Raw genomic sequence first — 98,747 nt, forward strand, 5'->3', positions numbered from 1 at the left:
GCCTTTACCTGCCGCAAGACCGTCAGCTTTCACTACGATAGGAGCGCCTTGCTCGCGAACGTAAGCGATAGCTGGCTCAATCTCAGTGAAGTTTGAGTAGTAACCTGTTGGGATATCATGACGAGCTAGGAAGTCTTTAGTGAATGCTTTAGAGCCTTCAAGCTGTGCTGCAGCTTGAGTAGGGCCGAAGATTGGCAAACCTACTTCGCGGAATGCATCAACCACACCGATAACCAATGGTGCTTCAGGGCCCACGATAGTCAGTTCGATTTTTTTATCTTGAGCAAACGCGACTAAACCAGCGATGTCTTCAACGCCGATGTTTACGTTCTCTAGTTTTGGCTCAAGTGCAGTACCTGCGTTACCTGGAGCGATGAATACTGTTTCAACGTTTGGGTTTTGTGCTGCTTTCCAACCTAGTGCATGCTCACGACCGCCGGCACCAATAATTAATACATTCATTTTATTTTACCTTTGATAGCTTCATCAGATTACCTATTTCGGCGTCAAACATGCTCACTTATAGTCATAAGCTCCGCGTGTTTTCCTTGAACTAGGCAATCTGATTTTGCTCTAAAAATTAAAATTTCTATTAACGTTGATGAGTAAAACGCCAACATTAATGAACGGTTAAACGAATAAAAAAGGCTCTAGGAAAACCTAGAGCCTATTCTGATTAGTGGCGGAAGTGACGCATGCCCGTAAAGATCATCGCCATGCCGTGTTCGTCTGCTGCTGCGATAACTTCGTCATCACGCATAGAGCCGCCCGGTTGGATAACACACTTGATGCCAGCCTCTGCAGCCGCGTCGATACCGTCACGGAATGGGAAGAATGCATCTGATGCCATCACACAGCCTTCAACCTGTAGACCTTCGTCTGCAGCTTTGATGCCTGCGATTTTCGCAGAGTAAACGCGGCTCATTTGGCCAGCGCCAACACCAATTGTCATGTCGCCTTTCGAGTAAACGATAGCGTTAGATTTAACGTATTTCGCTACTTTCCAGCAGAATAGAGCATCTTTCAATTCTTCAGCTGTAGGTTGGCGCTTAGAAACCACTTTAAGGTCATCTTCAGACACCATGCCTTGGTCGCGGTCTTGAACTAGCAAACCACCGTTAACGCGTTTAACGTCAAAGCCAGTTGTCTTCGTTGTCCACTCACCACACTCAAGTAGGCGAAGGTTTTTCTTAGCCGCTACGATTGCTACTGCTTCAGCAGAAACTGATGGTGCAATGATAACTTCAACGAATTGACGCTCAGTGATAGCCGTTGCTGTTGCAGCGTCTAGCTCACGGTTGAAAGCGATGATGCCGCCAAATGCAGAAGTTGGGTCTGTTTTGAATGCACGGTCATAAGCTTCTAGGATGTCTTCACCTAGTGCAACACCACATGGGTTAGCGTGCTTAACAATCACACATGCTGGCTGGTCGAACTCTTTCACACACTCAAGTGCTGCATCAGTGTCAGCGATGTTGTTGTAAGAAAGGGCTTTACCTTGAATTTGGCGAGCAGTAGATACTGACGCTTCTTCAGGGTTTGCTTCAACGTAGAATGCGGCTGCCTGGTGGCTGTTCTCACCGTAGCGCATGTCTTGTTTTTTCTCGAACTGTTGGTTGAACGTGCGAGGGAATTTGCTCTTGTTTTCAGGAGAAGGTTCGTCACCTTCTTTGTTCTCACCGTAAGATGGAACCATAGTGCCGAAGTAGTTTGCGATCATGCCGTCGTAAGAAGCGGTGTGCTCGAATGCTGCGATAGCGAGGTCGAAGCGAGTCTCTAGTGTTAGAGATTTATCGTTCGCGTCCATTTCAGCGACAACGCGCTCGTAGTCGTGTGTGTTAACAACGATAGTCACGTCTTTGTGGTTTTTCGCTGCAGAGCGAACCATTGTAGGACCGCCGATGTCGATGTTCTCAACAGCGTCAGCAAGAGTACAACCTTCTTTAGCAACGGTTTCTGCGAATGGGTATAGGTTTACAACAACCATATCGATAGGGTTGATACCGTGAGTTTCCATCACGTCATCATCTTGGCCACGACGGCCTAGAACACCACCATGAACTTTTGGGTGCAGAGTCTTAACACGGCCATCCATCATTTCTGGGAAACCAGTGTAGTCAGATACTTCTGTAACAGAGATGCCTTTTTCAGCAAGCAGGCGAGCAGTGCCACCGGTAGATAGGATATCTACACCACGGTTAGCAAGAGCTTGTGCAAATTCAACGATACCAGTTTTGTCTGATACGCTGATTAGAGCGCGGCGAATTGGACGAGCGTTATTCATGCTTCCATCTTCCTCAAATTCATGGGGTTAAAATAAAGATATTTGCCAAAAAAGAACTTGTTTCTATCTTCTTAGCGTGGATTATCTTAGATACCAGTAAGAGATAAAATAATGGCCAGTTTTGGTAAAGACCTTTTGGGTTAGTCTTATGATTAAGCTATAAGATAACCAACTCCAAATTTGATGGCGCAGATTCTAACTAATTTATTACAAAAAAGCTCGCGCAATCGTTTGGCATCTCAAGATTAATTATGAAAAGTGCCATTTCAGCCTGAAAGTAACGATAAGGTTAATTGTGGAATGGACGAAACAGTAGGAAAAAACATGTTTCAGATCGGTGAATTAGCGAAGCGATGCGGTGTGACAGCCGATACCTTGCGATTTTATGAGAAGAATAACCTGATCGCGCCAGCCAGTCGCAGTGAGTCGGGCTATCGCCTATATGATGAAAATAACCAGAAACAGGTGACGTTTATTCTCAAATCTAAAGCGTTGGGGCTGAGTTTGGACGAGATTAAAGAATTGCTTGAGATTCGCCTCGAGGCCACACAGCACAGTTGCGCTGAAGTGAAGTCGATTACCTCAGCAAAATTAGAGATGATTGATGAGAAGATCACTGAGTTAACTAAGATTCGCACCGCACTTAAGAAGATTAATGATGCGTGTTGCGGCCACGTAGACGACGATGCAAGCCATTGTTCGATTCTGGCAGCCTTGGATTCCGCAAACGTCGACAAAGGGCGCTGTTGTCGCACTGGAGAGTAATCAGCCACTATCACGGATCGACAAGCCAAAAAAAAGCCAAACTCAACAATGAGCTTGGCTTTCAATTCAATAAATTACGAAAGAACGATTAGTTCATGCCGTATTTTTTAAGTTTCTTGCGAAGAGTACCGCGGTTAATACCCATCATGGTTGCTGCGCGAGTTTGGTTACCGCGAGTGTACTGCATGATAGTGTCTAGTAGTGGCTGTTCAACTTCAGCTAATACTAATTCGTATAACTCGCTGACTTCTTGACCGTTTAATTGAGCAAGGTAATTTTTCAATGATGCTTTAACTGAGTCACGTAGTGGCTTCTGCGTGATTTGGTCTTGTGATGTAACTGTAGTTACTGTCAATGCTTCTGAAGTCAGATTTTGTTCGAACATATTCGGTCTAGCTCTTCTCGTAATTATGGTGCAACGTTATCAAAAAAACCTTCTAGCGCTTCAAGCTGCAGATCACCTGCTTCGAATGCGTTGAAGGTACGGCGAAACTCACTCGCTTGTTCATGTTCTTTTAGATACCAACCCACATGCTTACGAGCGATGCGAGGGCCTAAAAACTCTCCATAAAATTCATGTAGAGCGTGCACATGACCAAGCATGATGTCTTTCACTTCCGAAATCGGGAGTGGGTCCATCGTGGTGCCGTTTTCCAAATAGTGTAGGATTTCGTTAAAAATCCAAGGACGTCCTTGGGCAGGTCGACCTATCATTAAAGCATCAGCGCCGGTGTACTCCAGCACAAACTTCGCTTTTTCCGGACTATCGATATCACCGTTAGCGATAACCGGAATAGATACTGCTTGTTTCGCTGCTTTAATGTGTTTGTATTCTGCCTCACCTTTGTACATACAAGCGCGAGTTCTTCCATGGAGCGCAAGAGCTTGTATGCCGCAGTCTTCGGCTATTTTCGCGATTTGGACACAGTTTCTATTGTCTGTATCCCAGCCTGTGCGCGTTTTCAACGTTACTGGAACGTCGACAGCATTTACCACCGCTTTCAGAATGTCTTCAATGAGTTCTGGATGCTGCAGTAAAGCTGAGCCCGCAAGCTTCTTATTCACTTTTTTGGCTGGACAACCCATGTTGATATCGATGATTTGCGCACCGTTATCGACATTAAATTGAGCAGCCTCGGCCATAAGCTGTGGATCTGCACCAGCGATTTGTACTGAACGAATGCCCGATTCGCCTTCATGTACCATACGCTGCTGAGACTTTGACGTTTTCCAAACTTTCGGATTGGAGGACATCATTTCACTGACTGCCATCCCCGCACCGTAGCGAAGACACAACTCACGGAATGGTCTATCCGTTACGCCAGCCATAGGAGCGACGATTAGATTGTTCTTAAGTTGATAATTTCCGATTTTCAAAAATGTCATCACAGTTCTGTACCAGCAAGGGCGCGCATTTTACGCATTTTTTCGCTGCGTGAAAAGACTAATATTTGAGCATTTACAATTTGTTTTTGTAATTTGTTTAAATTTCAGTCAATTAGCGCCCAAAGTCTTGTCTAGCCTTGCTTGCGACCTGAGATTCGACACCATTCTTGTTGTTCGATGATCGGATCAATGTGAAGCTCATCACGATAATAAGTGGCAACATCTTCTGCTTGTGTATCTAAAACACCCGACATCGCAAGTACACCATTTGGCTTAACTAGGCCCTTGATGATGCCAGAAAGGTCGCGTAATGGACCCGCAAGAATGTTGGCAACAACAACGTCTGCTAGCAAACCTTCCGGTTGATCTTGTGGCAAGAACACCTCTAGTTGCTCAGCAACGCCATTGCGTTGTGCGTTGTCTTTTGATGCAAGCAGAGCTTGAGGATCAATGTCGATCCCGATAACTTTTGCTGCGCCTAGTTTGATCGCAGCGATCGCTAGGATGCCTGAGCCACAACCGAAGTCGATCACGGTTTTGCCTGCAAGGTCTAAGCCTTCAAGCCACTCAAGACACAATGCCGTTGTCGGGTGAGTACCTGTACCAAATGCAAGGCCAGGGTCTAGCATTACGTTAACAGCGTCAGGTTCAGGGATATCGCGCCAGCTAGGGCAGATCCATAAACGCTCACCAAACTTCATTGGGTGGAAGTTGTCCATCCATTCACGCTCCCAATCCTTGTCTTCAATTTGCTCTACTTTATGAGCAAAGTCTGCAGGGAACATGTTGCTTGCTTTAATCTGCGCTAGAACGACACCAGTATCAGTCTCAGCGTCGTAAAGCGCGAGAATGTCAGTATCACCCCAAAGGCGAGTTTCGCCTGGCAGAGGCTCAAATACAGGGGTATCTTGTGCATCCAGGAAAGTTACAGAAAGAGCACCTGTCTCTTCCATTAACATGTCGCCGATTTGTTCGGCATTTTCATTGGTAGCATTAAGCTTGATTTGAATCCAAGGCATGGCTGCATCTTCTATATGAGAAAAATTGGATGGCGAGTCTAGCAGAAAATATGAGCAAATTCACCAAAACCCCACGGAATATAATGGGGATTAAAGATTGATTTTTTCGGCGGTTCAAAAACAAAAATGCTCACCGAAGTGAGCATTTTGACTGTTCTTAAACGAACGGATTATGACAAACCAAGTTTCTTCTCAAGGTAGTGGATGTTTGCACCACCGTGTTGGAAGTTTTCGTCGTTCATAATAGACAGTTGAAGCTCAGTATTAACGTTAATACCTTCAACAATCATTTCACCCAATGCGTTCTTCATACGAGCGATAGCAACATCACGGTTCTCACCGTAAGTGATCAGCTTACCAATCATTGAATCGTAGTGTGGTGGCACTGTGTAACCCGTGTAGATGTGAGATTCCCAACGTACGCCCATGCCGCCTGGTGCGTGGAAACGTTCAATCTTACCTGGTGAAGGTAGGAAACGAACTGGATCTTCAGCATTGATACGACATTCGATTGAGTGGCCACGCAGCTTAATGTCATCCTGAGTGAATGATAGAGGCTGACCAGCTGCAATACGTAGCTGTTCTTTCACTAGGTCGATACCCGTTACCATTTCAGTAATCGTGTGTTCAACCTGGATACGAGTGTTCATTTCGATGAAGTAGAATTCACCGTTCTCGTATAGGAATTCAAATGTACCTGCACCGCGGTAACCGATCTCAATACATGCACGAGTACAACGTTCGCCAATGTACTTACGCATCTCTTCAGTGATACCTGGAGCTGGCGCTTCTTCCACAACTTTCTGGTGACGACGTTGCATTGAACAGTCACGCTCACCTAGGTGGATAGCATTACCTTGGCCATCTGCAAGCACTTGTACTTCAATGTGACGTGGGTTTTCTAGGAATTTCTCCATGTAAACCATGTCGTTGTTGAAACATGCTTTTGCTTCAGCACGAGTCATCGCGATAGCTTCTGTTAATTCTGCTTCAGAACGAACAACACGCATACCACGACCGCCGCCGCCGCCAGATGCCTTGATGATAACTGGGAAGCCAATGCGTTTAGCGTGCGCTTTGTTTTTTGCTTCGTCGTCGTCAAGAGGGCCGTCAGAACCTGGTACACAAGGTACGCCAGCTTTCTTCATTGACGTGATAGCTGACACTTTGTCACCCATCATGCGAATGGTTTCAGCTTTAGGGCCAACGAAGATAAAGCCACTGCGCTCTACCTGTTCTGCAAAGTCTGCATTTTCAGATAGGAAGCCGTAGCCAGGGTGAACAGCTACTGCACCTGTAACTTCAGCTGCGCTGATGATACGAGGGATGTTTAGGTAGCTATCGATACCACGAGCTGGACCGATACAAATGGTTTCGTCTGCAAGCAGTACGTGCTTAAGGTCACGGTCAGCAGTTGAGTGAACCGCTACCGTTTTAATGCCAAGCTCTTTACATGCACGCAGAATACGTAGTGCAATCTCACCACGGTTCGCGATTACTAATTTATCTAACATAATGAGTGCTCTCTATTATTCGATAATTACTAGAGCTTGGTCGAATTCTACTGGTTGACCGTCTTCAACTAGGATAGCTGTTACAACACCAGATTTATCAGCTTCGATTTGGTTCATCATTTTCATTGCTTCAACGATACATAGCGTTTCGCCAGCAGTTACAGATTGACCAACTTTAACGAATGGTTTTGCGTCTGGGCTTGGAGCGCCGTAGAAAGTACCAACCATTGGAGAAAGAACTTGGTGACCAGCTGGAACTGCAGGAGCTGCTGCTTCTGCTGCTACAGGTGCCGCCGCAGGAGCTGCTGCCGCTACAGGTGCTGGAGCAGCTGCATATTGAACAGGTGCTACAGGTGCAGTGCTGTTACGACTGATTCGTACTGACTCTTCACCTTCAGAGATTTCTAGCTCAGAAATACCAGACTCTTCAACCAATTCGATTAGCTTTTTGATTTTGCGAATATCCATTGTTTCTTTCTCTTTATCTGTTAATTGAACTTACTCTATGACTGAGTAGGTTAGTAATAGTTCGTTGTTTATGTTTACTTTGAGTTGAGCTTGCTGAGCGCAGCGGTCAAAGCAAATTGATAACCTTGGGCACCTAAGCCACAAATCACACCTTCTGCTTTATCAGATAGGTAAGAGTGGTGACGGAATGGTTCACGCGCGTGAACATTCGATAGATGAACCTCAATAAATGGTATGGCAACGCCAAGTAGTGCATCACGCAGTGCCACACTGGTATGTGTAAAGGCTGCTGGGTTGATAATAATAAAATCAACATTTTGATAAGCACTATGGATAGCTTCAATCAGTTCGTACTCACGATTTGACTGTAAGTGAGATAGCTCAACATCGTGTGCTTTCGCTTGCTCGGTCAGTGAGCTAATAATCTGGTCAAGTGTTTGAGAACCGTAGTGTGCGGGCTCTCTAAGGCCTAACAGGTTAAGGTTTGGGCCATTTAAAACTAGAATGCGAAACTTTGTAGACATCGTGGGGCTATCTTCCTTTATCGTGTTTACGAACGTGAATGTTGCCATTTTATTGAAAATTTGCGGTTAATTTCCAGTGAGAAAAACCCAAATTTAAAAATTAGAACCAGATTATAGCTAATTCAGCGCAAATCGCAGCAATTTACTGGTCTAATCTCCTATTGATACAGCTTGGAATTGTTACCAACTTAACAAAAAAGCGTCTTAGCCTTAATTTGGGGCGGGATATTTGAGATCAAGATCAGCCATAAAAAAACCGCCACATAGGTGACGGTTTAGAAAGTGCTGTTTTAAACAGTGATTAGCTGCTGTGACTGGTTGCTTATGCCAGTTCTGCTTTCTCGGCAATCAGCTTATCAACCACACTTGGGTCGGCCAGTGTCGAGGTATCACCTAGGTTACCTGTATCGCCAGTCGCGATTTTACGCAGGATACGACGCATGATTTTACCCGAACGAGTTTTTGGTAGAGAGTCGGTCCAGTGCAGTACATCTGGCGTTGCAATTGGGCCAATCTCTTTACGTACCCAGTCTTTTACTTCTTTATGAAGCTCTGCGGTTGGGAACTCACCATCATTCAGCGTGATGTAAGCGTAAATCGCTTGGCCTTTAATATCATGAGGGATGCCCACAATCGCGGCTTCTGCAATCTTATCGAACGCGACTAGAGCCGATTCAATCTCAGCAGTACCCATACGGTGACCTGATACGTTAAGTACATCATCGACACGCCCCGTAATCCAGTAGTAACCGTCTTCATCACGACGAGCGCCGTCACTGGTGAAGTACATGCCTTTAAAGGTCGAGAAGTAAGTCTGTTCGAAGCGGTCATGATCGCCATGAACGGTACGCATTTGGCCTGGCCAAGAGTCAAGAATCACTAGGTTGCCGTCTGTTGCACCCTCAATGATGTTACCCATGTTATCAACCAGTGCCGGTTGCACACCGAAGAATGGACGAGTTGCAGAGCCCGGTTTCAGGTCTGTTGCGCCTGGTAGCGGTGCAATCAAGATACCGCCCGTTTCTGTTTGCCACCATGTATCAACAATTGGAGATTGCTCATTACCGATTGTTTTGTAGTACCACTCCCACGCCTCTGGGTTGATAGGTTCACCCACTGAGCCCATGATTCTTAGGCTGTCACGAGAAGTACCTTCAACGGCTTCATTGCCTTTCGCCATCAATGCACGAATAGCCGTTGGCGCCGTATAAAGAATATTAACTTGGTGCTTATCGACCACTTCGCTCATGCGGCTGGTGTTCGGGTAATTTGGCACGCCTTCAAACAGAATCGTTTTTGCGCCATTAGCAAGCGGTCCGTAAACAAGATATGTGTGACCGGTAATCCAACCCACATCGGCTGTACACCAGAAAGTCTCGCCTTCTTGGTAATCGAATACGTATTTGAAGGTCATCGCAGCATAAACAAGGTAGCCACCTGTGGTGTGCATAACGCCTTTAGGTTTACCTGTTGAGCCTGACGTATAAAGGATGAATAGTGGATCTTCTGCGTTCATCTCTTCTGGTGGGCAATCTGCAGATACATTAGCAATAGCATCGTGCCACCACACATCGCGATGTTCGTGCCATGCCACATCACCGCCAGTGCGTTTGAATACAACAACCTTCTCGATGTTTTTCACTTCAGGGTTCGTCAGTGCTTCATCGACATTCTTTTTCAGTGGAACAGCACGGCCGCCACGCACGCCTTCATCGGCAGTGATAACGACTTTAGAATTTGAATCGATAATACGACCAGACAGTGCTTCTGGTGAGAAACCACCAAATACGACTGTGTGAACCGCACCGATACGGGTACACGCCAGCATGGCTACTGCCGCTTCTGGCACCATTGGCATGTATAAACAAACCACATCACCTTTGCGCACGCCTTGCTCTTTTAGAGCATTCGAAAACAGGCACACTTCTTTATGCAGTTCATTAAAAGTTAGAGTTTTATCATCTGCCGGGTCATCGCCTTCCCAGATGATAGCGACTTCATCACCGCGCTCAGCAAGGTGGCGGTCGATACAGTTAGCCGAAACGTTAAGCGTGCCATCTTCAAACCAGCGAATATCAATGTGGCCAGGGTCGAAAGAAGTGTTTTTTACTTGTGTGAAAGGTTTGATCCAATCAACGATTTTTCCGTGTTCACCCCAAAAGCCTTCAGGGTCAGAAACAGATTGCTGGTACATGGCTAGGTAAGTGTCATTATCCGCGTGTGTGGTTGATTTAATATTTTCTTTTACCGGATAAACGTGGGCTTCACTCATTGCATCTCTCCTTGTGCCTACATTCCTAATGAACTGGCAACTTCCTTTGTGTTCAGTTTCTAGGTCTATTACAGAACCGTCTTTGTGTTATCACTCTCGGCTAGGACGGCGATTTCCACAATTAGACTTTAGGATGAGACGCTGCTTTTCACTTACAAAATAGCGAGTTAAGTTCAATTTTGAGATGTTGCTCTCTATGTGAAGCGCCAGTGGTTGAATTAAGAATAAGAAGAGTTGAAACGGGGAAGGTCACCATGTTTCAGGCGCACAAAGATCAGCGCAGCGGAGATAGCGTCTTGTAATGCATCATGTTTATTGACCGGGATAGGTAAATCGAGTTGGCGACAGATGGCGTCCATACTGAGATCAAAATAGGCATTGGGCAGCTGTCTTTCGAGTTTGTCTTGATAGAGTTGGCTCACTTCGACTAATCGGTTAGGCAGTGGAAATCCAAGCTGTTTTAAACAGGCGCGGTCGAGAATTTTTTTATCATAGCGGATGTGATAGCCGACTAAAGGACGATTTCCAATGAAGTTCAGTAGCTCGATTAAAGCCTGTTTTTCTTCGATGCCGTGCTTTAGATCTTGATGACGGATACGGTGGATTTTTATTGAATTGCAATCGAGCGATTGGGGGGCGCGCAACCGGACTTCAAAAGGTTGGCTGGTAATGATTCGGTTACCGATGATCTTGGTCGCGGCAATGGTAACTAATTCTGCCTGATTGGGATCTAGGCTGGTGGTCTCACAATCGAGCGATACATATTCATGATCAATAGGCGCAGTAAACAGAGGCTGATAGAGGGAGCCTTTGAGCTTGTGATGCCAGTAATAGCGAACCAACCTATTCATCGTTCAATGCCTAATCCCGTATCTGATAGTGGTAGCCGAGCCATTGCTTGAATTTCTTCACCACGTGCAGGCTATGACGAAGCAGATCCCTGTCTGCTCGTTCCATCAGTTTGACGTTAATCTTGTTGCTGCTGTGCTGCTGAGAAAGCCTTTGGGCTAAGCGCCACTTAAAGAATTGCTTGAGTGCTTCACTGAGATTATCGGCAGTACTTTGCTCTAATACTTTCTTGCTGACCAGCTGCTCAATGCGTTCGAAGGTGTTGTTGACCGTGACACCATGTTCTAGGCAAAGCGCTCTCACACCATGCACGATAGGGAAAATACCGCCTTGTTTGATATCGAGTCCGGACTTGGATTGCTTCACATTACCAAACAGGGTCAGGGGAACTGAGAAGTTCAGCGCCGGGCGGCAGAACTCCGTCAGAATCAATTCTTGTCCGAGCATTAAATCACTGAGGTGCTGCTTTACAGGTTTTAATAACTCTCTATTCCCCGCTACTGCGTGTGCATCTGCCATGATCGCGATATCCATCACGGTGTCTGGCGTGGCTTTTTTTACCCAATGGGTAAGGGTTTGTTTCCACTCTTGCTCTGAATGCACCCATTTCGGATTGTTGACCATCACGTTGCCCGGGCACAGTGGGTAACCCAATTGTTGAAGGGTATGAGTGAGGTCGTTCATGGCACTTTGGCATTGATGCCACTCCAAGCCATCTTGAATTATGAGCGCGTTGTCTTGATCGGTTTTGAGAATTTGTTCCCCACGGCCTTCGGAACCCAACACGATTAGGCAGCAATGACTATGCAGTGCAGGTGGGATCACCAACTCAAAAGCCTTCTCTATGATCTGTTCGTTGACCGCAGAAATCAGCTCCATGATAAAGCGTGTGCGAATCCCATTACTGAGCAAGCTCTCGACCAGTTGACGTTGTTTGTTGGATGCCATTGCCAATTCTTCAACGCTGGTGGCGCGCGCAATACGCAAAGTAAGAACGTGGGAGTGTGTGGAGAATGCACTGAGAATCTGTGTCATATCCACCATGCCGACCGCATTTTTACCATCACAAACCATCAACCTTTTTACTCGATTTCTGGTCATGGTAATCATGGCGTTAAATAAGAAATCGCCTTGGTTCACGTGCATCACCGGAAACGTTGCGATCTCACCGACAGGCGCATCCAGTGTGAAATTATCGAGCATCACAGCATGCAATAAATTGGTTCGAGTGACGATTCCATACGACAAGGAACATGATGATCCAAAAGCTTTTGGATCATTATGTTCCAAATGGACTAGGGCCGAGTCTAACCCTTGTTCTTTAAGGGTTTGAGTGACTTGGTTGATCGGTTGGTTTGGTTCAAGTATCAGTGGTGGGTGATAGATAGAGTCATCCACTTTGGTTAATATAAACTCGGCAAGATTCTGTTGCTGCTGGGCGGCTTCTATCAAAGCTTTTCGTGTTGATAGGTTGCTATCAAAGTAGGCAGCGAATTGGCCATTGGCGTGGTAAAGCTCAAGAAAAATATCGGTGGGCAGCAGATAACTTAATGTATCTTCGAGTGCGATATATTGGTGTTTGGTGTGGGGTTCAAACTGGCTGCGGACATCAAAAATATCGTCATTGGCATAGTGTGCGTAAATCTCACCATCACTGCTCGCGCGCTCTTCAACAGCTCCTTTGATCAAAATATGCAGGTGTCGGCTCGGCCTTTCAGCTTCCAGTATCACTTCTTGAGAGCGGTAATACACCACGTCTAATGAAGAGCGAAGCTTCAACTGTTCGGCGTCGGACAGGCTATCGAAGGGCGGGTGCTGCATATTAAATTTGTCAGGCATAAGCATCACAAGAAGAAATGGGAGTCTTTAATCAGTCTGACAAAATACCAGCGAAGCTCCAGACGACTTTAGTCTAAATGCGAGTATGAGTATTGATGAGCGTGAAATCTCTTGTTGAAATGCGATATCCAGACCCATTGAATATGGGAATACTATCCCAGTAATAATTCCCTTTTTCATCGTATGCGAGATAGGCATAATTGGTGCTGCCTTTTTCCGCACACTTTATAGGTCATTTATGTTTAGCCCTTCACCCTATGGCTGGATCTCTCAGTATTTTCTTGGTTTCTTTTTTGCGTATGGCGTGTATTTGCCATTTTGGGCGTTGTGGTTTGAAGACCAAGGCGTGTCTGCTGGTGATATTGGCGTATTGATTGGTATCGGCTTTGCGACTCGTTGTGTGGCCAACTTAGTGATTACGCCGCGTATCCATAAAGTGGAACACTTGATGCCAGCGCTACGCTGTTTGAGTTTCGCTGCGCTGCTGTTTGTCGGTTTCCACTTCTTCACCGGTGGCAGCTTTATACTGATGTTGTTGGCAACGGTACTGTTTAACCTCTGTTGTGGGCCGATCATTCCTCTTTCTGATGCGATGGCTAACCATTACAGTCGTTTGAAAATGCTCGACTACGGCCGAACTCGTCTTTGGGGATCAATTGCCTTTATCGCAGGTTCAACGGTTGTTGGCTATTTGGTGGCACAATTCGGCACTGACATGATTTTGTATACTGCGCTTGCCGGTGTGTTGCTGTCATTGATTCTTGCGATGAGAAACCCCAATGTGATGCCAGTAACACAATCTGAGCAACAAGCGGCGCGACCAAAACTAGGTGAACTGCTGCGTGAGTCGTCAGTGGTAAAGTTTTTAGCCTTGATGGCGCTGCTGCAAGGTAGTCATGCGGCTTACTACAGTTTTAGTGCGATTTATTGGAAAGAAGCGGGTCACTCAGAAGCTATCATCGGTTATTTGTGGAGTTTAGGTGTTGTTGCTGAAGTGGCCGTATTTGCTCTGAGTAAGCGATTATTCTCAGGCTGGTCACTGCGTACTTTGTTTGTCGTCGCGGCTATTGGGGTGATGGCGCGTTGGGGTATAACCGCATCAACCACGGCGATTTTTGCACTGGTGATGGTGCAGTTGCTGCACGGTGTGACATTTGCCATGGCACACATCGCCGCGATTCAATACATCCAATCTGAAGAACAAAACAAGATGGTTGCGCTACAAGCCCTGTATAACGCGATTCCATTAGGTGCCTTTATTGCACTGATGACCACCTTAAGTGGTTGGGGTTATGAGCTTTGGGGCGCAAATATCTTCTGGGGCATGGCTGCAATGGGTGCACTTGCTCTGTTCATTAAGTTGGATGAAAGAAGTTCAGTGGTTGAGATTAATCAATCAGATTCGGAACAGTCAGAATCTCACAGCAAATGCTGATAATTAGAGTCTAAAGCACAGAATTTAAGCGATGCGATTGAGTTAATCACCCATCCTTAGTTAAATGAAACCTCTCCCTTATGGAGAGGTTTTTTTATGGATGAAAAAAGGGTTTTCAATGCAAGGATGGATAGTAATTCCAGTCTCTTTAGCCTACTTGGGCGTGTTATTTCTGATCGCTTGGTATGGAGACAGGCAGGTTCGTTGGCTATCGCGTTGGCGCCCGTGGATCTATAGCCTTTCGATTGCCGTGTATTGTACCTCTTGGACCTTCTATGGAACGGTCGGGCAGGCGAGTAACAACCCTTGGTCTTTTTTACCCATTTACCTCGCCCCGATTCTAGTCTTTACACTAGGCTGGCGGATCTTGGCGCGGCTGATCCTGATTGCGAAGCGGGAACATATCACCTCCATTGCCGACTTTATCGCGGCTCGTTATGGAAAATCTCAGGGCTTAGCGGTGGCGGTGACGGTTATCGCCGTGGTTGGTATCCTTCCTTATATTGCTCTGCAACTGCGTGGTATTACCATGGGGTTGGATATTGTTGCACCCAACCTAGCGGCTGACTTCGGTTATCAGGACTATCATGTGTCTTGGTTTGTGGTCGGTGCTTTGGCTATTTTCACCATGCTGTTTGGTACAAGACACATTGATAACACAGAGCATCACCGTGGCATGATGATGGCGGTGGCGTTTGAATCCATCGTTAAGCTCGCGGCATTCCTGATCGTTGGCCTATTCATCATGTATCTGGCGATGAGCAGCGACAAGATCGACTTGCTTGATGTGGCGGCTTCCACCTACGAATCACCCAATATTCCGACCTTAATTATTCATACCGTTTTAACCATGTTGGCGATTGTCTGTCTGCCACGCCAGTTCCATACCATGGTGGTAGAGAACGAACGTCCTCAAGACCTGCATACCGCTCGTTGGTTGTTTCCGCTTTACCTGATTTTGATGGGACTGTTCGTGCTGCCAATTGCTTGGGCAGGACAAGGACTACTTACTGGTATGCCAGCGGATACCTATGTGATCAGTGTGCCAATGTCAGAAGGCGCTAATCACATTGCCTTGCTGGCTTTCCTTGGTGGTACGTCTGCGGCAAGTGGCATGGTGATAGTGTCGACCATCGCCTTGGCGATCATGGTGTCGAATGATTTAGTGATGCCATTGTTACTGCGCCGTATGCGCCTAACTCAAAGAACCCATCGACACTTTTCTGGCCTGCTATTGGTGATTCGCCGCGGGCTAATTTTACTGCTGTTACTGGGTGCTTGGCTGTTTTATCAGGCGCTCGATACCATCCATTCACTGTCAGCGATTGGCTTTCTTTCCTTTGCTGCGATTGCTCAATTCGCGCCAGCACTTATTGGTGGTTTGTACTGGCGCCCGGGTAACCGCAAGGGCGTGTATGTCGGCTTAATGGTGGGCTCGTTGATTTGGCTGATTACCTTGATGAGCCAAACCAGCATGTTGGCTGGCGACAGTGACAGTAACCTTTTACTGTGGATTATCACGCCGCCAGAACTGCTCAGTAGCTGGAATATCAGCAGTTCAAACTGGGGCATTGTGCTGAGTATTGTACTTAATACCTTGTGCTATGCCGTGGTTTCGATGACGACTCGCCCAAGCCTAAGTGAGCGCTTACAATCAGCAGCATTTGTTGGCACGCCGCTGCCTGAAAACGAGAATATCAGCCTTTACCAGAACCGAGTGACGGTCGCTGAATTAGAGATGCTGGCGTCGCGTTTTGTGGGTCGCAAACGTGCGAAAAGTGCCTTACACAGCTATTGGCAACAACACGGTCAGCCGCTGCTTCCTAATCAACAAGCGCCTGCAAGTCTGATTCGACACGCAGAGCGCGTGCTCGCCGGAGTATTCGGTGCTTCGTCTGCTAAGTTAGTACTTACTTCCGCTTTACAGGGAAGAAACATGCAGCTTGAAGAAGTCGCGACCATCGTGGATGAAGCTTCGGAACTGTACGACTTCAGCCGTGGTTTACTGCAAGGCGCGATTGAACATATTGGCCAAGGTATTGCAGTAATCGACAAACAAATGAGGCTGGTGGCGTGGAATCAACGTTACTTAGAACTGTTTGAGTTCCCTGCTGGCTTGATTCAGGTTGGTCGACCCATTTCAGATGTGATTCGTCATAATGCTGAACAAGGTTTGTGTGGCCCGGGTGACCCGGAAGATCACGTTCGCCGCCGTGTTTATCACCTTGAGCAAGGAACACGACACACCTCTTCTCGTATTCGTCCTGATGGTCGAGTGATTGAGGTGCAAGGTAACCCAATGCCAAGTGGTGGTTTTGTGATGAGCTTTACCGACATCACGGTATTCCGACAAGCAGAGCAAGCGCTAAAAGATGCCAATGAAAGCTTGGAATCGAGAGTGCATGAGCGAACTCAAGAGCTCGAAAAGCTTAACCATCGCTTGGTAAAAGCCACGCAGATTTCGGATCAAGAATCACAATCTAAGAGTCGTTTTCTAGCCGCGGTAAGCCACGATTTGATGCAGCCGCTCAATGCCGCACGTCTATTTGCTTCGTCACTGTCTGAGGTGGCAAAAGAGCAAGAGGTGAAGCAATTGTCATCTCACATCGAGAGTGCACTTGGCGCCGCAGAAGATTTGATTGGTGACTTGCTGGATATCTCTCGATTGGAGTCCGGAAAGTTAGAAACCAACATTCACGCGATTGCCGTGCATGACGTATTAACCAATTTGAACGCGGAATTTAGCGCTCTAGCGAGACAACAGAAAATTGAGTTTAAGATGATTCCGTCGTCATTGTTCATTCATTCAGACCCTAAGCTGTTGAGGCGTGTGATTCAGAACTTTTTGACCAATGCGTTCCGCTACAACCCGGAAGGGAAAGTGGTACTGGGTGCGAGAAGAGTCAATGGACAGGTTCGAATTGATGTGTGGGATAATGGAACCGGTATCGATGAAGACAAGCAACAAGAAATCTTTGAAGAGTTTACTCGTGGCAGCCAAGTACGAGCCGATCAAGGATTGGGGTTAGGGTTAGCAATCTCGAAAGGTATTGCTCATGTGCTTGGCCATCAAATTTCGATGCGCTCATGGCCGGGGCAAGGCAGTGTCTTTTCCATCACCTTAGCTAGAGCGGAAAAAGTGGCTCCAGTTGTGCAAGCTTCGACGCCAATGGCGACCAGCGACATCGAACATCTCAAGATATTGTGTGTCGATAATGAACGAGAAATCTTAGTCGGTATGGAAAACCTGATCGGACGTTGGGGCTGTGAGGTTAAGACGGCGGTTGATTTGGTCGAAAGCTTGCAGTGCCTAGATGAGGGTTGGCTACCTGATGTGATTTTCTCTGATTACCGTTTAGATAATGGCAGAACGGGTCTCGAAGTCCTGCAGCAGTGTCGCTTGCGCCTCGGAGACTCTTTTGAAGGGGTCATCATTAGTGCCGATAGAACCGATGACATGTTGGCAGCGATAAAGGCCAACAGCTTTCGCTTTATTGCCAAGCCAGTGAAGCCACTTAAGTTAAGAGCGGTCTTGAATCGAGTGAGCTAGTTTGGGTTAACAGGCTCGGATTAGTACGTTCGTGAGCGGATAGTGAAAAGGCCTCAGATGAGGCCTTTTTTGTCTCTGTTTTTTTTGCGAACGCCGATTCGCTTGTTAATTCAATAACTAACCAGCAATGCCACCTTGTGTCAGTGTGGTTGGATCAAGCAGTTTACTGAGCTCTTCTCGGCTAAGATCGGTTTCTCTTTCTGCGACATCCAGAATTGGTAAGCCTTCTTTGTAAGCTTTCTTGGCAATATCAGCCGCCTTCAAGTAGCCAATCACAGGGTTAAGTGCGGTCACTAGGATTGGGTTCTTTGACAGTGCCAAATCGAGATTGTCTTGGCGTACCGTGAAGGTCGCGATGGCTTTGTCCGCTAAAGCGACTGAGCTGTTTGCCAATAACTCAATACTTTCCAACACGTTATGAGCAATCACTGGCAGCATCACATTAAGTTGGAAGTTACCTGATTGTCCGGCTACGGTAATGGTGGTGTCGTTGCCAATGACTTGCGCCGCCGCCATAGCTGCAGCTTCTGGAATCACAGGGTTGACCTTGCCAGGCATGATCGATGAGCCTGGTTGTAGAGCCTGTAATTCAATTTCCCCTAAGCCAGCCAACGGCCCAGAGTTCATCCAGCGAAGATCGTTTGAGATCTTCATGATCGCAACTACTGCCGTTTTGAGCTGACCTGACAGCGCAACGATCGCGTCTTGACTGCTGAGGCTAAAAAAGAAGTTTTCACTCGAGCTAAAACTGATCTTTGTCGATTGAGACAGGTTACTCGCAAACTTATCGGCAAAGCGTGGGTCAGCATTGATCCCTGTTCCAACCGCAGTACCACCTTGTGCTAAAGCCTTGATAGCGGGCAGGGTGTTCTCTATTGCTTGCTTAGCGTGTTCTATCTGAAATTTCCAACCACCTAGCTCTTGAGCAAAGGTCATTGGCATCGCATCCATTAGATGAGTGCGGCCGGTCTTCACGACCTCTGCAAGTTCCTGTTGCTTGATAGTGAGTGCTTCAGAAAGGTGAGTTAATGCAGGTAATAGCTTATTTTCAGCCATCAAAGCAACGCTCACTTGAATTGCGGTTGGCACCACATCGTTACTGCTTTGGCCCATGTTGACGTGATCATTGGGGTTCACGTCGCCTTGCAAGCTTCTTGAGGCAAGCGTAGCAATCACTTCATTGGCATTCATGTTGGAACTGGTACCTGAACCGGTTTGGTAGACATCGATAGGGAATTGATCGAGGTGTTTACCCTCAATGATCTCTTGGCTGGCTTCGGCTATCGCGTTGGCAATATCACCTTCCAGTAGACCTAACTGAGCATTGGTATCTGCCGCTGCCTGTTTAATTAACGCCAGTGCTTGAATAAAACTGGTCGGCATCTTGTGAGAGCTAAACGCGAAGTTATCCGCTGCACGCTGAGTTTGTGCTTGGTATAGCGCATCGGCAGGGACTTTCACTTCGCCCATGCTGTCTTTTTCAATCCGAAATTGTAGGGTCATGTTCTATCCTTGTTAGCCAAGTGGGGCTTGGACTTGTTGTAGTGTTTGGCTGAGATTCAAAAAACGCGCTTGGCCTTGAGGTTGCTGGCAGTAGTGGCGCTTCAAATAAAATAGTGGTGAGTGAATAGAGTCTAGGCAGATATGACGAAAGGCGAAACTGCGCTGAGGAGACTCAATCGCTTCAATCAAATGAAAGAAAACTTGGCGTAGATACAGCTCGCACAACAAGATGTTTTCTTGAGCGGCATGCTTTTCATAGTAAGCCGAAAGCGTCAGTGCACACTCGATATACTCTCGAATTACAAACGGCTCATGGCCTTGAACTTGTTCTAATGAAGCAAAGCGATCCTGTGCTTTGTAAAATCTCGAATAGAGAACCTGCTGCTCTTTCATCATCATCTGCATCTCTTTATTGGATGTTAATGATAATTATTATCAAATAAAGTTTTAAAAACAACCCTTTGTTTATCTTTTTATAAAGTGAGCAGAAAAAGAAAAAGCCGATACACGAAGTATCGGCTTTCTGGAGTCAGTACCTAATCCCTACAATGTAAGTACTGATTCATTTTTTGCTAAACATCTTTGTTTAGTGGTCGTGCTTAGTGGTCGTGAGCTTCACCTGCACCTTTCGGGTAACGGATGTTCTCAACCATATCTTGTACATCTTGTGGTACTTCAGCAGTTACTTTGTTTACAGCAATCGATACTACGAAGTTTAGACACATACCTAGCGTACCGATGCCTTCTGGGCTGATACCAAACCACCAGTTTTCAGGTGTGCTTGCTGCTGGGTTAATGAACTTGAAGTAGATGATGTAGCTTGCTGTGAAGGCAATACCTGACAACATACCTGCAATTGCGCCTTCCTTGTTCATCTTCTTGTAGAAGATACCTAGGATAATCGCTGGGAAGAAGGATGCTGCGGCTAAGCCGAAGGCAAACGCTACTACCTGTGCTACAAAGCCTGGTGGGTTAATACCTAAGTAACCGGCACCGACAATCGCGACCATGGCTGCCAGACGAGCGGCTAACAGCTCCTGCTTGTCGGTCATGTTTGGTCTGAAGCCTTTCTTCAACAAGTCATGTGAAATCGACGTTGAGATGACCAATAGTAGACCCGCGGCTGTTGATAGTGCGGCTGCTAGGCCACCGGCTGCAAGCAGTGCTACAACCCAGTTTGGTAGTTTCGCTAGCTCTGGAGAAGCCAGTACGATGATGTCACGGTTAATCTTCATCTCGTTGCGCTCATCGCCCGAGTAGAACATTTTGCCATCGCCGTTCTTATCTTCCCAACCTACTAGGCCAGTGCTTTCCCAGTTTTTGTACCAGCTTGGTGCGTCCGCTGCAGCGACACCTTGCATGTCAGGGCCGTTGATTGTTTCGATCATGTTTACACGAGCGAATGCTGCAACGCCTGGTGCTGTTGTGTATAGCAATGAGATGAACAGTAGTGCCCAACCCGCTGAGATACGAGCATCACGTACTTTTGGTACCGTGAAGAAACGAATGATTACGTGTGGAAGACCCGCAGTACCGACCATTAGAGCCGCACAGATGAAGAATACATCTACCATGCTCTTGTTACCTTCGGTATAGGCGGTAAATCCGAGTTCTTCGGTCAGTCCATCCAGTTTATCAAGAAGGTAAACATCTGTGCCTGATAGCGTAGAGCCCATACCAACTTGTGGAAGTGGGTTACCTGTCATCATGATTGAGGTAAAGATTGCTGGAACAAGGAAGGCGAAAATGAGGACACAGAATTGAGCTACCTGCGTATAAGTGATGCCTTTCATGCCACCTAGTACTGCGTAGAAGAACACAATACCCATACCAATGATGATGCCTAGGTTAATATCAACTTCTAGGAAACGAGAGAATACAACGCCCACACCACGCATCTGGCCTGCAACGTACGTAAACGATACGAAGATTGCACAGAATACCGCTACCATACGTGCCGTTTTCGAGTAGTAACGCTCACCGATGAAATCAGGAACCGTAAACTGACCGAACTTACGTAGGTAAGGTGCTAAACATAGCGCAAGTAGTACATAACCACCTGTCCAACCCATTAGGTAAACCGCACCGTCGTAACCAACGAATGAGATGATACCTGCCATTGAGATGAATGATGCTGCCGACATCCAGTCAGCGGCGGTCGCCATGCCGTTTGCTACTGGGTGTACACCACCGCCAGCAACGTAGAACTCACTAGTAGACCCTGCACGAGCCCAGATTGCGATGCCGATATATACCGCGAAAGTAATACCGACGAGAATAAACGTCCAAGTTTGAATATCCATGTTCTAGCCTCTAGTCTTCCTGTACGTTGTATTTTTTGTCGAGCGCATTCATGCGGACAACGTAAATAAATATCAGCGCCACGAAGGTGTATATCGAACCTTGCTGAGCGAACCAAAATCCTAGCTTGAACCCGCCAAACTGAACGGTATTGAGGGCATCCACAAATAAGATGCCAGCGCCGTAAGACACCGCAAACCAGACCGCGAGCAGTGTTCCCATAATTCCCAAGTTTTCCTTCCAGTAGGCTTGAGCATGTTCCGTAGATTCGAACGCCATTGCCTTCTCCTTTATTCCGTTTTCGTAGAAACTGTTTTTGTGAAACCGTTTTGTAAAATAGCGTGTTAACGTAATGTTACGATTTAGAATGTAGCAAGGATAAGTCAAGGGATCTGTGCAACTTTAGTCGGGATGGTATTAGCGCTAATGTACTGAAATATGGGAGCTAGGAGACATAACCATAGAAAAATGTGATGTTACAATGTTGTTAAATTAGCCAAAGGTCTAACAAAAAGGGATGAATTAGACTGCGAGTCATAAAATTTAACAACTAAATGACCGAGAAACGGTATTTAGCCCTGCTTATGACACGAAGCGAAACATAAGTTTGTTATAGTAACAACGGCACTTTCACCGACCGTGCCTTGCTAAACGGCAGAAGATCAACAAGCTAGTGGCAAAAGATCAACAGGCTTAAAGCTCGGATTTTATTCTTTGGGGGAACGAATTGGACGCAATAACCATTAACCACTTATTCTTGACTGGTGCCGTACTCATCGCCATCAGCGTGCTTTTCTCACAAGTGTCCTCTCGATTGGGCGTTCCTATTCTTTTGATCTTTTTGTTCGTTGGTATGTTAGCGGGTGAAGATGGACCCGGTAATATTCATTTCGATGATTACTCACTGACCTACTTGGTGAGTAACCTTGCGCTTGCCGTGATTCTGTTGGATGGCGGTATGCGAACCAAGGTGGCGAGCTTCAAGGTCGCTTTCTGGCCTTCGCTCTCGCTGGCGACGATAGGTGTCGCATGTACAGCAACCTTAACCGGATTAATGGCGGCTTGGCTGTTTGACTTGTCATTAATGCAGGGCATCTTGGTCGGGGCGATTGTTGGTTCAACCGATGCGGCAGCGGTATTCTCTTTGCTGAAAGGACAGAGTCTCAATGAGCGTGTTGGCTCAACCCTAGAGATCGAATCGGGCACTAACGACCCAATGGCGGTCTTCCTGACGGTGACCTTAATTGCGCTGTTAGGTAACCCTGACGCTGAGATGGGAATGAACTTCCTATTGCAAAGTTTTGCGATGCAGTTTGGTATCGGTACTCTTGTTGGTATTGGCGGCGGCTGGGTTCTATGGAGCTTAATCAATCGAGTACAATTGGCTGATGGCCTTTATTCCATTCTGGTACTCAGTGGGGGCGTGGCGCTGTTTGCGTTCTCTAACATGCTTGGCGGCAGCGGCATCTTATCGATTTACCTAGTGGGCTTGTTCATTGGTAATCGTCCGACGCGCTCTCGACACTCGATTCTTAATGTTCTTGATGGCATGACGTGGCTAAGCCAGATCGTGATGTTCTTGGTATTGGGTTTATTGGTGACGCCATCAACGTTGATGGACATTGCTCTGCCTGCGCTGGCACTGGCCTTCGGTATGATTTTGTTTGCTCGTCCGCTGTCGGTTTGGTTGGGTTTACTGCCGTTCAGAAGCTTTTCCACCAAAGAACGCTGGTTTGTTTCTTGGGTAGGTTTGCGTGGTGCAGTACCAATCATCTTAGCGGTATTCCCGATGATGGCAGGCCTGCCCAATGCTCAGCTGTATTTCAATATCGCCTTCTTCGTGGTTATGGTTTCGCTGATTGTTCAAGGCGGTAGCTTGATGAAAGTTGCAAGACTCGCTCAAGTGACGCTACCACCGACGCCAACACCGATTTCTCGTACCGGTATGGAGATTTATCCGACCAGTGAGTGGGAGATGTTTGTTTACAAATTGAAAGACGAGAAGTGGTGTGTCGGCGAGCCGCTTAAACGCTTATCTATGCCAGAAGGGACGCGAATTACTGCACTGTTTAGAAAGGATGCCTTGCTTCACCCATCAGGCAGCACCGTGTTAGAGGCGAACGATATCTTATGTGTGCTTGGTCAAGACAAAGATTTGGACAGCTTAAGTTCGTTGTTCAGTGAGGCGCCTCTAGCAGAAGAGGCGGCACGATTCTTTGGTGACTTCTTCTTGGATGTTGAGCTATCAGTTGCGGCAGTGAGTGATTGTTATGGTATTGAACTTGGCTCGGAAGAAGAGCGAGAAATGACGCTAAAACAATTGGTTGCTCAAGAGCTTGGCGCACACTCTGTATTGGGTGATAGCTTTGAGTGGCATGACATCACTTGGGTGGTTGCAGAGATAGATGATCATAAAGTCGTCAGGTTGGGTTTATGTTTACCTAAGACGACTTTAGAAGAGGATATCAGTGAAGCTTAATTGTGGACTTCTTGTAGCAAGATAACCGCTTGAGTACGATTTTTCACATCCAGTTTACGGAAGATGGCCGTCATATGTGCTTTGATGGTCGCTTCCGAAACATTCAATTCATACGCGATTTGCTTGTTAAGCAAGCCGTCAGAAAGCATCCCTAATACCTTGTATTGCTGAGGCGTCAGTGTGGAAATCTTTTCTGCAAGGTCGCTACACGCTGCATTATTGGTGATAAGCCCTTCAGGGAAGAACGGGTCGCCATTCAGCACTTGATTCAGTGCACTCACCAACTCACGCATATCACTCGACTTAGGAATAAAGCCAAACGCACCGTGGCTCTTCACCTGAGTGACCACGCTGGCATCTTCACTGGCAGAAACCACCACAATCGGTAGATCTGGGTATTCAGCGCGCAGTTGAATTAAGCCTGACATGCCATTGGCGCCCGGCATTTTCAGATCGAGCAGTAATAGATCCGGCTCGCCTTCTTTCTTTAGCAGAGTCAGTAAGGCATCGAGAGAATCGGCCTCAAGCAGGTTCGCACCACTGATCGCCATATGAACTGACTGAAACAGGGCGTTGCGAAAGAGAGGGTGGTCATCAGCAATGATGATGGTATAGGTCGAGTCCATGACGTTCATACTTTTAACAATTTAGTTAATATTTATTATCATCCTGATTGAGTATGTGGACAATATCTATGCATTAAAAGTCTGAACCATATCGACTTTTATCCCCGGAATAAGAAAGCGTTACTCTGAATAGCAAAAAAGCCGCACTGCCATCTCGTTACGGAGGGGCGGTGCGGCTTTCGATTCGGCTTATATTTTAGTGAATATTGCCGTTATAGCTGGTGGTTTTGCATGTGTTTTAAGAATACATCGGCAGGCATAAAACCGGTTACACGAGCATTTGGAACATGGTTACCCTCGCCATCCCAGAACTCAATCGTCGGTAAGCCAAGTACCTGTAATTGTTTAAGCAGTTCAATGTCTTGAGGCATGTTTCTCGTTACATCGGCTTGTAGCAGTACAAAGTCAGAAAGCTTGTTTTCCACATCAGCTTGATGGAAGGTGTACTTCTCGAACTCTTTACACGCCACACACCAATCGGCGTAGAAGTCGAGCATCACAGGCTTACCGAGTTTCTTCGCTTCGATGAGCTGGATTTCTAGCTCTTCAACCGTGTTGATGCGTGCAAATTGGATGTGCTGTTGTTCTACCGTTACGCTCTTCTCCGCAAACCAATAGTTCAATGCAGGCTGTGCCGAAGCAAACAAGCCAAGCATCGCGATGATGCCTACCGCACTCTGCTTCCAGCCGCCGAATGGCAGTGCATTCTTGCTATGGTACAGCCAACCAAAGGCGATGAAGCCAAGGCCAGACCAAAGCACGGTTGCCCACAATTCAGGAATGATGCGCTCTAGCAGGAAGATAGGTGCTGCCAGCAAGATAAAGCCGAATACGATCTTCACCTTGTCCATCCAGCTGCCCGCTTTAGGCAATAGCTTATTACCAAATACCGCAACTAAAATCAGCGGAATACCCATACCCATGGCTAATGCATACAGAGCAATCGCACCGGTAAATAGGTCGCCACTCTGAGCCACATACAGCAGCGCGCCTGACAATGGCGCCGTGGTACAAGGTGAACACACCAAGCCAGAGATAGCGCCCATTGCGAATACGCCCAAGGTATTGCCACCTTGCTGCTTATTGCTTTGATTGTTGAGCCAAGTTTGAATGCTGCTTGGCAGTTGCAGGTTATAAACGCCAAACATCGACATTGCCAACGCCACGAACAGAACACTCAGCGCGATCAGCACGTAAGGGTGCTGCATAGCGGCTTGGAACTGCATGCCTGCTGAAGCAACCACTAAACCTAATAAGGTGTAGGTTAACGCCATGCCTTGCACGTAAATAAAGGACAGCATCAGCGCGCGACCTTGGCTGAGTTTGCCACCACCTAAAACGATACCCGTTAGAATCGGATACATAGGCAGCACACACGGCGTAAAGGCTAAACCAACACCGAGTGCTAAGAATAATAGAGGGGTCCACCAACTGTCACCGAGCTTATCGGCTAAGCCTGCTTCTTTTGAAACAGGGGCATTTGGCTGTTGAGTCGTGTTACTTACAACGTCTGCTTTCGGAGATGTTGGTTGCGTAGAAACATCGGTTTCGTTGCCAGCAGAAGATGAAGCTTGTGAGTCACTACCTTGCGAATTAGCAGAACCTGTTGCTGTGAAAGGTTCAATGTCGATGATACGAGTCTCTGGTGGGTAGCAGAACCCTGCGTCCGCACAGCCTTGATACTTAACGATCAGCTGTGAGCCATCTTGGTAACTCTGCAGAGGAACTTGCACGAATAACGGCTGAGTATAAATGCTCACCTCACCGAAGAATTCATCTTGGTGCGGCTTACCATCTTCTAATTCAACATTACCGATAGCGAGATTTTGCCCGGTGAACGAGAGGCTATGTTGATAGAGGTAGTAGCCCTCTTTTACTTGCCAGTCGAGAAGGACTTTGTCGTCTTGCTGGTAGTAATTGAAAGGGAAAGCTTGGTCTACAGGGACAAAACCATTGTTATTGCCTCCGAAGCTTGGCTCGGCGTTGTCGTTCCCAAATAGCGCCCACGCAGGCTGGGTGAATAGGGAAACACAAACAAAAAGTAATGTGGCAAGTCGTCGCATACTATTTAGTCATCAAAATGGAGTTGAAGGTATCTTAACTCAATCAGACCGTAATAGTTTGCTATTAGTTTCATCGGCAAACAAATATCCCCTAAGGCGGGATAGCGATTTTATTGGGTAATCGAGTGGGGAGCTGCAATTCAACTTGAGTGACTTGCCTTTGTAAAAGAGACATTTAAGCTACACCCAAGCGTGCTTTTACTACTTGTTCGCAAGCATCAATATTCATCGTATCTTTTGGAATAATAAGCACGGTATCATTACCGCCAACGGTGCCGATAATCTCAGTATGTGGGTCGATATCGACTAATCTTGCGACTAATTGAGCACAACCTGGATGAGTTTTTACGATGACCATCGCTTGGTTATGAGTGATGAATTCGATTTGCGATGAGATGGATGCATCGACACGAACCGGTGCACTTTCAACCGTGATGCAGTAAACCTTTTTACCGCAAGCATTCTGAATTTTGACAACACCAAGCTGTGACAAAATACGAGATACGGTCGATTGGCTGATACCGGTATAGCCAATATCGACGAGTTTCTCTCGCAGTTGATTTTGGGTCGAGAAGCTTTGTTGTTGTAGTAAGCGTTTGCACGCTGCAGTCAGTGTTTTATCTTCAGCTGAATACAAGCAACCGTGCTCAGTGATTGGGTTCATGAACAACTCCTTAAGGTCAACATGTGGTTATCGCTTGTCCATAGCGCCGAGCGTACTCCCAAAGCCGTAGAGTACGATTGTTAAATAGGGCTTACCGATGAATCCCGAAATAGAGAGGGAAGGTATCCGTGATGTATGATCGTCTACCCATTGAGTCTACCACTAAAGGATAGTTATCTTTTTGAAGGGGATCACCAAATAAAATTCTAGTTAATTGCTTTTATTTTGGAGTTTTATTCTTTTGTTAAATGGATATTTATTCCAAGTTTGGCATAAATATCCATCGGTATTAGGGTGCTTTGGAGACCGTGATAATGGCGCTAAGGGTTAGCGAATTTCACTCATGATCTCGCGAGAGAATACTTTTTCACAGTAGTGACATTTTAGCTGCACGTTTTCCTGTTTTAGCTGCACTTTAAAGCTGCTTTCGACAGGTTCACCGTGCGAAATACAGTTGCTATTCGGGCAAGAGTAGACACTGTGGATTTGCTCTGGCAGCACAAGGGTTAGCTTATTAACCACTTTATACTCTTCAATCTGATTGACCGTTGCCTGCGGAGCATAAAGAGCCAATTGGTTGGCTTGTTCCTTGGTCAGGAAGATGTTCTCAATCTTGATTAGATCTTTATGGCCAAGTGCCGATGATGGCAGGTTTAAGCCCATAGTGATGCGCTGTTCTGTCTTGTGTAGCTTAAACAGTTTAAGGATTTTGATACCAAGGTGAGCAGGGATGTGGTCAATCACGCTGCCGTTACGGATCGCTTCTACTTGTAGCTGAGTTTGTTTAACCATGACTGTTTCTCCTGCTTATAAAGTGTCGTTAAGAACTAGGGCCAATAGGGCTTCGCGAGCGTATACACCGTTTTCAGCTTGTTCGAAGTAGTAAGCGTGTGGCGTTTTATCAACGTCGGTGGTGATTTCGTCGACGCGTGGCAGCGGGTGAAGTACCTTCATGTTTTGACGAGCGTCTTTCAATGTATCGGCGGTGAGGATGTAAGCCGATTTCATGTGTGCGTATTCCGACGCATCAAAGCGCTCTTTCTGCACGCGAGTCATGTACAGAACATCCAGTTCAGGCACGACTTCTTCAATGCTGCTGTGAGTGCTGTATTGGATGCCCATCTCTTCCAATTCTTCACAGATGTAATCTGGCATCTCTAAGACTTCTGGCGCGATAAAGAAGAAACGCACGTTATTGAATTTCGATAGTGCTTGGGTCAATGAGTGCACGGTACGGCCATATTTTAGGTCGCCGACGAACGCCACATTGAGGTTATCGAGCGTGCCTTGTGTTTCGTAAATCGAGAACAGGTCCAGCAAGGTTTGCGTCGGGTGCTGGTTAGCACCGTCGCCGCCGTTTACTACCGGCACACCGTTAGAAAATTCAGACGCTAAACGTGCTGCCCCTTCTTGTGGGTGACGCATTACAAAGGCATCGACGTAGGATGAAATAACCTGCACTGAATCGGCAAGTGTTTCGCCTTTCTTCGCCAGTGAGGTGTTACCGCCATTATCAAAGCCAATGACCGTGCCACCAAGGCGCTGGACGGCGGTCTCAAATGAAAGGCGAGTTCGAGTTGAAGGCTCAAAGAAGCAGCTCGCAACGACTTTATTTTTCAGCAACTCTGGGTTTGGCTCGGCCTTGAGTCTTGCTGCTGTGTCGACGATAAGCTCCAGTTCATCACGAGAGAGCTCTGGAATGGAGATGATGTGCTTGTTAAATAACGAATGCGCCATAACGGGTCTTCCTTTTTCTATGCATACAGTCAAATTGCGGACAAAAAAAAGCCCCCTAAAAATAGGAGGCTTTGAAACGATCAATAGAGCAAAATAAAAATGACACCACCGCCACTCTTTGGCGTGTAGTTTGACAATTATGTGCGACAGAATTGCGGTTCATTTTTTGCTCTCTTTAGACAAATTGCGGAGGATTATACTCAGATAAAAATGCCATGCAATACTTTCCGTAAAGTATTCATTTAATGGATTTTTATGCGAAATTACGTCCGTTTCTAGTTTCCATTTAAGCCTTTGTTGGAACTGAGAGTCTCAGGCTTTTTCAGGTAATAATCTTTTCTAGTACATGAAAAAAAATGCGGGTTTTATCCAAGGTCAAAATCCCAAGAACGCCACCCGCATTTCCCTGTTATTGCACTTAGCTTGTCAATTTATTGCGAACAAGTGCGTGCTTAACTTCTTAGCTGCCTAGTGTCGCAACCATTACTGCTTTGATGGTGTGCATGCGGTTTTCTGCTTCATCGAACACGATTGAGTATTCAGACTCGACCACTTCGTCCGTCACTTCTACGCCATCTTTAAGCTGCGGATATTCAGCAGCAAGTTGTTTGCCGACGGTTGTATCTTCGCCGTGGAAAGCTGGCAGACAGTGCATGAATTTCACATATGGGTTACCCGTTGCTTTCAGCATTTCCATGTTCACTTGGTAAGGCATCATTAGGTTAATACGCTCAGCCCATGCTTCTTTTGCTTCGCCCATAGATACCCAAACGTCGGTGTACAGGAAGTCACAACCTTGCACGCCTTCTTGAACATCTTCAGTCAGTGTAATTTTGCCACCTGTGTGCTCTGCGATTTCACGACACTGAGCCAATAGTTCTTCTTGTGGCCAGAACTGTTTTGGAGCAACAAGGCGAATGTCCATGCCCATTTTCGCTGCGCCAACCATCAGAGAGTTACCCATGTTGTTGCGAGCATCACCTAGGTAAGCAAAGCTGATTTCATGCAGTTGTTTACCACGGCCGTATTCCGTCATGGTTAGGAAGTCAGCAAGAATTTGTGTAGGGTGGAATTCGTCAGTCAGACCATTCCATACTGGAACTCCAGCGTAAGCGCCTAGCTCTTCAACAATCTCTTGACCGAAGCCGCGGTATTCAATGCCATCGTACATACGGCCAAGAACGCGAGCGGTATCTTTCATTGATTCTTTGTGGCCAATTTGAGAGCCAGATGGGCCTAAGTAAGACACGCGAGCGCCTTGGTCGAATGCCGCTACTTCGAATGCACAGCGAGTACGAGTTGAGGTTTTCTCAAAGATAAGCGCAATGTTTTTGCCAGTTAGTGTTGGCTGTTCGTAACCGTTGTACTTCGCTTTTTTTAGCTCCATAGAAAGATCTAATAAGTGTTGAATTTCGCGTGGAGTGAAATCTAGTAGTTTTAGGAAGTTACGATTGCGTAGGTTAAAAGCCATGATGTATTCCTTCTTAGATTTAGGCGCTTTCTTGTTACAGGGAAAGAAAATTCAAGAAAGCGCGATTCAATTTTTGTGTATTAATTTCAGTTCAAACGGTGATTCAGTTTTCTCGCAAGGTTTGAAAAGCTCGCGAGTAGATTAATCTTTGGTGATGTTGGTGCCCGCCAAGCCTTGCAGGATTTGCAAACCATCTTCGAGTGCACCAATACCGACGACTTTGCCGCCTTGCTGAATGAATTCGCACGATGCTTCAATTTTTGGTCCCATAGAGCCTGCATCAAATTCGAATTTCGCCAGTTCACTTGGTGTGGTGCTGCGCAGTGCGTGTTGAGTCGGTTTGCCCCAATCAAGGTAAACAGCGTCCGCGTCGGTCAAAATAAGCAGTGCATCCGCATCCAGTTGTTTCGCTAAGAAAGCCGCTGACATGTCTTTGTCGATAACCGCTTCAACACCCACTAATTTGCCGTTCTCTTTTTTCACTGGGATGCCACCGCCGCCAGTACAAATCACTAGGTGGCCTGCATCGATAAGTTGGGTGATCGCTTCGTGCTCAACAATGCCAGTAGGGCGTGGGCTTGGCACAACGCGACGGAAGTGTTGGCCGTCTGGTTTGACGATCCAGTGGAATTTCTCCGCCAATTCACGCGCTTCCGCTTCTTCGTAGATCGGGCCAATCGGCTTCGTTGGATCGGCGAATGCAGGATCGTTTGGATCAACGGTCATTTGCGTCAACATGCACGAGATGTTGCGGTTAGGTAGATAGTTCTTGAACTCTTGCATCAGCATGTAGCCGATCATGCCTTGAGTCTCACTGCCCAATACATCTAGCGGATACGGGTTTACTTTTTTGTATTCCAAACCTTGCAGAGCCAGTAAACCAACTTGTGGGCCATTACCATGTACTAGAACCACGTTGTACACTTTCGCGATTTCAGAGATGGTTTTAACCGCTGTTTCAATATTACGGCGTTGAACATCGGCTTCTAACGGCTCACCGCGACGAAGTAAGGCATTACCGCCGAGTGCAACAACAACAGTTTGCTTAGTCATAATTGTGTTCTCTCATTTTGGCCAAGCTGAGATTATTTAAGATCATTCAACTTGGCCGTTTTCGTCTTAGTGATTAGATACCATCACGCTCAATTGGGCAGCTCATGCAGCGTGCGCCACCGCGACCGCGGCCAAGTTCATCTCCAGGGATAGGAAGAACTGTGATGCCTGCTTTATCGTATTTTTCATTGGTGTAGGTGTTGCCTTCGTAGCCAATCACAACGCCAGGTTTAACCGTTAGAACGTTGTTTGCATCGTTCCACTGCTCACGTTCTGCATGGAAGTTGTCACCACCGGTCGTGATTAGGTTTAGCTTGTCTACGCCAAGTGCTTTTTCGATAGCTGTTACGAAGTAGCCTTCTTCTTTCACTTTCACTGCGCCAGACTCATCACCAGTTAGGTTCCAGCACTGTACGTCTTTACTCACCACTTCAGGGTAAACAGAGAACGTATCTTCGTTCATGTGCGTCATAACGGTGTCTAAGTGCATGCAAGAGCGGTGTTTTGGTAGCTGCATTGCGATAACTTGTTTCGCTTGACCGTGTTTGAATAGGCTAGATGCTAAGTGCTCAACACCTTGTGCTGTTGTACGCTCAGACATACCGATAAGAACCGTACCGCGACCGATTACAAGAACGTCACCGCCTTCAATGGTTGAGTTGTCGTAGCTGATGTTTTCTTCATCGCCGAAGTACTTAATGAAGTCTTGGCCAGCAAATGTTGGGTGCCAGCGGTAAATAGCGCGAACGTGGTTGGTTTCACGTTGACGAGCAGGTTTCGCCATCGGGTTGATGGATACGCCACCGTATACCCAGCAAGATGTGTCACGAGTAAATAGGTGGTTTGGTAGCGGTTCGATAATGAAGTCGGTTGGTGCGTGCATGCCTTGCATCATTGAAGATGATTTCATTGGCATCTCAGCGTAAGACAGACCACCCGTTAGGATTTTTGCTAGTTCTAGGTTTGGTAAGTCGCCCAAGTAGCAGCGCACATCGTTAGCAAAGGTTTTGCATAAGCGGTAATCAGAAACTTGATGATTCAAAAGCCAATCTTTCGCTTCTGGCACTGCTAGCGTGTCTGCTAGTAGGTCAGTAAGAAGAAGAACTTCAACACCTTGATCACGCAGCGTTTGAGTAAATGCGTCATGCTCTTTACCAGCACGTTCAACAGCCAGTACGTCATCAAATAGTAAATCGTGACAGTTAGAGGGTGTTAGGTGAGTCAGTGCGCGTCTTGGACGGTGAACTAGAACGCGGCGTAATTGACCTATTTCAGAACCTACATAGAACTTACTCATGATCGTCTCTCTCTTATATATTTGAATTACTTTTATCGCTAAGAGTAATTATTTATTTTCAGTTGAGAAGAATGAATTATTTATTCATATCTCTTGTCTGGAATTAATATTACGCCTGCTAGTCAGGTATTCTTAGAGATCTATCACAAATCGTTTTTTATCCCGCAGCCCTTTAAAATTAAGGGTTTTAACAAACTTTATGCACTTTCAGTTATGAATAATACATTCTAAATAGTTAGCAGTTAGGGAACTTTATGCACGCTTTTTTTACGAAACTTACTAGAATCTAATTTACGAGGGATTATATGCAGAATAGTTTTATTGATAAGAGTGTACTTAGCTTGGAAGTATGCAGTGTTTTTATTTAGATATTTAATTTTGGATGTGGAATTAATTGTTTATTAACAAAGTAAATGCGAATAAAGCTGTTGCGATCACATTTTAAAATCGGCTGTTTAAGTGTGTTTTTTGATAGAAAAGGGCATTAATCCTCGTCTGTTTATTAGGCTATTAATTACTTTAAATATAATTAACGCTAATAAGTGACTAACTATTTGTTTAAACATCATGGTTGAAAATAGAGTGTTATTTCATCAAGAAAATTAGATGTTTAAAAGTAGGATTGATTCTTCTATTGCGAGTGCTTTGAGTTTGGTTGAGCTTGGCTACGAACAGAAGAACCTTGAATATCGCGTGTATGGCTTTGAGGAGCTGTTTCAGTGGCAGAGGGTTACATTGAGAGGGAACAATAAAAAAGCCGCTGTGAGAAGCGGCTTTGGATGAGAAAGGAGTGAAGTGCTGTTAGTTAGATCAGCGCACCAATACTCAGTACAACAATGCAGAACACCATCAATATACCGACTAGTGGCATCACCCATTTAACCCAGCGCACGTAAGGGACACGAGCAATCGCCAAACCACCCATCACCACCGCGGAGGTTGGGGTGATTAGGTTCACCAAGCCAGATGCAGATTGGTACGCAGTGATAACCAAGTCACGACCTACGCCAGCAAAGTCGGCCAGTGGTGCCATGATTGGCATGGTCAGTACCGCTAAGCCAGAGGTCGATGGCACTAAGAACGACAGTAGAATCTCTAAGAAGAACATCACGTTAATGAAGATAACCGAAGAAAGCCCCGTTACCATCTGTTCTGCTGAGAAGAGAATGGTATCGGTGATCATACCGCGGTCCATCACCACTACGATACCACGTGCAATACCTATGATGAGCGCAACGCCAAGTAGGTCGCGGGCACCATCAATGAAGCTGGTGGTAAACTCTTCTTCGCTCATGCGAGCCACAATACCAACGATGATGGTTGCTGCTAAGAACATCGCTGAGATCTCAGCCATCCACCATCCAGCAACGGATACACCATAAATCATTACAGCGAACGAGCCACCAAAAATGGTCAGAATCAGTTTGCGAGTCGCGGTGAATTCAAGTTTTTCGCCGCTCGCATTACCTAAGAAGTGCGCTTTGTTCTCTTCGTATTTGTCGTAGACAATTGATGTTGTTGGATCGGCTTGAACCATTCTTGCGTAACGCATTACGTAGGCAACACAAATACCCCAACCAATAATCAACATCGCAATGCGCAACACGATACCGTCTGTAAATGGAATACCAGAGGCGTTGGCAGCGATCACGGTTGCGAATGGGTTAATCGTTGAACCCAGCACCCCAATACCTGCACCAAGCAGTACGGTCGCAGCGGCAACAAGAGGGTCAAAGCGAGCTGCCATCATTACCGGCACTAGCAATGTATAGAAGGGCAGTGATTCTTCCGCCATGCCGTAGACGGTACCACCTGCGGCAAATAGCGCCATCAGTATTGGTATCATCAACTCTTCTCGCCCTTCTAAGCGGGCGGTGACGCGCTCGATACCGGCATCAATGGCACCCGTTTTGGTTACTAGCCCTAAGAAGCCACCAATGATTAAGATGAACAGCGAAACGTCGATAGCCGCCGCTTCATAGCTATTGTGGTCATAGAAGCCGTCAATAGGCGCGAGCAGTACATCAATCACGCCTTGAGGGTTACCTTCTACCGCTTGATAGGTTCCGGTTACGGGTACTTCTCGGCCTAGCTCTTCATTCATTGCACGGTCGTATTGGCCTGCTGGAACAATCCAGGTAAGCAGTGCAACGAACGCAATCAGAATAAATAGAATGGTGTAGGCAGAAGGGAATTTAAAGTTGGCAAAGAAGCCGCCCTTTTTTTTCTCGCTTGGTATCGTTTGAGTTGTCATGGCTATCTCCTTACATCATCTTAAATAGAAGTGATGTGAATTAGCGACTAATGATTTATAGATTGTAAATACACGGACACTTATAAAGTACTCAACGATATAAAGTTGCTGACTTTAAATTAAGGTTGTTTTTATATTTACTAATCCAAATGAAGTTAGATTTAATTTAGCTGCGGTTATTTTATTCCTTACTCCGGTATTTAAGTTTGGTGCTGTTCACAAAAATAATGGCTAATAAAAGGGCTAAAAAATGGCAGAAAATCGTCAAGGTTTTTTGGTTAGTTAGCTTGGATTAATATTCGTTTTGGATTAACTGGAAGTGGAAGGAGATTGATTTGGTAGGTGTTGTTTATGATTAGGCAGAATAATCTTGGAATTTTATTCAAACTTTATTTTTAGGCGGTTTTTAAAGTTTATAATGGTTATTTGATGCGTATCAAATAACACATTGAGCAGAAAACAAAAAAGGAAGCCGAAGCTTCCTTTTAAATGTTCAATCACCAGCGAATGTTAGATAAACAGACCGCCGAATGCGAAGCCGAGTGCTACCGCAGTACTGATTGTTACCACACCTGGAATGAAGAATGGGTGGTTGAATACGTAGTTACCGATACGCGTTGAGCCTGTGTCATCCATCTCAACCGCTGCTAGTAGCGTAGGGTAAGTTGGAAGTACGAACAGCGCACTTACCGCAGCAAAAGAAGCAACGGCTGTTAGTGGTGCTACGCCAATCGCTAGTGCTGCAGGCATCAGTGCAACTGTTGTTGCGCCTTGAGAGTAAAGCAGCATAGAAGCGAAGAACAGAACAAGAGCCAGCATCCATGGGTAGTCAGCCAGTAGAGCGCCTGCTACGTCTTTGATTTCAGCAACGTGTGCGTTTACAAACGTTGAACCTAACCAAGCCACACCAAGTACACATACACATGCCGTCATACCAGAACGGAACGTTGGTGCTGAAGAAATCTTCGCTGCATCAATCTTAGTGAACATCACGATAGCCGCTGCTGCTGCCAGCATTACAGACATGATCGCTTCGTTACGACCTAGCGCCGGGTTTTCAATTAGGCCAACAGAGCTAGAGATAGCCGCTGCGTAACAAACCACGAAACCAATTGCAGCTAGGAAGATGTACGTTGCTTTCTTCGCTGTAGGTAGAATTTCGCGTTTCTCTTCTGTTGCTAGCTTGATTAGACCTTTCTCTAGACGTTCTTGATAAACAGGATCGTCTTTCAATTCGCTACCCATGTAGTTAGCAACAACCGCACCAACCATACAAGCGATGAAGGTTGTTGGGATACAAACCATCAATAGCGTTAGGTAATCAACACCAAATGGTGCCAACATTGCTGCGAAAGCCACAACTGCAGCCGAGATTGGCGAAGCTGTGATAGCAATTTGAGAAGCGACAACTGCGATAGACAGTGGACGAGAAGGACGAACACCTTGGCCTTTCGCTACTTCTGCAATAACAGGAAGCGTAGAGAATGCTGTGTGACCAGTACCCGCCATTAATGTCATTACAAAGGTCACAATCGGCGCGTAAAAGGTGATGCGTTCAGGGTGTTTACGCAAAAAGTTTTCGGCAATTTGTACCAACCAGTCCATACCGCCAGCAACTTGCATTGCAGCAATTGCGGTGATAACTGACATGATGATCAAGATTACGTCGATCGGGATGAAAGATTGGCTTGTTGGAACGCCAAGAATAAGTGAAAGGGCAATAACACCAGCACCACCGGCAAAACCAATACCGATACCGCCAATTCTGGCCCCCAAAAAGATAAAGAGCAGGACGACAAACAGTTCTACTGCAATCATAAGTAACACCTCATTTAGATTTTATTATGTGAACATTCGCCGCTGGAATGTTCACATAATAGTTCTATGGTTTAGATTCAATTTGGCAAAAGCGCAACCAACGGAAATCCACAAAATAATCATGGTTAACCGTATTGGAGCCTAAAAAAGGGCTCCGTTTGGAACCCTTTCTCGCTAACTTTATTCGTAGCGCTTCGCTTTATACTGAGGATGCATCAAATTTTCAACAGAGAAAATGTCATCAAGTTCTTCTTCGGTTAATAAACCGCGCTCTAGAACCACATCACGAACGCTCTTACCTGTCTCAGCACAGATCTTACCAACAATGTCACCCTCGTGGTGGCCAATGTATGGGTTTAGGTAAGTGACGATACCGATAGAGTTAAATACGTGCGCTTCACATACTTCTTTGTTCACCGTAATGCCGTCTACACACTTGTCGCGTAGGTTCACACAAGCGTTTGTTAGGATGTCTAGAGACTCAAACATGCTTTGTGCAATAACAGGTTCCATTACGTTCAGTTGAAGTTGACCACCTTCCGCAGCGAAAGAAACCGTGTTGTCGTTACCTAGAACTTTGAAGCAAACTTGGTTTACTACTTCAGGTACAACTGGGTTTACTTTAGCAGGCATGATTGAAGAACCTGCTTGCAGTTCAGGTAGGTTTAGCTCGTTCAAACCAGTACGTGGACCTGAAGAAAGTAGACGCAAGTCGTTACAGATCTTAGATAGCTTAACTGCTAGACGCTTAAGTGCGCCGTGCGTCATTACGTATGCGCCACAGTCAGACGTTGCTTCGATTAAATCTTCAGCCGCTACACACTCTAGGCCTGTTACTTCTGCTAGGTGTTTCACTGCTAGGCCTTGGTAACCCGGTGCTGCGTTCAGACCTGTACCGATAGCCGTTGCGCCTAGGTTTACTTCAAGCAGTAGTTTTGAAGTGTATTCTAGGTTTTTGATTTCTTCATTGATGGTTACAGCCCAAGCGTGGAACTCTTGGCCAACCGTCATTGGAACTGCGTCTTGAAGCTGAGTACGACCCATCTTCAAAATCGTGTTGAATTCTTGGCTCTTAAGCTCGAATGCACCTTTTAGGTATTCGATCGCATCAATCAGTTTACGAACGCTGTTGTAAACAGAGATACGGAAGCCAGTTGGGTAAGCACAGTTTGTAGATTGGCTGCGGTTTACATGGTCGTTCGGGTTGATGAACTCGTATTGGCCTTTTTCTTTGCCCATAAGTTCAAGAGCCACGTTCGCAACAACTTCGTTTGCGTTCATGTTTACAGAAGTACCAGCACCACCTTGGAAAACGTCCGATGGGAACTGATCCATGCACTTACCCGTGTCTAGAATTAGGTCACAAGCTTGGATGATGTATTTAGCCACTTCGCTTGGAATTACACCTAACTCTTTGTTTGCTAAAGCCGCTGCTTTCTTGGTCATCACCATACCGCGAACGAATTCAGGTACATCTGAGATCGTTACATTTGAGATGTTGAAGTTTTCAACTGCGCGTAGAGTGTGGATGCCGTAGTAAGCATCAGCCGGAACATGACGTTGACCTAATAGATCTTCTTCGAGACGAGTAGCTTGAGGAGCTTCAACTTGAGCTTCTGATTGAGTAGCCATAACAGGATCCTTAGAGAATTATTCTGATTATATAGTTAGTTATTAGCCTATTCTGTGTGCAAATACTCCGTTCGCTAGAATATTGGGCTGATAAATCCGTCCTGACTTATGTGGCACATGATACTGTACTTAGCGCATAAAAATATTAAGTGGATCACCTTTTTCGGTTTTGTTTCGTCAATATTTTGCAAAGTTATTCTTGGTCAATAAACACGCTTATTTACAGGATAAATTTGAGATTGTTAGGGCTTTCAGCGTAAACTGCAAGTAACAAAGGAGGGCGTGTGTTTCCTATCTTATTATTACTATTTATCTTCGTACCCATCATTGAGATTGGGCTATTTATTCAAGTTGGTGGCTTCTTAGGATTGTGGCCAACTATTGCGTTGGTTTTGATCACTGCATTTGTAGGTGCATCGCTGGTTCGTAGCCAAGGCATTCAGACACTTATGTCTGTGCAAGGTCGTTTGCAACAAGGCGAAATGCCAGCACAACAGATTCTTGAAGGCGTGATGCTTGCAGTTGCCGGTGTATTGCTGCTGACTCCGGGTTTTATGACGGACGCACTCGGTATGTTGGTATTATTGCCAGCACCAAGAGCGATGATTGCCAAGAAAATGATGGAAAAAATGGTGGTGACCAACATGTCTGGTGGTTTCCATGCCGGTGGACAAGCTGGTTTTGGCCAGAGCCCATTTGGACAAGACCCATTCAATCGCGATCCATCTGACCAATCAAAAGACGGCAACACCTTTGAAGGTGAGTTTGAGAAGAAAGACGACGACAACGATCGTAACCGCTTAAACTAATTAATTTTTTCTCTCTTTATATAGAGGGAAAACAGAAAAGGCTCTTACCTTTATCCTTCGCAAGAAAGTGATAATGGTAAGAGCCTTTTTTATTGTCTGTCGCTAGCTGTTACTTACTGTTTACTATCGATAACAGATAACAGATAACAGATAACAGATAACAGATAACAGATAAAAGATAAGCTTGAGTGTTCGGTTATACCGCGCCTTCAAAACCCATTTGTCGCCATGCTTCAAAAGCAATGATTGCCACTGCGTTAGACAGGTTCAGGCTGCGCGCGTCTGGCATCATTGGAATACGAATGCGTTGTTCCATTGGCATGCTTTCAATGAACTCAGCAGGCAGGCCGCGAGTCTCTGGGCCAAACATCAACACATCACCTTGTTGGAATTTTGCATCAACGTGGTGACCTGTCGTTTTAGTGGTGCAGGCAAAGATGCGGAAGTCACCCTCGCGTTCATTCTCAAGATACTCAAGGAAAGCTTCTAGGTTCTTGTGACGCTTAACTCGCGCAAGGTCGTGGTAATCCAAGCCAGCACGACGAACCTTCTTCTCTTCAAAATCAAAGCCAAGCGGTTCAATCAGGTGCAGGTTTGCGCCGCAGTTAGCACATAGGCGGATGATGTTACCCGTATTGGGTGCAATTTCTGGTTCGTATAGAGCGATATCAAACATGTTGGTTCACAAGAGTAATCAAAGATAGCCCGAGTATACGGTGGCAAGCTGAGTGAGTACAGTTCACCACCATTCGCTTACGCTTTATTCGCGAGTGCTTGTGCGTAGTTTTCAGCAACCGCCTTCCAATTCACCACATTCCACCATGCGTTGATGTAATCAGGACGACGGTTTTGGTAGCTGATGTAGTAGGCGTGTTCCCAAACATCGAGCGCAAGAATCGGTTCGCCATCACTGACAACGGTATCCATCCACGGATTATCTTGGTTCGAGGTTGAGATGATCTTCAGTTGCCCTTGCTCTACCACTAGCCAAGCAAAGCCGGAGCCAAAGGTATTGATCGCCGCTTGGGCGAACTGATCTTGGAATGTCTCGAAATCACCGAAGGTACTCTTGATAGCCTCACCAAGCTCGCCCGTAGGTTCACCACCGCCGTCTCGCGACATGCAGTTCCAGTACAAGATGTGATTGTAGTAGCCACCGCCATTGTTACGAACAGCCGGGCTGTGCTGAGAGATGTTGGCGAAGATCTCGGTCAGAGATTGCTGTTCTAGCTCGCTGCCAGACACCGCCGCAACAAACTTATCGTAGTAGGTTCTATGGTGCTTGCTGTAATGCACTTCCATTGTCTTAGCGTCAATGTAAGGCTCTAGGGCATCGTAAGCGTAGGGTAAAGCAGGGAAAGTGTGCGACATGGTAAATCCTCCTTAATTAGAGGATTTACCATAATGGTAATGACAATCATTATCAACTGAGATCTTTGTGGGGGTATTACACCGGTAAGATAGGCAGGGTGATTTCGAGTTGTAATCCACCGAGCTGGCTGCGGGTTGCGGTGATGGTTCCGCTGTGTTGGCGAATCGCACTTTCAGTAATGGTTAATCCAAGCCCTGTGCCGCCAGAGTTTCTGTCACGCGCTGTTGAGACACGGTAAAAAGGTCTGAAGATAGAATCGAGTTCATCCTCTGGAACACCATCACCATTATCATTGACGCAAATTGTTAGCTGATCTTGAACCACATGGAACTGTACATCCACTTGGTCTTTACCGTAGTAGATGGCATTGCGTGTAATGTTGTCTAGCGCACTCATCAGCAGTTTAGGGTTCCCCGAAATAGAGCGTTCTGGGATCTCCGAGAACGTCAGTTGTTTGCCCATCTGTTCGGCTTCAAACTCTGCGTCTTTTAAGATCTCTTCCCATAGGCTCGAGATAGGCTGAACCTCACGAGTAATATGGCTGTCGACCTGCATACGAGATAGCGTCAGCAGCTCACTGATCATCTGTTCCAAACGCTGTGCTTCGGTATCAATGCGTTCTAACTCTTGGCTCTCGCCTTGTTTACGAATCGCCAGTGCATTGGCCATGCGAAGACGTGTCAGTGGCGAGCGGAGCTCGTGTGAGATATCAGAGAGCAGGCGTTGTTGCCCCGAAATCATCTGGTTTACCGCTTCTACCATCTGGTTAAAGCTTTCACCAGCTTGTCTGAACTCTGAAGTACCTTTTTCGAGTGTTGGATCGACCTCGAATTGACCTTTCGCCACGCGTTGTGCCGCGCGTTCTAGCCTGCGAGCGGGTTGACTCAGTGCCCAAGCTAACCAAAGTAATAGCGGGGTACTCGCCAACATCACGGCAAGCAATAGCTGCAGAGGTCTATCAAACAGGCGCAGTAAGAATGGCGGTGGTTGGTTCCACTTCACTCCGGCATACATCAGCAACTCTTCACCAGCGAGAGTAATTGGCACTGGCCCTGCGACCATGTAGTGTCCGTAGAGTTTTTGCTTCGGTATCTCAGGGTTATCAATCGAGGTAACAAAGTTACGAATCGCCTTTAGCTTATAGTCTGAATGCCTTTTCGAGGTAAGGACTGCGCCCTCAAGATCGGTCAGGTAGATGCGAGCTCTAGAATCCTTGCGGCTGCGTGGCGCCTCCAGTTGGAAGACAATCTTGCCCAGATTAGGTTCTTTGGCGTAGCGTTTCTCTGTGATTTTAGCGATACGCTCGAGTTTATCGAGGTGATCTGCGGGCACATCTCGCGCGACTCGAGGGTCTAAATGGGGAAGTGACAGCACCGACAAAAGCACCAGTAACATGGTGAACCAAAAGATAGCAAAGATACGTCCATATAAGCTGGTGATTTTAGGTATACGCATTAATCTTCCTCTACCAATAAGTAGCCACGGCCTCGTAAGGTTTTGATACGTGATTTGCCGTCAGTGCGCTCAGGAATCTTCTTACGTAGATTAGAGATGTGCATGTCTATCGCGCGGTCAAACGCTGCGAGCCTTTTACCCAGCACATCCAAACTCAATGCTTCTTTGGTGATCACTTGCCCTGGGTTTTGGATAAGGTGACTCAGTAGGGCGAACTCGGTTGTGGTGAGGTCGATGAGCTCCCCATTGCAGTAGGCTTCTTGTTTGCCCGGGAAGACTTCGATGTCTTGATATTGAACTCTATCACTGGCCGCCTTAGGTGCGGTGTTGGTTTGAGTACGACGCAAGATAGCTCGAATACGAGCTAACAACTCTCGGTCACTGAAAGGTTTAGGCAGGTAATCATCCGCGCCAAGTTCAAGACCAATCACACGGTCGATCTCTTCGCCTTTTGCGGTCAGCATTAGTACCGGCGTTTCCCAATTTTCCCTCAGCTTTTTTAGCGTTTCCATGCCATTAAGGCGCGGCATCATCACATCCAAAAGGACCAGATCAATCTCATCATTGATCGCTTCAAGCCCGGCATAGCCATCATTGGCTTCGGAGACAGTGAAGCCCTCAAAGCTCAAAATGTCTTTAAGTAAGCTGGTTAACTCTGTGTCGTCATCAATAAGAAGAATGTTCGCCATTGGGAAGCCTTAATCATTTAGTTAGGTTAATAATACTGCTAATTATTCGTCAACTTTCACTCTTTACGATTCTTTACGCTTTCTAAACGTCACTTTACGAGGGAAAGACTAATCTATATTCAAGCGCTGAGAAACAGACGCAACACATGACTTATTATACCGAATTGAGGCAACAATTATGAAAATGACTAAGAAACTTGTACTAGCAGCTGCGGCACTTCCACTTATTTTTGGTACAGCAAGCGCGTATGCTTACGGTGGTGGTGATAAAGGTGACCACAAAGGTATGCACGACAAGTGTGGCGGTTTCGATAAAAAAGTAATGCGCCAACTAGACCTAACCGACGCTCAAAAAGAACAGTTAAAAGAGATGCGTGAAGCAGACCGTGCTGAGATGAAAGCAAAGCGCGGTGCAAACAAAACGGCAAAAATGGCGCAAATGAAAGCGCATCACGAAAAGGTTCAAGCATTGGTACTTGCTGACAACTTTGACGAAGCAGCAGCAAACGACCTAGCAAGCCAAATGGTTGAGAAGCAAACTGAGCGTCGCGTAGCAATGCTTAAGAAGCAACACCAAATGATGAGCGTACTAACGGCTGAGCAAAAGACTCAACTGAAAGAAATCCAACAAGAGCGCATGACTAAGTGTGCTGACAAAATGGGAAAACGCATGAACAAAGACAAGTAATTCATTGCTTGAAAAATCAGCGTTGAATGAAAGTGTTTAGAAAGAAGCGGCCGAGTGCCGCTTTTTTTGATCCTTAAAAATGAATGTTTTACATCATAGCTGTCATATTCAATTGGTTGTTTGCAGGTTATACTTTGTGCTATCAGTCACTTTATAGCCAAGTTATGAAACAAGAATACGCACGTTTAGTTACGCTCGCCGCTTGGGCAGCCACCACCATCGCCACTATTTTATTGATAGTGAAAGTCGCAGCGTGGTGGGTAACAGGTTCTGTGAGTCTGTTGGCTTCCGTCGTGGACTCCATGCTTGATATCGCAGCCTCTGTCGTTAACCTTATCGTGGTTCGCTACTCTCTGCAGCCTGCCGACAAAGAGCACACCTTTGGTCATGGTAAGGCTGAATCTCTCGCTGCATTAGCGCAGGCAATGTTTATTTCAGGCTCTGCATGTTTCCTTATTCTCAATGGTATTGAACGCTTCTTCCGACCTCATGAACTGAACTCTCCAGAAATTGGTATCTACGTCAGCCTGTTCGCGATAGTGATGACCTTTGGTCTGGTTCGCTTCCAAAAACATGTGGTCAACAAAACGGGTAGCCAAGCTATTGCAGCCGATTCATTGCACTATCAATCAGACCTTTATATGAACGCCGCGATTATGCTGGCACTGGCATTGAGTTGGTTTGGGCTTGGCCAAGCGGACTCTGTATTTGCGGTGGGTATAGGTATCTACATTCTGTACAGCGCTTATCAAATGGCGATGGAAGCGGTTCAGTCTCTGCTTGATCATAAGCTGCCAGATGATGAGCTGAAACAGATTAAAGAGACATCATTGAGCGTGGAAGGCGTGTTGGGTGTGCATCAATTACGAACGCGTCGCTCGGGGCCAATACGCTTCATCCAACTGCATCTAGAATTGGAAGATAATATCCCACTTATTGAAGCGCATCGCATTTCTGACGAAGTAGAGGCTAAGCTTATCTCCGTGTTCCCTGATGCTGATGTATTAATTCACCAAGACCCGTATTCGGTCGTATTTGGACCAGAGAAGCAGCAGAAATTCCACTCGTGGTAATGCGTGCTAAAAATCAGCGGGCAAATGGTAAGTGAGTGGCTTTTGAACTAAAGTGAGTAAAAATTATTAACTGTTAGGTGATTCAAAAACCACCTTAGTAACAATTAATGTTGATTCTGATGTGAATCAACAAAGTTATTGAGTAAAACTGTAATACTCTTACAGAAGTAGAAATGTTACATAATTTTACGCGATTTGAGTGCTATTCCTGTTGAGGAAATGTAACATAACGCACAAATATAGATTTAAAATCTTGTTGATATACAATCAGCAAGAACAAGAATTGAATAATAGATTCCCAAAAATCGAGGGTGAGCATGATTAAGAAGATCGGTGTTTTGACCAGTGGTGGTGACGCTCCAGGTATGAACGCAGCAGTTCGCGGCGTTGTTCGTACTGCGTTATCAGTTGGCATTGAAGTTTACGGTATTTACGATGGCTACCAAGGCCTTGTTGAAGACCGTATCGAAAAGCTTGACCGTTCAAGCGTATCTGACGTGATCAACCGTGGTGGTACTTTCTTAGGTTCTGCACGTTTCCCTGAATTTAAAGACGTTGCTGTTCGTGAGAAAGGCATTGAGAACCTTAAGAAGCACGGTATCGAAGCACTTGTTGTTATCGGTGGTGACGGTTCTTACATGGGTGCTAAGAAGCTGACTGAAATGGGTTACCCATGTATCGGTCTTCCAGGCACAATCGATAACGATATCGCGGGTACTGACTACACAATCGGTTACCTAACAGCGCTTAACACTGTTATTGATTCAATTGACCGTCTACGTGACACGTCTTCTTCTCACCAACGTATTTCTATTGTTGAAATCATGGGCCGTCACTGTGGTGACCTTACGCTTATGTCAGCAATCGCGGGTGGTTGTGAGTACATCATTACTCCAGAGACTGGCCTAGATAAAGAACAGCTTATCAGCAACATCCAAGATGGCATTGCGAAAGGTAAGAAGCACGCAATCATCGCTCTAACTGAGCTAATGATGGATGCTAACGAACTGGCTAAAGAGATTGAATCTTCAACAGGTCGTGAAACTCGTGCAACGGTTCTTGGTCACATCCAACGTGGTGGTCGTCCTACTGCATTTGACCGTGTATTGGCTTCTCGCATGGGTAACTACGCTGTTCACCTTCTTCAAGAAGGTCACGGTGGTCGTTGTGTGGGTATCGAGAAAGAAGAACTTGTTCACCACGACATCATCGATTGTATCGAGAACATGCAGAACCCAGACCGTTCTGAGCTGTTCCGCGTTGCAGAAGAGTTGTTCTAAGCCACGCTTAGCGTTCGCTTAAAGAATTTAAAAACCGCTGATTATTCAGCGGTTTTTTTGTGCCTGCCGTTCTTTAGATTCATTGTAAAATCCCCTCCTAGCCTCCCCTTATGTCAGGTTTCTAGATCCCTTTAGCTTTCATTGGAAAGGGGAGGAACCGTTCCGTAGTTGTTGGAGCATATACCGACTACAACAAATTTTAGCGATTAACGTAAGCTTTCCTATTAGCGATTTATTGAACATTTTATGGTTTCAGTAAGCCTAGGGACCTAAGTGAACAAAGAAAGTTCTCCCCCTTTACCTTAGATCGGCAGGGTAATCGAAAATGTTGAAATAAGGGGGAGTTAGAGGGGGATGCGTACACAGAAGTTTATTTGGGGATTGAATTCATGATTTTCACCAAAACTTCTTCAAGATTCTGATTAACTTCATTATTGGTAAAGCGAAGCACCTTGATTCCAATCTTGTTTAAGTCTCGTGTACGCTGATGATCGTAAGCCTGTGCTTGTTCTGAAAAGTGGCTATTACCATCTATCTCAATGGCCAGTTTTAGTTCACAGCTGAAGAAATCCACGACGTACTTTCCGATGCTATGTTGTCTGCGAAACTTAATACCAAGCTGCTTGTTCCGTATATAAAACCATAGCTTGCGTTCTGGTTGAGGCATGTTGTTTCGGAGCTGTTTTCGAAATGTGTTTAGATGAGCTTGTGTATAAATCTTCATAACGCAGTCTAATAAACCGGAATGTTATTAAGTTACAAAGAGCTCAGTGCAAAAAAGAGGTTGGGAGTGGCGGTTTTCGAGCGAGATCAAAAAAGGCCAACCTAAGTTGACCTTTCATTTAATTTAAACGGTGAAGTTTAAATTAAGCTTTTGCTTCAGCTGCTGCTTTAGCGATAGCTGCGAAGCTTTTCGCGTCTAGAGCTGCGCCGCCAACTAGAGCACCGTCGATGTCTGGTTGTGCGAAGTAAGCTGCTGCGTTTTCTGGCTTAACAGAACCGCCGTATTGGATAACAACTTTCTTAGCAACTTCTTCAGATTTCTCTGCGATGTGTGCACGGATTTGAGCGTGGATGCGTTGTGCATCTTCAGCTGTAGCTGCTTTACCAGTACCGATAGCCCAGATTGGTTCGTAAGCGATGATAGCGCCTTCAAGAGCTTCAACACCTTGAGTGTTGATAACAGCGTCAAGTTGACGAGCACATACTGCAACAGTTTCGCCTGCTTCGTTTTGTGCTTCAGATTCACCGATACAAAGAACTGGAGTTAGGCCGTTCTCTTTTAGGAATGCGAATTTCTTAGCTACGAACTCATCTGATTCGTTGTGGTATTCACGACGCTCAGAGTGACCGATGATGATGTGAGATGCGCCGAACTCTTTAAGCATTGCTGGAGACATGTCGCCAGTGAATGCACCGCTGTTGTTTAGGTCAGAGTTTTGAGCACCTAGGATGATCGCGCTGCCCGCTTCAGTAAGCGTACGCTCTGCTAGATCAACGAAAAGTGCTGGTGGAGCAACTGCTACGTCTACGCCTGTTACGCCTTCAAGTTCAGCGTTAAGACCGTTTAGTAGATCAACAACCATTTCTTTGCTGCCGTTTAGTTTCCAGTTACCCATAACTACAGGATGACGCATAGGAATATCTCCAAAGTATTTAAATAAATCGAATGTAAAAAAGTAAACTTTATTACGAAATAATATAACAGATTAATATCAACAGATCATGACTGTGGTCATGACTTTCTTGGATCTTACTCAATGGTCAGAGTAGATTTTGAGCATATATCAGTGATCCGGCAGACAGAATAATAGCTAACTTCTCGGATTTTTCATCGTTAGTTGTTATTAAGGGACAAACGATTGCGTTAACAACAGGAAGTAACAATGCCGAATCTAGTTCTAGAGTACTCCAATTCAGTGGATGAGCGAGTAAATATCCAAGGCTTACTGGAAGATCTCCACCAAGTCGCTCTCACATGTGGCTTGTTTGATGTGCCATCAGTGAAATCTCGTTCACTGCGTTGCCATAATTGGTTGGTCGGTGATGAGGAAGATAGTGTAGACTTTATTCATATCAGCTTTGAGTTACTTTCGGGACGAAAGGAAGAGCAAAAGCGAGAATTGTCACGATCGTTAATGCAGATCCTGCAAGAACAAGCGAGTCATGTAAGAAGCTTAACGGTGAATATTCGTGATATGGATAAAAGTTGCTTTCAAAAAGTAATAAACTAACCATTGCTGCTGACTTTTAGCGGCGTATAAATTTGAGTATTTAAGATGTCGATGAAAGAATTACTGCTCTCTTTCAAGGGGAGAATTGGTCGTAAGACTTACTGGATTTGGAATGTTTTCTACTACATAGCGATTACCGGTTTTGCTTCAGGTATCTCTGTGTTGTTCCCTGCTTACTCTTATATCCTGCTACCAATCATCCTATTGATGCTTGTGATCCCAGACCTTGCGGTAACCGCTAAGCGCTGGCACGACCGCAATAAGTCTAATTACTGGCTACTATTGAATGTGCCATTAGTATTGGGTCGTTTAGCTTCGCCAATGGTTGCAACGACGACAGAGCCGGTATCGCCAATTCATATGGCGGCAACCGTCGCGGCATTAGTGTGTGGTTTCTGGATTCTGATTGAGTGTGGTTTGTTGAAAGGTACAGAAGGCCGTAATGACTACGGCGAAGACCCATGTGAATATTGAACAGCGAACCAATAAGAAGGGGGCATTACGCTCCCTTTTTCTTTTTAGTGCTTTGCTAATTTCAGTACATTTTAGGTTCGGTATTCGGCTTAAAAGGCACGACATTTTCAGGCAGAGATTCTTCAAAGCCGCAGCGCCCTTCGAGTGCATCTTGGAACTTACAGACCTGACAGCGCAGCTCTTGCATGAGTACGACATTGGCGTGGTGTGGGTTTTTACAACGGCTAACCACTAAGTCGATGTGACTTTGCTGCGCACGAAGTCGGTCTTGCATCACGTCTGAAGCCGAACAAATCATCTGTTCGCACATCTCGTGTTTGAATTGATTGAATGCTTTCGGGTCGCTTTTCGCGAGTTGGACAAGTTCATCAAAGGGTGGCAGTTTTTGAGCGGGTTGTGGATGCGCCATCATTCCTTCCTTAGCATTAAGCGTGTTTCATATGCTCTAAGCTTAAGAAAGAAATCTGTACAAATTTTAATCTATTTGTATTTTCTCAATATTGAGACGGTATTAGCCGATTACCTTTGCAATCAAAGGGCGGGTGTTAAGGTGTAAGTGCAGCGTCGTTCGCCAGCAATGATGTGCTCTGTACGGCTCACGTGACACTCATCTTTTAGTAACTCAGTAAACACGTTGAGCTCAGATTGGCACAGGCTAGGGCAGCGAGTTGCAGCCTTACAGATAGGGCAGTGGTTCTCAATCAAGATGTAGTGATCATCATGCTCTTGAAGCTCAGCCATGTAGCCTTCGTCTTCACGAAGCTGGGTGAGTTTTTTAAGCTTGCTGATGAGTGAATCACAGCCAGACAGCGCAGTTTGATATTGCTTAAGAGTGTGTTGTTCACGCTCGGCAGCAACCTTAGCCAGCCCTTCTTTACCAAATAGATTCTCGACAGCATCAATCACTTGAATGGTGAGTTCACCATGTCGGTCTGAAAATTGGTTATGACCTTGTTGAGTCAGGGACCAGTGGCGAGTCGGGCGACCCACTTTCACTTTCACATCATGAAACGCAAGAATACCGTCATCTTCCAGGCTTTGCAGATGTTGCCTTGCCCCCATTGTCGTCATGCCAAATTCTTCTGACAGTTGTTTCGCGGTTACCGCGCCTTGACGCTTAATGGTCTGTAAGATTCTGTCGCTTGTTTTCATACTATCCCTACCTAATGAACCTTACTATTATGAGGCAAGGTGTTTATAAAGCAAACCATTTACTATATTGATGATAATTTACTCTATTGGCTGCCATGGTCAGATTCTGGTGCGCTAATAAAACAAAAGGCTGATACTAGGTATCAGCCTTGGAATATTCTGTTTCACCGAATTTAGGCTTACAGGATATGACCTACTACTTCTGGATCTTTACGCTCTAGGTAGTGGATAGATTTGATGCGGCGAATTGTACGGCAGCGGCCACGGATAAGCAGGGTTTCTGTGGTTGCGATATTACCTTGACGAGAAATACCTTCTAGCAAGTCACCCTTAGTGATGCCTGTTGCTGAGAATACAACGTTGTCGCTGCGTGCCATGTCTTCCATCTTCAATACGATACCCGCCGTTACGCCCATTTCTGCGCAGCGCTCAAGTTCAAGTTCACCGTGCTTGCGGTTCTCTTCTGTGTCGCCTTTCACTTCGTGGCGAGGTAGAAGACGACCGTGCATGTCGCCGTCGAGTGCGCGAATTACCGCAGCCGAGACCACACCTTCAGGTGCGCCGCCGATGCAGTACATGACGTCTACTTCACTGTCTGGCATACAGGTTAAGATAGAAGCCGCAACATCACCGTCTGGCACAGCAAATACACGAACGCCCATTGCTTGCATGTCGGCGATGACTTGATCATGACGAGGCTTAGCAAGCGTGGTTACGACTAGAGTATCAAGTGTTTTACCTAGTGCTTTAGCGATGTTTTCTAGGTTTTCTGTTAGTGGCAGTTCTAGGTCAATCACGCCTTTAGCGCCAGGGCCAACAACCAACTTTTCCATGTACATATCAGGCGCTTTAAGGAAGCTGCCTTTTTCGCCCGCAGCCAATACAGCCAATGCATTTGATTGGCCCATTGCTGTCATGCGTGTCCCTTCAATTGGGTCAACTGCGATGTCGACAGCGTCGCCGCCCACACCTACGTTTTCGCCGATGTATAGCATAGGTGCATCATCGATTTCACCTTCGCCGATAACAATCTCACCGCTAATTTCGGTTTTGTTTAATAGGCTACGCATTACTTCTACAGCAGCACCATCTGCAGCGTTTTTATCGCCACGGCCAAGCCACTTGTAACCAGCTAGTGCTGCACCTTCTGTGACACGAGAGAATGACATTGCTAAATCGCGTTTCATGCGGACTCCAAAATTTTCAAAGGGGGAATAGAAATTTCGCGGCGAATTTTACCATATCCAAAAGGAAACGTTTGCCTTTTTGTTTTTTGGAGATTGCTCTCGATCAATTCGCAGTGGAAAACAGTTATTATTCATCAAAATAATCGGTTTGCCGTTGTGGCGGTAATCGTTCACGTCAATATTCGGTAAAAAGTGCTGTTTTTTTCATCGAATGGCGCAAAATATCGAATATATTGAGTGTTTATCCTTGCTCTGCTGAGTAGAATGGGGAAATAAGTGGAGTGAACCTTCACCATCAAACGGATAACTTAAAGGTAGGCCAGAATGTCTTTTGAAGTACTAGAGCAGCTAGAAGCAAAAATTCAAACAGCAGTAGATACAATTGCACTTCTTCAAATGGAAGTGGAAGAGCTTAAAGAAGAGAAACAAGCACTAGCAACAGAAGCTGGTGAGCTTAAAGAAAGCCGTCACGAGCTAGAGCAAAAAACTCAGCAAATGCAGGAAGAGCATTCAGCGTGGCAAGATCGCATCCGTAACCTTCTTGGTAAAATGGATGACGTAGAGTAATTGACTCTTCAGATTTAAAAAAACGCCCGCTACTGAGTAGCGGGCGTTTTTGTTTGTATTCTTATGCTTCGTATTCTTATGGTTTGTTTTATTATTTGAAGCTGAGTGAGAGTTACTCGACCTCTTCTTCTTCAACATCCAGATCAAGTTCGACATCTAAAGGCTCTGCCGAAAGAATAATGCCGGTGTTGTCAGCGTAGAGGTAATCTTCCGGTAAGAAGGTTACGCTGCCAAAGTTGACCGGTACGTCCAATTCGCCGACACCTTCTTGGCTCGCACCAACAGGGATAGAAGCCAAAGCCTGAATACCAATGTTCATGTCTTCTAGCTCATCGACTTCACGAACGCAGCCGTAAACCACAATACCTTCCCACTCATTGTCTTCGGCAAGTAGGGCAATCTCAGCATCGATCAGCGCTTTGCGTAGTGAGCCGCCACCATCGATTAACAACACACGTCCCAGACCATCTTGCTCTAATACGGAGCGAATCAAAGCATTGTCTTCAAAACACTTTAATGTCGTGATCTGTCCTGCGAAGGATGCACGTCCACCGAAGTTGCTGAACATGGGCTCCACGACATCAACTTGATCCAAATATATGTCGCACAGTGCTGAAGTGTTGTATTCCATTAGTATACCTTTTGAACAATGAGCTTACTTTGAGTATATCGGTGCTTGATCCCTTTGCAATGATTAGTCTCATTTAACTCAATAGAGTTTGAGCTACGACAACCCCTGCAAACAATAGGTTAGTGACCAGTGAGCATTTCACAATCACTGGCATCATTGGTGCAATCTGCACTGGTTTTTCGGTTTCCCAAACGGCCTTGCCATGTTTGTAAACAATAACAATGCTCAATAAAAACGGCAGGCTGATCCAGACCGGTTTTTCTTGAATCAGTAGGTAGATAGCGAAAGAAGCAAGGGCGAGCCCAAGCAGTGCAAAATGATAGTGCTTGGCTTTGCGTTGCCCTAGGCGAACCGCCATGGTGCGCTTACCACATTCGCTGTCGTTCTCTATATCACGCATGTTGTTGATGTTGAGTACCGCAACCGCCATTAATCCACAGCCTAAGGCCGGAAGAAATAGGCTTGGCTCAACATGACCAGTGTGTAGGAAGTATGTGCCTGAAACGCCTAACAAACCGAAGAAGATAAATACCGATAAGTCGCCAAGGCCAATATAACCATAAGGTTTATTGCCCACGGTGTAAGCGATGGCAGCCATTATGGCTAATACGCCTAACGCGATGAAAGATAAGATGCTTTCAATCGAGGTTAAGGCATGAAAAATAAGAATCAGCCCAGCGAGCATGGTAAACACGATGTTGAGGATGATCGCTTGTTTCATGGTTTTCGCAGTCACCGCACCAGATTGCATTGCACGTGTTGGCCCTAGACGGTTTTCGTTGTCTGTGCCTTTTACTGCGTCGCCATAGTCATTGGCTAGGTTCGACAGGATTTGTAATAAGGTGGCAGTTAAAAAAGCCAGTAGGGCTATTGATAGAGAAAACTGACCGCCGGCGAACGCTAAACTACTTCCTGTAAGAATAGAGACGAGTGCGAGAGGCAGAGTTTTTGGTCGTGCGGCATCAAGCCAAATCAGTAGAGATTGTTTCATCGTAGGTCTATTTCTTTGTAAGTCTTCGTTTCAAACTGTGATTTGAGTATACGCCCATTTTTCGGGTAATAAAAAGCCCACTCGAAAGTGGGCCTTGAATTCGCTTATTAGCTGCTATTTCTTTGAGATAGAGCAATAAGTTGGAGTTTTGTGTGCTACAGGATGAAGCGACTTAGGTCTTCGTCTTCTACGAGCTCGCCAAGCTTAGATATTACATAAGCTTCATCAATCAGCAATTTACTGCCTGCTCGGTCTGTTGCGTCAAATGAAATTTCATCCATTAGGCGCTCCATGACTGTGTGTAGACGACGCGCACCGATGTTTTCAGTGGTTTCGTTCACACGCCATGCTGCGTCTGCAATTTGGTTGATGCCATCTTCAGTGAACTCAATGCCGACATCTTCTGTTTTCATCAGGGCAATGTACTGTTCTGTCAGTGACGCCTTTGGTTCAGTAAGAATACGTTTGAAGTCATGTGCTGATAGTGCTTCAAGTTCTACGCGGATTGGCAGACGACCTTGCAATTCAGGGATCAGATCTGATGGCTTAGCCACTTGGAATGCACCTGATGTGATAAACAAGATGTGGTCAGTTTTAACCATGCCGTGCTTCGTTGATACTGTGCTGCCTTCGATTAGAGGCAGTAGGTCGCGCTGAACACCTTCACGAGATACGTCTGGGCCTGAGCTGTCGCCACGCTTACAGATTTTGTCGATCTCATCGATGAATACGATGCCGTTGTTTTCAGCGTTGAAGATCGCGCTCTCTTTTAGCTCTTCTTGGTTCACAAGCTTCGCAGCTTCTTCTTCCGTCAGTGCTTTGAATGCGTCTTTGATTTTCATCTTACGCTTTTTCTTGGTGTCGCCCGCTAGGTTTTGGAACATGCCTTGCAGCTGGTTGGTCATCTCTTCCATACCCGGAGGTGACATGATTTCAACGCCCATTTGCGGTGCGGCTACATCGACTTCGATCTCTTTGTCGTCTAGCTTACCTTCGCGCAGTTTCTTGCGGAAAATCTGACGAGTGTTTGAAGAGGTGGTGTCTTCAGTTGATTGCTCGTTCTGACCCCAAGCATCACGTGCTGGTGGTAGAAGGGCATCAAGAATACGTTCTTCAGCTTGCTCTTCAGCGCGGTATTGTACTTTTTCCATCGCTTGTTGATGTGTCATCTTGATCGCAACGTCCGTTAGATCACGGATGATGGTCTCAACTTCTTTACCAACGTAGCCAACTTCGGTGAACTTAGTCGCTTCTACCTTGATGAACGGCGCATTAGCGAGTTTCGCTAGACGGCGAGCAATTTCAGTTTTACCCACACCTGTTGGGCCAATCATCAGGATGTTTTTTGGCGAAACTTCAACACGCAGGCTTTCTTCAAGCTGCATACGACGCCAGCGGTTACGTAGAGCGATAGCCACTGAACGCTTAGCGTTGTCTTGGCCGATAATGTGGCGATTGAGTTCGTGAACAATTTCGCGAGGAGTCATCTCAGACATGGTTTTTCCTTAATTCTTTAATCACTGTTGAATACAACGTTATTGATGGAAGCGGTCGTTACTCTGGCTTTGGCAGCTCAACGGTGCTTTCTAGTTCTTCAATAGTGTGGTGATGGTTGGTGAATACACAGATATCGCCAGCAATGTTCAGCGACTTTTCTGCGATTTCACGCGCATCTAAATCAGTATTTTCTAATAGTGCAGTCGCTGCTGCTTGAGCGAAGTTACCGCCCGAACCGATCGCAATCAGGTCGTTTTCTGGTTGAACGACGTCACCGTTACCAGTAATGATCAGTGAAGCGGTTTCATCCGCGACTGCTAGCAGTGCTTCTAATTTACGTAGAGCACGGTCGCTACGCCAATCCTTCGCCAGCTCAACGGCAGCTTTGGTTAGGTGGCCTTGGTGCATTTGCAGCTTGCTTTCAAATTTTTCGAATAGCGTGAAAGCATCTGCCGTACCGCCAGCAAAACCTGCCAGTACTTTATTGTTGTATAGGCGACGTACTTTACGGGCGTTGCCCTTCATTACTGTATTGCCCAGAGATACTTGTCCATCACCCGCGATGACGACTTTATTATTACGACGTACAGATACAATGGTAGTCACGAGTCGACCTCTTTTGATTATTATTTATGGTTACTACTTATATGTGGCTCCACTATCATGAATTCAAGTGCCACATTTAATGGTATGTCATATCAAAAAAACTAAATGTTACCAGTTGTTTCAAACATCCATTACCTGTTGAGCCTATGTGTGGCAAGGGTTGGTGGGTTAATAGTTTGTGATAAATATAAAAAAAGATAAAACAAATTTCTAACGTGAAATGGTTAACACTTTTTGTTTGATTTATAAGGAATGATGTTCACTAATCAGTGGTATTCACTGCATAAGGAGTAGTGTGATGAATAGTGACAATATCAGTTTTTTTAATAGAGATATGGATCTGGATGAGCTGTCTATACTGCATCATCTGATGTATCAGGAGGCGGGCGAGTGTTCAACAGAACATCTAAAAAACTCGGTCAACGTTTTTCTTAAACGTCCATTTCCTAACGTTTTAGCGCACTTGGATTTTTTTGGTTACATCGAGATAAATAAGGAGCAGGTCTACCTGACTGACTTTGGGCTTGAGTACTACGAACAAGTACCTCAGTTTCGTTAAAACGCACTCTTTTGATTAACATACTGGTATTGCTTGTGCGATGAACTATTGAACGCTTTCAAACAGCAATAGGGGGAATCCTCTTCCCCCTATTATATATTGAGTTGATTAAGACCCGTCTTTCCAAATAGCGCAAGGTTCAATTTTCGCTCGTTGCAGCTTATGGCGATCGCGTTCTGCGTCACGCTTCAACTTGTATGGCCCTAAAACCACACGGTACCAGCTACTGCCATCTTTCTTGCGGATCTCACTTGAGATACCTTGGAAGGCAATATCCAACTTACGTGCTTCTGCCTGCGACGAGGTTTTGTAAGCGCCACACTGCATGATGTAAGGGATCTTAGAGATCTGTTGCTCTTTGGCTTTTACTTCAATCTCGCGGCTTGGCAGCGTTTCAACGTAGTCCCACTTCTCTTCAGGAGGCGGCGGAATCACTTTCGCTGGTTTTGGCTTAGGTTTTGGTTTGGTTGCCACAGGCGTTGGTGCAGGCGGCTCAGGATCATTACTCAATAGGTAAAGTCCGTAACCAAAACCACCGGCAAGGAGGATCGCCAAAAGACCACTGCGCCAAGGTTTACGGCGAGGTGCTTGTTTTTTGGTCGGTTTTTTCGTGCCACGACCGCGCTTTACATAATCTCTATTAGCCACAAGACAATTCAATAGTTGCTGATTCTGCCCTCATGGTAATCCAGATTGCGCGAGGATAATAGTGCAGAAATGGAAGCGGCACATCAAAATGTGCCGCAGATTTATAAGGGTATTTCTAAGGGTTATATTCGAGGTGGCGCTGTACTGCCTCGAACCACTAATTTAGCTTCAAGCAGACGCGAACCTGCTTGCACATCGTTGCCTTTTAATAGATCAAGCATCATCAACATCGCTTGGCGTCCAATCTCATAACGAGGCTGAGAAATGGTGGTTAGCGGTGGATCGCAGTATTGAGCGAATTGGATGTCATCGAAGCCGACAATCGATAGGTCTTGAGGAACGCGCAAGCCCAGCTTCTTCGTTTCTTGAATCGCACCAATCGCCATCGCATCGTTGTGACAGAAGATAGCTGTAGGTTGTTCAGGAAGTGCCAGTAATTGACGAACCGCTTGAGCGCCCGCTTCAAAGGTGAAGTCACCGACCGTGCTATAGGCTGGATTCATTGAGACTCCGGCGCGACGCAGCGCTTGCTGGTAGCCTTGTTGGCGGAACTTACACAGTGTTGCCGATACTGGTCCTGAAATTTGAGCAATACGCTTATGACCTAACTGAGCTAGGTAGTTCACCGCTTCAAAGGCAGAGGTCAGGTTATCGATGTGTACCGTAGGCAGTTCAAGCTCAGGGGCAAACTCACACGCCATTACCATCGGCGGTAAATTCTTTTGTTCAGGTTTGCTGACATCAAACGGATGGTCAGTACCCAGCAGCAACATGCCGTCGGCTTGTTTGGTGAAAACTAAGTTAACAAACGAAGACTCGCGCTTCTTTTGCTGGCCGCTATCACCCAGTAGAACAAGGTAATCATTTTCTACTGCGGCATCTTCGATACCACGAATGATCTCGGCGAAATAAGGGTCACAGATATCAGGAACAATAGTGATGATGGTTTTTGATTCGTTGCGACGTAAGTTTCTAGCTAATGTATTGGGTGAGTATCCAGCTTCAAGTACTGCTGTTTCCACTCGTTTGCGAGTCGAAACTGAGACTTTCTCAGGGTTCATCAATGCACGTGATACCGTGGCTGTTGAGACGCCTGCTAGCTGGGCAACATCCTTCATTGTCGCCATAAATTAAACCCTCTTTTAAGTTCCTTTGCCGCCTAAGCATCTAAGGCGTGAATAATAAATGTAATCGAATAGATATTATGAAAGTGTTGCTAACACTTTTTTTATTGCAATATTTTATTCGTTTAATCCGTGTAAAGTTACGGCTAGATTAACAAAAATCACATGACTAGTGTGAAGTTGCTCACGAGAAATATGAAATATTTGTGAACAAACTTATCATTAGTTTTAACCCAAGTGGGTTTAACTCAAATCTTGCGGCTCAATATCGAGTGACCAGCGAACTTTTTTCGCAGCAGGTAACATATTGATGGCCGGCTTGGCACTCATCAATAGCTTCTGCATTAACGAGCGCGTCTGAGTTTGTAAGATTAACTGCCAGCGCGATTTGCCCGCTCGTTTTGCTAACGGAGCCGGGGTTGGCCCTAACACCATGCAATATTGGTCAAACAGCGGGTGCGATTCCAATGTGTGACGAACCTGACGCAAGAACTCTTCCACCAAGCGAGTGTCATTGGCTTCTGCTCTAAACAGCGTCATAAAGGTATAGGGCGGTAACATTGCCTGCTTACGTTCTGCTAGCGCCGTCTGAGCAAAGTGGTTATAGTCTTTGTGTAGCAAGGCTTGCAACAACCCATGTTCTGGGTGGTGAGTCTGTAAGATCACTTCACCGGGTTTGCTTGCTCGTCCTGCGCGTCCCGCTACTTGGATGAATAGCTGCGCAAGACGTTCAGAGGCACGGAAGTCACTACTATATAAAGAGCCATCCACATCCAATAACGCCACAAGTGTCACGTCAGGGAAATGGTGACCCTTAGCAAGCATCTGCGTGCCGATAAGAATTTGGAATTCACCCTTACGAATCGACTCGAGCGCGCTTTCTAAGCTGCCTTTACGGCGGGTGCTGTCGCGGTCAATACGAATGGTTTTGTATTCCGGGAATAGTTGACCAAGTTGAGCTTCTAACTGCTCGGTACCGACACCCACTGTCACCAAGTTCACAGACCCACAACCTTGGCAATTGTGCACGATATGCTGCTGAGAACCACAGTGGTGGCAGCGCATCTCATTGCTGTATTGGTGATAGGTGTAGTAAGCATCGCAACGTTTACACTCGGCTGTCCAACCACAATCGTGACACATCAATGCGGGAGAAAAACCTCGGCGATTGAGGAATAGCATCACTTGGTTGCCAGCTTTGAGGTGTCTTTGCATCTCTGCAATTAACGACGCAGACAAACCACTTTCTAGATATTCACCTTTAACGTCCAACACCTTATTGGTGGTCGGCAGTGCGACACCCGCACGTGAAGTCAGGGTGAGATAACTGTATTTGCCGATCTGAGCGTTGTGCAGCGTCTCAAAGGCCGGAGTCGCCGAGCCTAACACAACTGGAATCTGCGCTTTGTGCGCACGCATGATCGCCACATCACGAGCGTGGTAGCGCAGGCTATCTTGCTGTTTATAAGACGCGTCGTGTTCTTCATCGACAATGATAATACCTAGGTCAGCAAACGGCGTGAACAGAGCCGAACGGGTACCAATCACGATGCCCGCTATTTTATCGCGCGCCGATAACCAAGCATTCAGTCGCTCAGAATCGTTTAAACCTGAGTGGATAACCTCAACAGGTACATTAAAGCGTCGCTTAAAGCGGTTAATCGTTTGAGGGGTGAGGCCAATCTCGGGCACGAGCACTAACGCTTGTTTACCTTGGTCGAGAATCGGCTTAATCATATTAAGGTAAACCTCGGTCTTACCTGAGCCAGTAACGCCCTCTAACAGGAAGCAACCAAAGTCGGTTTGGCTATTTACGGTCGCAATCGCGATGGCTTGTTCGGCATTGAGCTTAGGCTTGTCTTGGTCGTTTTCAAGATCAACTGGCCACGGCTGACGCGTTGGCTTTTTCTCTACCGATTCAATCCAGCCTTTCTCTTCTAGCGTTTTGAGTACGGCGCTGCCAACTTCTTCATCAATGAACTCTTGATGAGGAACCGGGCCGTGTTCAAGCATGTGCATCACTTTGGCTTGCTTGACCGCGCGACCAAAACCTTGCATCAGTTGGTCTTTGCCTGATGGCGTTAACTGCCACTCAACCAGCGTCGCGAAGTCGGCGGCTTTGCCTTTTCTTAGAGCGCTCGGAAGGGCGTTAGCAAAGGTTTCGCCAAGAGGGTACTGATAAAACTGACTGCACCACATTAATAGTGAATAGACAGATTCCGGCCAAACAGGCTGATTATCTAACAAGGCTTTAATCGGTTTGAGCTTGTCTAGCTCGAATTCAGATTCGTTAACCAGAGCCGTGACAATGCCGGTTAAGGTTTGTCGTCCAAAAGGCACAGAGACTCGTCCACCAATAATCGGAAATAGGTGGTTTGGAATCTTGTAATCGAACTGCTTGTCGAGTGGAACAGGCAGTGCCACGCGGGCAATCATTGGACGCATAAAGGGACGGCTTTATCTGAGTTGACGAGAGCGAACAGTCTAAAGGATAAGGCGGTTAAATTCGAGAAGCAGTTTGGATGAAGGTGGCGAGTTAGCGTATACCGACAACGACAGCCCGAAATCTCAGGCCGATAAAGGAAATAAAGAGAGAATTGGTGAAAAATGTATCAAATCGGTTGATCCTGCTTTATAGATTCATTACTATACTGCGCCTTAAAGGTATGGCTTCATCACTCTTTTGTGTCGATGCGGTGTCTTTATTTCTTTTTTAAACTACGTGTGGTGTGCGGCTTAGAATCGTATAGCGACACGGCCTACTTGAGGTTATCCCATGAAAGCTGGAATCCACCCAGAATACAAAGCAGTTACTGCAACTTGTTCTTGCGGCAACACATTTGAGTTCAACTCAACGCTAGCAAAAGAATCAATCCACCTAGACGTATGTGACAAATGTCACCCGTTCTACACTGGTAAGCAACGTATCGTAGATACTGGCGGCCGTGTTGATCGCTTCAACAAGCGTTTCGGTGCTCTTTCTAGCAAGAAGTAATTCTCGCTATTTAGACATGAAAAAGGACACTTCGGTGTCCTTTTTTGTTGCCTGTAATTTGAGAAAGCACTGACTTCTATTCAAGCATCACTCTCACCCAACGATAAGTTGCCTCTCTATTCTATTTCAGGGCAATTCCTTGCGTATCTCTCTTCACCAAAATTCAGCACGAAACTTCAACAAGCGATAGTAATTTCAACTGCTCACTGGTCTTATTAGTAGTGAAATCTCGTTTTTTAATGAGACAGAGGCTTCAACCACCTAGGAACTTTGAAGTACATCCATTAACATGAACAAGATCCCCCAAATAATAATATCCTAGGAACCTACACCTATGTCTGAAGACAGCAGCCAAGCTCAATCCTCTCAAGAATTATCACCTCAAGAACAATTCCGTCAGCAAGCTCTTGATTACCATGAGTTCCCAATTCCAGGCAAAATTGCCGTAGAACTGACGAAGCCTGCAAACTCTGCAGAAGACCTAGCACTTGCATACAGCCCAGGCGTGGCTGAGCCTGTTCGCGAGATCGCACAGAACGTTGATAACGTTTATAAGTACACAGGTAAAGGCAACATGGTTGCAGTTATCTCTAACGGTACAGCGATTCTTGGCCTAGGTAACCTTGGCCCTATTGCTTCTAAACCTGTTATGGAAGGCAAAGCGCTCCTGTTTAAGCGTTTTGCTGGTTTAGATTCTATCGATATTGAAGTAAAACACCGCACAATCGATGAGTTCGTTGATACAGTTGCGAATATCGCAGATACATTCGGCGGTATTAACCTGGAAGACATCAAAGCACCAGACTGTTTTGAGATTGAACGTCGCCTGATTGAACGTTGTGATGTTCCGGTATTCCACGATGACCAACACGGTACTGCGATTGTAACGGCAGCGGGTATGCTGAATGCGATCGAGCTTCAAGGTAAGAAACTTGAAGAGTGTAAGATCGTTTGTTTAGGTGCTGGCGCAGCGGCGGTTGCTTGTATGGAACTACTGATTAAGTGTGGCGCTCAGCGTGAAAAAATCTACATGCTTGACCGTAAAGGTGTGATCCATACTCGTCGTGATGACCTAAACGAATACAAAGAGCTGTTCGCAAATAACACTGATAAGCGTACGCTTGAAGATGTTATCGAAGGCGCTGACCTGTTCTTGGGTGTATCGGGGCCGAATCTACTGCCTGCTGAAGCACTAACGCTGATGGCTGATAAGCCTGTTGTGTTTGCATGTTCAAACCCAGATCCAGAGATCAAGCCTGAGCTTGCACACGAAGTTCGTTCTGACCTAATCATGGGTACAGGCCGCAGTGATTACCCTAACCAAGTAAACAACGTACTTTGTTTCCCATTCATTTTCCGTGGTGCACTAGACGTGCGTGCGAGCGAAATTAATGACGAAATGAAGCTAGCGGCGGTTAAAGCGATTCGTGAACTGGCGAAAGAAGAAGTTCCAGCTGAAGTACTAGCAGCTGCGGGCGAGACTGCACTGGAGTTCGGTAATGGTTACATCATTCCTAAGCCAATGGACCCACGTCTACTTCCTCGCGTAGCAAAAGCAGTAGCAGAAGCGGCTGTTGAATCTGGCGTAGCTCGTATCGAGATGCCTGCTAACTACATGGCTTAATAGCTTGTTATAGTTTTATAGCGACTGCTCTATTGAGCGCAAAAGAATAATAAAAAACCGACTCATCTGGAGTCGGTTTTTTTATGTCTATCATTCACAGCGCAATCATATAAAACTATGCGTGATGTGATCAATAGGGTTCAGCTAGAGCGAATCAATAATGAAGGCAGTGACTGAGTTGTTTTTATTCTTCGTCAAACGCTTCGAACTCGATACCCATCTCTGTCATCAGTTTTTTCACTTCAGCAGGAATATCGTCTGGGCGGTCTTTACGAAGGTCTTCATCCGTTGGTAGTGGTTGGCCTGTGTACGCATGTAGAAAGGCTTCGCACAGTAGCTCACTGTTTGTTGCATGGCGTAGGTTGTTAATCTGGCGGCGAGTACGCTCGTCAGTAAGCACCTTTAGCACTTTTAAAGGGATAGAAACTGTAATTTTCTTTACTTGTTCGCTTTTCTTTCCATGCTCAGCATATGGGCTTATGTATTCACCATTCCAGTCGGCCATTGCGTACCTTCATCACTTTAGTTGTTAGAATAAATTAATAGTGGTGATTTTAGCGGGATTTACCGCCATAAGCAAAGACATATAGACGTCTGGAAGTGTTGACGTCTCACGTTTATGAAAGTAAAGTGAATAACATATATCTAACACAGCCGCAAAATGCCGACAAGCCGCTGTGATTCTCAGACGCAAAACTTGTAAGGAAGCACCTATGAGCAGCCGGAAGCCAGCAACAATCGCAGTACGTACTGGTATCGAGTCAGACACGCAACACCATGCCGTTGTCCCACCCATTTATCTTTCGACTAACTATGGGTTTCCCGCTTTTGGTGAAGTGCCAAAGTACGATTACACCCGTTCTGGTAACCCAAACCGCGGTTTATTAGAGACGGCACTGTTTGAGCTTGAATCAGGCAAAGGCGCGGTTGTGACTAACTGTGGTACTTCGGCGCTTAACTTATGGGTTTCGGCTTTCTTAGGCGGCGATGATCTTATTATTGCACCGCACGATTGCTACGGCGGTACTTACCGTCTGTTTAACACTCGCTCGCTAAAAGGTGACTTCAAAGTTCTGTTCGTTGATCAATCGGATCAAGCAGCGCTGGATGCGGCGCTCGCGCTTAAGCCAAAGTTGATCTTAATTGAAACCCCATCGAATCCACTGGTTCGCGTGGTTGATATTGCAGAAACTTGCCGTAAAGCGAAAGAGGTTGGTGCTCTGGTTGCTGTCGACAACACGTTTTTGACACCTGTGTTCCAAAAGCCTTTAGAGCTGGGTGCTGATTTTGTTATCCACTCAACCACTAAGTACATCAATGGACACTCAGATGTTATTGGTGGCGTTGTGGTCACTAAGACAGAAGAACACGCTGAAGAGTTAGCATGGTGGGGCAACTGTATTGGTGCGACCGGCACACCATTTGATAGCTACATGACTTTACGTGGTATTCGTACGCTAGGTGCGCGTATGCGAGTTCACGAAGAAAGCTCACGTGAAATTCTAGCGTCTCTGCAGCAACAAGATCTTGTTGGCACTATTTACCACCCAAGCCTTCCTGAACATCCGGGTCATGATATCGCGAAGAAACAGCAATCGGGCTTTGGTTCCATGCTCAGTTTTGAGTTTGCGGGCTCATTCGAGGCGCTTAAATACTTTGTTGATAAGTTAGCGCTGTTTTCTTTGGCAGAATCATTGGGCGGTGTTGAAAGCCTGATTTGTCACCCTGCGTCGATGACTCACCGCGCGATGGGTGAAGAAGCCTTAGCAGAAGCGGGTGTTTCTCAGCAACTACTGCGTCTATCTGTTGGCCTTGAAGATGCAGAAGACCTAATCGATGACCTCAAGCAAGCGTTTGAAAGAACACAGCGCTTTATCGCTGAAGGGGAGGGTTAATAATGGCAACCTTTCGCCAGCTACATAAATTTGGTGGCAGCAGTTTAGCGAATCCTGAATGTTACCAACGCGTGGTCAACATTCTTAGAGAATACTCATCAGCATCTGATTTGGTGGTGGTATCGGCAGCAGGCAAAACAACCAACCGTTTGATTGAATTTGTTGAAGCGCTCGACAAAGATGGTCGTATTGCCCATGAATGCCTACAAGCACTTCGTCAGTTCCAACTCGATCTGATTGAAGCACTGCTTGAGGGTGAATCAGCCGCACAACTTACTTCAACCATTCAACAAGAATTTACCGCTTTGGGTGAGCTAACGGCTCCCTTGAGCGAAGCACAAAAAGCAAAAGTGCTTGGACACGGTGAGGTTTGGTCTTCACGTATACTCGCGGCTTTGTTGTGCCAGCATGATTTACAAGCCGTTGCTCAAGATGCGCGTGCTTTTTTACGTGCAGAAGTGGGCGCTCAGCCTGAAGTCGACCGCGCACGTTCTTACCCTCTGATCAAAGAAGCCTTGGCGCAGCATGCACATTGCCGCGTGGTGATTACGGGCTTTATGGCTCAGAACTGCCAGGGTGAAACGGTATTGCTTGGCCGTAACGGTTCGGATTACTCAGCAACCGTGATTGGTGCTTTGGCTGAAGTTGAACGCGTGACGATTTGGAGTGATGTGGCAGGCGTTTACAGCGCTGACCCTCGTCTGGTTTCAGATGCGTGTCTATTGCCTCTACTTCGCCTTGATGAAGCCAGCGAATTGGCTCGTCTTGCCGCTCCAGTGCTTCACAGCCGAACGCTACAGCCTGTGGCTCAAAGTGCTATGGATCTCAGCTTACGCTGCAGCTATCAGCCGGAGGCGGGCTCTACACAGATCGAGCGTGTACTGGCATCGGGTCGTGGCGCAAAAATCATTACCTCTTTGGATGAAGTGCTTATCGTGCAACTGACCTTTGGTCACGGCCATGATTTCGACCGTCTAGAGAGTGAAGTGCTTGAAGGGCTTAAGCGTGCTCAACTTGAGCCGCTTGCTTATGAGCTTGAACCGGATCAACACTGTTTGCGTCTTGCCTACACAGAAGAGATTGCTGGTGGTGCATTAGAATATCTCCAAGACCATGCGATTGAAGCTGAGATTAAGCTAAAAGAAGGTTTCTCTCTGATTGCTGCAGTGGGTGCGGGTGTGACTAAGAACCCTAACCATTGCTACGGTTTCTACCAGCAGCTTAAGAGCTCGCCGGTTGAGTTCATCTCAGAAGCGAACTCAGGCTTAAGCTTGGTGGCTGTGATTCGTAAGAGTGAAACATCAAGTCTAGTGAAAGGCATTCATTCTCAACTGTTCCAAGCGCAGAAGCGTGTTGCGATTGCCTTGTGTGGTAAGGGCAATATTGGTTCAAGCTGGTTAAGCCTGTTTGCTGAGCAAAAAGCGGAACTTGAAAAGCGCCGTGGAATGAACTTTGAATTGGTTGCCGTGGTTGATAGCCAAACCTATTGGTTCGACGATCAAGGCATTGATGCGACTTCGGTAGGTAAGCGCTTTGACGACGAAGCTATTGCTAACAATGGTAACGACTGGTTAGAGCGTTTGGGCTCTATTCAAGGTTATGACGAAGCAGTGGTTCTGGATGTGACTGCGAGCCCAGTGCTTGCAGCAAAGTATCTGCAAATCGCACAACAAGGTATTCACCTAATCTCGGCGAACAAGGTGGCAGGTTCTGCATCGAGCGAGTATTACCATCAAGTACAAGATGCTTTCGCTAAGATCAGCCGTCATTGGTTGTACAACGCGACAGTGGGTGCTGGATTGCCGATTAACCACACGGTACGTGACCTACGTGAAAGTGGCGATGACATCATTGCGTTGTCTGGCATTTTCTCGGGCACGTTGTCTTGGTTGTTCCAACAGTTTGATGGCACCGTGCCGTTCAGCGAGTTGGTTGACTTAGCATGGCAACAAGGCCTTACGGAACCTGACCCTCGTGCTGACCTAGATGGCTCAGACGTGATGCGTAAGCTGGTGATTCTGGCGCGTGAATCTGGTTTGGATATCGAACCTGAAAACGTAAAAGTGGAATCACTGGTACCTGCAGAGCTGCAAGATCTATCTGTGGATGACTTCTTCGACAAAGCTTCTGTACTGAGCGAAGAGCTGGCTGAGCGTTTAGAGAAAGCGCACTCTCAACAGAAAGTTCTGCGTTACGTAGCGCGTTTGGAGAAGAACGGTAAGGCAACCGTAGGCGTTGAAGCACTGTCTAAAGAACATGCTCTGGCGAACTTGTTGCCTTGCGACAACATCTTTGCGATTGAGAGCAAATGGTACAAAGATAATCCATTGGTTATTCGTGGCCCAGGTGCCGGTCGTGAAGTAACGGCAGGTGCAATTCAATCTGATTTAAACAGAATGTCTAGCCTGTTCTGATACTCAGATCGGTTGGTTTAGTGTCTAAATGGCATACTATTCACTAAGATAAATAAGGCTGAAAGCACGATGTGTTTTTCAGCCTTTTTTCTACATTATTTCTGCTTTGCGACCCATCTAACGACTTGAGTTTTACTCACGATCTACTTGAGAAAAATTCATAATGGATCTGTTGACATTAAATCGTATTCAATACATTCTACAGACATATAGACGTCTAAACGTCGTTTAAGGATTTGAGTTTTAGTGGTTGCTTTTGCCACAGGGAGAGTAAGATGGGATACACACACGCTAGTCATATCGACGCTTTAAATCAGAATATCGCTGAGCTTTCTGACAATATCAATGTGTCATTTGAGTTTTTTCCACCAAGCAGTGAGAAGATGGAAGAGACCTTGTGGAACTCTGTTCACCGTCTTAAAACACTTCAACCAAAATTTGTATCGGTAACTTACGGTGCAAACTCGGGTGAACGTGACCGTACCCACTCAATCATTAAAGAAATTAAGAACCAAACGGGTCTAGTGGCAGCACCACACCTCACATGTATTGATGCGAGTCGTGAAGAGCTGATTCAAATTGCTGACGACTACTGGGCAAATGGTATTGAAAGCATTGTTGCGTTGCGTGGTGACATTCCAGCAGGCGGCGGTGCGCCAGAGATGTACGCGTCTGATTTAGTCGAGCTACTTAAATCTCGCCACGATTTTGATATCTCAGTAGCGGCATTCCCTGAGGTTCACCCTGAAGCAAAAAGCGCTCAATCTGACCTAATTAACCTAAAGCGTAAAGTGGATGCCGGTGCTAACCGTGCCATCACTCAGTTCTTCTTCGATGTAGAAAGCTACCTACGTTTTCGTGACCGTTGTGTGGCGGCTGGTGTTGATGTTGAGATTGTTCCGGGCATCTTACCTGTTTCTAACTTCAAACAAGCGTCTCGTTTCGCTGCGATGAATAACGTAAAAGTACCGGGCTGGATGGCGAAGCAATTCGAAGGCTTGGATGATGATCCAACGACTCGCCAGTTAGTCGGTGCGAGCCAAGCGATCGATATGGTTCGTACGCTGAGCCGTGAAGGTGTGAAAGACTTCCACTTCTACACGCTAAACCGTGCAGAAATGACCTACGCACTTTGCCATACTCTAGGTGTTCGCCCACAAGTTGCTGCGCTGTAATTAAGCTTCAGCCTTGTTAAAGCGCTATTTGCTGTAAATCTCAAATCCGATAGATACAAAAAAGGCTTGGACTCTATAAGAGTTCAAGCCTTTTGCTTTTCTAGCTTAACTTAAGCAAGAGCACCAAGTTCAAGCAGTACTTCTTCAGCCCATACAATCCATGCTTCACGGATAAGTAGGTTACGACGAAGAGTAAGACGCTCAAGGCGTGCTTGCTTGTCTAGAGTTGATGGCGTTGCGTAGTAAGCCGCTTCGATTTCACGGTAGTGAGAAACCAGTTTGCGAGACTCTTCTACTAGCTCAGCAAGTTGTACACGGTAAGCGTCAGAAGGTTGTACAGCACAAGCCATTAGCTTAGCTGAGAACTCGTCACGAACGGTTGGGTGTGCAGTTGGTTGTTCAAACCATTCACCTAGCGCGCCACGGCCAGCATCAGTGATAGAGTAAACTTTACGATCAGGTTTGCCTTCTTGAGGCTCAAGCACGCAAGTTACCTGGTCGTTCTGAGCCATTTTATTTAGCTCGCGGTAAACTTGTTGATGGCTAGCTTTCCAGAAGTAACCAATGCTTGCGGAGAATTCTTTTGTGATATCGTAACCAGTAGCATCGCGTGTACTTAAAACGGTTAGAATTACGTGTGGTAATGACATGTCTGAAATCCAAATGGTAAACAGTAAACAAATACTTAAACAACAAGTGTGCTTCTAATGGCACGTTATATTGGTTATGTCTAAGTAGCACCAACTCATCGGTTGGTTATGTCACCTTACAAAGCCGTTTATCACCTAGGTTGACCAGTTTATTGGTCAAGTTGCTGCAGATTATTTTTTTGGAGTGCTTCCGCAGCGGAGCAGTAGTATATCTAAATAATAAGCATAAAGTAGAATACATGGACAAAATAACCCAAAAAACTGACAAAATACTCATTAGTGGTTATCTTGCAAAATAAAAAGGTCGCACTAGGCGACCTTTTGTCTGTTGAATGGTAGGAATCACTAATTAACCAGTGTTTCGCATGCCTGCTGCAATGCCTGCAATCGTCACCATTAGCGCTTCTTCAAGCTCTGCTGGTGGTGTTTCACACTTACGAGTACGGTAAAGCAGTTCAGCTTGAAGCATGTTTAGTGGCTCAACGTAGATGTTACGTAGGCGGATTGACTCAAGTCCCCAAGGGTCGCTCTGCATTAGGTTCTCGTTGTTCTCAACATTTAGCACGGCTTTGATGTCTTTTTGCAGCTGTTCACGCAGTAACTCACCTAATGGTAATAGCTCTTCGTCAACAAGGCGTTGGTCGTAGTACTTAGCGATTTCCATGTTGCACTTCGAGTACACCATTTCCAACATACCGAGACGGGTAGAGAAGAACGGCCACTCGCGACACATCTCTTCGAGCAGGGCTTGATGGCCTTGATCTACAGAGTACTGAATCGCTTCACCAGCGCCTAACCATGCAGGCAGTACCAAACGGTTTTGGCTCCAAGAGAAGATCCATGGAATCGCACGTAGGCTTTCTACGCCGCCGTTCGGGTTACGTTTCGCAGGGCGAGAGCCAAGAGGCAGTTTACCTAGCTCCAGTTCAGGTGTCGCTTGACGGAAGTAAGGTACGAATTTCTCTTCGCCACGAACCACGTTGCGGTAAGCCTCACAAGATACTTGAGATAGCACTTCCATTAGGTCGCGCCACTCTTGTTTTGGCTCAGGTGGCGGCAGAAGGTTCGCCTCTAGAATCGCGCTTGCGTAAAGGTTGAAGCTGTTTACAGCAACGTCTGGTAAGCCAAGTTTAAAGCGGATCATTTCGCCTTGCTCTGTTACACGTAAACCGCCTTTCAAGCTCTTAGGTGGCTGAGAAAGAAGAGCAGCGTGCGCCGGAGCACCACCACGACCAACCGTACCGCCACGACCGTGGAATAGAGTCAGTTCAATGCCTTCTTCATCACAAACCTTAACCAGTTTGTCCATTGCATCATATTGAGCCCAACCTGCAGACATTACGCCCGCATCTTTCGCTGAGTCAGAGTATCCGATCATCACCATTTGGTGGTTCTGGATAAAGCCACGGTACAAGTCGATGCTCATTAGCTGTTTCATTACTGCTTCTGAGTTGTTCAAGTCGTCTAGCGTTTCGAACAGCGGACATACGTCCATGCGGTATGGGCAGCCACATTCTTGCAGTAGTAAGTGAACAGCCAGTACATCTGATGCAGTACGAGCCATAGAAATTACGTAAGCACCGAAGGCTTCACGAGGTTGAGCAGCAATAACCTTGCAGGTGTCTAAAACCTCTTTAACCTGTTCAGATGGCTCCCAATCGCGAGGAAGAAGCGGACGCTTAGAGCTTAATTCATTGGTTAAGAAAGCAATCTTGTCTTGCTCGTTCCATTGGTCGTAGTCGCCAATGCCTAGGTAGCGAGTCAGTTCAGACAGTACATCTGAGTGACGAGTACTTTCTTGACGAACATCGAGACGAACTAGGTGTACACCGAACGCTTTTAGGCGGCGCAGAGTATCAAGCAGAGAACCGTCTGCGATTACGCCCATGCCACATTCGTGCAGCGATTGGTAACATGCGTAAAGCGGTGTCCAAAGTTGCTCGATGTTCTGTAGTGTTTCTTTCTTCGGAACCTCTGTGTCATGCAATTTTGCATCCAGCACTTCTAGCGTGTTGTTCAGTAGAGTGCGTAGGTTCTTCAGGATTGCACGGTAAGCTTCGTGTTCATCACCTGCTAGCTCACGAACGGCATCATTACACTTAGTCATCGACAGTTCGGTAATCAGCTCGTTTACGTCGCCTAAGTAAAGATCGGCAGCTTTCCAACGAGATAGGCGCAGAACTTCCTTAGTGATGGTGTGCGTTACGAATGGGTTGCCATCGCGGTCACCGCCCATCCAAGATGAGAAGTGTACTGGGCGTGCATCGATCGGCAGGCCTTCACCAAGATAACCTTTTAGTCGGCCATCCATTTCACGTAGGAAGTCAGGAACGGCTTCCCATAGAGAGTTTTCTACAACCGCAAAGCCCCATTTCGCTTCATCAAGTGGCGTTGGGCGTTGTTGACGAATCACATCTGAGTGCCAACCTTGAGCGATCAGTTGCTCTAGGCGGCGTTCGGTTTTCACGCGCTCTTTGTGTGATAGGTCGCTTAATTCTAATTTAGACAGACACTCGTTGATCTTAACTAGCTTGTTGATCATGGTGCGACGAGTGATTTCTGTTGGGTGTGCAGTCAGAACGAGTTCAATGTTCAGGTCGCGAACGGCTTGAGCCGCGTCTAGCTTGCTGATGTCATTCTGGTTTAATTTGGAAAATAGAGATTGCAGCACGTCTGGTTCACAAACATGCTCCTCACAGTGGCGAGAGATGGTGTGGTACTGCTCTGCCATGTTGGTGAGGTTGAGAAATTGGTTAAATGCACGAGCAACAGGAGTGAGTTGTTCGTTCGGCAGGTTTTTGATTTCTTCAACTAGGCTGTCACGGTCAGCTTTGTTGCCTGCGCGGGCGGATTTGGAAAGTTTACGGATAGTCTCCACTTTCTCTAAGATAACGTCACCATGTGCATCTTGGATTGTGTTACCTAGCAAGCGTCCCAGCATGCTTACGTTACTCTTGAGAGCGGCGTATTTCTCGTTCATTGTCATCCTGCCTCGTAAAAAAATTACATCCATTGTTCCTTGTTAAGTACACAATCTAGCGAAAAGTGCTGTATCTAGTCAAATAAAGCATTCTAAGTTTGCAATTATTAGTTTTCGAAATGCGGGAGAAGTAAATTTCCCAATAGTTCGGAATTAAAGTGAAATTTAATTACAAGATCAGGCTGTGTCTGGGATAACAGAATAAAAGCCACCTTTTCGGGTAGCTTTTATACGAAAATATTGGAAGAAAAGTAATAACTAGAAACAATATTTGCGGATCGACTTACTCAGAACATCAATCGTTGGATCGATAAAATCGAAGCTTAGGAACTCATCTGGTTGGTGAGCTTGGTCGATTGAGCCTGGACCCAGCACTAAGGTTGGGCAAAGTTCTTGAAGGAAAGGTGCTTCTGTACAGTAGTTGACGGTTTGTGATTCAGTTTCGCAAACTGATTCCATGCCACCGATAAATGGATGGTCATGTTGGCACTCGTAACCCGGGATAGGTTCGTGCAGTGGCGTAATCTCAATTCTGCCCGGCCATTTTGCTTCTACTTCTTTGAGTGCGCTGCGCAGCATGTTATCCAAACCATCTAAGCTGATACCCGGTAAAGGACGTACATCGTAGTGCAGCTCACAGCAACCACAGATACGGTTCGCGCTGTCGCCACCGTGAATATGGCCAAGGTTTAGAGTGGGGCTTGGAATTGCGAAACCCGGGTGGTGATACTCTTTGACTAGCTTGTCACGCAGTTGCATTAAAGCGAACAACACTTCATGCATGATCTCGATGGCGTTGACACCTAATGCAGGATCAGAAGAGTGACCTGATTTACCCGTTACTCGCACAGCGTTAGCAACATGGCCTTTATGGCCACGAATCGGCACAAGGCTGGTTGGCTCACCAATAATGCAGTAATCCGGTTTAAACGGTGCATTTTCAGTGAAATGACGCGCACCCAGCATGGTGGTCTCTTCGTCACAGGTTGCCAATACATATAGCGGCTTGGTCTGTTTGCTCCAATCCATCTTCTTTGCCGCTTCATAAACGAAAGCGAAAAAGCCTTTCATATCGGCCGTGCCTAACCCATAGAAGCGATTGTTGTGCTCTGTTAGTGCGTGAGGGTCGAAGTTCCAACGTCCTTCATCAAATGGCACTGTGTCGCTGTGTCCTGCGAGTAGCAAGCCACCTTCGCCCGATCCCATCTTAGCGACCATATTATGCTTGCCGGGTTCGACTTCCACGACTTCAACGCTAAAGCCTACGTCTTTAAACCATTGAGCCATTTTTTCGATCACTTTCTCGTTGCCATGATCCCAGCTTGGATCGGTCGAGCTAATAGAGTCTGTGGAAATTAGGCCTTTGTAGACCTCAAGAAAACTCGGTAATTGCATAATAACTTCACTTCTACTATTGACAGGAAAACCATAAGTCGGTAAAACACATATTAAATCATATTTAATGCATAAGAAATCAAATAAAGCTAAAAATTAAGTATGAATAGTCAAATTTGAAATGTAACTTACCTCAAAAATGGATGTGTTGAGATGTTGAAAACCACGATCATTGGCGCAAGCGGCTACACAGGAGCAGAACTGGCTCTAATGATAAACAGACACCCTGAGCTCACGCTATCAGGTTTATATGTCTCAGCCAATAGTGTAGACGCAGGTAAACCTATTGCGGCACTGCACGGTAAGTTAGCTGGCTTGATTGATATGCCAGTACAACCTTTAACAAATCCGGAAGAAGTAGCTAAACAATCTGATGTGATTTTCTTAGCAACGGCACACGAAGTCAGTCACGAACTAGCGCCAATTTTTCTAGAGAACGATTGCCAAGTCTTCGACCTATCGGGTGCATTCAGAGTTAAAGGCGAAAACTTCTATCAAGAGTTTTACGGTTTTGAACATCAACACGAACAATGGCTAGACAAAGCGGCTTACGGTTTAGCTGAGTGGAACGAACAAGAAATTAAAGAAGCTCAGCTTGTCGCTGTCGCGGGTTGTTACCCAACCGCATCACAACTGGCGATTAAGCCTTTGGTTGAAGCCAAGTTACTGGATGAAAACCAATGGCCAGTGATTAACGCAACCAGCGGTGTGACTGGTGCAGGCCGCAAGGCGACGATGGTCAACAGCTTCTGCGAAGTGAGCTTGCAAGCTTATGGTGTATTCAATCACCGTCATCAACCTGAAATGGCTGCACATTTAGGATGTGATGTGATTTTTACCCCGCACCTCGGCAACTTTAAGCGTGGCATTTTGGCAACCATTACCATGAAATTGGCTGAAGGCGTGACAGAACAACAGATACAAGATGCCTTCGAGCAAGCTTACCAAGGTAAACCTGCAGTGAGACTTCTCGAAGAGACACTGCCAAGAATTCAAGATGTAGAGCAGACGCCTTTCTGCGACTTAGGTTGGAAGGTTCAAGGTCATCACATCATCGTTGTTTCAGCGATTGATAACTTATTAAAGGGTGCATCTAGCCAAGCGATGCAGTGTTTGAATTTACGTTATGGTTTTGCGCCATTAACTGCGTTAGTGTAAGGAAATCTAGATATGAGCCTTAATAATCAACCATTAATCATCAAGTTAGGTGGCGCTGCGCTATCTTGTGGTGAAACACTTAGCAAGTTATTTGGTGCTATCTCTGCTTACCAACAACAGGCACAACGACCAATCGTGATTGTTCACGGCGGCGGTTACCTTGTTGATGATTTGATGAATAAGTTGAACCTCGAAACCGTTAAGAAAGAAGGGCTACGTGTTACTCCTTATGATCAGATCCCAGTGATCGCTGGTGCATTAGCGGGCACGGCGAATAAATTACTTCAAGGTCAGGCGATTAAAGACGGTATCAATGCCGTTGGTTTAAGCCTAGCAGACGGTGGTTTATGCAAAGTGAGCGAACTGAACCCTGAACTGGGGGCGGTAGGAAAAGCGGAGCCGGGCGACTCAACCGTTCTGCAAGCGATTCTTAATGCGGGCGCACTGCCTATCATTAGCTCGATTGGTCTGACTGAGCAAGGCCAACTGATGAACGTCAATGCCGACCAAGCTGCGGTTGCCGTTGCAGGCGCGCTTGATGCTGAACTGGTACTGCTTTCTGATGTAAGTGGTGTGTTGGATGGCAAAGGTCACCTCATTCCAAGCCTTAATCAACAACAAGCTGATGACCTTATTACAGGCAAAGTGATTACCGACGGCATGATCGTTAAGGTTCAAGCCGCACTAGAAGCCGCTAACGACCTTGGACGACCAATCGAAGTTGCCACTTGGCGATACCCAGAAAAGCTAACACAACTGTTTTCAGGTAAAAGCATAGGAACACAGTTTTTACCTCAGTAGGTCTCACAACGAGTCACTACTTAAAGAATTTAGACAAATTAAATAAACATATAATTATGAAGTCATTTCCAACGCTGACCGCCATGTGCAGTATGGAAACTAGGAGAAAGAAAATGAGCAAAGTTAACGTAAAGAAAGTTGTAGTAGCCTACTCTGGCGGTCTAGACACATCAGTAATCATTCCATGGTTGAAAGAGAACTATGACTGTGAAGTGGTTGCGTTTGTTGCGGATGTTGGTCAAGGCGACGAAGAGTTGATTGGTATCGAAGAGAAAGCAAAAGCTTCTGGTGCATCTGAGTGTTACATCGCAGACCTTAAAGAAGAGATGGTTGCTGACTACATCTACCCAACGCTGAAAACGGGCGCTTACTACGAAGGTAAATACCTACTAGGTACGTCGATGGCGCGTCCAATCATCGCGAAAGCACAGGTTGAAGTCGCACGTAAAGTAGGTGCAGACGCACTGTGTCACGGCTGTACTGGTAAAGGTAATGACCAAGTTCGTTTTGAAGGCGCATTTGCTGCACTAGCACCTGATCTACACGTAATTGCACCATGGCGTGAATGGGATCTAGTGAGTCGTGAAGAGTGTCTAGATTACCTGGCTGAGCGTAACATCCCTTGTACGGCTTCTCTTACTAAGATTTACTCGCGTGATGCAAACGCATGGCACATCTCAACAGAAGGCGGCGTTCTAGAAAACACATGGAATGCACCTAACGAAGATTGCTGGGCTTGGACTGTAGACCCTGAGCAAGCGCCAAACGAATCTGAAACAGTGACGCTTAAAGTTGAAAAAGGCGAAGTGGTTGCGGTTGATGGCGAAACAATGACGCCATACAACGCACTGGTTTACCTAAACGAGAAAGGTGCTAAGCACGGTGTTGGTCGTATCGATATCGTAGAGAACCGTCTTGTTGGCATGAAGTCTCGTGGTTGTTACGAAACTCCGGGTGGCACAATCATGATGGAAGCACTGCGTGCAGTAGAGCAACTGGTTCTTGATAAAGCGGCATTCGAATTCCGTGAAGAGCTCGGTGTTAAGGCTTCTCACCTTGTATACGATGGTCGTTGGTTCACTCCACTATGTAAGTCAATCCTTGCCGCGACAGAAGAGCTAGCACAAGACGTGAATGGTGAAGTGGTTATCAAGCTTTACAAAGGCCATGCAACGGTGACTCAGAAGCGTTCTGACAACAGCCTGTACTCAGAAGAGTTTGCAACCTTTGGTGAAGATGAAGTTTACGACCAAAGCCATGCTGAAGGCTTCATCCGCCTTTACTCGCTATCAAGCCGTATCCGTGCTTTGAATAGCCAAAAGTAATCTTAACAATGAGTTAGTGAGCTAGCCTTTGATGAAAGATTGAAGGTTAGTAAACAGACATTATTATGCAAAGCCCATTCACTATTGATTAGTGAGTGGGCTTTTTACTTTCTATTTGCCTAATAAATCAGCTTCGGTTTTTCCTATCGGATGGCATATAATTCGCGCTCCACGCTAAAAATAATCAATGGATTGAACTGTTGGTGAATAAATATGTGAAAATAATGAATTAATACTTTATTTTCATTTTGAATTGCCGTAAGTTTAAACCATCAGAAAAATACTGAATCTTAATCAGAATTATCATTTGCAAAAACAGTGAGCACTGTGCAATTAGGAGATACACAATGGCATTATGGGGCGGTAGATTTACCCAAGCAGCAGACACCCGGTTCAAAGATTTTAACGATTCTCTTCGTTTTGATTACCGATTGGCTGAGCAAGACATTGTGGGCTCAATTGCCTGGTCTAAAGCTCTACTGTCGGTCAACGTATTAACAGAAGAAGAGCAACAGAAGCTTGAGTTAGCGCTGAATGAGCTAAAACTTGAGGTGATGGAAGATCCTGAACAGATTCTACGTTCTGATGCAGAAGATATTCACAGCTGGGTTGAGCAGCAACTTATCGGCAAAGTCGGTGACTTGGGCAAAAAACTTCACACTGGCCGTTCTCGTAACGACCAAGTGGCGACAGACCTGAAACTATGGTGTCGTCAGCAAGGTAACCAACTGCTACTGGCATTGGATCGCCTACAAAGCCAAATGGTGAACGTTGCTTCTCAGCATCAAGAAACCGTGCTTCCTGGCTACACTCACTTACAACGTGCTCAGCCGGTAACTTTTGCTCACTGGTGCTTGGCTTACGTTGAAATGCTTGAGCGTGATTATTCACGTTTGAATGATGCGATTAAGCGTCTAGACACATGTCCGCTGGGTTCTGGTGCCCTTGCTGGAACAGCTTACCCGATGGACCGTGAAGAGTTAGCTCACAACTTAGGTTTCCGTCGTGCAACGCGCAACTCTCTAGATTCAGTTTCTGACCGCGACCATGTGATGGAGCTAATGTCGATTGCTTCTATCTCTATGCTTCACCTTTCGCGTCTTGCAGAAGATATGATTTTCTACAACTCAGGTGAATCAAACTTCATCGAGTTAGCGGATACCGTGACGTCAGGTTCATCTCTGATGCCACAAAAGAAAAACCCGGATGCGCTAGAACTTATCCGTGGCAAAACGGGCCGTGTTTACGGTTCATTAGCTGCAATGATGATGACAGTAAAAGCCCTGCCTTTGGCGTACAACAAAGACATGCAAGAAGATAAAGAAGGTCTGTTCGACGCTTTAGATACTTGGAATGATTGTATGGAAATGGCAGCACTCTGTTTTGACGGCATTAAAGTGAACGGCGAACGTACACTTGAAGCAGCGAAACAAGGCTACGCGAACTCAACTGAACTGGCTGACTACCTAGTAGCGAAAGGGATTCCTTTCCGTGAAGCTCACCATATTGTTGGTGTGACGGTAGTGGCGGCGATTGCTAAAGGCTGCGCATTAGAAGAATTAACCATCGCAGAGATGAAAGAGTTCTCTGAGGTGATTGAAGAGGATGTGTATGACATCCTGACCATTGAGTCGTGTCTTGAAAAACGTAGCGCGCTAGGCGGTGTATCTCCACAGCAAGTGGCTTACGCGGTTGACCAAGCTGAGAAACGTTTATCACAGCGTGACACTTCCATCGTCAAGGTTCGTCCTGCTCGTCTGACTGATATTGAAGCGCTGGAAGGCATGGTCGCTTACTGGGCGAACATGGGTGAAAACCTGCCTCGTTCTCGTAATGAACTGGTGCGTGATATTGGCTCGTTTGCGGTCGCAGAGCATCATGGTGAGGTGACAGGTTGTGCATCACTCTATGTGTATGACTCTGGCTTAGCGGAGATTCGTTCACTCGGTGTTGAGGCTGGCTGGCAAGGTCAAGGGCAGGGTACCGCGATTGTGCAGCACTTGGTTGAGAAAGCGCGACAAATGGCCATCAAGAAGGTGTTTGTGCTGACTCGTACTCCAGAGTTCTTTATGAAGCATGATTTCTTACCAACATCGAAATCTCTGCTGCCTGAGAAGGTACTGAAAGATTGTGACCAGTGTCCTCGTCAACATGCGTGTGATGAAGTGGCATTGGAAGTGAACTTGGTAGAGCAGATAATTGCTAAGGTTAATGTTGCATAAGGCATTGATTTTATAGCTCCTAAAAAAAAGATCAAAAATCTGATCTTTTTTGGGAACAAACTAAGAAAAGCCCGGTCTATTAAAGTACCACTGCTTTTTCTTAGAATTTTCTAAGAAAGCCCTAGAATCGATTGGTTCTGGGGCTTTTTTCTATCTGCTGTTCGGGAAATGACAATAGCTCGAAAATTATGATGAATTATCGGATTGTTTAGCCCTGTCTCTAATCACTACTCTTTATCCAATAAAGACTTCCAGCTAACGTTTTTTGCCCTTTAACGGTAGCACCACAAACTTCATGACCCAATGCAACGACAGCAAGCCACTGAACGCGAAAGCGGCCATCATCAACGCGATGGCATTGATGGTTTTTGGGTCTTCTCTGAAAAACAGCCACCATACTCCCCAACTCAAAATCGACAACACCATCAGCTGATTCATGCAACGCTGGCAGCGACCGAGTTTGTTACGGATTTTTTCACTTTTATTGCAATGAATGCATGTCATCTTGGGTTTGATTCGCGTTATGCTTGTTGCCCTGATAATAACACGTCACAAGATATTGGATCACGGTGACACAGAGAGAGAAAGTCGATGATTGAGCGCCAAGAAACCAAGCAACGTATGAGCCGTATTGTTAAACACAACGGTACTATCTACCTATGTGGCCAAGTTTGTGCTGATGCAACTAAAGACATCACTGAACAAACTCAAACCATGTTAGATAAAGTAGAAGCGCTACTTGAGCAAGCAGGCAGCGACAAAGAGCACATGCTGTCAGCAACGATTTACTTGAAAGACATGAAAGACTTCCAAGAAATGAATGCAGTGTGGGATGCATGGGTACCAGAAGGTCACGCTCCAGCTCGCGCATGTGTGACTGGCGACATGGCTCGCGAAGCGCTATTGGTTGAGATCTCTGTGATTGCTGCTGAGAAGTAATTGCTTAAAGCTTTTAGTGACGCAATGGCTTCAAGAGATTCCAGATACCTCGTCCCTCGGTTCTGGAATGACGAGTTTAGTTTTGGTTTAGCTGATGCGTCACTTTGATTTTCTTCAGTTTAGACGCGTTTTGAAAAGCACCGTTATTCTGGTTAGCTTCGCCTAGACGTGTATGAAAATTGCTGTCATTCCCGAGAGCGACGAAGGAGCGTAATCGGGAATCTATAGTTTACTCGTTGCCAAAAACAAAAAGGAAAGCCAATGGCTTTCCTTTTTAGTATCTAACGTTTGTTAACTGCTAATTGACTGGCGCTAGTCTGAGATTAACAGCCCGGGCCACAATCCAGACAGTGTTTCACCATCTCTGGACCTAGGTGCAGTTTCGCATTCAGGTCACGTAGCGCTGTTCGTACACCTTCTTCGATTACTGGGTGGTAGAACGGCATGTCTAGCATTTCAGAAACCGTCATCTTGTTCTGGTGTGCCCAAGCTAACAAGTGAGCCAAGTGTTCAGCGTTTGGTCCCATCATCTCAGCACCAAGGAAGCGGCCTGTACCTTGCTCGCCGTAAACGTGCAGAATACCTTTGTTGCGTAGCATCACTCGTGAACGACCTTGGTTCTCGAAAGACACTTCACCCGTTGCGAAACAGCCACATGTGCCTAAGCGGGTAGTGATCTCTTTGTACGTTTCACCAACCATCGCGATTTGTGGGTCAGAGAATACCGCTGAGATTTTAGAGCGGCGTAGGCCTGCACGAATCTCAGGGAAGCGACCAGCGTTGTCACCTGCAATGCGTGCTTGGTCAGCTGCTTCATGTAGTAGAGGCAGTTGGTTGCTTGCATCACCAGCGATAAATATTGATGGTAGTGATGTTTGTAGCGTGTAGTGGTCTGCGATTGGCACACCACGTTCATCAAGCTCTAGAGAGGTATTCTCTAAGCCAAGCTTGTCAGTGTTAGGGCGACGACCTGTTGCTGCTAGTACGTATTCAACGACGTTAGTTTCTAATTCACCTTGTTTATTGATGAACTGGATTTCGACACGTGGCTCACCCGATTCAGTGGTAATGCGCTTCATGCTTTCGATTTTCACGTCGGCATCGAGATAGAACTCTTCATTGAAAGCTTTATCTGCATAAGCCATGATCTCTGGATCAGTTACTGGGCCAACTTGACCACCCAAACCGAACAGTTTGGTCTTCACACCTAAGCGGTGCAGTGACTGACCAAGCTCAAGACCAATAACACCAGGGCCAAATACCGCAACCGATTCTGGTAAATCATCCCAGCTGAACACGTCGTCGTTAATGATCAGGCGATCGCTAAGCTCATTCCAAACGGCAGGGTATGCAGGGCGAGAACCGGTCGCGATAACAATACGCTTAGCTTTGACAACCGTGTGGTCATCAATTTGTAGTGTGTTGTCATCTAAGAACTTTGCGTAGCCAGAGATCTTGTCTTGCTCTGGGATTTCATCAACACCTTCTAAAACAAAACCAACAAAACGGTCACGTTCAAACTTCACTCGGTCCATCACTTCACGACCGTTAATCACGATATCACCTTGTGGGTGAACGCCAAAAGCCGGAGCTTTCTCGATTTGGTGTACGCTTTCCGCAGCTGCAATAAGCAGTTTAGATGGCATACAACCAACACGAGCACAGGTTGTGCCGTAAGGGCCGCCTTCAATCATCACGACACTGTCAGTGTGTGCTTTTGCAGCGCGGTAAGAACCTAAACCTGCCGTACCGCCCCCGATAACTGCTACATCTACATTGACTTGTTTCATAATAATTTTCTCGCAATGGCTAAATTTGGTTTAAACGAACCCCTCCAACTCTGGTGATTTTTTGAGAGTCAGGATAGTGGGTCAGTTTTGTGATTCTGTTTTATTAGGTTTAGCTTGTGGTTCTGCTTTTTGTTACTAACTATAGGTTAGTAAAAGACAGGCGAGTCACCAGCTATATTCTTTTTTCCAAAACTCAGATAAGAGCGTTTGGAATGGCTAACCCACAAGAGGGTGGGTTAGCTGGTATTACTGCTATTTATTTACTAAGCGTTTACTAGCGACTAAGTGATTAACCTAGGAAAGCTTCTAGTTCTTCGCTACCACCGATGTGTTTGCCACCGATGAATACTTGAGGAACGGTAGTGCGACCAGAGATTGCACGTAGGCTTACTGTTGTTGCATCTTTACCTAGAACCACTTCTTCGTAGTTCAGACCTTTGTCGATTAGGTTCTGTTTTGCTTTCATACAGAAAGGACAGCCTGGCTTAGTGAATACTGTGATTGACTCTTGCTCTTTGTGCTCAGGAGCAAGGTAGTTAAGCATAGTATCTGCATCAGAAACCTTGAACGGGTCGCCTGGTACGTCTTCTTCGATGAACATTTTTTCTACCACGCCGTTTTTAACCAGCATGCTGTAGCGCCATGAACGTTTGCCGAAACCGATGTCGTTTTTCTCAACTAGCATACCCATGCCGTCTGTGAAATCACCGTTACCATCTGGAATGAATGTGATGTTTTCCGCTTCTTGGTCTGCTTTCCAAGCGTTCATTACGAATGTATCGTTTACTGAAACACACAGAATGTCATCAACACCGTTTTCTTTGAATACAGAGTGTAGCTCGTTGTAACGAGGAAGGTGGCTTGAAGAACATGTTGGCGTAAACGCACCTGGTAGGCTGAATACGATAACTGTCTTGTCTTTGAATAGCTCTTCAGTCGTTACGTTAACCCATGCATCACCTTGGCGAGTTGGGAATGTTACTTGAGGGATTGATTGACCTTCTTTAGATGCAAACATATTGATTTCCTTAAATAGTATTTTTAATTTTGTTCTATCAGAGCTTAACGTTTTTCTTCGCTCTGTTTCGTTTCGTTGAGCCCATTATTAGATAAATTCTTTGATAGCTCTAATCGTTTGATGTTATGGTTTTGATAGGTAAATTCTATCAAGAGCATTTTTCTTTTAAATGTTTCTATGAAACCCCTTGTTCTTATTAAAACCTGAGGTAAGAGACTGATCATGAATATTCGTGACTTTGAATACTTGGTGGCGCTCGCAGAGCATAAACACTTCCGAAAAGCGGCAGAAGCGTGCTTTGTCAGTCAGCCGACACTAAGCGGTCAAATACGCAAACTCGAAGATGAAATTGGACTTCAGTTAACCGAGCGTAGTCCAAGGAAGGTAATATTTACAGAATCAGGGTTACAACTTGTTGAACAAGCCAAGCGTATTCTCAATGAAGTGAAAACTTTTAAAGATATGGCGAGTGGACACGGTGAAGCGATGACGGGGCCAATGCACATTGGTTTTATTCCAACCGTGGGTCCTTACATCTTGCCTAAGATTGTTCCTCATCTAAAAGAGAGCTTCCCAGATCTTGAGCTTTACCTGCATGAAGCTCAGACCCATCAGTTAGTGAGTCAACTTGAAGACGGAAAGCTGGACTGCTTGGTACTGGCTGCGGTTGATGAAACTGCAGTGTTCAAAGAGATTGATGTCTATGACGAGCCATTAAGTGTTGCCGTGCCGTGTGACCATGAGTGGGCTCAACAAGACACTGTCGATATGCTGCAGCTAAATGGACAAACCGTACTGGCGCTAGGTGACGGTCACTGTTTAAGAGACCAAGCCTTGGGTTTCTGTTTTGCTGCGGGTGCAAAAGACGATGAGCGCTTTAAAGCGACCAGCTTAGAGACGCTGCGTAACATGGTCGCGGCGGGGGCGGGCATTACCTTGCTACCTCAATTGTCTGTACCCAAGGAAAAGCAAAAAGATGGTGTGTGCTACGTGCCTGCGGTAAACCCAACACCTTCACGTCGTATTGTGGTTGCGTACCGTCCTGGCTCTCCATTGAAAGGGCGCTTTGAGCAACTGGCTGAGACGATTCGAACTCAACTGGAGAAGACGGCTTAGCGCTTGAATTTAGAGCCTAGTCTGGTCAGATATAGATATATAAAAAGGGTTGATATGAATTCATATCAACCCTTTTTGTTGGTTCATGTTACTAGGTTCTACAAACCCTAGTTAGAACAGTTCTTCTACTGCTTCACCTGATGAGGTTGAGTAGATGTCATCATTGAAACGCTCAGTGATGTACTCGGTTGGCTCTGTGCCTTTCTCGAAGTACTCGAACATTGATGAGCTATCGAACTTGTTGGTCAGTAAGCCAGTTTCACGGTCGATTCGAACACGGACGATGTTCTCCGGAATTTCTTTACGCTCAGCAGGAACACCCGCTAACGCCGTACCCATAAAATCAACCCATGCAGGTTCTGCTGTTTTCGCGCCAGCTTCTGCACCAGTAATCTGATTTTTACCAAGGTTCGAGTTCGCTTTAGTACGGCCTAGGTTGCGGTTGTGGTTATCAAAACCAACCCATACCGTAGCCACCATGCCAGGGCCGTAGCCGCTGTACCAAGTATCTTTAGAATCGTTGGTGGTACCCGTTTTTCCGCCAATGTCACGACGCTTCAACGGTTGTGCACGCCAACCAGTACCGTTCCAACCCGTACCTGCGCTCCAATCACCGCCACCCCAGATGTTGCTGTACATCATTTCACGAACAAGGAATGCGTTCTGTTCAGAGATAACTTGAGGTGCGTATTGTACTTTGGCATCCACATCTTGCTCTGCAAACTCATCAGCCATTGGGTCTGAGGTCATTTGCTGTTGGCAATCGTCTTTACAAACCACTTTTGGTGTCGCTTCAAATTCAGTCTCACCAAATGGTGTCTCAATGCGACTGATGTAGAAAGGTTCAACGTAGTAGCCGCCATTAGCGAATACTGAGTAACCTTGAGCTACTTTCATTGGCGTTAAGCTACCCGCACCCAGAGCAATGGTCTCTGAACGAGGCACTTCGTCAATATCAAAACCAAATCGAGTTAGGTAGTTACGAGTATCATCTAGGCCTACTTCGCGCAGTACACGTACCGCCATTACGTTTTTAGACTGAGCTAAGCCAATACGTAAACGAGTTGGACCCACGTAAGTCGGTGGCGAGTTCTTTGGTCGCCATGCGGTACCTTGGCTCTTATCCCATTGGTTAATCGGTGCATCGTTGATCAGTGAGGCTAGCGTTAAGCCTTTCTCAATCGCTGCTGAGTAGATAAAGGGTTTGATACCAGAACCCACCTGACGAATAGATTGCGTTGCACGGTTGAACTTGTTGTGGACAAAGTTAAAGCCACCGACCATCGACAATACCGCGCCGTTGTTCGGGTTCATTGCAACAAATGCTGTGTTCGCATTCGGTACTTGGCTTAGTCGCCATACAATCGGTGTTTCTGATTCTGCAGTCGCTGACTCTTCTGTCGGCTCTTCAGAGACTTCATCGCCGGTAACGGCTTCATGGCGAACCCAGATTTGTTCACCAACCGCCAGAATTTCTTTCGCTTGAGAAGGCGCTGGTCCTTGGCGGTTATCCGTTAGGAATTTACGCGCCCAGTTCATGCCTTGCCATTCGATAGTGCCTTCACCTTGGTTCTTAACCCAAATTTGAGCACTTTTCGAATCAACCGCGGTAACAACAGCAGGGACTAGGTCACCATAGGTTGGTTGAGACTTAAGGTGTTTAACGATTTGTTCTTGATCCCACGCTGATTGCGCAGTCTGCCACAATACTTTTTCAGCACCACGGTAGCCGTGACGCTCATCGTAGCCAAGTAGGTTCTTAATTGCGGCTTGGTTCGCTGCTTTTTGCAGTTTCGAATCAACGGTCGTGTAGACCTTCATGCCTGATGTATAAGCTTCTTCACCATAGCGTTCCACCATCCAAGCACGTGCAACTTCAGCAACATATGGCGCGCTCAGTTCGATCTCTGCACCGTGGTATTTCGAGATAAGCTCTTCGCTACGAGCGTCATCGAACTCTGCTTGAGTGATGTATTTCTCGTCTAACATACGACGCAATACAACGTTACGACGGTTAGTCGCGCGCTCAACAGAGTAAATAGGGTTCATTGTCGAAGGTGCTTTTGGCATACCCGCAAGGGTCGCAATTTCACTCAGCGTGAGATCAGGAAGATCTTTACCGAAGTAAACACGTGCTGCCGCGCCAAAACCATACGAACGGTGACCAAGGAAGATCTTGTTGACGTAAAGCTCCATGATCTCTTCTTTACTAAGAAGTTGCTCAATGTGGATCGCAATGAAGATCTCTTTGATCTTACGCATAATCTTTTTCTCATTAGATAAGAAGAAGTTACGCGCAAGCTGCTGAGTAATGGTACTAGCACCTTGTTTGGCTGAACCCGACATTGCAACCACGAGTGCTGCACGTGTGATACCGATTGGGTCAATACCTGGGTGTTCATAGAAACGGCTATCTTCGGTGGCAATCAGAGCCTCAACTAAGTGGCGAGGAATCTCGTCATAAGTGACTGGATTACGACGCTTTTCACCAAATTGAGAGATCAGCTTACCGTCTTGACTGAAGACTTGCATCGGCGTTTGGAGTTCTACGTCGCGCAAAGTGGCAACATCAGGCAACTCTGGTTTTACGTAAAAATAAAACCCGAAAATTGTACTGACTCCAAGAATCATGCAAATCAATGTAAATATGAATAATCGCTTTATGAACTTCACCGGATAATCCCTGATTAGTTAAGGCTGATAAGCAGCAAACCCTTGTACTCTAGGCTAAAAACTTAGCTTTCGTTTATTAACGCTTATTTAACTAATAATCACAACCCCTAGATAATCAACGAAATGCTTGGCACTTCAGGAGCTAGGTCACATGGGTTCATCATTAATTACAGGTATAGATATAAATCATCACAGCATCAAAGCCGTGGTACTAAAACCCGTGGGGGAGTTGTATGCCCTAGTGGGATACAAAGAGCTGCCGATTTCGGACGACATTTTTACAGCTAACCATACTTTGGAGTATCAGAAAACTGTTAAGAAACTTAAAGAACTTAGGAAAGGACTGCCTTTTGGCTGTCGCAACGTCGCCATTTCGGTACCTGATAACACGGTGATCAGCAAAGTACTGCAAATAGAGAGTGAGTTAGAAGACAGAGAAAAAGAGTTTTCTATCTATCAAACCTTCGCCCATCAATCTCCCTTTCCTATCGAGGAGCTGAGTTTAGATTTTGTAAAGCTGGAAGACAAACGATTTGGTAAAGGTTCGACAAGCAGTTATCAGGTATACGCCACTCGTAAAGAAGTTGTGGATAGCCGAGCGGATGCATTAACCAAGGCTGGCTTCAAACCTGTGGTGGTGGATACACAGGCGCATGGGCTACTTAATATCTGGCAATTGGCCTCGCGCCTGTATCACGATAAGAAAAACTGGTTGCTAGTGGATGTTGGAATCGACCAAACCTCGCTAGGGGTTATCCCGCAGAATTCGGCGCCTTTCTATAAAGACATCGCCTTTGGCACTCAAGATCTTCGCAGCTCAGATGACCCGAGTGATATCGAGAGCGTGTTCGGTACTATGGAAGAGACACATCAATTCATTGTTAACCTGATTGAGAAGCTCAAGCGTCAATTGCAGCTCTATTCATCGGGAAATGCGCAGCAACCTATCTCAGGGATTTGGTTGATGGGCGAGGGCGCCAGCATCCCTATGGTAACCGAAGAGCTAGAACGCCATTTTCAGTTGAGCTGCGAGTCATTGAATCCTTTGTCTTTATTTGAGAATAAGGTCGCCAAGAGACGCCGACTGCCGATTGACTGGCAACACTTTGGTATCGCGGCGGGTATGGCGATGAGTGGGCTCAAGTGGCAGGGAGAGAAGCATGTTGCATCAAATTAACCTGCTGCCGTGGCGTGATGAGATTCGTGCTCAGCACAAGAAGCGTTTTATCCATCTGGTCATTCTTGGCGTCATCATTGCGCTTATAGGGCAATGGGCGGTTGGTCACTATTTTCACGATCAACAAGCCAAGCAGCAAGCTCGCCTCAATTACCTCAATCAGTACATTGCTGAGCTCGACCGACAAATTCAGTCGTTAAAAGTCGCAGAGCAAGAACACAAAGCCATTCTGACTCGACTTGATGTGGTTGAGTCGCTGCAGCTTGGCCGTAATAAGACCACCGACTTCATGAACTTGATGCCGGAGCTGATTCCAGAGGGTGTCTATGTCGACAAGATAAAGATGAATGGTCAGGAGATTGAAATGTCGGGCATCAGCGACAGCACTGCTCGTCTCGCCACCATGTTGGACAACCTCGAACGTTCAGATTCTTTGAAAGGGGTCGAGATGCACTCTATCGTTCATAACCGCAAGCGCTTCAATAAAGAGTTTCAGACCTTCAAGGTCTCTTTTGTGTTTAGCCCTGTGTCTTTAGAAAACACAACCGCGAGCAGAAAAGATAAGGGGGCGCATCATGGCTAACCTTCAAAATAGGATTAGTAGGCAAAACAGGATGAGCTTGCAAGATCTCGATGTTGATGAGATCACCGAATGGCCATTGTTGCCTCAGCTTCTCGTGATTCTGGTGTTGATGGTGTTAATCCAAGGTGTTGGCACTTGGCTGTATCTGCTGCCGTTCGACGAGGAACTGAAACAGATGAAGCAACAGGAGCAGACCTTAAAAACGACCTTGAGGATAAAGGCGAATAAGGTTGCAGCCTTGCCTAAGTTGCAGAGCCAGTTGGATGAGCTAACTAGTCGCTACGATTATCTATTAGAGCAGCTGCCCGTTCAAAAGGAGTTAGCGAGCATGTTGGCCTCCGTGAATGAGCTCGGCTTGGATAACTCGCTGACCTTCACACGAATCGATTGGGGGCAAAAGCAGAATAAGGAGTTTCTCTATCGATTGCCTCTCAATATAGAGCTGACAGGTGACTATCACGAGATTGGTGACTTCTCTGCTGCCATCGCCAAGCTGCCGCGTATTATTAGCTTTGATGATGTGAATTGGCAGCGAGTCAGTCAAGAAAGTAGCACGCTGCACTTTAGGGTTCGAGCTTATACCTACCAGTTTAAATCGGAGGTTAATGATGAAACCCAATAGCGCGTTTTACTCAATCGTATTGATGCTTGCGTTGTCAGGCTGCAAAGCTAATCAAGACTCACTGCAAGATTTTGTGGCGCAGGTTGAAGCCAAGGCGAGAAAAGATGTCGAGCAACTTGTCCCAGCAACTGAATTCACGGCGGCGACTTATCAGCGCCGATCTTTGCGTCCTCCCTTTGAACTGCCTAAAGAAGCCATTGTGCAAAACCAACCCTTGGTTAAGAAAGACTGTTGGCAACCCAGCGCCCGTTCTCGTAATGGCAAGTTAGAGAAGTACCCGCTGAGTAAGCTTCGTTTAAGAGGCGTGATGGGCAGTGGCTCAAGCGTGTTTGGCTTAGTGCAAACACCCAAAGGCAACGTGGTAAACGTCAAGAAAGGCCAGTTTATCGGCTTAAACAATGGCCGAGTTACTAAGGTGACGAGCCAATACGTTCAGATTAATGAAACTCTTCCAGATGGCTTAGGTTGTTGGCATAAGCGCAACGTTAGGCTGGCTCTGAAGTAAACCAATGTCACATGATGTGGATATGAGATGTAAATATGATTAAAGGAATAAGTGGATTAGTGAGCAAGGCTCTACAAGGTTTTGCTGTGTCTGTGATGTTGGTTGTTAGCGTGCTCAGCCATGCCGAGAGCTTACCGAACAAATTGGAGAATATTGATTTTAGGGTCAATAAGGATAAAGACGCCGTCATCATTATTGAGCTGGCGACCAGCACAGCAGTGGTGGATGTTCAACGAGCTCAGGAAGGGTTAAGTATCGAGCTAATCAATACTCAAGTTGATGATGACAAGCTCTACCTGCTGGATGTGAAGGATTTCGCTACCTTGGTTGAAGGCATTGAAGTCTATAAAGAGACACCAAGCACTCGGCTTCTAGCGACGATTAGCAATGACTATCAGTATGAATACAACCTAAAGGGGCGCTTTATTGAGGTGGTGATCAGCAAACCGGTGCTCGATGAAGCGACCAAAGAAAAAAGCGTTCTAGAGAAAGAGGGCAAGCTGATATCGATTAACTTCCAGGATATCCCGGTACGAAATGTCATGCAACTGATTGCCTATTACAACGACTTCAATCTCGTGGTGTCTGATTCGGTAGCCGGAAACCTGACGTTACGCTTAGATGGCGTACCTTGGCAGCAAGTTCTCGACATTATCTTGCAAGTTAAAGGCTTGGATAAGCGTGTTGATGGCAATGTTATCTTGGTCGCGCCGAAAGCGGAGCTCGACCTTCGAGAGCAACAAGCGTTAGAGAAATCGCGCTTAGAAGAGGAGTTAGGGGAGCTTAAATCGGAAATCATCAAGATTAACTTTGCTAAAGCCACCGACATCGCTGACATGATTGGAGGTGAAGGTGCGGTCAGCATGTTGTCCGATCGTGGTTCGATTACCATTGATGAGCGCACCAACTCACTGCTCATTCGTGAATTGGAAGAAAACATTGCCGTGATCCGAGGCATCATTGAATCGTTAGACATTCCCGTGAAGCAGGTACAGATAGAGGCACGTATTGTCACGGTTACTGAGGGTAATCTTGATGAGCTTGGCGTGCGCTGGGGCGTTTCCTCAACCAACGGAAGCTTCACCGTTGGTGGCTCAATCGAAGGTAACCACCCATCAGCGATTACGCCGTATGACGACGATAGCGGCAGCAGCGTGATTGATGACTATCTCAACGTCAATTTAGGGGCAACATCGCCGAACGCCTCGAGTATTGCGTTTCAGGTGGCCAAACTGGGTTCAGATACCTTACTCGATCTTGAACTGTCGGCACTGCAACAAGAGTCAAAAGCTGAAATCATTTCTAGTCCACGCTTAATCACCACCAATAAAAAGCCGGCTTATATTGAGCAAGGTACTGAAATTCCTTACTTAGAGTCATCTTCAAGTGGCGCTACGTCGGTTGCATTTAAGAAAGCCGTGTTGAGTCTTAAGGTGACACCGCAGATCACGCCCGATAATCGTTTGGTATTGGATTTGAGCGTGACTCAAGATAGGCCAGGGCAAGTGGTAAAAACTGGAACCGGTGAAGCGGTCGCCATTGATACGCAAAGAATAGGTACGCAAGTGCTTGTTAATAATGGTGAAACTGTCGTGCTTGGCGGGATATTTCAGCACAGCGTGAGCAGTACAGTGGATAAAGTTCCTCTGTTGGGGGACCTGCCAGTTTTAGGCGCATTGTTCCGTCGCAGCTATGAAAATGTGGGTAAAAGTGAACTACTTATTTTTGTCACACCCAAAGTTGTGATTCAGTAATGAACAATTAGATTAAAAATAAAGTTGCATTAGTGGCACCTAACCTTGATAATTTCGGGTCTTATCACGAATTATCTGTGAGGAATCGGTGCCACGGGCCTTTTAATTTCAGTACTTGTACTGACCTACCTTGTGGCGATGTCATTGAATTAACGTTGTAAATTACTGCTAAAAACATGGCTGAGAAACGCAATATTTTTCTTGTTGGCCCAATGGGCGCCGGCAAAAGTACAATTGGTAGACACCTAGCTTCCCAACTTCATATGGAGTTTCTAGACTCTGACACTGTGATCGAAGAGCGCACTGGCGCAGACATCGCATGGGTTTTTGATGTTGAGGGCGAAGAAGGTTTCCGTAAGCGCGAAGAATCTGTAATCAATGATCTGACAGAAGAACAAGGTATTGTTCTTGCGACAGGTGGTGGTTCAGTGTTGAGCAAAGAAAACCGTAACCGTCTATCTGCACGAGGCATTGTTGTATACCTAGAGACAACAATTGAAAAGCAACTTGCTCGCACTAACCGCGACAAGAAACGCCCTCTACTTCAAACAGACAACCCGCGTGATGTGCTAGAAGATCTAGCTGTATCTCGCAACGCACTATACGAAGAAGTGGCGGACTACACAGTTCGTACTGACGACCAAAGTGCAAAAGTGGTAGCCAACCAGATCGTAAAAATGCTAGAAGAACGTTAAGTTCATTTTTTCGGAGAGCAAACCCATGGAACGGATTACGGTCAATCTAGCTGAGCGTAGCTACCCTATCTCTATTGGCGCCGGGTTATTTGAAGACCCGGCGTACCTTTCTTTTTTATCAGGTAAGCAGAAAGTTGTTGTTATCAGTAATGTGACAGTAGCGCCTCTTTATGCTGATAAAATTTTATCGCTATTGGATCAAGTCGGCTGTCAGACATCTCTTCTCGAGCTGCCAGACGGTGAACAGTACAAAACCCTTGAAACGTTCAATTCAGTGATGAGCTACATGCTTGAAGGAAATTACAGCCGCGATGTGGTGGTGATTGCTTTAGGAGGTGGTGTTATCGGTGACTTGGTCGGTTTTGCTGCCTCTTGTTACCAGCGCGGTATTGATTTCATTCAAATCCCGACGACCCTTCTTTCTCAAGTGGACTCTTCTGTTGGTGGTAAAACCGCAGTAAACCATCCTCTTGGTAAGAATATGATCGGCGCTTTTTACCAACCGAAATCTGTGATCATCGATACCAACTGTTTATCAACGCTTCCAGAGCGTGAGTTTGCTGCGGGCATTGCTGAGGTGATCAAATACGGCATCATTTACGATGAAGCCTTCTTTGATTGGTTGGAGCAGAATCTAGAGAAACTTTATCAACTTGATGAAGAAGCACTGATTACCGCGATTGCTCGTTGTTGTGCAATTAAGGCTGAAGTGGTGGCTCTAGATGAAAAAGAGTCAGGAATCAGAGCGTTATTGAACCTAGGTCATACATTTGGTCATGCGATTGAAGCAGAACTAGGCTATGGTAATTGGCTACATGGTGAAGCTGTGTCGTCAGGCACTGTAATGGCAGCTAAAACAGCTCAATTACAGGGACTGATCTCTCAGCAGCAACTTGAGCGAATTATTTCTATACTCAAGAATGCGAAACTACCAATCCATACGCCAGAAAGCATGTCTTTTGAAGACTTTATGAAGCACATGATGCGCGATAAAAAAGTGCTGTCTGGTCAGTTGCGTTTGGTATTACCAACAAGTATTGGTACTGCTGAAGTGGTTGCTGATGTGCCTCAAGACATCATTAAACAAGCGATCGATTTCTGCCGTACTCTTTAAATTTGGTTGTGAGGTTGCCTAGCTAAACTCTAGGCAACTGAAGCGTTTTACTGATCGATCTTATCAGTAGGGATCCCCAATGAGTTTGGCTCATGAATTAAGAGTATTAGAGTTAGAATCTCAAGTTGAGCTGCTAGAGCGCTTACAGCTTTTGACTAACTTTGGTTCAAACCTTGTGACGGTGGCGGGCAAAGCTGGCTCTGGCCGATCTTGGTTGGCTCAGCGTTATCTTGAAGCATGGTCGACAGAAAAAAATCAGTGTTTACTGCTTTGTCATCCAAGCCAAGACGATCAACAACGCCGCGCGCTTATTCTTAGCCAAATTGTTTCTGATCCCCTGTTTAATCAACATGATTCTTTATCGGATAGCCTAACAAGGTTACTGGATGGAGAACCGTGTAATGTGGTTGTCGTCGTTGATGATGCCCAACGACTTTCTGAGCTATTGGTATCCGAATTATGGATGTTGGTACTGGAAGCTCAATCAAACACTCAATGGACGATCAATATCGTTCTCTTCTCGGAACCTGGCCACTTAGATACGTTATTAACGCGTTTGAGTTACGGTCAACAACACAAACCTATCGATCTTGAGATCGATGACCTTTCGCAACCAGAAGCTGAACATTTCTTTGAATCACTGGTGATTCGATATGTTGATGATGAGTCTGAAACTCGCGTGCGACGTGCGTTTAATAAAGCGCAACCTCTGCCCGGTGAGTTAATGGCTTTAGGAGAATTGAAAGTGGAAAAAAGGATTATTATTCGCTCAATTATTGGCTCACCCATCAATATCGCGATTGTGGTGGCCTTGCTGTTGATTTTAATTGGTGGTGGTTATTGGTGGATGTTCAGTCAACCAACCCCTGACGATAAAGCGCAATCTCTTATCGCTCCGATTGAACAGACAGCTATCCCAACTTTTGAAGTGGAAAGTGGTACCGAGCAAGCTGGAATCGACGGAATGGACGATTCTGAAGCCGAAGCTGACATGAGTTATCAAGGTGCTGATGACGACAGCTCATCTTTGCCACCGACTGTCGTTGAAGATACCGCGAGTGTTGGAGAAGTCGAACAAGATCAGCAGCGTGTCGTAATCACCTCTGATGTGGTTGATGCCTTGCTTGATGATAAACCTGAAAGTGCCGATACCAGTGCGATTGATGCTGCTGTTGAAGAAAACACAGGTGCCGCGGTGAGTTCGCAATCAGATGCAGACAAAGTGGAGTCACAGCCTTCAGCCGATGAAGCAACAGACCTAACACAGTCCACGCCACCGACTAAGAAAATTACATTCTCATTTTCTCGCGAAGAGTTACAAGCTATCTCTCCGCGAGCTTATACTTTGCAGTTGAGTGCGATGACCTCATTGGACGACGTACAGTCTTTCATTGAAGAGTATGACCTTGAGAACAAGGTTCGTATTTACCCAACACTTCGCAACGACACCAAGTGGTTTATTATCACTTATCAAGATTACCCAACGATTCAAGTGGCGAGAGACGCGGTAAGTGCGTTATCAAAACCCCTTCAACAGTTGGAACCTTGGGCAAAATCGATGAATCAAGTGCATCGAGAGATAGAACGTGCGAAATAACCCTGAGCTTAGCCTCAAAATATGTTACATTCCGCAGCCTTATTTTTGAGTTGATAGATAGAGCAGTAAATGAAAAAGCAGCGTGCCTTTCTAAAATGGGCTGGTGGTAAATATGGCCTAGTTGAAGACATCCAACGTCACCTGCCACCTGCTCGTAAATTGGTAGAACCGTTTGTCGGTGCCGGCTCAGTATTTCTGAATACTGACTTTGAACAGTACCTGCTTGCAGATATCAATCCCGATCTTATCAACCTGTACAACCTGCTTAAAACCGATCCTGAAACTTATATCACGGAAGCGAAGCGCTGGTTCTGTCCTGAGAACAACCGTAAAGAAGCCTTCTTAGATATTCGCGCTGAGTTCAATGGTACAGATAACGTCATGTATCGTTCATTGGCTTTCTTGTATATGAACCGATTTGGCTTCAATGGCCTATGTCGTTACAACAAGAAGGGCGGTTTTAACGTTCCATTCGGTTCTTATAAAAAACCTTACTTCCCAGAAGCTGAGCTGGAATTTTTTGCCGAGAAAGCGAAAAAAGCCACCTTCGTCTGCGAGGGATACCATGAAACCTTTAGCCGCGCGCGCAAAGGCTGTGTGGTTTACTGCGATCCTCCATACGCACCACTGTCGAACACGGCAAACTTTACCTCTTACGCAGGTAATGGCTTTAGCTTAGATGACCAAGCTGCACTGGCGGATGTTGCTGAAAAAGCAGCGATGGAACGAGGCATCCCTGTCTTGATCTCAAACCATGACACCACCTTAACGCGCCGTTTATACCATGGTGCAGAACTGAACGTGGTCAAGGTTAAGCGCACCATTAGCCGTAATGGCGCAGGGCGCAATAAAGTCGATGAGTTACTGGCACTTTTTCATAAAGAGAAAAACCAGCAACACGCTTCAGAAGAATTGTAGCGGCCAACATAACCCTCGAACTCATTAAATTGAGTGACCAACGGGTACTTTCATAAACTAATCTTTCGAACTGCTAGGATCTGCTTAGTTGCTTAGGTAGAATTGCACACCAAATAGTCTTGGAATTGAGTCTTGTATTTGTATATGAGATGTCACAAGGCGGTGATATTCGCAATTTACTCACTCTTAAGAGGTTTGGTATGAAAGATTTTCTAATCGCTCCATCGATTTTGTCTGCAGATTTTGCTCGTCTTGGTGAAGACGTAGAAAAAGTACTCGCAGCTGGTGCTGATGTTGTGCACTTCGATGTGATGGACAACCACTACGTACCTAACCTGACTTTTGGCGCGCCTATCTGTAAAGCGCTGCGCGACTACGGTATTACGGCTCCTATCGATGTTCACCTTATGGTTAAGCCAGTAGACAGCATCGTGCCTGAGTTTGCTAAAGCCGGCGCATCAATGATTACCTTCCACGTTGAAGCTTCAGAGCACATCGATCGCACTCTACAGCTAATCAAAGAGCACGGCTGTAAAGCGGGTGTGGTTCTTAACCCTGCAACGCCGCTTTCTTGCTTAGATTACATCCTAGACAAAGTAGACATGATTCTACTGATGTCTGTGAACCCAGGCTTCGGCGGTCAATCTTTCATTCCGCACACGCTAGATAAACTACGTGCTGTTCGTAAGCTGATTGATGAGTCAGGCCGTGACATTCGCCTTGAGATTGATGGCGGCGTGAAGGTTGATAACATCCGTGAAATCGCAGAAGCGGGCGCAGATATGTTCGTTGCGGGTTCAGCTATCTTCAATCAACCAGATTACAAAGAAGTGATTGATGAGATGCGTGCAGAGCTTGCAAAAGTAAACGCATAATCGTAAAACTACAGATAGATTGAATATTAAGGGGCTAATTTGCCCCTTTTTTACGTCTTATAGCTCAACTCATAAGACGAACATAATAAATAGGAAAGTAAGATGTCATTAAGCTCAATAAAACTGATCGCCTTTGATTTGGATGGAACCTTGTTAGACAGCGTGCCTGATTTGGCCGTTGCTGCTGACCAAGCTTGTCAGGAGTTGGGTTTCCCTTCAGTGAGCGAAGAACAAGTTCGCGACTACGTAGGTAATGGTGCTGATGTTCTTATCGGACGTTCACTCAGCCGTAACTTGACGGTTGACCCAAGCCTAGAGCCAGAGCTACTGAAAAAAGCACGCATCCTGTTTGATGATTTCTATGAGCAGGGCGGTCACAAGCTAAGTCACCTTTACCCATCGGTTAAAGAGACGCTGGGTGAGCTGGATAAAGCCGGCTTCACTATGGCGCTGGTTACCAACAAGCCATCGAAGTTTGTACCAGACGTACTGGCGCAACACGGTATTGATAAGTACTTTGTTGATGTGTTGGGTGGCGACTCTTTCCCAGAGAAAAAACCGAACCCAGTCGCTCTGAACTGGTTGCTAGAAAAGCACAATGTAAAAGCGGAAGAGATGTTGATGGTTGGCGATTCAAGCAACGACATTAAAGCGGCTAAGAATGCAGGTTGTCACTCGTTTGGTCTGACTTACGGTTATAACCACGGCGAGCCGATTTCAGCATCAAACCCTGACTATGTCGCGGATAACGTCGCGCAATTACTAGATGTCGTTCTAGTTTCAGCATAAAGCGGACAAAAGTTAGCTAACCTACTGGCAAAATACTTATCAATGAGTACACTGGATGAGCCGTACAGAAGAGCTGTGCGGCTTTTCTATATTTAAGTTAAGAAGCTAAGCGTTCAATAAACTTAGCGAATAAGCAAAGGAATTAAAACCATGAGCAAGCCCATCGTATTGAGTGGTGTTCAACCATCTGGTGAACTAAGTATCGGTAACTACTTGGGTGCTCTACGTCAATGGCAACAGATGCAAGATGATTACGATTGCCAATACTGTGTTGTAGACCTTCACGCAATTACGGTTCGCCAAGATCCGAAAGCACTGCATGAAGCGACTCTAGACGCACTAGCAATCTGTCTTGCTGTCGGTGTTGATCCAAAGAAGAGCACGCTATTTGTTCAGTCACACGTACCAGAGCATGCTCAACTTGGTTGGCTTCTTAACTGTTACACACAAATGGGTGAACTGAGCCGTATGACTCAGTTTAAAGATAAGTCTGCACGTCACTCAAACGACGTAAACGTAGGCCTATACGACTACCCAGTGTTGATGGCTGCAGACATCCTGCTTTACGGTGCTCACCAAGTACCTGTAGGTAGCGACCAGAAACAACACCTAGAGCTAGCGCGTGATATCGCAACTCGCTTCAACAACATCTACGGTCCTGAAACGCCAATCTTCCAAGTACCAGAACCTTACATTCCAACAGTGAATGCACGTGTAATGAGCCTGCAAGACGCGACGAAGAAGATGTCTAAGTCAGACGACAACCGTAAGAACGTGATTACTCTGCTAGAAGAGCCTAAGTCGATCATCAAGAAGATCAACAAAGCGCAAACCGATGCAGAAACACCACCACGCATTGCTCACGATTGGGAAAACAAAGCGGGTATCTCTAACCTAATGGGTCTGTACTCTGCAGCGACGGGTAAAACGTTCGAAGAGATCGAAGCGCAGTACCAAGGCGTTGAAATGTACGGTCCGTTCAAGAAAGACGTAGGCGCAGCATTGGTTGAGATGCTTGAGCCGATTCAAGCTGAATATCACCGTATCCGTGCTGACCGTGCCTACATGGACGCAGTAATGAAAGCCGGTGCTGAAAAAGCCTCTGAACGTGCTGCAGTGACACTGAAAAAAGCATACGAAGCAGTAGGTTTTGTTACTCGCCCATAGGGTGAACTAACACAACTCGCTTGAGAATTTGAGCCCAAAGTAGCTGTTGTTTACTTTGGGCTTTTTCATGCCCATTCCATTTGCCTTCCTCGAAACCCCCTTGTTTGAATTGATAATTTACCCAGTATTTAGCTAGCATATCCATCGCTGTAATGCTGTGCAGATGATCTTATTTGGTACCCTCAAGCTTTATAAAATCACACTCGTTTCTATATATGTTGGAAATATATAACGTGCCAAACAATTGATGATTCCAAAGTGATAAGTTCCTCATTTTCTTGCCAACTGACTTATTCCTTTCATAAATAAACCTGATAGTTACCACAAAATACATGACTGCCCATAGATGGCAGTGACTATAACTCGATGAACTCAGGTGAAACGGATGGCTCTTTTACACAAACCTTCATTGCTAGCAGTGGCAATTGGTAGCTTGTTAACTACAAGCGCACACGCTGATTTGTTTATTTCACAATATGTGGAAGGCGGCAGCTATAACAAAGCGGTTGAGATTGCCAATAGTGGCGATAGCAGCATTAGTTTAGATGGTTACTCATTGGCGAAATCTGCCAATGGCAACGGATCATGGGGTGCCACTTTACCTTTAGATGGACACGTTTTAGCACCCGGTGAAGTACTCGTGGTCGCACATTCTAGTGCGAGTGATGAGATTAAAGCTCAAGCTGACATCATTAATGCCTCTATCGCCAATCATAATGGTGACGACCCGCTGGCTATCTTGAATTCAGACGGCTCGGTACATGATGTTGTTGGTTTGATGGGCGATGTGGACTGGGGCAAAGATGTTACTTTGGTTCGTGCGACACAAACACCTTCTGCGACGTTTGATGCTTCACAATGGGTATCGCTACCAAAAGACAGCATTGAAGGCCTAGGTTCACTAGACAGCGTTGAACTGCCAGAAGCGTTCACTTGTACACA

At 46.0% G+C, this 98,747-nt stretch carries 87 protein-coding genes; 36 read left to right on the forward strand and 51 right to left on the reverse strand.

The genetic code is table 11. The annotated features are described in order from the left end of the window. Together AB6E78_RS06980 and purH are read right to left on the reverse strand one after the other, a co-directional pair. The coding region (locus AB6E78_RS06980) for a phosphoribosylamine--glycine ligase (RefSeq protein WP_372153749.1) at positions 1–462 on the reverse strand (462 nt) is incomplete at its 3' end. A gap of 214 nt (positions 463–676) precedes the next feature. Beyond that, complete coding sequence (purH, locus tag AB6E78_RS06985) at positions 677–2,284, reverse strand: bifunctional phosphoribosylaminoimidazolecarboxamide formyltransferase/IMP cyclohydrolase (protein WP_017068857.1); 1,608 nt, start codon at positions 2,282–2,284, stop codon at positions 677–679. A 324-nt stretch (positions 2,285–2,608) separates the two neighbouring features. Here purH and zntR point away from each other — a divergent pair, with 324 nt between their 5' ends. Continuing rightward, positions 2,609–3,049, forward strand: coding sequence for a Zn(2+)-responsive transcriptional regulator (gene zntR / locus AB6E78_RS06990; protein WP_048612394.1), 441 nt, complete (start codon positions 2,609–2,611; stop codon positions 3,047–3,049). Between the two features lie 88 nt (positions 3,050–3,137). Here the strand turns inward: zntR and fis are convergent, their stop codons facing one another. The 9 genes from fis to AB6E78_RS07035 all read right to left on the reverse strand — a co-directional run bounded on the left by fis (position 3,138) and on the right by AB6E78_RS07035 (position 12,926). Further along, the gene (fis, locus tag AB6E78_RS06995; RefSeq protein WP_004729744.1) at positions 3,138–3,434 is read right to left on the reverse strand and encodes a DNA-binding transcriptional regulator Fis; all 297 of its coding nucleotides are present in this window, start codon (positions 3,432–3,434) and stop codon (positions 3,138–3,140) included. A 23-nt stretch (positions 3,435–3,457) separates the two neighbouring features. Further along, positions 3,458–4,426 (reverse strand): tRNA dihydrouridine synthase DusB, encoded by a 969-nt coding sequence (gene dusB, locus AB6E78_RS07000; protein ID WP_032546269.1) that lies wholly within the window; start codon positions 4,424–4,426, stop codon positions 3,458–3,460. Between the two features lie 140 nt (positions 4,427–4,566). Beyond that, positions 4,567–5,454, reverse strand: coding sequence for a 50S ribosomal protein L11 methyltransferase (gene prmA, locus AB6E78_RS07005; protein WP_017055901.1), 888 nt, complete (start codon positions 5,452–5,454; stop codon positions 4,567–4,569). A 170-nt stretch (positions 5,455–5,624) separates the two neighbouring features. Beyond that, positions 5,625–6,968, reverse strand: coding sequence for an acetyl-CoA carboxylase biotin carboxylase subunit (gene accC / locus AB6E78_RS07010; RefSeq protein ID WP_017062706.1), 1,344 nt, complete (start codon positions 6,966–6,968; stop codon positions 5,625–5,627). A 15-nt stretch (positions 6,969–6,983) separates the two neighbouring features. Beyond that, entirely contained in the window at positions 6,984–7,436 is a 453-nt protein-coding gene (gene accB / locus AB6E78_RS07015) for an acetyl-CoA carboxylase biotin carboxyl carrier protein (RefSeq protein WP_017062707.1), read from the reverse strand. 74 nt (positions 7,437–7,510) lie between these two features. Next, complete coding sequence (gene aroQ / locus AB6E78_RS07020) at positions 7,511–7,960, reverse strand: type II 3-dehydroquinate dehydratase (protein ID WP_010435475.1); 450 nt, start codon at positions 7,958–7,960, stop codon at positions 7,511–7,513. A gap of 322 nt (positions 7,961–8,282) precedes the next feature. Then, on the reverse strand, positions 8,283–10,232 hold the full coding sequence (gene acs / locus AB6E78_RS07025; RefSeq protein ID WP_009844693.1) for an acetate--CoA ligase: 1,950 nt from the start codon (positions 10,230–10,232) through the stop codon (positions 8,283–8,285). A gap of 218 nt (positions 10,233–10,450) precedes the next feature. Beyond that, positions 10,451–11,083, reverse strand: a complete 633-nt coding sequence (locus AB6E78_RS07030) for a 3'-5' exonuclease (protein ID WP_017062708.1) — start codon at positions 11,081–11,083, stop codon at positions 10,451–10,453. Between the two features lie 10 nt (positions 11,084–11,093). Next, on the reverse strand, positions 11,094–12,926 hold the full coding sequence (locus AB6E78_RS07035) for a DUF294 nucleotidyltransferase-like domain-containing protein (RefSeq protein WP_372132785.1): 1,833 nt from the start codon (positions 12,924–12,926) through the stop codon (positions 11,094–11,096). Positions 12,927–13,158: 232 nt separating this feature from the next. Here AB6E78_RS07035 and AB6E78_RS07040 point away from each other — a divergent pair, with 232 nt between their 5' ends. Both AB6E78_RS07040 and AB6E78_RS07045 read left to right on the forward strand, forming a co-directional pair. Beyond that, positions 13,159–14,355: a 3-phenylpropionate MFS transporter gene (locus AB6E78_RS07040; protein ID WP_017062710.1), complete on the forward strand. Its 1,197-nt coding sequence runs from the start codon at positions 13,159–13,161 to the stop codon at positions 14,353–14,355. Between the two features lie 118 nt (positions 14,356–14,473). Continuing rightward, the gene (locus AB6E78_RS07045) at positions 14,474–17,905 is read left to right on the forward strand and encodes a PAS-domain containing protein (protein ID WP_372132782.1); all 3,432 of its coding nucleotides are present in this window, start codon (positions 14,474–14,476) and stop codon (positions 17,903–17,905) included. A gap of 117 nt (positions 17,906–18,022) precedes the next feature. Here the strand turns inward: AB6E78_RS07045 and AB6E78_RS07050 are convergent, their stop codons facing one another. The 4 genes from AB6E78_RS07050 to AB6E78_RS07065 all read right to left on the reverse strand — a co-directional run bounded on the left by AB6E78_RS07050 (position 18,023) and on the right by AB6E78_RS07065 (position 21,988). Further along, complete coding sequence (locus AB6E78_RS07050; RefSeq protein WP_372111385.1) at positions 18,023–19,408, reverse strand: class II fumarate hydratase; 1,386 nt, start codon at positions 19,406–19,408, stop codon at positions 18,023–18,025. A 12-nt stretch (positions 19,409–19,420) separates the two neighbouring features. Then, positions 19,421–19,807: a hypothetical protein gene (locus AB6E78_RS07055; RefSeq protein ID WP_017062714.1), complete on the reverse strand. Its 387-nt coding sequence runs from the start codon at positions 19,805–19,807 to the stop codon at positions 19,421–19,423. A gap of 200 nt (positions 19,808–20,007) precedes the next feature. Then, positions 20,008–21,711 (reverse strand): sodium:solute symporter family protein, encoded by a 1,704-nt coding sequence (locus AB6E78_RS07060; protein ID WP_017062715.1) that lies wholly within the window; start codon positions 21,709–21,711, stop codon positions 20,008–20,010. A 10-nt stretch (positions 21,712–21,721) separates the two neighbouring features. Beyond that, the gene (locus AB6E78_RS07065; RefSeq protein WP_010435433.1) at positions 21,722–21,988 is read right to left on the reverse strand and encodes a DUF4212 domain-containing protein; all 267 of its coding nucleotides are present in this window, start codon (positions 21,986–21,988) and stop codon (positions 21,722–21,724) included. Positions 21,989–22,436: 448 nt separating this feature from the next. On the opposite strand from AB6E78_RS07065, the gene AB6E78_RS07070 reads away from it, so the two are divergent. Further along, positions 22,437–24,188, forward strand: coding sequence for a potassium/proton antiporter (locus AB6E78_RS07070; RefSeq protein ID WP_372111383.1), 1,752 nt, complete (start codon positions 22,437–22,439; stop codon positions 24,186–24,188). Here the strand turns inward: AB6E78_RS07070 and AB6E78_RS07075 are convergent. From AB6E78_RS07075 to aspA, 11 genes are all read right to left on the reverse strand, one after another. After that, positions 24,185–24,814, reverse strand: coding sequence for a response regulator transcription factor (locus AB6E78_RS07075; protein ID WP_017062717.1), 630 nt, complete (start codon positions 24,812–24,814; stop codon positions 24,185–24,187). The genes AB6E78_RS07070 and AB6E78_RS07075 overlap by 4 nt on opposite strands. 212 nt (positions 24,815–25,026) lie before the next feature. Then, positions 25,027–26,877, reverse strand: a complete 1,851-nt coding sequence (locus AB6E78_RS07080) for a protein-disulfide reductase DsbD (protein WP_017066562.1) — start codon at positions 26,875–26,877, stop codon at positions 25,027–25,029. Positions 26,878–27,052: 175 nt separating this feature from the next. Beyond that, positions 27,053–27,541 carry an arginine repressor gene (locus AB6E78_RS07085; protein ID WP_017063664.1) on the reverse strand — a complete coding sequence of 163 codons (489 nt, stop codon included), beginning with the start codon at positions 27,539–27,541 and terminating at the stop codon, positions 27,053–27,055. Between the two features lie 327 nt (positions 27,542–27,868). Then, positions 27,869–28,333: an aspartate carbamoyltransferase regulatory subunit gene (pyrI, locus tag AB6E78_RS07090; RefSeq protein WP_017062720.1), complete on the reverse strand. Its 465-nt coding sequence runs from the start codon at positions 28,331–28,333 to the stop codon at positions 27,869–27,871. 15 nt (positions 28,334–28,348) lie between these two features. Next, on the reverse strand, positions 28,349–29,278 hold the full coding sequence (gene pyrB, locus AB6E78_RS07095; RefSeq protein ID WP_017063665.1) for an aspartate carbamoyltransferase: 930 nt from the start codon (positions 29,276–29,278) through the stop codon (positions 28,349–28,351). A gap of 460 nt (positions 29,279–29,738) precedes the next feature. Further along, complete coding sequence (locus tag AB6E78_RS07100; protein ID WP_372111380.1) at positions 29,739–30,749, reverse strand: ornithine carbamoyltransferase; 1,011 nt, start codon at positions 30,747–30,749, stop codon at positions 29,739–29,741. A 141-nt stretch (positions 30,750–30,890) separates the two neighbouring features. Continuing rightward, positions 30,891–31,802, reverse strand: coding sequence for a carbamate kinase (gene arcC / locus AB6E78_RS07105; RefSeq protein WP_017062723.1), 912 nt, complete (start codon positions 31,800–31,802; stop codon positions 30,891–30,893). 73 nt (positions 31,803–31,875) lie between these two features. Further along, on the reverse strand, positions 31,876–33,099 hold the full coding sequence (gene arcA / locus AB6E78_RS07110; protein WP_372132778.1) for an arginine deiminase: 1,224 nt from the start codon (positions 33,097–33,099) through the stop codon (positions 31,876–31,878). Positions 33,100–33,904: 805 nt separating this feature from the next. Further along, on the reverse strand, positions 33,905–35,353 hold the full coding sequence (locus AB6E78_RS07115; protein WP_017062726.1) for a YfcC family protein: 1,449 nt from the start codon (positions 35,351–35,353) through the stop codon (positions 33,905–33,907). A gap of 510 nt (positions 35,354–35,863) precedes the next feature. After that, complete coding sequence (locus tag AB6E78_RS07120; protein ID WP_017061168.1) at positions 35,864–37,171, reverse strand: anaerobic C4-dicarboxylate transporter; 1,308 nt, start codon at positions 37,169–37,171, stop codon at positions 35,864–35,866. Between the two features lie 180 nt (positions 37,172–37,351). After that, positions 37,352–38,803 carry an aspartate ammonia-lyase gene (aspA, locus tag AB6E78_RS07125; protein ID WP_017063668.1) on the reverse strand — a complete coding sequence of 484 codons (1,452 nt, stop codon included), beginning with the start codon at positions 38,801–38,803 and terminating at the stop codon, positions 37,352–37,354. Between the two features lie 284 nt (positions 38,804–39,087). Here aspA and AB6E78_RS07130 point away from each other — a divergent pair, with 284 nt between their 5' ends. Beyond that, on the forward strand, positions 39,088–39,612 hold the full coding sequence (locus tag AB6E78_RS07130) for an FxsA family protein (protein WP_012604974.1): 525 nt from the start codon (positions 39,088–39,090) through the stop codon (positions 39,610–39,612). 196 nt (positions 39,613–39,808) lie between these two features. Here AB6E78_RS07130 and trmL read toward each other — a convergent pair whose 3' ends face one another. From trmL to AB6E78_RS07150, 4 genes are all read right to left on the reverse strand, one after another. After that, a complete protein-coding gene (gene trmL, locus AB6E78_RS07135; RefSeq protein WP_009844716.1) occupies positions 39,809–40,288 on the reverse strand; it encodes a tRNA (uridine(34)/cytosine(34)/5-carboxymethylaminomethyluridine(34)-2'-O)-methyltransferase TrmL in 480 nt (159 codons plus the stop codon). Between the two features lie 77 nt (positions 40,289–40,365). Next, positions 40,366–40,983 (reverse strand): superoxide dismutase, encoded by a 618-nt coding sequence (locus tag AB6E78_RS07140; protein WP_017066564.1) that lies wholly within the window; start codon positions 40,981–40,983, stop codon positions 40,366–40,368. Between the two features lie 76 nt (positions 40,984–41,059). Beyond that, positions 41,060–42,439, reverse strand: a complete 1,380-nt coding sequence (gene cpxA / locus AB6E78_RS07145) for an envelope stress sensor histidine kinase CpxA (protein ID WP_017068848.1) — start codon at positions 42,437–42,439, stop codon at positions 41,060–41,062. Continuing rightward, positions 42,439–43,128 carry a response regulator gene (locus AB6E78_RS07150; RefSeq protein ID WP_017066566.1) on the reverse strand — a complete coding sequence of 230 codons (690 nt, stop codon included), beginning with the start codon at positions 43,126–43,128 and terminating at the stop codon, positions 42,439–42,441. The genes cpxA and AB6E78_RS07150 overlap by 1 nt, the downstream gene beginning before the upstream one ends. A 178-nt stretch (positions 43,129–43,306) precedes the next feature. Between AB6E78_RS07150 and AB6E78_RS07155 the strand changes: the two genes are divergently transcribed. The 3 genes from AB6E78_RS07155 to pfkA all read left to right on the forward strand — a co-directional run bounded on the left by AB6E78_RS07155 (position 43,307) and on the right by pfkA (position 46,169). Further along, on the forward strand, positions 43,307–43,816 hold the full coding sequence (locus AB6E78_RS07155) for a CpxP family protein (protein WP_017063671.1): 510 nt from the start codon (positions 43,307–43,309) through the stop codon (positions 43,814–43,816). A gap of 164 nt (positions 43,817–43,980) precedes the next feature. Beyond that, a complete protein-coding gene (fieF, locus tag AB6E78_RS07160) occupies positions 43,981–44,889 on the forward strand; it encodes a CDF family cation-efflux transporter FieF (protein WP_017066567.1) in 909 nt (302 codons plus the stop codon). Positions 44,890–45,206: 317 nt separating this feature from the next. Next, positions 45,207–46,169, forward strand: a complete 963-nt coding sequence (pfkA, locus tag AB6E78_RS07165; protein ID WP_017061160.1) for a 6-phosphofructokinase — start codon at positions 45,207–45,209, stop codon at positions 46,167–46,169. Between the two features lie 370 nt (positions 46,170–46,539). Here pfkA and AB6E78_RS07170 read toward each other — a convergent pair whose 3' ends face one another. Together AB6E78_RS07170 and tpiA are read right to left on the reverse strand one after the other, a co-directional pair. Next, positions 46,540–46,893 (reverse strand): endonuclease domain-containing protein, encoded by a 354-nt coding sequence (locus AB6E78_RS07170; RefSeq protein WP_017061159.1) that lies wholly within the window; start codon positions 46,891–46,893, stop codon positions 46,540–46,542. A gap of 142 nt (positions 46,894–47,035) precedes the next feature. After that, positions 47,036–47,806, reverse strand: coding sequence for a triose-phosphate isomerase (gene tpiA / locus AB6E78_RS07175; protein ID WP_017061158.1), 771 nt, complete (start codon positions 47,804–47,806; stop codon positions 47,036–47,038). A 249-nt stretch (positions 47,807–48,055) separates the two neighbouring features. Between tpiA and AB6E78_RS07180 the strand changes: the two genes are divergently transcribed. Together AB6E78_RS07180 and AB6E78_RS07185 are read left to right on the forward strand one after the other, a co-directional pair. After that, a complete protein-coding gene (locus AB6E78_RS07180; RefSeq protein ID WP_372111378.1) occupies positions 48,056–48,403 on the forward strand; it encodes a 5-carboxymethyl-2-hydroxymuconate Delta-isomerase in 348 nt (115 codons plus the stop codon). Positions 48,404–48,448: 45 nt separating this feature from the next. Continuing rightward, positions 48,449–48,877: a DUF805 domain-containing protein gene (locus AB6E78_RS07185; protein ID WP_017061156.1), complete on the forward strand. Its 429-nt coding sequence runs from the start codon at positions 48,449–48,451 to the stop codon at positions 48,875–48,877. Between the two features lie 61 nt (positions 48,878–48,938). Here the strand turns inward: AB6E78_RS07185 and AB6E78_RS07190 are convergent, their stop codons facing one another. The 3 genes from AB6E78_RS07190 to glpX all read right to left on the reverse strand — a co-directional run bounded on the left by AB6E78_RS07190 (position 48,939) and on the right by glpX (position 51,216). Next, positions 48,939–49,286: a DUF3135 domain-containing protein gene (locus AB6E78_RS07190; RefSeq protein WP_017061155.1), complete on the reverse strand. Its 348-nt coding sequence runs from the start codon at positions 49,284–49,286 to the stop codon at positions 48,939–48,941. 122 nt (positions 49,287–49,408) lie between these two features. Beyond that, positions 49,409–50,029, reverse strand: coding sequence for a metalloregulator ArsR/SmtB family transcription factor (locus AB6E78_RS07195; RefSeq protein ID WP_017063674.1), 621 nt, complete (start codon positions 50,027–50,029; stop codon positions 49,409–49,411). Between the two features lie 179 nt (positions 50,030–50,208). Next, positions 50,209–51,216: a class II fructose-bisphosphatase gene (gene glpX, locus AB6E78_RS07200; RefSeq protein ID WP_017061153.1), complete on the reverse strand. Its 1,008-nt coding sequence runs from the start codon at positions 51,214–51,216 to the stop codon at positions 50,209–50,211. Positions 51,217–51,540: 324 nt separating this feature from the next. Here glpX and zapB point away from each other — a divergent pair, with 324 nt between their 5' ends. After that, the gene (gene zapB, locus AB6E78_RS07205) at positions 51,541–51,783 is read left to right on the forward strand and encodes a cell division protein ZapB (RefSeq protein ID WP_004729696.1); all 243 of its coding nucleotides are present in this window, start codon (positions 51,541–51,543) and stop codon (positions 51,781–51,783) included. Between the two features lie 112 nt (positions 51,784–51,895). Here the strand turns inward: zapB and rraA are convergent, their stop codons facing one another. The 4 genes from rraA to hslV all read right to left on the reverse strand — a co-directional run bounded on the left by rraA (position 51,896) and on the right by hslV (position 55,508). Continuing rightward, the gene (gene rraA / locus AB6E78_RS07210) at positions 51,896–52,414 is read right to left on the reverse strand and encodes a ribonuclease E activity regulator RraA (RefSeq protein WP_017077596.1); all 519 of its coding nucleotides are present in this window, start codon (positions 52,412–52,414) and stop codon (positions 51,896–51,898) included. Between the two features lie 73 nt (positions 52,415–52,487). Continuing rightward, on the reverse strand, positions 52,488–53,405 hold the full coding sequence (locus tag AB6E78_RS07215; RefSeq protein WP_372111374.1) for a 1,4-dihydroxy-2-naphthoate polyprenyltransferase: 918 nt from the start codon (positions 53,403–53,405) through the stop codon (positions 52,488–52,490). 155 nt (positions 53,406–53,560) lie between these two features. Further along, positions 53,561–54,901 carry an HslU--HslV peptidase ATPase subunit gene (hslU, locus tag AB6E78_RS07220; protein ID WP_017077598.1) on the reverse strand — a complete coding sequence of 447 codons (1,341 nt, stop codon included), beginning with the start codon at positions 54,899–54,901 and terminating at the stop codon, positions 53,561–53,563. 58 nt (positions 54,902–54,959) lie between these two features. Then, positions 54,960–55,508: an ATP-dependent protease subunit HslV gene (gene hslV / locus AB6E78_RS07225; RefSeq protein WP_004729692.1), complete on the reverse strand. Its 549-nt coding sequence runs from the start codon at positions 55,506–55,508 to the stop codon at positions 54,960–54,962. 298 nt (positions 55,509–55,806) lie between these two features. Here hslV and AB6E78_RS07230 point away from each other — a divergent pair, with 298 nt between their 5' ends. After that, positions 55,807–56,067: a hypothetical protein gene (locus tag AB6E78_RS07230; protein WP_017061149.1), complete on the forward strand. Its 261-nt coding sequence runs from the start codon at positions 55,807–55,809 to the stop codon at positions 56,065–56,067. Between the two features lie 108 nt (positions 56,068–56,175). Here the strand turns inward: AB6E78_RS07230 and AB6E78_RS07235 are convergent, their stop codons facing one another. The 3 genes from AB6E78_RS07235 to priA form a co-directional block, all read right to left on the reverse strand. Then, positions 56,176–56,715, reverse strand: coding sequence for an SPOR domain-containing protein (locus AB6E78_RS07235; protein ID WP_017061148.1), 540 nt, complete (start codon positions 56,713–56,715; stop codon positions 56,176–56,178). 122 nt (positions 56,716–56,837) lie between these two features. Continuing rightward, positions 56,838–57,842: a DNA-binding transcriptional regulator CytR gene (gene cytR, locus AB6E78_RS07240; protein ID WP_017061147.1), complete on the reverse strand. Its 1,005-nt coding sequence runs from the start codon at positions 57,840–57,842 to the stop codon at positions 56,838–56,840. A 240-nt stretch (positions 57,843–58,082) separates the two neighbouring features. Further along, positions 58,083–60,284 (reverse strand): primosomal protein N', encoded by a 2,202-nt coding sequence (priA, locus tag AB6E78_RS07245; protein ID WP_229647417.1) that lies wholly within the window; start codon positions 60,282–60,284, stop codon positions 58,083–58,085. Between the two features lie 331 nt (positions 60,285–60,615). Between priA and rpmE the strand changes: the two genes are divergently transcribed. Together rpmE and AB6E78_RS07255 are read left to right on the forward strand one after the other, a co-directional pair. Beyond that, the gene (rpmE, locus tag AB6E78_RS07250) at positions 60,616–60,834 is read left to right on the forward strand and encodes a 50S ribosomal protein L31 (protein ID WP_004737142.1); all 219 of its coding nucleotides are present in this window, start codon (positions 60,616–60,618) and stop codon (positions 60,832–60,834) included. Positions 60,835–61,168: 334 nt separating this feature from the next. After that, positions 61,169–62,458 carry a malic enzyme-like NAD(P)-binding protein gene (locus tag AB6E78_RS07255; protein ID WP_372132772.1) on the forward strand — a complete coding sequence of 430 codons (1,290 nt, stop codon included), beginning with the start codon at positions 61,169–61,171 and terminating at the stop codon, positions 62,456–62,458. Positions 62,459–62,642: 184 nt separating this feature from the next. Here the strand turns inward: AB6E78_RS07255 and metJ are convergent, their stop codons facing one another. After that, complete coding sequence (gene metJ, locus AB6E78_RS07260) at positions 62,643–62,963, reverse strand: met regulon transcriptional regulator MetJ (RefSeq protein WP_004415993.1); 321 nt, start codon at positions 62,961–62,963, stop codon at positions 62,643–62,645. A gap of 208 nt (positions 62,964–63,171) precedes the next feature. Here metJ and AB6E78_RS07265 point away from each other — a divergent pair, with 208 nt between their 5' ends. The 3 genes from AB6E78_RS07265 to metF all read left to right on the forward strand — a co-directional run bounded on the left by AB6E78_RS07265 (position 63,172) and on the right by metF (position 67,942). Continuing rightward, positions 63,172–64,353: an O-succinylhomoserine (thiol)-lyase gene (locus AB6E78_RS07265; RefSeq protein ID WP_372132769.1), complete on the forward strand. Its 1,182-nt coding sequence runs from the start codon at positions 63,172–63,174 to the stop codon at positions 64,351–64,353. Between the two features lie 2 nt (positions 64,354–64,355). Continuing rightward, entirely contained in the window at positions 64,356–66,767 is a 2,412-nt protein-coding gene (locus AB6E78_RS07270) for a bifunctional aspartate kinase/homoserine dehydrogenase II (protein ID WP_017061142.1), read from the forward strand. A 275-nt stretch (positions 66,768–67,042) separates the two neighbouring features. Beyond that, entirely contained in the window at positions 67,043–67,942 is a 900-nt protein-coding gene (gene metF, locus AB6E78_RS07275; protein WP_004729683.1) for a methylenetetrahydrofolate reductase, read from the forward strand. A 110-nt stretch (positions 67,943–68,052) separates the two neighbouring features. Here metF and AB6E78_RS07280 read toward each other — a convergent pair whose 3' ends face one another. From AB6E78_RS07280 to argE, 3 genes are all read right to left on the reverse strand, one after another. Further along, entirely contained in the window at positions 68,053–68,592 is a 540-nt protein-coding gene (locus AB6E78_RS07280) for a PadR family transcriptional regulator (protein ID WP_017061141.1), read from the reverse strand. A gap of 349 nt (positions 68,593–68,941) precedes the next feature. Beyond that, positions 68,942–71,578: a phosphoenolpyruvate carboxylase gene (ppc, locus tag AB6E78_RS07285; protein ID WP_170791819.1), complete on the reverse strand. Its 2,637-nt coding sequence runs from the start codon at positions 71,576–71,578 to the stop codon at positions 68,942–68,944. Between the two features lie 252 nt (positions 71,579–71,830). Further along, positions 71,831–72,967, reverse strand: a complete 1,137-nt coding sequence (argE, locus tag AB6E78_RS07290; protein ID WP_009848891.1) for an acetylornithine deacetylase — start codon at positions 72,965–72,967, stop codon at positions 71,831–71,833. 153 nt (positions 72,968–73,120) lie between these two features. Between argE and argC the strand changes: the two genes are divergently transcribed. The 4 genes from argC (at position 73,121) to argH (ending at position 78,473) form a co-directional block, all read left to right on the forward strand. After that, complete coding sequence (gene argC, locus AB6E78_RS07295; RefSeq protein WP_372132766.1) at positions 73,121–74,125, forward strand: N-acetyl-gamma-glutamyl-phosphate reductase; 1,005 nt, start codon at positions 73,121–73,123, stop codon at positions 74,123–74,125. A gap of 12 nt (positions 74,126–74,137) precedes the next feature. Further along, positions 74,138–74,926 carry an acetylglutamate kinase gene (argB, locus tag AB6E78_RS07300; RefSeq protein ID WP_017061138.1) on the forward strand — a complete coding sequence of 263 codons (789 nt, stop codon included), beginning with the start codon at positions 74,138–74,140 and terminating at the stop codon, positions 74,924–74,926. A 113-nt stretch (positions 74,927–75,039) separates the two neighbouring features. Continuing rightward, entirely contained in the window at positions 75,040–76,251 is a 1,212-nt protein-coding gene (locus tag AB6E78_RS07305; RefSeq protein ID WP_017061137.1) for an argininosuccinate synthase, read from the forward strand. 347 nt (positions 76,252–76,598) lie between these two features. Beyond that, complete coding sequence (argH, locus tag AB6E78_RS07310) at positions 76,599–78,473, forward strand: argininosuccinate lyase (protein ID WP_017061136.1); 1,875 nt, start codon at positions 76,599–76,601, stop codon at positions 78,471–78,473. A gap of 255 nt (positions 78,474–78,728) precedes the next feature. Here argH and AB6E78_RS07315 read toward each other — a convergent pair whose 3' ends face one another. Next, positions 78,729–78,977, reverse strand: coding sequence for a DUF3624 domain-containing protein (locus tag AB6E78_RS07315; RefSeq protein ID WP_029235423.1), 249 nt, complete (start codon positions 78,975–78,977; stop codon positions 78,729–78,731). A gap of 87 nt (positions 78,978–79,064) precedes the next feature. Between AB6E78_RS07315 and AB6E78_RS07320 the strand changes: the two genes are divergently transcribed. Then, positions 79,065–79,412, forward strand: a complete 348-nt coding sequence (locus AB6E78_RS07320) for a RidA family protein (RefSeq protein WP_004729674.1) — start codon at positions 79,065–79,067, stop codon at positions 79,410–79,412. A gap of 323 nt (positions 79,413–79,735) precedes the next feature. On the opposite strand, the gene AB6E78_RS07325 is transcribed toward AB6E78_RS07320, so the two are convergent. The 3 genes from AB6E78_RS07325 to AB6E78_RS07335 form a co-directional block, all read right to left on the reverse strand. Further along, positions 79,736–81,202 (reverse strand): dihydrolipoyl dehydrogenase, encoded by a 1,467-nt coding sequence (locus tag AB6E78_RS07325; RefSeq protein WP_372129671.1) that lies wholly within the window; start codon positions 81,200–81,202, stop codon positions 79,736–79,738. Positions 81,203–81,491: 289 nt separating this feature from the next. Continuing rightward, entirely contained in the window at positions 81,492–82,220 is a 729-nt protein-coding gene (locus AB6E78_RS07330) for a glutathione peroxidase (protein WP_048659171.1), read from the reverse strand. Positions 82,221–82,264: 44 nt separating this feature from the next. Beyond that, positions 82,265–82,444 carry a hypothetical protein gene (locus tag AB6E78_RS07335; protein ID WP_372132762.1) on the reverse strand — a complete coding sequence of 60 codons (180 nt, stop codon included), beginning with the start codon at positions 82,442–82,444 and terminating at the stop codon, positions 82,265–82,267. Here AB6E78_RS07335 and oxyR point away from each other — a divergent pair. Continuing rightward, positions 82,443–83,336, forward strand: a complete 894-nt coding sequence (gene oxyR, locus AB6E78_RS07340; protein ID WP_017061132.1) for a DNA-binding transcriptional regulator OxyR — start codon at positions 82,443–82,445, stop codon at positions 83,334–83,336. The two genes, AB6E78_RS07335 and oxyR, sit on opposite strands and share 2 nt — an antisense overlap. A 111-nt stretch (positions 83,337–83,447) precedes the next feature. Here the strand turns inward: oxyR and AB6E78_RS07345 are convergent, their stop codons facing one another. Beyond that, positions 83,448–86,009, reverse strand: coding sequence for a penicillin-binding protein 1A (locus tag AB6E78_RS07345; protein ID WP_032546261.1), 2,562 nt, complete (start codon positions 86,007–86,009; stop codon positions 83,448–83,450). A gap of 151 nt (positions 86,010–86,160) precedes the next feature. Here AB6E78_RS07345 and pilM point away from each other — a divergent pair, with 151 nt between their 5' ends. The 13 genes from pilM to AB6E78_RS07410 all read left to right on the forward strand — a co-directional run. Next, positions 86,161–87,186 carry a type IV pilus assembly protein PilM gene (pilM, locus tag AB6E78_RS07350; protein WP_372132759.1) on the forward strand — a complete coding sequence of 342 codons (1,026 nt, stop codon included), beginning with the start codon at positions 86,161–86,163 and terminating at the stop codon, positions 87,184–87,186. Next, on the forward strand, positions 87,170–87,769 hold the full coding sequence (locus AB6E78_RS07355) for a PilN domain-containing protein (protein WP_017061129.1): 600 nt from the start codon (positions 87,170–87,172) through the stop codon (positions 87,767–87,769). Before pilM ends, AB6E78_RS07355 begins: the two co-directional genes overlap by 17 nt. After that, the gene (locus AB6E78_RS07360; RefSeq protein ID WP_372132756.1) at positions 87,762–88,391 is read left to right on the forward strand and encodes a type 4a pilus biogenesis protein PilO; all 630 of its coding nucleotides are present in this window, start codon (positions 87,762–87,764) and stop codon (positions 88,389–88,391) included. Before AB6E78_RS07355 ends, AB6E78_RS07360 begins: the two co-directional genes overlap by 8 nt. After that, entirely contained in the window at positions 88,378–88,896 is a 519-nt protein-coding gene (locus AB6E78_RS07365; protein WP_017063694.1) for a pilus assembly protein PilP, read from the forward strand. The genes AB6E78_RS07360 and AB6E78_RS07365 overlap by 14 nt, the downstream gene beginning before the upstream one ends. A 35-nt stretch (positions 88,897–88,931) precedes the next feature. Beyond that, positions 88,932–90,650 (forward strand): type IV pilus secretin PilQ, encoded by a 1,719-nt coding sequence (locus AB6E78_RS07370; RefSeq protein ID WP_372132754.1) that lies wholly within the window; start codon positions 88,932–88,934, stop codon positions 90,648–90,650. 176 nt (positions 90,651–90,826) lie between these two features. Continuing rightward, positions 90,827–91,345 carry a shikimate kinase AroK gene (aroK, locus tag AB6E78_RS07375; protein WP_017061125.1) on the forward strand — a complete coding sequence of 173 codons (519 nt, stop codon included), beginning with the start codon at positions 90,827–90,829 and terminating at the stop codon, positions 91,343–91,345. A gap of 25 nt (positions 91,346–91,370) precedes the next feature. Beyond that, positions 91,371–92,459: a 3-dehydroquinate synthase gene (gene aroB, locus AB6E78_RS07380; protein ID WP_017061124.1), complete on the forward strand. Its 1,089-nt coding sequence runs from the start codon at positions 91,371–91,373 to the stop codon at positions 92,457–92,459. Between the two features lie 79 nt (positions 92,460–92,538). After that, positions 92,539–94,056: an SPOR domain-containing protein gene (locus AB6E78_RS07385; protein ID WP_017063695.1), complete on the forward strand. Its 1,518-nt coding sequence runs from the start codon at positions 92,539–92,541 to the stop codon at positions 94,054–94,056. A 69-nt stretch (positions 94,057–94,125) separates the two neighbouring features. Beyond that, positions 94,126–94,974 (forward strand): Dam family site-specific DNA-(adenine-N6)-methyltransferase, encoded by an 849-nt coding sequence (locus AB6E78_RS07390; RefSeq protein ID WP_017061122.1) that lies wholly within the window; start codon positions 94,126–94,128, stop codon positions 94,972–94,974. Between the two features lie 200 nt (positions 94,975–95,174). After that, positions 95,175–95,849, forward strand: coding sequence for a ribulose-phosphate 3-epimerase (gene rpe / locus AB6E78_RS07395; protein ID WP_010435263.1), 675 nt, complete (start codon positions 95,175–95,177; stop codon positions 95,847–95,849). Positions 95,850–95,951: 102 nt separating this feature from the next. Next, entirely contained in the window at positions 95,952–96,638 is a 687-nt protein-coding gene (locus AB6E78_RS07400; RefSeq protein ID WP_372132751.1) for a phosphoglycolate phosphatase, read from the forward strand. 150 nt (positions 96,639–96,788) lie between these two features. Further along, on the forward strand, positions 96,789–97,805 hold the full coding sequence (gene trpS / locus AB6E78_RS07405) for a tryptophan--tRNA ligase (RefSeq protein ID WP_016796005.1): 1,017 nt from the start codon (positions 96,789–96,791) through the stop codon (positions 97,803–97,805). 385 nt (positions 97,806–98,190) lie between these two features. Beyond that, a partial coding sequence (locus AB6E78_RS07410; RefSeq protein ID WP_372153751.1) for a lamin tail domain-containing protein occupies positions 98,191–98,747 on the forward strand: 557 nt, incomplete at its 3' end.

Source organism: Vibrio sp. 10N.247.310.98 (genome assembly GCF_041467395.1).
Taxonomy (GTDB): Bacteria; Pseudomonadota; Gammaproteobacteria; order Enterobacterales; family Vibrionaceae; genus Vibrio; species Vibrio crassostreae_C.

What these genes read in the sequence shown, in the direction of transcription:
- aspA (WP_017063668.1), bottom strand. Translation starts at nt 38,803, where the DNA reads ATGGCTACTCAATCAGAAGCTCAAGTTGAAGCTCCTCAAGCTACTCGT.
- cytR (WP_017061147.1), bottom strand. Translation starts at nt 57,842, where the DNA reads ATGGCGACAATGAAGGATGTTGCCCAGCTAGCAGGCGTCTCAACAGCC.
- rpmE (WP_004737142.1), top strand. Translation starts at nt 60,616, where the DNA reads ATGAAAGCTGGAATCCACCCAGAATACAAAGCAGTTACTGCAACTTGT.
- AB6E78_RS07140 (WP_017066564.1), bottom strand. Translation starts at nt 40,983, where the DNA reads ATGTCGCACACTTTCCCTGCTTTACCCTACGCTTACGATGCCCTAGAG.
- AB6E78_RS07115 (WP_017062726.1), bottom strand. Translation starts at nt 35,353, where the DNA reads ATGACAACTCAAACGATACCAAGCGAGAAAAAAAAGGGCGGCTTCTTT.
- argH (WP_017061136.1), top strand. Translation starts at nt 76,599, where the DNA reads ATGGCATTATGGGGCGGTAGATTTACCCAAGCAGCAGACACCCGGTTC.
- AB6E78_RS07190 (WP_017061155.1), bottom strand. Translation starts at nt 49,286, where the DNA reads ATGGCGCATCCACAACCCGCTCAAAAACTGCCACCCTTTGATGAACTT.
- trpS (WP_016796005.1), top strand. Translation starts at nt 96,789, where the DNA reads ATGAGCAAGCCCATCGTATTGAGTGGTGTTCAACCATCTGGTGAACTA.
- aroQ (WP_010435475.1), bottom strand. Translation starts at nt 7,960, where the DNA reads ATGTCTACAAAGTTTCGCATTCTAGTTTTAAATGGCCCAAACCTTAAC.
- zapB (WP_004729696.1), top strand. Translation starts at nt 51,541, where the DNA reads ATGTCTTTTGAAGTACTAGAGCAGCTAGAAGCAAAAATTCAAACAGCA.
- AB6E78_RS07035 (WP_372132785.1), bottom strand. Translation starts at nt 12,926, where the DNA reads ATGCTTATGCCTGACAAATTTAATATGCAGCACCCGCCCTTCGATAGC.
- AB6E78_RS07185 (WP_017061156.1), top strand. Translation starts at nt 48,449, where the DNA reads ATGTCGATGAAAGAATTACTGCTCTCTTTCAAGGGGAGAATTGGTCGT.
- AB6E78_RS07330 (WP_048659171.1), bottom strand. Translation starts at nt 82,220, where the DNA reads ATGTTTGCATCTAAAGAAGGTCAATCAATCCCTCAAGTAACATTCCCA.
- AB6E78_RS07155 (WP_017063671.1), top strand. Translation starts at nt 43,307, where the DNA reads ATGAAAATGACTAAGAAACTTGTACTAGCAGCTGCGGCACTTCCACTT.
- AB6E78_RS07050 (WP_372111385.1), bottom strand. Translation starts at nt 19,408, where the DNA reads ATGACCCTACAATTTCGGATTGAAAAAGACAGCATGGGCGAAGTGAAA.
- tpiA (WP_017061158.1), bottom strand. Translation starts at nt 47,806, where the DNA reads ATGCGTCATCCTGTAGTTATGGGTAACTGGAAACTAAACGGCAGCAAA.
- accC (WP_017062706.1), bottom strand. Translation starts at nt 6,968, where the DNA reads ATGTTAGATAAATTAGTAATCGCGAACCGTGGTGAGATTGCACTACGT.
- AB6E78_RS07170 (WP_017061159.1), bottom strand. Translation starts at nt 46,893, where the DNA reads ATGAAGATTTATACACAAGCTCATCTAAACACATTTCGAAAACAGCTC.
- pilM (WP_372132759.1), top strand. Translation starts at nt 86,161, where the DNA reads ATGGGTTCATCATTAATTACAGGTATAGATATAAATCATCACAGCATC.
- AB6E78_RS07320 (WP_004729674.1), top strand. Translation starts at nt 79,065, where the DNA reads ATGATTGAGCGCCAAGAAACCAAGCAACGTATGAGCCGTATTGTTAAA.
- metF (WP_004729683.1), top strand. Translation starts at nt 67,043, where the DNA reads ATGGGATACACACACGCTAGTCATATCGACGCTTTAAATCAGAATATC.
- cpxA (WP_017068848.1), bottom strand. Translation starts at nt 42,439, where the DNA reads ATGCGTATACCTAAAATCACCAGCTTATATGGACGTATCTTTGCTATC.
- fieF (WP_017066567.1), top strand. Translation starts at nt 43,981, where the DNA reads ATGAAACAAGAATACGCACGTTTAGTTACGCTCGCCGCTTGGGCAGCC.
- ppc (WP_170791819.1), bottom strand. Translation starts at nt 71,578, where the DNA reads ATGACAATGAACGAGAAATACGCCGCTCTCAAGAGTAACGTAAGCATG.
- AB6E78_RS07315 (WP_029235423.1), bottom strand. Translation starts at nt 78,977, where the DNA reads ATGACATGCATTCATTGCAATAAAAGTGAAAAAATCCGTAACAAACTC.
- AB6E78_RS07195 (WP_017063674.1), bottom strand. Translation starts at nt 50,029, where the DNA reads ATGAAAACAAGCGACAGAATCTTACAGACCATTAAGCGTCAAGGCGCG.
- arcC (WP_017062723.1), bottom strand. Translation starts at nt 31,802, where the DNA reads ATGACTAAGCAAACTGTTGTTGTTGCACTCGGCGGTAATGCCTTACTT.
- AB6E78_RS07270 (WP_017061142.1), top strand. Translation starts at nt 64,356, where the DNA reads ATGGCAACCTTTCGCCAGCTACATAAATTTGGTGGCAGCAGTTTAGCG.
- metJ (WP_004415993.1), bottom strand. Translation starts at nt 62,963, where the DNA reads ATGGCCGACTGGAATGGTGAATACATAAGCCCATATGCTGAGCATGGA.
- AB6E78_RS07045 (WP_372132782.1), top strand. Translation starts at nt 14,474, where the DNA reads ATGCAAGGATGGATAGTAATTCCAGTCTCTTTAGCCTACTTGGGCGTG.
- AB6E78_RS07080 (WP_017066562.1), bottom strand. Translation starts at nt 26,877, where the DNA reads ATGCGACGACTTGCCACATTACTTTTTGTTTGTGTTTCCCTATTCACC.
- AB6E78_RS07370 (WP_372132754.1), top strand. Translation starts at nt 88,932, where the DNA reads ATGATTAAAGGAATAAGTGGATTAGTGAGCAAGGCTCTACAAGGTTTT.
- AB6E78_RS07230 (WP_017061149.1), top strand. Translation starts at nt 55,807, where the DNA reads ATGAATAGTGACAATATCAGTTTTTTTAATAGAGATATGGATCTGGAT.
- fis (WP_004729744.1), bottom strand. Translation starts at nt 3,434, where the DNA reads ATGTTCGAACAAAATCTGACTTCAGAAGCATTGACAGTAACTACAGTT.
- AB6E78_RS07355 (WP_017061129.1), top strand. Translation starts at nt 87,170, where the DNA reads ATGTTGCATCAAATTAACCTGCTGCCGTGGCGTGATGAGATTCGTGCT.
- AB6E78_RS07385 (WP_017063695.1), top strand. Translation starts at nt 92,539, where the DNA reads ATGAGTTTGGCTCATGAATTAAGAGTATTAGAGTTAGAATCTCAAGTT.
- purH (WP_017068857.1), bottom strand. Translation starts at nt 2,284, where the DNA reads ATGAATAACGCTCGTCCAATTCGCCGCGCTCTAATCAGCGTATCAGAC.
- accB (WP_017062707.1), bottom strand. Translation starts at nt 7,436, where the DNA reads ATGGATATTCGCAAAATCAAAAAGCTAATCGAATTGGTTGAAGAGTCT.
- AB6E78_RS07215 (WP_372111374.1), bottom strand. Translation starts at nt 53,405, where the DNA reads ATGAAACAATCTCTACTGATTTGGCTTGATGCCGCACGACCAAAAACT.
- AB6E78_RS07150 (WP_017066566.1), bottom strand. Translation starts at nt 43,128, where the DNA reads ATGGCGAACATTCTTCTTATTGATGACGACACAGAGTTAACCAGCTTA.
- AB6E78_RS07400 (WP_372132751.1), top strand. Translation starts at nt 95,952, where the DNA reads ATGTCATTAAGCTCAATAAAACTGATCGCCTTTGATTTGGATGGAACC.
- pfkA (WP_017061160.1), top strand. Translation starts at nt 45,207, where the DNA reads ATGATTAAGAAGATCGGTGTTTTGACCAGTGGTGGTGACGCTCCAGGT.
- AB6E78_RS07075 (WP_017062717.1), bottom strand. Translation starts at nt 24,814, where the DNA reads ATGGACTCGACCTATACCATCATCATTGCTGATGACCACCCTCTCTTT.
- AB6E78_RS07055 (WP_017062714.1), bottom strand. Translation starts at nt 19,807, where the DNA reads ATGATGATGAAAGAGCAGCAGGTTCTCTATTCGAGATTTTACAAAGCA.
- AB6E78_RS07060 (WP_017062715.1), bottom strand. Translation starts at nt 21,711, where the DNA reads ATGGATATTCAAACTTGGACGTTTATTCTCGTCGGTATTACTTTCGCG.
- zntR (WP_048612394.1), top strand. Translation starts at nt 2,609, where the DNA reads ATGTTTCAGATCGGTGAATTAGCGAAGCGATGCGGTGTGACAGCCGAT.
- arcA (WP_372132778.1), bottom strand. Translation starts at nt 33,099, where the DNA reads ATGAGTAAGTTCTATGTAGGTTCTGAAATAGGTCAATTACGCCGCGTT.
- AB6E78_RS07325 (WP_372129671.1), bottom strand. Translation starts at nt 81,202, where the DNA reads ATGAAACAAGTCAATGTAGATGTAGCAGTTATCGGGGGCGGTACGGCA.
- AB6E78_RS07120 (WP_017061168.1), bottom strand. Translation starts at nt 37,171, where the DNA reads ATGATTGCAGTAGAACTGTTTGTCGTCCTGCTCTTTATCTTTTTGGGG.
- aroK (WP_017061125.1), top strand. Translation starts at nt 90,827, where the DNA reads ATGGCTGAGAAACGCAATATTTTTCTTGTTGGCCCAATGGGCGCCGGC.
- pyrI (WP_017062720.1), bottom strand. Translation starts at nt 28,333, where the DNA reads ATGGTTAAACAAACTCAGCTACAAGTAGAAGCGATCCGTAACGGCAGC.
- AB6E78_RS07365 (WP_017063694.1), top strand. Translation starts at nt 88,378, where the DNA reads ATGAAACCCAATAGCGCGTTTTACTCAATCGTATTGATGCTTGCGTTG.
- rpe (WP_010435263.1), top strand. Translation starts at nt 95,175, where the DNA reads ATGAAAGATTTTCTAATCGCTCCATCGATTTTGTCTGCAGATTTTGCT.
- priA (WP_229647417.1), bottom strand. Translation starts at nt 60,284, where the DNA reads ATGCGTCCAATGATTGCCCGCGTGGCACTGCCTGTTCCACTCGACAAG.
- AB6E78_RS07335 (WP_372132762.1), bottom strand. Translation starts at nt 82,444, where the DNA reads ATGATCAGTCTCTTACCTCAGGTTTTAATAAGAACAAGGGGTTTCATA.
- AB6E78_RS07305 (WP_017061137.1), top strand. Translation starts at nt 75,040, where the DNA reads ATGAGCAAAGTTAACGTAAAGAAAGTTGTAGTAGCCTACTCTGGCGGT.
- argB (WP_017061138.1), top strand. Translation starts at nt 74,138, where the DNA reads ATGAGCCTTAATAATCAACCATTAATCATCAAGTTAGGTGGCGCTGCG.
- AB6E78_RS07390 (WP_017061122.1), top strand. Translation starts at nt 94,126, where the DNA reads ATGAAAAAGCAGCGTGCCTTTCTAAAATGGGCTGGTGGTAAATATGGC.
- AB6E78_RS07360 (WP_372132756.1), top strand. Translation starts at nt 87,762, where the DNA reads ATGGCTAACCTTCAAAATAGGATTAGTAGGCAAAACAGGATGAGCTTG.
- AB6E78_RS07065 (WP_010435433.1), bottom strand. Translation starts at nt 21,988, where the DNA reads ATGGCGTTCGAATCTACGGAACATGCTCAAGCCTACTGGAAGGAAAAC.
- AB6E78_RS07085 (WP_017063664.1), bottom strand. Translation starts at nt 27,541, where the DNA reads ATGAACCCAATCACTGAGCACGGTTGCTTGTATTCAGCTGAAGATAAA.
- argE (WP_009848891.1), bottom strand. Translation starts at nt 72,967, where the DNA reads ATGCAATTACCGAGTTTTCTTGAGGTCTACAAAGGCCTAATTTCCACA.
- AB6E78_RS07180 (WP_372111378.1), top strand. Translation starts at nt 48,056, where the DNA reads ATGCCGAATCTAGTTCTAGAGTACTCCAATTCAGTGGATGAGCGAGTA.
- glpX (WP_017061153.1), bottom strand. Translation starts at nt 51,216, where the DNA reads ATGAAACGCGATTTAGCAATGTCATTCTCTCGTGTCACAGAAGGTGCA.
- AB6E78_RS07280 (WP_017061141.1), bottom strand. Translation starts at nt 68,592, where the DNA reads ATGTCATTACCACACGTAATTCTAACCGTTTTAAGTACACGCGATGCT.
- argC (WP_372132766.1), top strand. Translation starts at nt 73,121, where the DNA reads ATGTTGAAAACCACGATCATTGGCGCAAGCGGCTACACAGGAGCAGAA.
- pyrB (WP_017063665.1), bottom strand. Translation starts at nt 29,278, where the DNA reads ATGGCGCATTCGTTATTTAACAAGCACATCATCTCCATTCCAGAGCTC.
- AB6E78_RS07265 (WP_372132769.1), top strand. Translation starts at nt 63,172, where the DNA reads ATGAGCAGCCGGAAGCCAGCAACAATCGCAGTACGTACTGGTATCGAG.
- hslU (WP_017077598.1), bottom strand. Translation starts at nt 54,901, where the DNA reads ATGTCTGAGATGACTCCTCGCGAAATTGTTCACGAACTCAATCGCCAC.
- aroB (WP_017061124.1), top strand. Translation starts at nt 91,371, where the DNA reads ATGGAACGGATTACGGTCAATCTAGCTGAGCGTAGCTACCCTATCTCT.
- oxyR (WP_017061132.1), top strand. Translation starts at nt 82,443, where the DNA reads ATGAATATTCGTGACTTTGAATACTTGGTGGCGCTCGCAGAGCATAAA.
- AB6E78_RS07255 (WP_372132772.1), top strand. Translation starts at nt 61,169, where the DNA reads ATGTCTGAAGACAGCAGCCAAGCTCAATCCTCTCAAGAATTATCACCT.
- prmA (WP_017055901.1), bottom strand. Translation starts at nt 5,454, where the DNA reads ATGCCTTGGATTCAAATCAAGCTTAATGCTACCAATGAAAATGCCGAA.
- trmL (WP_009844716.1), bottom strand. Translation starts at nt 40,288, where the DNA reads ATGTTTGATATCGCTCTATACGAACCAGAAATTGCACCCAATACGGGT.
- rraA (WP_017077596.1), bottom strand. Translation starts at nt 52,414, where the DNA reads ATGGAATACAACACTTCAGCACTGTGCGACATATATTTGGATCAAGTT.
- AB6E78_RS07100 (WP_372111380.1), bottom strand. Translation starts at nt 30,749, where the DNA reads ATGGCTTTTAACCTACGCAATCGTAACTTCCTAAAACTACTAGATTTC.
- AB6E78_RS07030 (WP_017062708.1), bottom strand. Translation starts at nt 11,083, where the DNA reads ATGAATAGGTTGGTTCGCTATTACTGGCATCACAAGCTCAAAGGCTCC.
- acs (WP_009844693.1), bottom strand. Translation starts at nt 10,232, where the DNA reads ATGAGTGAAGCCCACGTTTATCCGGTAAAAGAAAATATTAAATCAACC.
- AB6E78_RS07040 (WP_017062710.1), top strand. Translation starts at nt 13,159, where the DNA reads ATGTTTAGCCCTTCACCCTATGGCTGGATCTCTCAGTATTTTCTTGGT.